This is a genomic window from Diaphorobacter sp. LR2014-1 (genome assembly GCF_002916785.1).
Lineage (GTDB): Bacteria > Pseudomonadota > Gammaproteobacteria > Burkholderiales > Burkholderiaceae_C > Diaphorobacter > Diaphorobacter nitroreducens.
In genome coordinates this window covers 1-91,542 of sequence record NZ_MTBE01000012.1, presented here as the reverse complement: position 1 = coordinate 91,542, position 91,542 = coordinate 1, and the positions used below count along the sequence as shown (strand labels likewise).

Below are 91,542 nucleotides of genomic sequence, written 5' to 3'. Positions count from 1 at the left end.
TCTACCAGTTTCACCAGAACCGCTGGGTTATAGGCATTCTTACCAAACCAAAGTCTTCTGTCGGCGCTCGCGCTGATAACCCCTCGTTCGGCTACCGTGAGCGCCCGTCGAACTTGCATGAAGAATCTATCAACAGCCGTCAATGACGCCTTCAGGTGCAGCCGGGCAAAATGACGAAGCTGGTCACTCCGCTTTTCCGGGTCAGTCTCGGGTTCGTCAATATCAGTGAGCCACGAAACTCCCTTTTGTGGCTCTCGCATGTCCGCGATTGGATGTCGAAACCAAGGGTCGCCCCACTTGCCAATAAGTGTTGGGCTGCTTAACTCTTCCAGGGCCAGGATTAAGCTGGCCTCTTCCTCGTCAACTCCGGCGTCACTCATTACCTTCCGGAGTCGCCGCTTGGCAGCGCCAACAATCCCCTTCTTCTGGTCAACCGTGAATTCCTTGAGGACCTTTACGTAGAATGCGTCTGCGGTCCTATTTAGAACGCGCTCCGGAACGCTCACCAAGATTGCAGCCCGAATACCAGATTCTTGGTCAACGAAGAATCTTAGTTTCTCTGCCTTCTGCAGCAATCTCGTCACGAACTGAATATGTGCCGCCATGACGGTCTGCTCGTGCAAGAGCATGCCCTTGGCCGGCGCCCTGGTCGCCGTCGAGGGGTCGTCGCCGCTCTCGATGTCCTCGCGCTCCTGAGCCGCGTCATAGGTGTCCTTGACAGCCGCGAGCAGCTCCCCAGGCAGCTCAGTTGGCTCCTCGCTGGCCCGTCGGGTGCCCTTACGGCTCGCGGCAGCCCGTACCGCAGCGTCATCCCAGTCTTGGGGTAACCAAACCCGAGCAAACCGTCGAAAGGGTTTTGCCAATCGCTGGTCGCCGAATTTGGTCATCTCCTCCTTGACCTTCTCACTATCCATCTCGCCATCGAAGTTGACGTTCGCCGCGTACAGGTAGCCTGTTATTTGGTCGGCGCTCGCGATGGAAAGGAGGACAGTGTTCTTTCTGCTCTTCCGGTCCGACCAGTTGACAATGAGCTTTTGTCGGTCGGTCGAGATATACCTCTTGCCGAGGTCCTCCCGGTCAAGAAGCCCGCGCTCTCGCTCGCCAGCAAAAATCTGGCATTGCTCGTGGATAAAGTCGATTCGGTCGTAGAGAATAGCAGGCGAAATTCCCAGCACCTTGATGATTCGCCGCAAGGGCATCGAATTCATCAGATGCTCGAATATGCCAATGTTCGGATGGGTTTTCTGTTGGCGCTTTGTCGAGCGACCGCCAAAGACGAATATCTTTCGACAGGCTCCGCACTTGAATCGCGGCGTGCCGTGTGCGTTAGTTCCGAATCTTGTGTGCCGCCCACTATGTTCAGGTTCGGCTTTGCGGAATAGCTCGCAGTCCTCGTTGGGACACGTTGGAAGCTGGGGCTCCAGGTATCTGCCGATTCGCAATAACTCTTCCGCGATGGCCAGATTGCTCTGCATGGGAAAGCTTTCCCTGCAAAGGTGGCAAAACAGATTTGGTTGACCCTTACCGCTGGCGACAACGCGGTAGTCTCCGGGTGCGTATCCACCCGGCTTTCGGGCGGCGGCCCCACGCTTGGACTCGTTGTGGGGCGGTACGCCAAAGTTGGCGCACTTAGGGTTCCGGCAGTGGTTGACCTGGATGCCGGCGGCGGTCGGAGGGAACCGCCAAGGCCATTCGCCGGACGAAACCGCTCCTGGAAGCGATTTCACCTCAGACAAAGAAGCGCCCCAGTCGTTGACTGGGGCGCATTGTGGGCCAATCAGGGCTACCTTAGCAACTCTTTCCGAGAACGGCTAGCCCGATTGGGCAACCCTTCAATCAGCCGCCCTGCTGCCAAGCGTGCCGCATGCGACTCAATGTCGACGACCACGGGCTTCAGTCCAGCCGCCTCCGCGAGACCTTGACGATCTTGCACCTTCTCTTTGCGAGAGGCCGCAATCAGCACGTCGACATCGCCTGGCGCGCTCTTGCTGGGGCCCACCACGCAGAAGTCGAGGCTCACCTCGTCCAGCGAAAAAGGAATGTACTGGTTGGCTTCGGATTCCACCTGCACTTCCAGTTCCTGCTCGGACATCCCGCCGGGCAGCGTGATGCGCTTGGTGATCACAGCAGAGGATGGCAATGCAAGGGCGACATTCTTGGTTTTGGTCCCGCTCTTCTTCACAACGCGACGCAACGCCTCGGCGACTTCATCGAACTTTTCGATGTTGCCATCCGTGATCCACCCACGCTCCAGTTGCTCGATTGCACAGCACTCGAGAACCAGCGCCCCTCCCTTATCTCGTCCCAACTCCACCAGCTTGACGCTGGAAGAGCTGATGTCCACACCCAGCAATGGGGCAGACTGACGACTGAACAACGACCCCATTGAGATCAAGGTGCCCCTCCGCTACTTATCTATATGACGCAACAAAACTTAACACTTCACATGAATGCTATCAGTAAGGTTCTTCACCAGCCAAGAGTTTTACCTTTCTCACACAAAAGCGGCGTTGTCAAAAGCAGACGATTTTCAGGTGCTATCGCTGAATCGTCGGTCCTATTTTTCGCGCGGTGACCAAGGCAAGGCGTCCCAGCCAAGCCGAAACGCCAAGATTTTTATAATGACGGGTTGCCTCGTATCGAGACCCTATGCCACAGCCTCCCGACAGAACATCTTCCCCGCCCACATCCTCAATGCCACGCGCCGTGCGCTGGCTTCTGCTGGGGTTCACGTGGATCCTTGGCCTGGGCGTCGCCGCAACGTTGACCGGTGCTCTCGCCATCGGACTGGGCCTTGCGGTGGCATATCCCAATCTGCCTGATGTGTCCGATCTGGCGGACTACCGCCCTAAGCTACCCCTGCGGGTGTACTCCGCAGAAGGCGCATTGCTGGGAGAGTTCGGTGAGGAGCGGCGCAACTTGACGCCCATCCAGGACATCCCCCCTGTGATGACCAATGCAGTGTTGGCGATCGAAGACGCACGCTTCTTCCAGCACGGTGGCGTGGACTACAAAGGGGTGTTGCGCGCTGCGCTGGCCAATCTAGGACGCGTAAAAAGCCAGGGTGCTTCCACTATTACCATGCAAGTGGCGCGAAATGTTTATCTTTCTTCCGAAAAAACTTTTACCAGAAAAATTTACGAAATATTACTCACATTCAAGCTCGAGCATCTGTTAACAAAAAACCAGATTCTCGAGATCTACATGAACCAGATTTATCTGGGAAATCGCGCCTATGGATTTGCAGCAGCCGCAGAAACTTATTTTGGCAAGCCGCTGAAGTCCATATCCATTGCCGAAGCAGCCATGCTTGCTGGCCTTCCGAAGGCCCCATCCGCTTACAACCCCATCTCCAACCCCAAGCGCGCAAGGATCCGGCAGCTGTACATCATTGATCGCATGCTGGAAAACGGCTTCATCACTGCCGAGGAAGCCACTGCTGCAAAGCGAGAAGATCTCAAGCTGCGCTCGTCGACGGACTCGACCCGCATCCATGCGGAGTACGTGGCCGAGATGGCGCGTCAACTCATCTACGCGCAGTACGGCCCCGAGGCATACACGCGCGGATTGAATGTGTACACCACGCTGAATGCCGGCGAGCAGGAGACAGCCTACACCGCGTTGCGCAAGGGCATCATGGACTACGAGCGCCGACAGCATTACCGCGGGCCTGAGCGGTTTGTCAGCCTGCCCTCCGCGTCTGAGGAGACCGAAGACGCCATCGACGACGCTCTGGCCAACCATCCGGATAACGGCAATGTGCTCGCCGCGGTCGTGCTGGAGGTCAACGCCAAGAGGATTCTGGCGGCCCGCGCCGATGGCGAACAGATCGAGATCACGGGCGAAGGCCTCAAGCCCGCGCAGTCCGGACTCAGCGAGAAAGCCCCGCCCAACATCAAACTGCGCCGGGGCGCGGTCATCAGGGTCGTACAAACACCCAAGAAGACTTGGGAAATCACCCAGCTTCCTGAGGTGGAAGGTGCTTTCGTGGCCATCGATCCGCGTTCCGGTGCCATCCGTGCCCTGGTGGGCGGCTTTGACTTCGACAAGAACAAGTTCAACCATGTCACCCAGGCCTGGCGCCAGCCAGGTTCGGCATTCAAGCCGTTCATCTACTCCGCCGCTCTGGAAAAGGGCTTCACACCTGCCACGGTGATCAACGATGCTCCCCTGTTCTTCAGTGCGGGCGTGACAGGCGGGCAACCCTGGGAGCCCAAGAACTACGATGGCAAGTACGACGGTCCCATGACCATGCGCGCAGGGCTTGCCCGCTCCAAGAACGTCGTTTCCATTCGCATCCTGCAGGCTGTCGGCCCCAAGAACGGGCAGGACTGGGTGACCCGTTTCGGATTCGAAGCCGACAAGCATCCCCCCTATCTGACGATGGCGCTGGGCGCAGGCTCTGTCACCCCGATGCAGCTCGCTTCGGCCTACGCGGTGTTTGCCAACGGCGGCTACCGCATCAACCCCTATCTCATCACCCGTGTCACGGACCACAAGGGACGCATCCTGTCGGATTTCCAACCTCGCGCCGTCGCAGACAACCCCCGCGCCATTGAGCCACGCAACGCGTTCATCATGAACAGCATGCTTCAGGAAGTCGCGCGCTCCGGCACGGCGGCACGTGCACAGGCCACGCTCAAACGCCCCGATATCTATGGCAAGACAGGAACGACCAATGACGCAGTCGATGCGTGGTTTGCAGGCTTCCAGCCCACGCTGGCTGCTGTGACGTGGATCGGTTATGACACGCCGCGCAACCTCGGAAGCCGTGAGACCGGTGGCGGACTCAGCCTGCCGGTCTGGATCAGCTTCATGGAAAAAGCGCTTAAGGGCGTCCCTGTGGCAGAGCCCACCGTACCCGCTGGCGTCGTGAACGTGAGTGGCGAATGGTTCTACGAAGAATATGCACGCAACGCGGGCGTCGCCAGTGTGGGTATGGAGAGCGCCGCCCCCACCGACGGTGCGCCGGCTCCGGGAACACCGCCTCCACCCGAAGAGCGCAACCGCATCCTCGACCTATTCCGTAATTAATGAAGAGGCGGGCCTGTGCGCCCGCGCAATCATTTGCGCAGCCCTTCGCTTGTTGGCCGAGCCGCGCTGTCGCCGCTAGTCGGTGAACTGGAGCGCTTGCCCCGCTTGCAAAGTGGCGTTGTGGCTGAGCGCTGCAAAGAACTCACCGGCACCCTTGGTATCCATCCACGACGTCCCGTCATGGCGGAAGTGATATCCGCCGGATTGCGCCGCCATCCATATCTCGTGCAGCGGCTTTTGAAGGTTGATCACGATCTGGCTGCGGTTGCGGAAAGTGATGGTCACCATGCCCCCCGTACGCTGGCCATCCAGATCGGCGTCAGTAGTGTCGTTGATACGGTCGCAGCTTTGTTCCACCGCCAGCAGCAGCTTTTCTGCACGGTCCATGAATTCGAGGTCGGTCATTACAATTTGCGTATGTTCAGAGCTCGTCAAATTCTAGTCAGGACGATTGTCCTTGCTGTGAGCACGGCAGCCTTCGCGGCCTGTGGCCAACGGGGTCCGCTTTACCTGCCCACGGACCCGACTGCCGCGCAGCGCGCCACACTCCCTGAAACCCTCAACCCCGCCGCCTCGCGGGCTCCCGCCTCGTCGCCAGCCGATTCCGCTTCTACCACCCGTCCATGACCCATCCCGTTCTGCCCGGCCACCCCCACTTGCACTACCACGACCAAGCGCTTCAGTTGGAGGGCCTTCGCCTTGCCGACCTGGCCCGGGAGTTCGGCACGCCCCTCTACGTCTATTCCCAGGCAGCCATGCTGGACGCCCTGGGGGCCTACCAGCGCGGGTTCGCTGGGCGCAAGGTGCAGATCTGCTATGCCATGAAAGCGAACTCGTCGCTCGCTGTCCTGCAGCTTTTCGCACGCCATGGCTGCGGCTTCGACATCGTTTCTGCCGGCGAACTGCAACGCGTGATTGCAGCCGGCGGCGACCCGGCGAAGGTGATCTTTTCCGGCGTAGGCAAGACGCGCGCAGAAATGCGCCAGGCGCTGGAGGTCGGCATTGGCTGCTTCAACGTGGAGAGCGAGGCAGAACTCGACGTGCTGAGCGAAGTGGCCCAATCCATGGGATTGCGCGCACCGATCAGCATTCGTGTCAATCCCAACGTGGACGCCAAGACCCACCCCTACATTTCCACGGGCCTCAAGGGCAACAAGTTCGGTATCGCCCATGAACGCACGGTCGCCACCTACCAGCGCGCAGCCGCCCTGCCCGGCTTGCGCGTGGTGGGCATCGATTGCCACATCGGCTCCCAGATCACGGAAGAGAGCCCGTATCTGGACGCCATGGATCGCATGCTGGACCTCGTGCAAGCCATCGAGGCCGCAGGCATCGCGGTCCACCACATCGATTTTGGCGGTGGTTTGGGCATCGATTACAACGGCGACACGCCACCACGGGCCGACGCGCTGTGGGCCAAGCTGTTGGCCAAGCTGGACGCGCGCGGCTACGGTGACCGCCAATTGATGATCGAGCCCGGTCGCTCCTTGGTGGGCAACGCCGGTGTTTGCCTGACGGAGGTGCTCTACCTCAAGCCCGGCGAGCAAAAGAACTTCTGCGTCGTCGATGCGGCCATGAACGATTTGCCGCGTCCGGCGATGTACCAGGCCTACCACGCCATCGTGCCCCTGCAGGCGGCCACCCCGACGGCCGTGTCGCACGTGTATGACGTCGTCGGCCCGATCTGCGAAAGCGGGGACTGGATCGGCCGTGACCGCAACCTGGCGGTGGCAGCGGGCGATATGCTGGCGGTGCTGTCCGCCGGGGCGTACTGCAGTTCCATGGGGAGCACCTACAACACCCGCCCCCGACCCGCCGAGGTGCTGGTGGACGGAGCGCGAGCCCACCTCATCCGCACGCGCGAAAGCGTGAACGACATCTTCCGCAGCGAAAAGCTGGTACCGCAGGGCAACCCTTGATAACCATCAAGGAATAACCATTTCGCCCTGAGTACTATTGCACTTTCATTGCGGAGTCACGTGCATGCCTCAGGAACCTCTTGAACTCTACCGGGACAAGAACCACGCTTGTCTGATGTTCTCGGACCTTGTCGAGGAGGATGGGCAGGCGGTTCAGGCCAACCAGTTCCTGATCGTGGACGACGACACGGGCGCCATCATCGACCCGGGCGGCAATCTGGCGTTCAACGAGTTGTTCATGGGCATGTCCAAGCACTTTCCGCCCCACAAGCTGTCCTACCTGATTGCGTCGCACGCCGACCCCGACATCATCGCCTCGCTGGACCGCTGGTTGAGCAGCACCAAGGCGACGCTGGTCATCTCACGCATCTGGGAGCGCTTCGCGCCGCACTTCACCAAGCTCGGCAAAACCGAGAACCGCATCATCGGGGTGCCCGACAGCGGCGGCCGCCTGCCGCTGGGCCGGCACGAGCTGGTGCTGCTGCCGGCGCATTTCATGCATTCCGAAGGCAACTTCCACTTCTACGACCCGGTCAGCCGCATCCTGTTCACGGGCGACCTGGGCGTCTCCATGACCTCGGGCGCCGACGCGCGCGTGCCGGTGACCCATCTGGCACCGCACATTCCGCGCATGGAAGGCTTTCACCGCCGCTACATGGTCTCCAACAAGATCCTGCGCCTGTGGACGCGCATGGCGCGGCAACTGGACATCGCCATGGTGGTTCCGCAGCACGGCGCGCCCATCATGGGCAAGCCGGCCATCGACGACTTCTTCCAATGGCTCGACAGCCTGATGTGTGGCATCGACCTGTTTGATGACCGCGCCTACCAGATCCCCACGGGTCACATCGATCCCGTCACCCGCCAGGTGCGCCCTGCGCTGCAGGCCGTGCGCGCCTGAAGGTTTGATAGAAAATCGGCTCTAGCGCTTACCCAGAAAGCGCTAGCAGCTATCTAAATAATAGCAATCAGTCCGCACGGCGGCGCCGGCGCAACCAAGGCCGAGCGAGCAGCAACGCCGCCAGGATGGCGGCATAGACCGCCACCTCGACAAAGTCGTTCTTGCCCGACCGCATCCAGAAAAAGTGCAGGATCGCCAGCCCCGCGGCCAGGTACACGCCGCGGTGCAGTTGCTGCCAGCGCCGCCCGCCCATCCAGCGCATGGCCCGGTTGAACGACGTGGCCGCCAGCGCCAGGAGCACCGCAAAGCAGCCCATGCCCACCAGGATGAAGGGGCGCTGGAGCACGTCACGAAGGATTTCCGGCACATCCAGCCCCATGTCGAACCAGCCGTAGCACAGCAAGTGGAGTGCCGCGTAGGCGAAGGTGTACAGCCCCAGCATGCGCCGAAAGCGTGCCAGCGGCGGCTGGGCCAGCACCAGCCTCAGGGGTGTGACTGCCAGGGTGAGGCACAGCATGCGCAGCGTCCAGTCGCCCGTGGAGCGGATCAGGGCTTCGGCAGGGTTGGCGCCCAGGCGATCGGCGACCGCCCCATACACCAGCCAGGCCAGTGGTAGCAGGCACAGCACAAACAGCACCGGCTTGGCTGCAGGGTGCAACAACACGCGCGCGCCCCAGCCGCGACCCGCCAGCGCGGGAGTACTGCCCGAAAGGCGTGCATGCACCATCAGTAGAACTTGCGCAGATCCATGCCCGCGTAGAGCTGTCCCACCTGGGCCTCGTAGCCATTGAACAGCAGGGTCTTGCGCTTCTTGGCGAACAGTCCGCCCTCGCCGATACGCCGTTCGGTGGCCTGGCTCCAGCGCGGGTGGTCCACATCCGGATTCACGTTGGAATAAAAGCCGTACTCCCGCCGTGCAGCCTTGTTCCACGCGGTACCAGGCTCCTTCTCGACGAAGCGGATCTTGACGATGCTCTTGGCGCTCTTGAAGCCGTACTTCCACGGCACGACGATGCGCACCGGTGCGCCATTCTGATTAGGCAGCACCTCGCCATACATGCCGAAGGCGAGCAGCGTGAGCGGATGCATGGCCTCGTCCAAGCGCAGGCCTTCGGTGTAAGGCCAGTCCAGCACACGCGAGCCCACGTAAGGCATGGTGGCTTTGTCCGCCAGCGTGACGAACTCGACGTACTTGGCACTGCCCTGCGGCTCCACCCGCTTGATCAACTCTGCCAACGAGTACCCCACCCAGGGGATCACCATGGACCAGCCCTCGACGCAGCGCAGACGGTAGATGCGCTCCTCCTGCGCGCTGAGCTTGAGCAGCTCGTCGATATCGAAGCGCCGTGGCTTGTTGACCAAGCCTTCCACTTCTACGGTCCAGGGACGGGTTTTCAGGGTATGGGCATTGCGCGCGGGGTCGCTCTTGTCCGTGCCGAATTCGTAGAAATTGTTGTACGTGGTGGCATCTTGGTACTCGGTGACCTTCTCCATGGTCACCGCGCCCGGCACGGCGGACGGCGCACCCGGCAGGGGTGCGAGCCTCCCCGGGCGGCGGACTTCGTCAGCGAGGGCAACACGCCCTGCCCAGCCGGCCATCGCCGCGCCACCAGCACCCGCTGCCAGCAGGCGGAGCATGGCGCGTCGCTGCTCATAGACGGCGCGCGGCGTGATCTCGCCGGCGCAAGGGGGGATGTAACCGTTGTCTCGGGTAGGAATCAACATGGGGGTCCTTCTGGCAGCCGCATCTGCCACAGTCTGCATGAGACACAGACTGCCCGCAGGGCCCGCAGGGTCCCCCCTTGGACGCCGAGGGTTACAAGGTTCCGTAGCTGTGCAGCCCGCTCAGGAACATGTTCACGCCCAGAAAGGCGAAGGTGGTCACCGCCAGGCCCACCAGCGCCCACCACGCCGACATGGTGCCGCGCAAACCCTTCATCAGCCGCATGTGCAGCCATGCCGCGTAGTTGAGCCACACGATCAGCGCCCAGGTTTCCTTGGGGTCCCAGCTCCAGTAACCGCCCCAGGCCTCCGCGGCCCACAGCGCTCCCAGGACCGTGGCGATGGTAAAGAACGCAAAGCCCACGGCGATGGACTTGTACATCACATCGTCCAGGATCTCGAAGGACGGCAACCGCTCGGCAATGCGCCGGCGCGCCAGCAAGATGCCCGCCACGATCAGCGCAGAAACGCCGAAATACACCATCCAGTAGCCACCGCCGTTGTCGGCCGCGCCCTGGCGAAAGACGATGGGCTCAAAGCACAGCACCACGCCCAACAGCCACAGCGGTGCCAGTTTCCACCAGCGCGTTTCGCTCGCCTGCTGTTTGATCAGGTAAGCAAAGGCCACCATGGCTGACAGCGCGAAGGTGCCGTAGCCGATGAAGTTGGCCGGCACATGCAGCTTCATCCACCAGCTCTTGAGCGCGGGCACCAGCGGCTGGATCTCATGCGCCTCGCGCACGACCGTGTACCACAGCAGAAAGCCCACGGCGGCGCTCACCACCAGCATCACGAAGCCGCCCAGCGCGCGGGTTTCGTACTGCTCCTCGTAGTACAGGTAGAACACGGCCGTCATCCAGCAGAACATGACGAACACCTCGTAGAGGTTGCTCACCGGGATGTGGCCGATATCCGGGCCGATCAGGTAGCTTTCGTACCAGCGCACCATGGTGCCGATCAATGCCAGCGCCACGGCCACCCACGCAATGCGCGAGCCGATGCGCATCATCGTCTGCCCTTGACCGCGCGAGAGCATGCCCACCCAATAGAACGCGGTGCTCATGAAGAACAGCATGCTCATCCACAGGATGGCCGACTGGCTCGACAGAAAGTACTTGAGTCCGAAGATCGTGTCCGCGCGCGCCAGGTCGCCCGCGCCATTGTTCTGGTACAGCCCGATGGCCAGCAGCGAGCACGCGGCCACCATCAGCATCAGTGTGCTCAGCGGGCGCCAGAACCAGCCCAGCCAGATCGCGCTGGGAATGGAGCCCAGCAAAATGGCCTTCTCATACACATCCATGTACGCCGCATAGCGCTGCAGCGCGAACACGCCCCCCGCGACCACCAACAACGCAAACAGCCAGTCCCACCAGCTGCGGCGTGCGAAATACCCTTCGCTCAACGTGAGCGTGGTCGTGGCTGTATTCATGAGGCACCTCCGTGCGGGGATGTTCCGATCAATTGGGTGGTGAGCTGCGCGAATTCACGATCCGCGTCCAGCGTCTTGCGGTTGGTGGACAGCGCCATCGTCGCGCGGGCGCCCGCGTCCTGCGGCGCCAGCCAGACCCATACGCGGCGTTCACGCACGTAGAGCATGGCAAACACGCCGATGATCAGCAGCGCGCAGCCCAGGTACACCACGTTCTTGCCCGGCGCGCGCGCCACCTGGAACACGCTGGCCTGCACCTGCTTGAAGTCACGCAGCTCGAACGCCAGGGGCACCGGATAGGCCTGTGCATCGCTCAGGCTCAACACCGCCTGCGTCATGAACGCCTGCGTTGCGCCATTCTGTGGCAAGGGGGCCAGGCCTGCACGTTCGCGGGTGATCTGCGCCAGTTCGAACAAGGCGCCGTTGAGGATGCGCACCAACACCTCGCTGGCGCGGTTGCGCTCGTCTTCGGGCACATTGGCCTCCATGAAGTCCGAGATCGCCTGCAGCCCGCCGCGCGGCCGGCCGCCCGCCGCAGCAGGCTCGTCGATCGCACCGGCGAACAGCGCGAGCGCGCGCCCCGCCGACTGCGCGAGTTGCTCGGCCAGCTCGGGGCGCGCCCCATCCACGGCCGCTGCCGCGTAGCGACGCACCGCCAGCTCGCGCATCTGCGGATCGGCCAGGGCCAGGCGCATGCGCAAGAAGCCGTCCATGCCACCCTCGGCATCCACCGGCACGCGCAGGTAGCGGAAGGGCTCCGCGGGGGTCTCACGCACACCCAGCAAATACATGGGCTGACCGTCGCCCGTGTCCACGGGCAGCATGAAATTGTGGAACTCCCGCGCCTGGCCCGCCGCATCGCGCAGCTTGTAGGTGATGCTGGGGCCTACGTTGCGCAGTTCGCGCTTGCTCACGGTCTTGTTACCGGCACCCAGGCGCGATTCGATCGATTCGCGCAGATCCACCTTGCGCACGTCGGCGCCCGAACCGCTGGCGCCGGTATCGCCGAAGTTCTCCACATTGAGCACCCGCAGCCCCGTGAACTCCAGCGTCATGCCTTCGCCCGAGCCCGAGTGCGTGAGGCGCGTGGAGCCGCCGATCACGCCTTGCACATCGAAGGGCTCCGCGCCCGGCGCCATGGGACGCGCACGCAGGTGCACTTCGGAGCCGCCATCGTCAAAGCTGGATTGGTAGATTTCGATGCCCCGGTAGCTCACGGGATGGTTGACCTCCACGCGCGCCGGCGTGGCCTCGCCCGTGGCGCGGTCGTGGATCACGATCTCGCTGGCGAACAGCTTGGGCATACCGGTGGAGTAATGCTCCACGATGAACTTCTTGAGCTCGACGGCAAACGGCAGTTCCTGCAGCAGTACGCCGTCGGACTGGCTCAGGATGGCGGTGCCGGACTGCGTGCCCTCGGCCACCACAAGATTGCCGCGGAACGTGGGATTGCGCTCGGACAGCCGGTGTTCGGGCTTGACCTCGGAGATCAGGCCAGAGCCCGCATAGGGCGTCTTGCCACCAAACCACATCTGTGCCCGCACGACGAGATCGCCGTCGAGCAGGCCGCCCAGGCACACCAGCACGATGGCGCTGTGCGCGGCGATATAGCCCAGCTTGTTGGCGGCACCGGCCTTGGCGGCCACCATCCAGCCGTCACCCGCCGGGGTCTGGCGCTGCTGCAGGCGCACCTTCCAGCCTTTGGCGACCAGTTGCTGCCCCACGCGGCGCGCGGCCACCTCGGGCGTTTCGGCCGCCAGCTCCGCACTGGCCTTGTGGTGGAACGCCTGCAGGCTCTTCTCGCGGATGTCTTCCTTGTAGGTGCGCAGGTCGGCCAGATACTTGGGTGCATGCCGGGCAATGCATAGCGAGGTGCTGACCACCAGAAAGCCCAGGATCACGAGGAACCACCAGGCGCTGTAGACCGCGTTCAGCTTGAGCGCCAGGAACACCTCCGCCCAGAACGGGCCGAACTGGTTCACATAGTTGACGGCCGGCTCGTGCTGCTTGAGCACCGTGCCGATCACCGAGGCAATGCAGATCACGGTCAGCAACGCGATCGCGAAGCGCATGGACGCCAGCAGCTCGGTCATCGACCGCATGGCGTGCGTCCGGGGGGCGCTGCTAGGACCGAAAGTGGTGTCAGACATGAAAGACGCGAAGGCCGGGAGGAATCCACCTACGCCAGTCAACCCTGCGTGCGTAGGCCCATGAGAAAGGGCGGGCCATCCGTTCAGATGAGCCCGCCCGTCTTGGGTGCGATTATCGGCGCTAGGTTCCAAAGGCGCATCGGAGCACCCCTGGAAATTTGACGTGAATCAACGCAAACCGGCAATGTAGTCAGCCACGGCCTTGATCTCGCGGTCGTTGAGCTTGGCGGCGACGTCGCGCATCTGCACGTTGTTGCCACGCTTGCCGTCGCGGAAGTCCACCAGTTGCTTGACCGTGTAGTCGGCATGCTGGCCCGACAGGCGCGGGTACTGGGCAGGAATGCCGGAACCGTTGGGGCTGTGGCAGCCGGCGCAGGCAGCAATGTTGCGCTCCTGGATGCCGCCGCGGTAGATGCGTTCGCCCATGGCGACCAGATCCTTGTCCTTGGCAAAGCCTTCCTTGGCTTGCTTGGAGGCCAGCCACCACGACACGTTGCGCATGTCGTCCTCGGAGAGGATGGCGGCCATGCCTTGCATGATGGGGTCAGCGCGCTTGCCGGCCTTGAACTCCTGCAACTGCTTGACCAGGTACTCCGGGTGCTGCTGCGCCAGCTTGGGGTTGGCTGCGATGGTGGAATTGCCGTCGGCGGCGTGGCAGGCGGCGCACACGGCGGCGTAGCTGGCCTCGCCCTTCACGAGATCAGGCTTCGCTGCCTTTTGCGGCGCCGGGGTTTCGCCTGCGGCAAGGGCCGAGGCAGCGGGGACTGCCAGTGCGGCAGCCATCAGCAGGGAGGCGAGCAACTTCATATCGGGGGATCTTGTGTTATGAGCGCAAAACCCCGCGATTCTACAATGCCCCCTGTTTCGCCCTATCCCTTGGAAAACCCATATATGCCGACCACATCACATGCGCCAGTTGCTGGCTCCCTCCCGCCAGCGCCGGACGCCAAGGTCGCCATGGGGTGGATGCACACCGCGCGCTTCCTGACGACGGCCGCGCAGTTGCACCATTTGCCCGCCATTGAGGTGCCCGAGATCGCCTTCGTGGGCCGCTCCAACGCAGGCAAATCCACCTGCATCAACACCCTCACCCAGCAGCGCCAACTGGCGTTTGCATCCAAGAAGCCCGGACGCACTCAGCACATCAACCTGTTCGCGCTGGGCAAGCAGGGCGCAACGGACGCGGTGCTGGCCGACCTGCCAGGCTACGGCTACGCGGCCGTGTCGCGCTCGGACAAGCTGCGCTGGCAGCAGGTGATGCTGAGCTACCTGGTGAGCCGCGAAAGCCTCACCGCCATCGTGCTGCTGTGCGACCCGCGCCTGGGCCTGACCGAGCTGGACGAGGCGCTGCTGAACGCCGTGCGGCCACGCGTGGAGGCAGGGCTCAAGTTCCTGGTGCTGCTCACCAAGGCCGACAAGCTCACGCGCGCCGAGCAGGCCAAGGCACTGTCCATCACGCGACTGCAGGCCGGCGGCGGTGAGGTCAGGATGTTCTCCGCGCTCAAGAAGCAGGGCGTGGACGAAGTGGCGCAACTGCTGTGGCAGTGGGCCCACCCCGTCCAAAAAGAGGATGCGGCCGTGGAAGCCCTGCCGCCATCTGAAGACCAAAACTGACGCCAGCGCCCGTCCATCAAGCGCTGGCAGCTATGAAAGGCGTAGCGTATGGCGGAGACGATCACCCACACACTGCCGCACGGCATCACGCTGCACTGCCGCGTGGCCGGCATGCCGGGGCGCCCGGTGCTGCTGTTCCTGCACGGCTTTCCCGAAGGCGCGTTTATCTGGGATACGCTGCTGGGCCATTTCGCCGATCCGGCACACGGCGGCTACCGCTGCGTGGCGCCCTGGCTGCGCGGCTATGCACCCTCCAGCGCGCCGGCTGCGATAGAGGCCTACCGCCCCAAACATCTGGTGCAGGACATCGCCGCGCTGATCGCCCAGGAAGCCGGTGCCGGCACGCCGCTGGCGGCGCTGGTGGCACACGACTGGGGCGGGGCCGTGGCCTGGAACCTGGCCAACCAGCATCCCGGACTGCTCAAGCGCCTGATGGTCATCAACGCGCCGCACCCTGGCGCCTTCTTGCGCGAATTGCAGAGTAGTGCCGCGCAGCAGGAGGCCAGTGCGTACATGCACTTCCTGTGCCGCCCCGATGCCGAGTCGCTGCTGGCCGAGAACGATTTCGCGCGCCTGTTCGGCTTCTTTCGCCGCGCCGATGGCAGCGCGCCCGGCTGGCTCACCCCTGCACTGCGCGCGCACTACCGCGCGCAGTGGGCTGCGGGGCTTGCCGGGCCTTGCAACTACTACCGTGCCAGTCCGCTGCGGCCGCCGCTGCCCTCGTCTTCCCAGGACGACGGGACGCCGGACATCCGCTCCCTCACGCTGCCCGCCGACATGCTGCAGGTGTCCGTACCCACGCAAGTGCTGTGGGGCATGGACGACCCCGCGTTGCTGCCCGGTCTGCTGCAGGGGCTCCAAGCCTGGGTGCCACGCCTGCAGGTGCAGCAGGTGCCGGGCGCCACGCACTGGGTGGTGCACGAGCAGCCGGGGCTGGTGCGCGACACCCTGGCGGATCTTCTTCGCCAGGAACTATGATTTCCGTAGCTGCTAGCGCTTACCAGATAAGCGCTAGAGCCATTTTTACTAATACACCGAATCCTGCCCCTCCGGGCGGGTCTTGAAGCGCTTGTGCACCCAGTAGTACTGCGCGGGCATGGTGCGGATGGCGGCTTCCAGCTCGCGGTTCATGCGCGCCGTGTCGGCCACATGGTCCTCGGTGGGAAAGTGGTCCCAGGCGGGGGTCAGCTCGGCCACGTAGCCCTCGGGCGTCATGCGGCTGTACAGCGCCACCACCTTGGCGCGCCCCAGGCGCGCAAAGCGCGACAGTGACGGGATGGTGGCCGCGTCCGGCATGGCGAAGAAGGGCACGAACACCGAGTCGTTCCTGCCGTAGTCCATGTCGGGCAGCAGGTACAGCAGCCCGCCCTTGCGCAGGCACGAGATGATGGGTTTCACGCCGTCGGCGCGGTTGAGCATGCGCACGTTGCCAAAGCGCTGGCGGCCCGCCATGAACCATGCGTCCAGCACCGGGTCGGGGTTGGTGGCGAAGATCGAGGTGAACTCGCGCCGTGTGTTCAGCGGCAAGGCGAGGCCGCCTGCGTCCATGCTGTAGAAGTGCGGCGCGAAGACGATGGTCGGCGTGTCGCCTTCCAGCTCGTGCAGCGCGCCCACCAGCTTCACGCGACTGCGCACCAGCGCCTCGGAGCCCGACCACAACCAGCCGCGGTCCAGGAAGGTCTGGCAGAACACCACGAAGGACTCGCGCGCCCATGCGCGGCGCTGCGGCTCGGGCACCTCCGGGAAGCACAGGGCCAGGTTGCGCAGCGCCACCCTGCGCCGCGGCACGGCCAGCACGAACAGCACCCGGCCGATGAACCGCCCCAGCGCGCGCAGCGCCGGCAGCGGCAGGCGGCCCAGCAGATTCAGCAGCGCGATGCCCGCGCGCGCCATCATGCGCGGCCCTCCGGCGGTGCATCGGCCCCGGCAGAGGTATGCATCTCCGCGCGAGGCTGCTTGTAGCGGGCATAGCCCCACAGGTATTGGTCGGGGCTTTGGCGGATGAGGTATTCCATGGCTTGGTTGAGCTGCAGCACGGCCGCGTCGAGTGTAGGCGCCAGCGGCTGGGGCAAATCCTCCAGGTGCAGCACATAGCCGCGCCCGCGTGGCAGGCGCTCGCACCGCGCCAGGATCACCGCCGCACCGGTCTGCTGCACCAGACGCGCAGCCAGCGTCATGGTGTAGGCCGGGCGGCCGAAGAACGGCGACCACACCCCCAGCCCCTGCGGCGGCACCTGGTCAGGCAGCAGGCCCACCGCCTCGCCGCGCCGCAGCGCCTTGATCATCTGGCGCACGCCCTGCAACGTGGTGGGCACGGCCTGGATGCCGGGGCGGTTGCGCGCGGTCTGCATCACCTCGGCCAGCCAGCGCTGGCGCGCGGGCCGGTACAGGATGGTGATGGGGCCGTGCTCCGGCGACCAGCGCCGCGCCGCCGCCTGCACCGACAACTCGAAACAGCCAATGTGCGGCGTGAGGAACACGATGCCGCGGCCTTGGCCCCAGGCCCGTTGCACGCATTCAGCCCCGCGTATCTCGCAGGCCGGCGGCTCGGGTCGCAGCCACAGACGCGGCGCCTCAGCCACCATGCGCCCTGCGTGCGCTATGGCCGCACGCACGTCACGCAAGGCATAGCCCGCGCGCGCGGCGTTGTCGATGAAGCGGCGGCGGTAGGTGGGCGATGCGCAAAACGCCACCCAGCCAAGCGCCGCGCCAATGACATGCAGCAACCACAAGGGCAGCGCGGAAACGAGCCGAAAGAGGGATGACATTACAATGACGGCCGTCGCCGAGTTAAATGAGCAACTTGCAGGGCGACGTTAAACACAACTGCTAAAGCGTTCGCCGAGGCTCCATGAGGCTCTGGGCAACGCCCAAATGCTGACAACACGGAGTTTATTCAAATGGCGAACGATTTCCTCTTCACGTCCGAATCGGTCTCTGAAGGCCACCCCGACAAGGTGGCGGACCAGATCTCCGACGCCATCCTGGACGCAATCTTCACGCAAGACCCCCGCAGCCGCGTGGCAGCCGAGACGCTGACCAACACCGGCCTGGTGGTACTGGCCGGCGAGATCACCACCAACGCACACGTGGACTACATCCAGGTGGCGCGCGACACCATCCAGCGCATCGGCTACGACAACACCGAGTACGGCATCGACTACAAGGGCTGCGCAGTGCTCGTGGCCTACGACAAGCAGTCCAACGACATCGCCCAGGGCGTGGACCACGCCAGCGACGACCACCTGAACACCGGCGCGGGCGACCAGGGCTTGATGTTCGGCTACGCCTGCGACGAGACGCCCGAACTGATGCCCGCGCCCATCTACTACGCGCACCGCCTGGTCGAGCGCCAGGCCCAGTTGCGCAAGGACGGCCGCCTGCCCTTCCTGCGCCCGGACGCCAAGAGCCAGGTGACCATGCGCTACGTGGACGGCAAGCCCCACAGCATCGACACCGTGGTGCTCTCCACCCAGCACAGCCCCGACCAGAGCGAGACGGCTACCAAGATGAAGGCCAGCTTCACCGAGGCCATCATCGAGGAGATCATCAAGCCGGTGCTGCCCAAGGAATGGCTGCAGGACACCAAGTACCTCATCAACCCCACGGGTCGCTTCGTCATCGGCGGGCCGCAGGGCGACTGCGGCCTGACGGGCCGCAAGATCATCGTGGACACCTACGGCGGCGCCTGCCCGCACGGCGGCGGCGCATTCAGCGGCAAGGATCCAACGAAGGTGGACCGCAGCGCCGCCTACGCTGCGCGCTACGTGGCCAAGAACATCGTGGCCGCCGGCCTGGCGCGCCAGTGCCAGATCCAGGTGGCTTATGCCATCGGCGTGGCGCGCCCGATGAACATCACCGTGTACACCGAGGGCACCGGCGTGATCCCCGACGACCAGATCGCCCAGCTGGTGCAGGAGCACTTCGACCTGCGCCCCAAGGGCATCATCCAGATGCTGGACCTGCTGCGCCCCATCTACGCGAAGACCGCCGCCTACGGCCACTTCGGCCGCGAGGAACCCGAGTTCACCTGGGAGAGGACGGACAAGGCTGCCGCGCTGCGTGCAGCGGCCGGGCTGTAAGGCACGGCGACCCCCACCAGCGGGTGCGGCAGCCTTGCGGCACAAAGCCCAGGCGCTGCGCGCAGCGGCGGGGCTATGAACCCCACGTCTGCGTCCAGGCAGTCCCTGAGCTTGGGAGCGGAGTTCGTATCCCGCCGCGTTGCGAACGCAGACCAGTACGCCGCCGCGCGGCGCCAAGCGGCCGGCTTGTAAGCCTGTGCAGGCGCGGGTATCAACGCCGCGCGCGCTGCTGGCCGCTGGAGGCGCGCCGGCCACGGTGGCGCAGGAACTGGGCTTTGAGGACCAGCGCCACTTCCACAACGCATTGCGCGAACGCGTGGCGGCTGCGCCGGGAGATTCTCGGCGCTAAGGGCGGCGGCCTGCTGCAGGACCGCAGCGATGCCCTGCTGGGCAAGGCCGCGCATGTATGCCCTTGCAGACGCCATCTTTTCCAATACACCCCGGCTCCACGCGTCCAGGCTGCGCCCCGCGCGGCACGCCTTTGCGCACCGCGCCAACACAAGGGTAAGGACGTTGGAACAGTTTCTTCTTGTTGCCGGCGTGCATTTCCTGGCACTCAACCCAGGGCCGGATTCCTCTCTTAGTGTGCGCGCCGATCGCCGGCGGCGTGGCGCTGCATGCGCTGCGATAACCGGCAGCACTGTCAACACCCTCCTACACGCTGCGGTTTCGCCAGATGACGGAGCGCCTGCGCCAGCGCCCCTACTCTGATGCCCAGCCGCCGCACCCGCCGGCGGCCCATCTCAAGGAGGCCTATCCCATGCTCAAGTACGCGATCATCTTCGCCATCATTTCGCTCATCGCCGGCGCGCTCGGGTTCACCGGCGTGGCCGCTGGCTCGGCCGCCATCGCCAAGGTGCTGTTCGTGGTGTTCCTGGTATTGGCCGTGCTGTTCGTGGTGCTCGCGCTGCTGGGTATCGGGGCCGCGCGCAAAGCCATCAAATAGCGGTGCCGGCCGGATGCGGCCCCGCAGTTGCCTACACTGCAGGCCCTGCACGCTCGCATCCGCGCCATGACACGCACCGTTCACCTGCTCGCCATCGATCCTCAGAACGACTTCTGCGATCTGCCCGCCGCGTGGCATTCGCGCGATCCCCATAGCGGCGCGGTAACCGCCCCGGCGCTGCCCGTTCCCGGCGCGCATGCGGACATGCAGCGCCTGGCAGCGTTCATCCGCGCGCAGGGGGCAGGTATCGACCACATCACTGTCACCCTCGACTCGCACCAGCAGTACGACGTGGCGCACCCCGCCTACTGGCAGCGCAGCGACGGGGGCGCGGTGGCGCCCTTCACCGCCATCACCGCTGCGCAGGTCCGCGCGGGTGCGTTTGCGCCGCGTGACCCTGCCGCGCTGGCGCGCACACTGGACTACCTGGACACGTTGGAAACCCAGGGCCGTTACACCCTCATGGTCTGGCCCGTGCATTGCGAAATCGGCAGCTGGGGCCATGGCGTGCATGCCGACGTGCTGGCCGCGTGCAGCGACTGGCAGGCGCATCGCCTGCGCGCCGTGCAGTCCGTCTTCAAGGGCATGAGCCCCTGGACCGAGCACTACAGCGCCGTACAGGCCGAAGTACCCGACGCGGCCGACCCGCACACCGCCCTGAACACCCATCTGCTGGACCAATTGGCCAGCGCAGACCTGCTGCTCATCGCAGGCGAGGCCAGCAGCCACTGCGTGCGCGCCACCACCGAGCACATCATCCAGCACCTGGCCCGCCTGCACCCCGGGTGGAGCCCGCGGCGCCTGGTGCTGCTTACCGATTGCATGAGCCCCGTGGCCGGCTTCGAGGCGCAGCATGAGGCCTTCCTGGAGGCGATGCACGCCCAGGGTGCACGGCTGGCGACTTCAAGCGAAATTTGCCTCTAGCGCTTATCCATCAAGCGCGAGCAGCTCACTTTTTTGAGAACACACGAATCGCCGCATGTACGACACCGCCATCCTCATCGGCCGCTTCGAGCCCGTCCACACCGGCCATCTCGCCCTGCTGCGCGAAGCGCTGGTGCAGGCGCGGCAGGTCATCGTCATCGTCGGCTCGGCCTTCCAGGCGCGCACACCCAAGAACCCGTTCACCTGGCACGAACGCGAAGCCATGCTGCGCGGTGCTCTGCCCGAGGGCGACCGCACGCGCCTCACCGTGCTGCCGGTGCGCGACTACTACAACGAGGCGGTGTGGGTGGAGGCCGTGCGCAACGCGGTGGCGCACCACAGCCCGCCGCAGGCGCGCGTGGGGCTGGTCGGCCATTTCAAGGACGCCACGAGCAGCTACCTCAGCGCCTTTCCGGGCTGGGAATTGATACGCATGGAGCGCCAGGGCCGCATCGACGCGACCGCCATCCGCGACGCCTACTTCGGCGCCACACCCGCCACCGTGGCCCATGCGCTGCAGCCGCTGGCGCCCATGCTGCCGCCCGCCACGCAAGCGCTGTTGGAGCAATTCGCACACACGCCGCACTTCGCCACACTGCAGCAGGAATGGCAGATGCTGCGCGGTTACCGCGCCGCCTGGGCAACGGCGCCCTACCCGCCCGTGTTTGTGACCGTGGACGCGGTACTGCGCTGCCAGGACCACGTGCTGCTCATCCGCCGCGCCCACGCACCAGGGCGTGGCCTGCTGGCGGTGCCCGGCGGCTTCATCGAACAACGCGAGACGCTGTGGCAGTCCTGCCTGCGTGAACTGGCAGAGGAAACGAATTGCGCCCTGCCCGAGGCCACGCTGCGCGCGGCGCTGCGCAGTGTGACGGTGTTCGACCACCCCGACCGCAGCCAACGCGGCCGCACCATCACCCACGCGCACTACTTCGACCTGCAGGACGCTCCGCTGCCCCCGGTGCAGGCGGCTGACGACGCGGCGCATGCCGAGTGGGTGGCCATCGACCGGCTCGCGGGCATGGAAGAAGCGTTCTTTGAAGACCACTTCCACATGCTGGACCACTTCTTGCGCCTCACAGTCCACTGAGGCGGACGGAGAAGTGCGGCTGCCCTCCGCACTTCCGCACCTTGATCGCAGGCCCTGCCGACACTGCGGCCTTGAAACTGTCACGAATGCCTCTATCATTAGCACTCGAAACAGATGAGTGCTAACAACACCGCTGTGTCAGTTCCCTGCGCCCGCGTTGAGGGCGCGTTGTTTGATGTCGCAATCCTTTTTATTATCAGGAGAGATGCAATGAATCTTCGCCCCCTGCACGATCGCGTGATCGTCAAACGTATCGAAAGCGAAACCACGACCGCCTCGGGCATCGTGATCCCCGACAACGCTGCGGAAAAGCCCGATCAAGGCGAAGTGCTGGCCGTTGGCCCTGGCAAGAAGAACGACAAGGGCGAGCTGATCGCCCTGAACGTGAAGGTCGGCGACCGCGTGCTGTTCGGCAAATACAGCGGCCAGACCGTGAAGGTCAATGGCGACGAGCTGCTGGTGATGAAGGAAGATGACCTGTTCGCGGTCGTCGAGAAGTAATCCCTTCCGGTCAACTCATTTTTCATAGCTGCCTGCGCTTGATAGACCAGCGTTGGCAGCCCATTTGATTCAAATTTGTAGGAGCCAAAAATGGCAGCAAAAGACGTAGTGTTCGGCGGCGAAGCCCGCGCTCGCATGGTTGAAGGCGTGAACATCCTGGCCAACGCGGTCAAGGTGACCCTGGGCCCCAAGGGCCGCAACGTGGTGCTGGAGCGCTCGTTCGGCGCCCCCACGGTGACCAAGGACGGCGTGTCCGTGGCCAAGGAAATCGAACTGAAAGACAAGCTGCAGAACATGGGCGCGCAGCTCGTGAAGGAAGTGGCTTCCAAGACCAACGACATCGCTGGTGACGGCACCACCACCGCTACCGTGCTGGCCCAGGCCATCGTGCGCGAAGGCTCCAAGTACGTGGCCGCCGGCCTGAACCCCATGGACCTCAAGCGCGGCATCGACAAGGCCGTGGTGGCCCTGGTGGAAGAGCTGAAGAAGGCCTCCAAGGCCACGACCACCTCCAAGGAAATCGCCCAGGTGGGTTCGATCTCCGCCAACTCCGACGAGTCCGTGGGCAAGATCATTGCCGACGCCATGGACAAGGTGGGCAAGGAAGGCGTGATCACCGTGGAAGACGGCAAGTCGCTGGAAAACGAGCTGGACGTCGTGGAAGGCATGCAGTTCGACCGCGGCTACCTGTCGCCCTACTTCATCAACAACCCCGAAAAGCAGGCCGCGATCCTGGACAACCCCTTCGTGCTGCTGTTCGACAAGAAGATCAGCAACATCCGTGACCTGCTGCCCACGCTGGAGCAAGTCGCCAAGGCCAGCCGTCCGCTGCTGATCATCGCTGAAGATGTCGAAGGCGAAGCCCTGGCCACGCTGGTGGTGAACACCATCCGCGGCATCCTGAAGGTCGTGGCCGTGAAGGCGCCCGGCTTCGGCGACCGCCGCAAGGCCATGCTGGAAGACATCGCCATCCTGACGGGCGGCAAGGTGATCGCCGAGGAAGTGGGCCTGACGCTGGAGAAGGTGACGCTGGCCGACCTGGGCCAGGCCAAGCGCATCGAAGTGGGCAAGGAAAACACCACCATCATCGACGGTGCTGGTGCCGCTGCCGACATCGAAGCCCGCGTCAAGCAGATCCGCATCCAGATCGAGGAAGCCACCAGCGACTACGACCGTGAGAAGCTGCAAGAGCGCGTGGCCAAGCTGGCCGGCGGCGTGGCCGTGATCAAGGTGGGCGCTGCCACCGAAGTCGAGATGAAAGAAAAGAAGGCCCGTGTAGAAGACGCCCTGCACGCCACCCGCGCTGCCGTGGAAGAAGGCATTGTGGCCGGTGGCGGCGTGGCCCTGCTGCGCGCCAAGCAAGCCGTGGGCGACAAGGTCAAGGGTGACAACGTCGACCAGGATGCCGGTATCAAGCTGGTGCTCAAGGCTGTGGAAGCTCCGCTGCGCGAAATCGTGGCCAACGCTGGTGGCGAGCCCTCGGTGGTGGTGAACGAAGTGCTCAACGGCAAGGGCAACTACGGCTTCAACGCAGCCAACGACACCTACGGCGACATGCTGGAAATGGGCATCCTGGATCCCACGAAGGTGACCCGCACGGCCCTGCAGAACGCCGCTTCCGTGGCCTCTCTGCTGCTGACGACCGAAGCCATGGTGGCCGAGGCGCCGAAGGACGAGTCCGCAGCCCCCGCCATGCCCGGCGGCATGGGTGACATGGGCATGTAATTGCCTGGGCCCCGCCTGCGCCCTGATGGCGCAGGCAGCACCCAACCCGCAAGCAGTGCTTGCGGGTTTTTTTTCGCCTGCGTGTGTGGCGGGTGACCTTCCGCGGCGCACTGCGCGCGGATCTGGCCCGCCTTTCCCCAATACCCCTACACAAAAGCAAGCTTTGCGCTCCTTGCATAATTGTATTTATGTGTAAATATTAGTAATTCATTGCTAGCGGTTCACTCTGGCCGTACCGCCATCGCACGGCCCTTCGCAGGAGCCTCCGCCATGCACACGACCCCTCGCCGTCTCTTTCCCTGCCTCCTCTCCCGCGACCCCTACCGGCGTGTGCGCGTCGGCATGGCGCTGCTCGCGCTGCTGCTGATGAGCTCCAGCGCCCTGGTGATGCTGTTGCTGCACCACCCCAGCGCAAACCACCACCTGGACGCTGTGCGGTGGTGGGCGGCACTTTCGGTGGGGGGGCTCGCAGTCATCACGCTGCTGATCCGCACCGGCTGGTCCGAGCGGCTGCGCGATCCGTCTCTGACCCTGGTGCAAATGGCGTGGACCATCACCAGCGGCGCCGTGGCCTATGTGCTGGCAGGGGAAGGCCGAGGCGTGGTGCCCTCCATGCTGGCCATGATCCTGTTCTTCGGTGCGCTGGGCCTGCCACCGCGCCAGGTCGTGGGCATTGGGCTCTACGCGATGGCGGCGTTCTCGGTGGCGGTGGTCGTCTCGCCGCGTTTCTACGCAACGACGTTCGACGTCATGGATGGCGCCTACGCAGCCATGATCCTGATCGTGCTGGCCGGGTGCATGGTGGTGAACCTGCGCGTGCAGCAGATGCGCCAGCGCCTGGACCGGCAACGTGAGGCGCTGGCCGAAGCCCTCGCGGAAAACCGGGCGCTGGCCATGCGCGACGAGCTCACGGGCCTGTACAACCGCCGCGCCATGGTCGAGCTGATCCAGCTGGAGTGCCGGCGGCGCCGCCGGGGGCAGGGCACGTTGCTGTTCGCCATGATCGATGTGGACCATTTCAAGCGCGTCAACGACCACCACGGCCACGCCATGGGCGACCATGTGCTGCGGGTGTTCGCCGACGCCCTGCGCGCCAATGTGCGCGAAACCGATGTGCTGGCGCGCTGGGGCGGCGACGAGTTCCTGCTGCTGCTCAGCGACATCGAACCACGCAGCGCCCAGACCCTGCTGGAGCGCACGCGCGAAGCCATCGCTGCCCTGCCCGTGCCCAACGCACCGCCGGGCCTGCGCCTGAGCATGTCCGCCGGCCTGGCGCTGCACCTGCCCCATTCGTCACCCCAGGAAACGCTGGAGCGTGCCGACCAGGCGCTCTACGCCGCCAAGGACCAGGGCCGCAACCGGGTCGCCCTGGCTCCAGAACTCCAGCCGGCGCCTCTAGATGATGCGCCGGCCATGCCCCAGGCAGCGCGCGCCTGAGCCCCGTCAGAGCAGGAAGCGCACCCCGTTTCAGGCCGCCAGACGGCGCAACAGCCCCGCGCTGGACGGGTCCAGCCCCTGCACATCCCCCGTGGCCAGACGCGGCTCCAGATCCTTGGCGATGCCTTTGCCCAGTTCCACACCCCACTGATCGAAGCTGTTGATGCCCCAGAGCGCCCCGCTGGTGAACACGCGGTGCTCGTACAGCGCGATCAGCGCGCCCAGCGACGCTGGGTCCAGACGCTCCAGCACCAGAAATGTGCTCGGCCGGTTGCCGCTGAAGCGCCGGTGTCCGTCGGCCTCTTCGGGCCGTCCCATCATCAGCGCCCGGGCCTGGGCCAAAGCGTTGGCCACCAGACGCGGGTGCTGGTCCGGCAAATCACGCCCCGGCTCGCGCAGCGCGATGAACTCCACGGGCACGGTGTCGGGCCCCTGGTGGATCATCTGAAAGAACGCATGCTGCCCATTGGTGCCCGGCTCGCCCCAGACCACGGCAGAAGTGGCATAGGGCAGCGACTGGCCGTGCGCATCCACCCCCTTGCCGTTGCTCTCCATCTCCAGTTGCTGCAGGTACGCGGGCAGGCGGCGCAGGCCATGGCTATAAGGTGCCATGCTGCGGCTGGAGAAGTCGTGGAAATTGCGGTACCACAGGTCCAGCAGCGCCAGCCGCACGGGCAGGTTGGACTCCAACGGCGCGGTGCGGAAATGCTCGTCCATCGCATGTGCACCCGCCAGCAGTGCGCGAAAGTGCGGCGCACCCACGGCAATGGCAATTGGCAGCCCGATGGCGGACCACAGCGAATAGCGTCCGCCCACCCAGTCCCAGAAGCCCAACGTGGTGGTGATGCCGAACTGCGCCGCCGCTTCCAGGTTGGTCGTCAGTGCATAGAAATGGCGCGCCAGCGGCAGCCGCGCCCGCGCGTCCTCGCTGCCGCCCTGGTCCAGGAACCATGCACGCGCCGCCTGTGCGTTGGACATGGTCTCGGCGGTGGTGAAGGTCTTCGACGCAATGAGGAACAGCGTGCTTTCGGGCCGCAACTGGCGCAACAGGCTGCCCAGCTCCATGCCGTCCACGTTGGAGATGAAGTGCAGGCGCTTGCCCGGGTGGCGCAGGTCGTCCAGTGCCTTGACCACCATCGCCGGCCCCAGGTCCGAGCCGCCGATGCCGATGTTCACGATGTCGGTGATGCCGTCGTCAGCGCGCACGCGCTCGGCGAGGGCCAGCATGTCCTCCAGCGTGGCGTGCACGTCGTGCAAGGCAGAGGCAATTTCAGGCGCTACTGTATCGATAGCTGCTTGCGCTTGACCTGCATGCCCTGGAGCCGGTTTTCGCAACAACCAATGCATCACCGCGCGCTGCTCGGTGTTGTTGATCGGCCGGCCCTCGAACATCGCATCGCGGTAGGCCACCACGCCGCATTCACGCGCCAGCTGCAGCAGCAGCGCTTCGGTGGGCGCGTCGATCAGGTTCTTGGACAGGTCCGCAAACACATGCGGAGCGTCCTGGCTGAAGCGCTCGAAACGCTGCGCATCCTGCGCAAATGCGGCGCGCAGGTCGAAGCTGCGGCCGGCGCTTTCGTAATGGGCACGCAGGCGCTGCCACGCGGTCGTGTGGTCGCAGCGGGTGCGGGGATCGTCAAAATTCATGCAGCGGCTTGCATCAGTTGTTCCAGCTTGGCCGCGTCCGCCGCAAATGCGCGGATGCCTTCGGCCAGCTTCTCGGTGGCCATGGCGTCGGCATTGAGCGCATAGCGAAAGCCCGCCTCGTCGTACTGCACGGGTTGCAGCGCGACGCGGCGTGCCGCCTCGGGGTCGAGCACGCGTGCCACCGGAGCATTGCTGGCGGCCAGCTGGGCCAGCAGTTCGGGGGCAATGGTCAGCAGGTCGCAGCCCGCCAGCGCGACGATCTGCCCGGTGTTGCGAAAACTCGCACCCATGACCTCGGTGCCGATGCCGAAGTGTTTGTAATGGTTGTAGATGGCGCGCACGGACTGCACGCCCGGGTCATTGGCGCCGGCCATGGCGGCCTCGTCCCAGTTTGCGCCGGCCTGCTTCTTGTACCAGTCGTAAATGCGTCCGACGAAGGGCGAAATGAGCTGCACCTTCGCCTGACCACAGGCCACCGCCTGTGCAAACGAAAACAGCAGCGTAAGGTTGGTATGGATGCCGCGCTGCTCCAGTTGGCGCGCGGCCTGGATGCCCTCCCACGTGGCGGCGATCTTGATGAGCACGCGGTCGATGTGCAGCCCCTGCGCCTGGTACAGCTCCACGATGCGCTCCGCACGCGCCACGGTCGCCGCGGTATCGAACGACAGGCGTGCATCCACCTCGGTGGACACGCGCCCAGGGATGATCGACAGGATCTCGCAGCCGAAACGCACGATCAGGCGGTCCATCAGCTCGTCGATGGCGCGGCCATGCCAGCGCGTCACACAGTCCTTGAGCAGCGGCGCGTACTCGGGCTTTTGCACGGCCTTGAGGATCAGCGAGGGGTTGGTGGTGGCGTCTTGCGGCTGGAACTGGGCCAGCTGCTTGAAATCGCCGGTGTCGGCCACCACGGTGGTGTACTGCTTGAGCGCGTCGAGTTGGTTCATGGCGTGTTGTCCAGGGAGAAAGGCGCGGGGAGCCCAGCCCCGGCGCGTAACCGGCAAGTGTATGCGCGGCCACGGCCCGTCCCGTATCGGTCAATGCCGACCATGAAACTCGATAACATCGTGCACTGGATACGGACCACATGCGGGCACCGTTTTCCCATCGATCAACCCTCTACACATCACCGCAGCTGGCTCATGAGCTTTGATCTGGTCCTCTTCGGCGGCACGGGCGACCTCGCCTGGCGCAAGCTGCTGCCTGCCTTGTTCCAGGCTTTTCGCCACGGGTCGCTGCCGCCGCAGGGGCGCATCATCGGCGTGGCGCGCGACGCGCTGAGCGACGACGACTACCGCGCGCTGATTGCCCGGCGCTTTGCCGATGTGGAGGGAGAAAAACGCCCCAGCGACGAAGAATTCGAACGCTTTGCCGCGCTGTTGCAGTACCAGCGCATGGATCTGTCCCAGCCAGAGGATTACGCCCTGCTGGCGCGGCGCCTGCGCGAGCGCCATGCCGACACGGTGGTGATGTACCTGGCCACCGCGCCCGCGCTGTTCACCACCGTCTGCGAGCAGCTCGGCGCTGCCGGCCTGGCGACGCCCGCCACCCGCGTGGTGCTGGAAAAGCCCCTGGGGCACGATTTGGCTTCCAACCGTGCCATCAACGCCGCGGTGCGCAGCGTGTTCGACGAACGGCAGATCTTCCGCATCGACCACTACCTGGGCAAGCCCTCGGTACAGAACCTGCTGGCGCTGCGCTTTGGCAACGCGCTGTTCGAACCCCTGTGGCGGCGCGAGACCGTGGCCAGCATCGAGATCACCATGGCCGAGCAGCTGGGCGTGGAGCAGCGTGGCGCCTTCTACGACCAGACCGGCGCGCTGCGCGACATGGTGCAGAACCACGCGCTGCAGCTGCTGTGCGCGATCGCCATGGAGCCACCCATCAACGCCCATGCCGATGCCATCCGCGATGAGAAGCTCAAGGTGCTGCGTTCGCTGAGTACGTGGACACCCGCCACGCTGCTGCGGGACGTGGTGCGCGGCCAGTATTCCACCGGCACCACGGCCTGCGAGGGCGTGCGCGCCTATGCCGACGAGGACGGCGTGGCGCCCGGCAGCACCACCGAAACCTTCGTCGCCCTGCGCACCGAGATCGCCAATTGGCGCTGGGCGGGCGTGCCGTTCTACATCCGCACCGGCAAGCGCCTGGCCGCGCGCGAGGCACACATCGCCATCAACTTCCGCCCCACGCCCCACGCCATCTATCGCACGCCGCTGGGCGCGGCCAACCGCCTGGTGATCCACCTGCAGCCGCGCGACGGCTTGGCGCTGCACCTGTTTGCCGCGGGGCAGGAAAAGCGCGGCATGCGCATTTCCGAAGCCCAGGCGCTGGCGCCCGTGCAGCTGGACCTGGACTTCGACCAGCGCTTTGGCAGCCAGCGCGTGGGCGCGTACGAGCGGCTGCTGCTGGACGTGATCGCCGGGCGCCTGAATCTGTTCGTGCGCGCCGACGAACAGGAAGCCGCCTGGCATTGGGTGGAACCCATCATGCAGGCCTGGGCCGAGCAGGACGCCCGTGGCGAAGGCCCGCGCCCGTATGCCGCTGGCAGCTGGGGCCCCAGCGCCGCCAGCGCGCTGGTGGCCCGCGAAGGACACACCTGGATGGAAGAATGCTAGACCGCATCACCGCTTCCCTGCCCTCGCTCGCCCCCGCCGAGCAGCGCGTGGCCCAACTCGTGCTGGACGACCCGCGCGCCTTTGCCCACCTGCCGGTGCGCGAGCTGGCCGCGCGCGCGCGCGTCAGCAAGCCGACAGTGGTGCGCTTTTGCCGCAGCATGGGCTATGACGGCCTGGCGGACTTCAAGCTCAAGCTGGCCGGCAGTGTGAGCGAGGGCGTGCCCTTCATCCACCGCAGCGTGGACGCCGACGACAAGACCAACGACGTGCTGGTGAAGGTGGTGGACAACGCCGTGGCCGCCTTCCTGCAGTACCGCAGCGCCGCCAGTACCAATGCGCTGGAGCGTGCGGCCGAGGCCATCGCCAGCACCTGGCAGACGGGGCGGCGCATCGAGTTCTACGGCGCGGGCAACTCCGGCATCGTGGCGCAGGACGCGCAGCACAAGTTCTTTCGCCTAGGCATCACCAGCATCTCCACCAGCGACGGCCACATGCAGGTGATGAGCGCCACGCTGCTGGGCCCGGGCGACTGCGCGGTGATCATCAGCAACTCGGGCCGCACGCGCGACCTGATGGACGCAGCCGACATCGCGCGCAAGAACGGCGCAACCACCATCGCCATCACCGCCAGCGGCTCGCCGCTGGCACACACCTGCCGCATCCACCTGGCGGCCGACCACCCCGAGGGCTACGACCGCTACAGCCCCATGGTCTCGCGCCTGCTGCACCTGCTCATCATCGACGTGGTCGCCACCTGCGTGGCGCTGCGCATCGGCGAGCCGCTGCAGCCGGTGCTGCAGCAGATGAAGAACAACCTGAGGGCCAAGCGGTATACCTGAGGGCACCCCCCTGAGCGGCTGCGCCGCTTCCCCCTCTCTCTACGCGCTGCGCTACGGGAGGGGGGACACCGCCAGCGCCCGGGCCAAGCCCGCTGCGCGGCGGTTGCTGGGATGGGGCGCGCCAGTTCCATGCCGTGCGCCCTATGGCGAAGCACAAAAACAATAGCTGCTACCGCCTGCCCTGCTTGGACTTCAGAAACAAAAGCATCTGAAATCAAGCATTGGCAAGCGGTAGCAGCTCTCTTTTTCAGAGCGCCGCTTCAGCGCCCGTAGGTGGCGGTGAAGCTCGCCTTGGCCAGGGTGTGGGCGTTCACCATGAAGCCGGCGAGCGCGGCAGGGGCGTCGTCGGGCACATCGATGCGCTCCACCGACAGCGCATGCACCGTGAAGATGTAGCGGTGCGGCTTGTCGCCCGGCGGCGGGCACATCCCGCCCCAGGCGTACTGCCCGTAGTCGTTGCGGATCTGGCGCGCGCCAGCCGGCAGGTGGGCGCCGCCCTTGGCGCCGGCGTTGGCGGGCAGCTCACTCACCGAAGCCGGCAGATCGATCACATACCAATGCCAGAAGCCCGAGCCCGTGGGCGCGTCGGGGTCGTACACGTTCACGGCAATCGGCATAGGGGGCAGCCCTTGGGCTGCACCCCTGCCACACCACCCGGCATGCGGATCCGCACCGGGCGGTTCGAGTGGTTGAGGTTAAGCGAGACGGGGTAGGCCCAGCCTGTCGAACCAGTTCAGCGTGAGCACGTAGTTCAAGAGCGCGCCACTGTTATGCCACCATCGGCGGCTGTTGGCCGCAATGAGGATGGCTGTCTTGTGACTGGCACCCAAAGCACGCAGTTCACGATACATCGTCCTGCCGCTCCTCCAGTGCTTGAGTTGGAGAGCCCGCAACCGATGACGCAGCCAAGCCCCGAGCTCTCGCCAGAGAATTGGTGTTTGCGATAGGCTGAAGTACGCCTTCCATCCCAGCAGGTAGGGGCGCAGCCCGTTGACCACTGCTTGCATACTGCGTCCGCTCTTGCGCCGCGTCGCTTCTCGGATGCGCTGCTTGAACGCCGCCAGGGGCTTGGCCGCTACCGTGCGCCTGATCGCTCCATCCCGTCTCCGCCATAGGGCATACCCAAGGAATTTGCGTCCAAACGCCGGCGCCACGGCACTCTTTGCCTCGTTGACCTTCAGCTTGAGCCGTCCATAGAGTCGACGCAGCAAGGCCATCACCCTCTCGCCTGCCTTCGCACTGCGCACGTACACGTTGCAGTCGTCGGCGTAGCGCACGAAGCAGTGGCCTCTTCGCTCCAGTTCCCGATCCACTTCGTCGAGCAGGACGTTGGCCAGCAGCGGCGACAGCGGCCCGCCTTGCGGTGCGCCTTCGTGCCGTTGCATGACCACCCCGCCATCCATGATCCCCGCGTTCAGGTACGCCCGCACCAGCCGGATTACTCCGGCGTCGTTGATGCGCTTGTTCAGGCGGTCAATCAAGATGTCGTGGTTGACTCGGTCGAAGAATTTCTCCAAGTCCACGTCCACCACCACGTGCCGCCCCGACTGCACGAACGACTGCGCGGCCAACACCGCATCATGCGCCCGCCGTCCAGGCCGGAATCCGTAACTGTGCTCGCTGAAGGTGGGATCGAGCAGCGGTTGCAACACCTGTAGCAGCGCCTGCTGGATCAGCCGATCCGTCACCGTCGGGATTCCAAGCTCGCGCTTGCCTCCGTCCGGTTTCGGGATCGTCACCCGTCGTACCGGACTGGGCCGGTACGTTCCCCGCAGCAGTTCCCTTCGAATGCGGGGCCACTCGGTGACCAGCATGCGTGCCGTCTGGTCTATATCCAGTCCGTCAACACCCGCTGACCCCTTGTTTGCCCGCACTCGTTTGAATGCCTGCTGTAGGTTCTCTCGCGTCAACGCCGCTTCCAGCAGCGTTGACCCTGTGCCGCTCTTGTCATGCCGCGGGCCGTCAGCTTCGCCACGGCACGCCCCGTCCGAGGCTTCACCTCGGGTTGTGGCATCCCGCCCCGCTTGCGCAGGCTTCTGGCGCATGGCATCCAGCATCGGCATGGTTTGCAAACACTTCCTCTCGTTCGGCCCTTCGCCGTTTAACTTCTAGCCTCATCGGCCCCGCAACTCCGGCTACTACGACCTCTGCTGACTCCTCGCTCCGGCTCGACGCCGTTACCCTTTCAGGATCAAGGCGAGGTCTCCCCAGGTAAGAACACACTCCTTCATCGCACAGCCGCCACATTTACACCACTTCGCCTTGATCACAAGAGCTTCGCGGCGGCTTGCCCGCTCACCCTGCTCCGCAGTGCCTTCTATGTGGTTTTTGTCCATCGGCTCACGATTTACGCTCCACGCTTCCTCTCCACGCTCGGTCACCCTTGCGCAGTTGCGCTTCACTTCGTTCGCTGTGATCAACTTACGACGGGACTTTCACCCGTAGGAGTGCGCCCATGCTGGGCGCACAAGCCCTTCGTGCCCTCGGGCGCGCCGCTCCAGCGCAGCACGGGCGACTGGTTCCGACCGCTGCAGCCAAAGCCGTCGAACTCGAAGCTCTGTGCAATGGTGCTGCCGTCGGCGATGTCGGGACTGGTGAGGGTGAAGGCGGTCATGCGCGGTACTCCTGGGGTTCGTTGACGGGAAAGCGTCAGTATGCCCGCGCATTCCCGCCGTTCACTTCACGGGTCCCGTCACTGCCCCGCGAAGCTCTTGGTGCTGTAGAGCTCGTGCGGCAGCCGGTTCAGCACGGGCAGGCCGGTGGCGGCGTCGCGCGGCTGCTTGTCGATGTAGCTGAAGAAGACATCGGCATCCAGCACGCCGATGTCCAGGCGCCGCGCCGCGGGCACGGCCGCCAGGGTCTTGTAGCCGTCGCCGCCCGTGGCGTTGAAGCTCAACACGAAGAGCCTGTAGGTCTTGGCCGGATCGATCGGCCCCCAGGTGCCGGTGGCGGCATTGCGCACTTCGAGTCCGGAGGCGCGCTGGCCGAAGGCGGCCGAGGCGTTCACGTCGAAGCGCAGGCCGCCGGTATAGGGATAGGGCCCGGTCGAGCCGCCCGCCTTGAACACGGCCTCCAGGCCGTCTTCGAGCATGGATTTCACCTCCGCGCCGGTCACGTCCAGACGGAACAGCATGTTGCCGAAGGGCAGCACCTGGATCACCTGCGCTGCTGTCACCGTGCCGTCCAGCGCAATGCGCACACCGCCGCCGCTTTGCAGCGAGATGTCGGCGCCGCCGTACTTGGCATTGCCCTCGTCCACGTAGGCCTGCGCCACCAGCTGCTGGATGTCGCCACCGCGCAGATGCACGCTGCCCTCGGCGTTGCATGTGGGGCTGGAGCCGCCCGAGCCGGGATTGCCCGGCACGCGGCGGAAGCACAACTCCTTCGGCACCACCGCCACGTTGGTCTTGTTGAAAACGGCCACGCGGTCCTTGAACGGCTGCAGCGCCGTGGTGGCGGCGGCGGCTGGTTGCGTCACGCGCAGAAAGCCCTTGGCTGCCACGTCCGCATCGATAGCCTTCTTTTCGGCATCGGTCGGGGGCAATTTGTTGATGGTGAAGTCGCTACCGATCAGCACATGCGGCGTGCCGCTGCACTGCGTGACCTCGCCCTTGCCGTCAAAACGCACCTTCAACTCGCCCACCACCTGCGCGTATTCCCAGGCCTGCACCACGCAGACGTTCTTGCCGTCCTTGTCGGTCACGCGCGTGGGATAGGCGCCACTGGGCGTGCCCACGCCCGTGGTCTTGAGCGCGTCGGGGCCCAGCAGCGTGTGCGAATCGCCGCCCACGATCACGTCCACGCCGCTGAGCTTGGCGGCGATTTCCTTGTCGTAGCCATAGCCCACGTGGCTCATGACGATGATCTTGTTGATGCTCTGGGCACGCAGCTTGTCGATCTCACGCTGCGCCGCCGCGACTTCGTCCTCGAAGGTGGTGTCCGCGTCGGGGCTGGACGAGGCCTTGGTCTTGCCCGCAATCGTCAGGCCGACGATGCCGATCTTCTGGCCGCTGCGCTCCACCACGGTGGAAGGCTGCACGTAACCGGGCGCCTTGGTGGCGTTGAGCGCCGAGCCGGCACCGAACTTCACGTTGGCGCTGAGCACCGCCGTCTTGCAGGACCCCTTCTTGAGCAGGTCCAGGAATCCCTTGAGGCCCGCGTCACCCTTGTCGAACTCGTGGTTGCCCAGCGTGAAGGCGTCGAAGCACACGGTGTTCATCAGCGCGGCATCGGCCTCGCCGTCCGCGCCCGCGCGGTTGAAGTACAGCGTGCCGGTGAGCGCGTCGCCCGCATGCAGCTTGAGCACGTTGGCGCCCGCGGCCTTGGCCAGGCTGTCGAAGGCCGCTGTGACGCGCGCAAAGCCACCGGCGTCGACGGCCACGTCCACAGGCGCGGCGCCGCCCGTGGACAGCTTCAGCGTCTTGGACTTGGCGTCCAGTGTGGAGTGGTGGTCGTTGATGTGCAGGACGGTCAGCTCCAGCGGCTGAGCCTCGTCGTCATCGTTGCCACCGCATGCCGCCAGCACGCCACACGCCGCCAGCGCCACCGCGCCCATCCGCACCCGCCGCCCGTAGGGCTTGTTGGCCCATTGCATCCACGAACCCATGTTCTCGCTCCCTGTTGAATCGTTACAGAGTGGAGATGGTGGGAAGCAAGGATGACAGCGCCGTGAAAGCCCCACGCGCGCGCCCGTGAAACAGGGGCCGCGCGGCCCCTTTTTGCTCACATAAAAAGAGCATTTACCGCTTGCTGCACAAGCGTTAGGGCCGTTTTTCTACCGAACCCTCATACCGCCAACTCCGCCAACGGGATGCGTTTTTCCTGCACGCCGTGGCAGGCCACGCGCGTGCCGCCGTCATCGATGAGCTGGGGGCGCTCGGTGCGGCAGCGGTCGTTGGCGTAGGGGCAGCGTGGGTTGAACGCGCAGCCCGGCGGCGGGTTGAGCGGGTTGGGCACCTCCCCTTGCACGGGCGTGCGCGCGCGGCCGGTGTCGTGCATCTTGGGGATGGCGTCCAGCAACATGCGCGTGTAAGGGTGGCGCGGGTTCTCGAACAGCACCTTCTTGTCGGCCAGCTCCACCAGCCGGCCCAGGTACATCACGCCCACCTGGTCGCTCACGTGGCGCACCACGGCCAGGTTGTGGCTGATGAACAGGTAGGTGAGCTGCCGCTGGCGCTGCAGGTCCTTCATGATGTTGAGCACCTGCGCCTGCACGGACACGTCCAGCGCGCTGGTGGGTTCGTCGCACACCAGGAACTCGGGCTCGGTGGCCAGGGCACGCGCAATCGAGATGCGCTGGCGCTGCCCGCCCGAGAACTGGTGCGGGTACTTGGCCATGTCCAGCGGCGACAGGCCCACGGACTGCAGCAGTTCGCCCACGCGCTTCTTGAGTTGTGCGGCGTCGGTGATGAGACCATGCTCGCGCAGGGGCTCGCCGATGATGTCCTCCACCAGCCATCGGGGGTTCAGGCTGGCATAGGGGTCCTGGAAGATCATCTGGATGCGCCGGCGCATGGCGCGCGCATCCTTGCCCTTGAAAGCGGCGTGCGCGTCCTGCCCGTCGAAGGTGAGGCCGCCGCGCGTGGGCTCGTACAGCCCCACCAGCAGGCGCGCCACGGTGCTCTTGCCGCAGCCGGACTCGCCCACCAGGGCCAGCGTCTTGCCGCGCTCGATCGTGAATCCCACGCCGTCCACCGCATGCAGCAGCGCGCGCGGCTTGCGCTCGATGACCCGGTTGAGCCAGGGCGCGGAGACATCGAACGTCTTGGCGAGGTCATGCGCCTGCACCAGCGGTGCGGTGGTGGTCGTCGTGGAGCTCATGCGGCCACCTCGCTCGTCACGTCGTGCAGCCAGCAGGCGGCCTGCGTAGCGCCGGCGGGCATGAGGTCGGGGCGCGCCTGGCGGCAGCGGTCGAAGGCGCGCGGGCAGCGCGGGTTGAAGGCGCAGCCCTCGGGAATGGCGTTCAGGCGGGGCATGGCTCCGTCGATCTGGTTGAGGCGCTCGCGGTCCTGCTCCATGTCGGGAATGGACGCCATGAGGCCGGCGGTGTAGGGGTGGGCGGGCTGGTTGATGACCTCGTGCACGGGGCCGATTTCGGCCACGCGGCCGGCGTACATCACGGCCACGCGGTCGCAGGTCTCGGCGATCACGCCCATGTCGTGGGTGATCAGCATCACGGCCGCGCCGCGCGTCTTGCAGATGCTCTTGAGCAACTGGATGATCTGCGCCTGGATGGACACGTCCAGCGCCGTGGTGGGCTCGTCCGCCACGATGAGCTGCGGCTCGGCCGCCAGCGCCAGGGCAATCACCACGCGCTGGCGCATGCCGCCCGAGAACTGGTGCGGGTAGTGGTCGATACGCTGCTCGGCCGCGGGAATGCCGGTGTCCTTGAGCAGGTCGATGGCCCGCTGGCGCGCCTGCGCGGCGCTCATGGGCAGGTGGGTGAGGATGGTCTCCACCAGTTGCTGGCCCACGGTGTACAGCGGGTTGAGCGAAGTCAGCGGGTCCTGGAAGATCGCGCCGATCTTGCGCCCGCGGATGTGGCGCATCTGCTCGTGCGGCAGGTTGTCGATGCGCTGGCCCTGCAGCACGATCTGGCCCGAGGCCACGCGCCCCGGCGGCTCCAGCAGACCGATGATGGACGCGCCCGTGAGCGACTTGCCCGCGCCGGACTCGCCCACCACACCCAGGATCTCGCCCGGCGCGATGGAGAACGACACGTTGTCCAGCGCGCGCAGCGTGCCGCGGCGGCCAGGGAATTCGACGACGAGGTTGTGGACTTCGAGAAGTGACATATCAGTTATCCAGTGCGGTGCGCGCCGCCCGCATTGCATGAAACGGGCGCCCCCATAACGAGGGCAGCCGAGCAAGGGTCCGGGCCGGCCGCGCCGCAGCGAGGGCTGCGCCCCCCTGCCCGCATGGCGCAGCCATGCGAGAGCGGGGAGAAGGCGCAAAGCGACTCAGGAGGTGTTCCATTTCAGCGCAGGCGCGGGTTGAGTGCATCGCGCAGCCAGTCGCCCAGCAGGTTCACGGACAGCGCGATCAGCACCAGCATCACGCCGGGGAAGACAGTGATCCACCACTCGCCGGAGAACAGGTAGTCGTTGCCGATGCGGATCAGCGTGCCCAGCGAGGGCGACGTGGGCGGCGCGCCCACTCCCAGGAAGGACAGCGTGGCTTCGGTAATGATGGCCGTGGCCACCTGGATGGTGGCCAGCACCATGACCGGCCCCAGCACATTGGGCAGCACATGCTTGCGCATGATGCGCAGCGGCGACACGCCGGTGACGCGCGCGGCCTGCACGTATTCCTTGTTGCGCTCCACCAGCGTGGAGCCGCGCACGGTACGCGCGTATTGCACCCAGCCCGTGAGCGAGATCGACAGGATCAGCACGCCGAAGGCCAGCGAATCGGGCGCGTTGGGGAACACCGCACGCCCCACGCCGGCAATCAGCAGCGCGATCAGGATGGCGGGAAACGACAGCATCACGTCGCACAGGCGCATGAGCACGCCATCCACCCATCCGCCGCGAAAGCCCGCCACCAACCCCAGCGCCACGCCCACGACGACCGACAGCGCCACGGAGGCCAGGCCCACCACCAGCGAGATGCGCGCGCCGTAGATCAGCGCCGAAAGGATGTCGCGGCCCTGGTCATCGGTGCCCAGGGCGTACTTCCAGGTGCCTTCGGCCTGCCACACGGGCGGCAGGCGCGCGTCCGACAGCTCCAGCGTGCTCAGGTCGAACGGGTTGTGTGGCGCCACCCAGCCGGCAAAGATGGAGCAGAACACGCACACGGCGGCAATCAGCGCCGCGATGATGGCCACGGGCGAGGTGCGAAAGCTGTGGGCCACGTCGCTGTCGTACCAGCGCAAGAGCGTTTGTTTCATGGGCGAGGGGTCAGGCAAAAAAGGAGAAGGCGGCAAGGTCGTACGGTCAGGGGCCCACGCCCATCCACTTGAAAGGCATGGTGTTGTCGGCCATCTGCACCAGGCGGATCTTCTTGGACACGCCCCAGGCCAGGGCCTGCTGGTGCAGCGGGATGTAGGCAATGTCGGCGGCCTGCAGCAGCAAAGCCTCGCGCAGCAGCGCGTCGCGCCGGGTCTTGTCGGTCTGCGTCTGGACCTGCAGCAGCAGCGCATCCAGCCGCGGGTCGCAATAGCCCCCCAGGTTGAAGTGGCCCGCGCCTTCGCCGCGCGGGCAGGCCGCCAGCGCGTTCAGCGCACCGTGTGCGTCGTAGGTGGAGGGCGTCCAGCCCATCAGGTAGAAGCCCGCGTCGCGTCGCAGGATGCGCGGGTAGTACTGCGCCTTGGGCTCCGCGCGCACCGTCACGCGCACCTGAAGGGTCGCCAGCTGTGCAGCGATGGCGGTGCACAGTGCCGCGTCGTTCACATAGCGGTCGCTGGGGCAGTCCAGCGTGAGCGCGAAGCCCTCGCCATAGCCGGCCTGCGCCATGAGCGCGCGCGCGGCCGCCACGTCGTGCGGCAGCCGCTTGACGTCGGGCTGAAAGCCATTGACGCCCGGTCCCACGATGAGCGCGGCGGGCGTGGCGGCGCCGCGCATCACGTTCTTGATGAGCGCATCAATGTCGATGGCCTGGTAGAAAGCCTGGCGCACGCGCCGGTCCTTGAAGGGGTTGGCGCCGCGCACGCTGGCGTACGGCAGCTCGTCGCTGTGCTGGTCCATGCCCAGGAACAGCGTGCGCAGCTCGGGCCCCGTGACCACGCGCACCAGTCCGGCGGCGCTCACGCGCTCGATGTCCTGTACCGGCACGGGCTCCATCACGTCCACGCGGCCGGCCAGCAGCGCGGCCACGCGCGCCTCGTTGTCCGGAATGGGCAGGAAGACGATCTGGCGTGCGTTGCTCTCGATGGTGCCCCAGTAGCGCATGTTGCGCTCGAACACGGTGCGCTGCTGCGGGCGACGCTCGGCCAGGCGGAACGGCCCCGTGCCATTGGCGCGCAGCGCGGCGGCGTGCCCCGCGGCCCCGCGCGCGTCGCCTACCTGCGCGATGCCCTGCGCCTCGCTCCAGCGCTGGTTCAGCATGTAGACGTGCGACAGCAGGGCCGGCAGCAGCGGCGTGGGCTCGCGGGTTTCGATCTCGATGGTGTGCGCGTCCAGCTTGCGCACCTCGCGCACGCCGCTCAGGTAACTGCGCATGTCCGAGCCTTCGGACTGCGCGCGCCGCAGCGAAAACACCGCATCGTCGGCCGTGAAAAGCGCACCGTCGTGGAAGGACACGCCGCGGCGCAACTCGAAGCGCCACACGGTGGGGGTGGTCGCACGCCAGGCCAGCGCCAGCGCAGGCACCAGGCTCAGATCTTTGTTGCGTCCCACCAGAGGCTCGTACACATTGCCGGTCAGGCTGAGCTGCAGCGATTCATTGAGCGCATGGGGGTCCATCGACAGCGCATCGCCCTGGTTGGCCACACGGATGGTTTGCGCATTAGCTACCAAAAATATAGCTGCCAGCGCTTGCAGTACAAGCGCCAGGGCCATATTTCGCATCCAGACCGTGCTCCGCATCATGCTGCTGTACCGTGCGGTCTCACTGCGCTTGCCCCAGGGGCATGGCCTGCTCGACCAGGCCGGCATGCAGGGCCGCGCCCAGGGGCAGCACGTCGTCATTGAAGTCGTAGCGGCTGTTGTGCAAGGTGCTGTTGCCAGCGCCCATGCCCTGCCCCAGGCGCAGGTAGGCGCCGGGCCGGGCCTGCAGCATGAAGGAGAAGTCCTCCGCGCCCATGCTCGGCTCCAGGTCGCGGTCCACGTTTTCTTCGCCCACCAGCGACGCAGCCACGTCGCCTGCGAAGCGCGCATCGCTCTCGGTGTTGATGGTGGCAGGGTAGATGCGCTCGTAGCGAACGGTGGCGGTAGCGCCAAAGCCCAGCGCGATGGCGTTGCACAGCTCCTTGATGCGGCGCTCCACCATCTCCTGCACGGCGGGGTCGAACGTACGCACCGTACCCACCAGCGTGGCCGTGCCCGGCAGCACGCTGAACGCGCCCAGGTCGCCCGCCTGCACCGCGCACAGGCTGATGACTGCACTCTCCAGCGGCCGCACGTTGCGCGAGACGATCCCCTGCACGGCGGTGACGATGTGCGCGGCTACCAGCACCACGTCCACCGTCTGGTACGCATGCGCGCCGTGGCCGCCGCGCCCGGTCACTTCGATCGTGACGCGGTCGGCCGCCGCCATCATGGCGCCGCTGTTGATACCCACGGTGCCGGGCCGCATGGCCGGCCAGTTGTGCATGGCGTACACCGACTGCACGGGAAAGCGCTCGAAGAGCCCGTCCTCGATCATCACGCGCGCACCGCCCAGGCCTTCCTCGCCGGGCTGGAAGATCAGCACCGCCGTGCCGTCGAAATGGCGCGTGGCCGCCAGGTAGCGCGCTGCACCCACGAGCATGGCCGTGTGCCCATCATGGCCGCAGCCATGCATCAGGCCGCTCTTGCAGGACTTCCAGGCGAAATCGTTGTGCTCGGCCATGGGCAGCGCGTCCATGTCGGCCCGCAGACCGATCATGCTGCCGCTGCTGCGGCCCTGGCCGTGGATGATGCCCACCACGCCGGTACGGCCGATGCCTTCGTGCACCTCGTCCACGCCGGCGTGCCGCAGCGCCTCGCGCACACGGGCGCTGGTGTAGACCTCTTCAAAGCCCAGCTCGGGGTGGGCATGCAGGTCACGGCGGAATGCGGTGAGCTCCGGGTGGTACTGGGCGATATGGGCAAAGGCGCGCCCGCCTGCCTTGAAACGAGGAAGTAGCATGTCAGTTTTCCATGGCACTTTGCATCACCCGCATCGCATGAAACTGGCGCGCCCCAGGCCAGGGCCGCCGTGCAAGGGCCGCCCCGCCGCACGGGCGGCGTCCCCCTGCCCGCAACGCGCAGCGATGCGAGAGCGGGGGGAAGACGCGAAGCGTCTCAGGGGGGTGTCGTTTCATGTCAGTGCCCTCCCGCCTTGCCGCCCACGCGCAGGCGCGGGTCCACGGCGAAGTACAGCAGGTCCACCACCAGGTTGATGACCACGAAGATCAGCGCGATCAGGCAGAGGTAAGCAGCCATCACGGGGATGTCGGCAAAGGTCACGGCCTGGATGAACAGCAGGCCCATGCCGGGCCACTGGAACACCGTCTCGGTGATGATGGCAAACGCAATCAGGCCGCCCAGTTGCAGGCCGGTGATGGTCATCACCGGCACCAGCGTGTTCTTGAGCGCATGGCCAAAGTGGATGGCGCGGTCGGTCAGGCCACGCGCACGGGCGAACTTGATGTAGTCGGTGCGCAGCACTTCCAGCATCTCGGCGCGCACCAGGCGCATGATCAGCGTGAGCTGGAAGATGGCGAGCGTGATGGCCGGCAGCGTGATGTGGTGCCAACCCTTGGCCGTGAGCAGGCCGGTGCTCCACCACCCCAGTTGCGTCACATCACCGCGCCCGAAACTGGGGAACCATCCCAGCGTGACCGAGAACACCAGGATCAGCAGGATGCCGATCAGGAATGTGGGCAGCGACACGCCCAGCAACGACAGCGTCATGAACACCTGGCTGGTGACGGTGCCGCGCTTGAGCGCCGCATACACCCCCATGGGCATGCCCACCGCGAGGGCGATGAAGGCGGCCACCAGCGCCAGCTCCAGCGTGGCCGGGAAGCGCTCGGCGATCAGCCGCGAGACCTTGGCCCCCTGGCGCAGGGAGAGCCCGAATTCGCCCTGCGCCGCATTCACCAGGAAGTGCCAGAACTGCACGATGAATGGCTGGTCCAACCCCAGGGCAGCACGCATCTCGGTGATCTGCTCGGGCGTGGCGTCCTGCCCCAGTAGGAAGACCACGGGGTCGCCCACGAACTGGAACAGCATGAACGAGATGAAGGCCACGGCGACCATGACGATCACGGCCTGGATAAGTCGGCGCAGGATGAAGGCAAGCATTCTCGGGCTTTTGCAAGATGTCGGGCCATGCTAGCAGGCATCGGGGCGCAGCCAAGGCTCGTCCCCGCAGCGGCCGGGTGCTTAGCCTGGCCGTGGTTCGCCTGCGCGGGTGCTTTCCGCACGCAGGCGGTACGTTATGGCACGGCCGCTCACTGGACCTTGACGGTGCGCATGTCGATGCGGTTGTCGGCGCGATGCACCAGCTCCACATTCTTCTTCATGGCCCAGGGGATGACCTGGTCGTACAGCGGCAGATGCGAGACCGTGTCGTTGGAGAGCTGCAGCGCCTCGGTCAGCATGCGCGCGCGCACCGGAGCGTCCGTCTCGGCCTTGATGCGGTCCACCAGGTAGTCCATGCGCTCATTGCGATAGCGGCCCACGTTGTAGTTGCCATCGCCACCAGTGCCCACGCTGCGCACCAGCGATTGCAGGCTGTACAGCGCGTCAAAGGTCGGCACGCCCCAACCCAGCATGTAGATGCTGGCTTCGCTGCGCTGGATCATGGGAAAGTAGGTCACCAGCGGCAGCGTACGCAGCTTGGCTTTCACACCGATGCGCGCCCACATGGCGGTGACCGCCTGGCAGATGGCCTCGTCGTTGATGTAGCGGTTGTTGGGGCAGGCGAAGTCCACCTCGAAGCCGTCGGCATAGCCGGCCTCGGCCAGCAGCTTCTTCGCGGCCTCGACGTCGTAGGGCATGCGCTTGCCCACGGCCTCCGACCAGCCTGCGACCTGCGGCGCCACCAGGGTACCGGTCGGCTTGCCCAGGCCGCGCAGGATGTTGCGCGTGAGGGCATTGGCGTCGATGGACTGGTACAGCGCCTTGCGCACGCGCAGGTCCTTCAAGGGGTTCTTGCCCTTGATGTTGGAGCCCACGAGTTCATCCCGGAACTGGTCCATGCCCAGGAAGATGGTACGGTTCTCCAGCCCGTCCACCACCTTGATGGTGCCCGACGAGCGCAGGCGGGGCAGATCCTGCGGTGAGGGGTCCAGCACCAGGTCCACCTCACCCGACAGCAGGGCGGCAATGCGCGTGGCGGCCGACTTGATGGGGGTGTAGACGATCTCGGTCACATTGCCTTCCATCTGGCCCCACCAGTTCGGATTGCGCTTGAAGACCATCTTCACGTCGGGTTGCCATGTCTCCAGCGTATAGGGGCCCGTGCCCATGGCGTTGCGATGGGCGAAGTTCTCATCGGTGCCCTTGATGTCCTTCGGCTCCACCGATCGGTTCTTCTCGGCCCAGGCCTTGCTCATCATGCGCAACTCGGTCATCTGCCGCAGCAGCACGGGGTTGGGCGACTTGAGGAAGATGTCGATGGTCTGCGCATCCACCTTCACCACCTTGTCGATGCCTTGCACATACGGCGTGTAGTTCGAGGTCTTGGACATGGCGCGCTGCAGCGAGTACACGGCGTCATCGGCCGTGAAGGCGGAACCATCGTGGAACTTCACGCCCTGGCGCAGCGTGAAACGCACTTGTGTGGGGCTGACCTCTCGCCACGCCGTCGCCAGCATGGGCTCGACCTCGAAGGTACGGCTGTTGTAGTAGACCAGGCTTTCGTACACATACGAATGGATGGCGTTTTGCAGCGCGTTGTTTTGGGAGTGGATATCCCAGGTGGCGATTTCGCCCTGGCTGGCCCATTTGAAGGTCTTGGCATGCGCCGCTGGAACCACAGCCGCCGCGCAGACCGCCGCAAGAGAAAGGATCAAGGCATTGATTCGCATGGGAATCCTCTTTTATAGAAAGGAGCGACTATGGCAGCGTGGCCGTGGCCACTGGCAAAGGGAAATCCCTGAAATGGTGCATCGCAGATGCGCCGCCATTCATCCGCAGTGCTGATGCAAAACCAATGCCCGGACTGCGTATCTACGCTCGGCGGGGCAAGAACCGTACTTCGGGAAAAAAACAACCTCCCGAAGGAGGTTGCTTGAAATCGGGGCGGGCCCAAAGGGCCCTTCCCCCCCACTCAATGTGCCTTAGAAGCGATGGCGGACACCCACGGTGATGCCGGTACGGCTGCGTGCGCCGCTCGCCGCATCCAGCACGACCGCGCTGCCGCCGCTGATGCTGGTGTGGTCCACGCCGAAATAGGCATCGGTGCGCTTGCTGAAGGCATAGTCCGCCACGGCCACGTAGAAGTTGACGTTGCCGTTGGAAGCACCCGTGGCCGAGCCCGACTGCTTACCGCGGAAGTAGTGCGCGCCCAGGTTGAGCTGAGGCGTCAACTGATAGCCCACGCCCACCTTGAACAGCTGCCGCTTGTTGGCGTCGCCCGGCTGGAAGCCGCCATTGGTCTGGCCGGCCCAGAATTGCCCCAGGATCGCTCCGTCTACGAGGTTACGGAAACCCTGGATCGGGTTGGTCACCGTAGCGTATTTCGCCTTGTTCAGGCCATAGCCCGTGTTGAAGTACCACGGACCCGTGCGGTACGAACCGCCCAGAGTCCAGGCGTCTACGTCGGTGCCGCCTGGCAGCGTCGTGCGCATGTAGCCGCCGCCGACGGCAAACCCGCTCGCGGAGTAGCGCAGGTAGCCGCCAGCCGTCTTCCAGGCGCCACCACCCAGGGTGCCTGCAACGTAGGCAGGCACTTGCGCCGCCGAGGCAGGCAGGCCAGCTTCCAATGCCTTGGTGTCGTTGTTCTCGTCAAACGAATATTGCAGCGAGCCTACGAAGCTGCGGTCCGGCGTTGCGAAGGTGTACTTCAGCATGTTGCTGGTACGCGCGCCCGTGGCCATTCCCAACTCAGGCTTGTAGGCTTCCATGTAGGGGGAGTACGGGAACGAAGCGTAGGTGCTGGTCACCACGTCGAACAGGACGTTCCACTGACGTCCGGCAGTCAGGCGGCCATAAGGGCCTTGCAGACCCAGATAGGACAGTTGGAAGAAGGGGGTGGAAACACTGCCGTCATCGGCATTGAGACGGTTTTCCAGCACCACCAGGGCCTTGGACCCGCCACCCAGGTCCTCCTCCACATTGATGCCCCAGCGGCTTTGCGACATGCCGCCACCGATCATCTTCGTCAGGCCATCCTTGCCGGCACCTTCGTTGTTGGTGTGGCGCACGGCGGCATCCACGATACCCCACAGCTCCACCTTGCTGGTACCGGCGGACTGGGCCATTGCCACGCCCGCGCCGCACAGCGCCGGGGCAGCCACAATTTTCTTTTGCATACGACAGACTCCTCTTGGATTGATAACCGGCTCACGATTCGCAGCCACGCCTTGATGAACTCGCTCACTGGACGTGCGCCACTCGCTTCACAACACTCGACTTCTCCTCCACCAGGGGCCCTGCGGCCAAATCGTGTTCTTGGCAGGAAGCGAGGAGGCTTCATTGTTGAAAACCCGCCGGGCAGGGGCAAGGGTCCATCGCTTTACAGCCACAGGGGTTAACCCGAAAAATCGTCGCACAAGAGACACCAAACCGCAGACGAAAAAAAACCGCTGCCCGAAGGCAGCGGTTTTGTCTTCTTTATCCAAGCTGGCCTCACGCCAGCCCGAGATTAGAAGGAGTGGCGAATACCCAGTTGCACGCCGGTCTGGTTCTCGCCAGCGCCGGGGCCGTCAACTGTCAGACCCTTGGTGGGCAGAGCCAGGTTGGAAGCGTCCTTGTTCTTCAGGTAAGCCACGGTGCCATACAGAGCCGTGCGCTTGGACAGGTTGTGGACATAGCCCAGGCTGATTTGGTGAGCCTTGGAGTCGATGGCCTTCTGGTCGTACAGAGCGTACTGCAGCTTGACTTCGCCTGCACCCAGCGGGGCAGAAGCACCCAGCGCGTACGCATTAAACTTTTCGCTGCCAGCGCCATCAATCTTGTACTTCGATTGCTGCAAAATCGTGCTGAGCTTCACAACATTCAGGTCGTAAGAAGCACCCACAGTCAACGTGTCACGCGAGCCGGTGAAAGATACAGCCGTTGCGACGGGCCCCACAGAACCCAGGAGTTCACGCTGATCATAGGACACTGCAATGCTCAGGGGACCATTGTCATAGGCAACAAAACCACCGACATAACGTCCGTTCTTGCCAGATACCTGCTCATCGAAACCATAACCCAAGCCACCGGTAAACCCGCTAAAGTTGGGCGTGTAGTAACTCACAATATTACTAGCACGCACATTGTTTGCGTCAGCAGTAGACACGCGCGTTTGGAAATCCGAATTGGTTCCCCAATCGCGCCAGCCCATGAACTGACCAATACCGGTCTGACCGAACAGATCGTAAGAGCTGGTCTTGCGGTAAGAAGGTGTCAATTCACGGCCCAGACGAACTTCACCGAAATTGCCGCTGAGTCGAACGGTGGATTCGCGCTTGAAGTCGAAACCTTTGCTATTGCCGTCGTCACCGAAGATTTCGCCTTCCAGCCAGAAGCCAGCCTTCAGACCGCCACCCAGATCTTCCACGCCGCGGAAGCCCAGACGGCTCGTTGCGTTGCCGCTGGTGCTCAGGCCATACACGCTGTCGCCAGCGGCGTTAGCGTTGTCCACGTAGCCGAAAGCGGTGTCAACGATACCGAACAGCGTCACGGAGGATTGAGCCATTGCGGCGCCGGAAGCGGCCAGCACTGCCAGTGCAATCAGGGATTTTTTCATTGCGAGTTACTCCAAGGTTAAACAGAGGGCCCCGGATCGTAGAGGACTTGGATGTGCGGCTCACGCACAGCCCCCGCCGGTTCCCCGGGCCAACCTCCTGGTGGGGAAGTTGGTCCTATTGCAACAGAGCCCGCCAGGTTTCGCAAAGGAAATCCCTCAGAATCGGGCCAAAAGCGGGTTTTCGTTGCTGTACCGCAACATGGCCAAAACGGCAGCAAAACCGTCTTATTGTTGCTCCGAGTAAGCACTTACCGTACGGTTTTTGCGTTACCTGCGCCATTACGTGCGCGTAAACAACGTTTTTGTTAACCATGGACACACTCCTCGTTGCCGCAGATAGTGCCCTGCGAACCTTGTTCGCTCGTCCGAGAGCGGGAGAACCCTCACCGGCACGCTCCCTGCCTGCGGTGGACCTGTCCGTCGAGCAAAGGCGTCTCTCCAGCGCGTTGATGCGCGTCAACCATGTCGGGGAGGTGTGTGCCCAGGGCTTGTACATGGCCCAGTCGTGCGTGACCCGCGACCTTCAGTTGCGCAGCGATCTCCTGGCCGCGGCGCGCGAGGAGACCGACCACCTGGCCTGGACCCGCGAGCGGCTCGACGCCCTGGGGAGCCGGCCCAGTCTCCTCAACCCCTTGTGGTTCGCTGGCGCCTTCGCCATCGGCCTGGTGGCGGCCCGGGTCAGCGACCAGGCCAGTCTGGGTTTTGTGGTGGAGACGGAGCGGCAGGTATCCGCCCATCTGCAAGGGCACCTGCGCCGCCTGCCGGAGGCGGACCTGCCCTCGCGCGCCATCGTCGACCGCATGCAGCGGGATGAGGAACGCCACGCGGCCCAGGCGCAGGCGGCGGGCGCACTTCCTCTACCGCCCCCGGCGCGTTGGCTGATGAAAGCCGCCGCCAAGGTCATGACGACGACTGCACATTACATCTAGTACGTCCCGCCGCGCCTCAGGCCTCGACGATCTCAAAGCCCGTCGTGATCTGCGCGGTCTTGCCCAGCATGATGCTGGCCGAGCAGTATTTCTCATGGCTCATGGCGATGGCACGCTCCACGGCCGCCGGCGGAATGCCGCGCCCGGTCACCGTGAACTGCATGTGAATCTTGGTGAACACCTTGGGATCGACCTGCGCCCGCTCGGAGGTGAGCTTCACGCTGCAGCCGCGCACATCGTGCCGGCCGCGCTTGAGGATCAGCACCACGTCGTAGGCCGTGCAGCCGCCCGTGCCGGCCAGCACGGTCTCCATGGGACGCGGGGCCAGGTTCTGGCCGCCGTTCTCGGGACGGTCGGCGTCGGGCGCCCCGTCCATGGCCAGCACATGGCCGCTGCCGGTCTCCGCAACAAAGCCCATGCCGGAGCGCGTGCCGGCGTTGCCGGTCCAGCTGACGGTGCATTCCATGTTGTTTTTCTCCAAAAATCAGGGTGAATCTGTAGCAAATGATGAACGCAGGTGCGATTTTGCTGCAACGCAACAACCGCAGCGCTACAATGCGCCCATGCGTTACCCGCTTCGCACTGTTCGCACAGCGGGGTTCGCACCGATTGTCTCCTCCATCTCCTCAAAGGATGGATTCAGCCCCAGGCTTTACCGCTTGGGGCTTTTTTTTGCCCTGCGGTGAGCCGTCCCTAACCCTGCGGGCGCGCCGTCCTATGATGTGCGCCCGGCTGAGCGCGCCCTGGACGCCCCGTCCGCACGGCAGCGCCGCCCGCCGGTTTGCACCATGACCCAGCCTCTCACCCCGTTCGATTACCTCACAAAGATCCTCACCGCGCGTGTCTATGACGTGGCGGTGGAGTCCGACCTGCAGCCCGCCCGCGCCCTGTCGCGGCGGCTGCACAACAAGGTGCTGCTCAAGCGCGAGGACCAGCAGCCCGTCTTCAGCTTCAAGCTGCGCGGCGCCTACAACAAGATGGCGCAGCTCTCGCCCGAGCAGCTGGCGCGCGGCGTGATCTGCGCCTCGGCCGGCAACCACGCGCAGGGCGTGGCGATGAGCGCCAGCAAGCTGGGCACGCGCGCCGTGATCGTGATGCCCACCACCACGCCGCAGCTCAAGATCGATGCGGTGAAGACGCTGGGCGGCGAAGTGGTGCTGAGCGGCGAGAGCTATTCCGACGCCTACGAGCGCGCCGCGCAGCTGCAAAAGGAAGAAGGCCTGACCTTCGTGCACCCCTTCGACGACCCGGACGTGATCGCCGGCCAGGGCACGATCGCCATGGAGATCCTGCGGCAGGTGCAGCAGCTGGGCGGCAAGCTGGATGCCGTGTTCGTCGCCATTGGCGGCGGCGGGCTGATCGCCGGCGTGTCCAACTACATCAAGGCCGTGTGCCCTGGCATCAAGGTCATCGGCGTGCAGATGAACGACTCGGACGCCATGGCGCAATCGGTCAAGGCGCATCAGCGCGTCACGCTGCCGGACGTGGGCCTGTTCTCCGACGGCACGGCCGTGAAACTGGTGGGCGAGGAAACCTTCCGCGTCGCGCAGAACCTGGTGGACGACTACGTGATCGTCGACACCGATGCCGTCTGCGCCGCGATCAAGGACATCTTCGTGGACACGCGCAGCATCGTGGAGCCCGCGGGCGCCCTGGCCGTGGCCGCCATCAAGCAGTACGTGGCCAAGCACAAGACCAAGGGTGAAACCTACGCCGCCATCCTGTGCGGCGCCAACATGAACTTCGACCGGCTGCGCTTCGTGGCCGAGCGCGCCGAGGTGGGCGAGGAACGCGAAGCCCTGTTCGCCGTCACCATCCCTGAGGAGCGCGGCAGCTTCAAGCGCTTTTGCGAGGTGGTGGGGGCCCTGCCCGGCGGACCGCGCAACGTGACCGAGTTCAACTACCGCATCAGCCACGAGCGGCGCGCCCATGTGTTCGTGGGCCTGTCCACCACGGGCCGCGGCGAGTCCGAGAAGATCGCGCGCAACTTCCACAAGCATGGCTTCGAGGCGCTGGACCTCACGCACGACGAACTGGCCAAGGAGCACCTGCGCCACCTCGTCGGCGGCCATTCGGCGCTGGCGCGCGACGAGCGGCTGATGCGCTTCACCTTCCCCGAGCGCCCCGGCGCGCTGTTCAAGTTCCTGAGCCTGATGCAGCCCACCTGGAACATCTCGCTGTTCCACTACCGCAACCAGGGCGCGGACTATGGGCGCATCCTCGTGGGCATGCAGGTGCCGGCCGACGACGCAGCGCAGTTCGATGCCTTCCTGCAGACGCTGGGCTACCCCTATGTCGAGGAAACGCAGAACCCGGCCTACCGCCTGTTCCTGCAGGCCAACGGCGCATGATGCAAGCCATTTTGGCCTCCAGCGCCCGCCCATCAAGCGCGAGCAGCTATTGATTCGATAGTATTCATGCAGACCCTGCGCCACTATCTGCTGGCCGTGCAGTTCTTCACGCGCATCCCCGTCACGGGCCGGCTGGCCACGTGGGTGGGCTACAGCCCTGCGATGCTGCGCGCCAGCAGCGCACATTTCCCCGGTGTGGGCTGGCTGGTGGCCGCCGTGGCGGTGGGCAGCTATGCGGCACTGTGGCTGGGGCTGGGCGGCGCGGGCTTTGCACCGCTGGCGGCGGCGGTGGGCTGCACCATCGCCACGGTGCTGGTGACCGGGGGCTTCCACGAGGACGGCCTGGCCGACGTGGCCGACGGACTGGGCGGCGCCTACCAGCCCGAGCGCGCGCTGGAGATCATGAAGGATTCCCGCATCGGCGCCTTCGGGGCCATGGCGCTGGTGCTGGCGCTGCAGGCCAAGGTGGCCCTGCTGGCGCAGCTCGGCCACCTCGGCTTGTCCAGCGCGCTGGCGGCATTGGCCGGGGCGCATGTGCTGTCGCGCCTGTGGCCGCTCGTCATCGTGCGCGCGCTGCCGCATGTGGGCGACACGGCCACGTCCAAGAGCAAGCCGCTGGCGGACCAGATCTCCGTACGCGCACTGGCAGCCGCGGCCTTGTGGTGTTTTCCGGCGCTAGCGCTTGTATATCAAGCGCTGGGCGCTTTGGTATTGATAGCAAGCCTGCTGGCCAGCGCCGCCGGTGCGGCCTGGATGCTGTGGCGCTTTGCGCGTCGACTGCAGGGCTTTACCGGCGACTGCCTGGGCGCCACGCAGCAGGTGGGCGAGATCGGCTTCTATCTGGGCGCGGCCATCGCGCTCGCGCAACGGGCGGCATGAGCGCGCCGCGCCTGTGGCTGGTGCGCCATGCGCGCCCCGAGGTGGCGCCCGGCCTGTGCTACGGCCGCCTGGACGTTGCCGCCAACGTGCGCCATAGCCGCGAGAGCGCACGCCTGCTGGCGCAGGCGCTGCCACCCCGTCTGGCCGCCCTGCACCACTCTCCGCTACAAAGATGCGAGCTGCTTGCGCAGGACCTGCTTGCCCTGCGGGCCGATTTGGCTTCAAAGGCTGAGCCCCGCATCACCGAGATGGACTTCGGCCAGTGGGAGGGCCGCGCGTGGAACGACATCGCCCGTGCGGACATCGACGCCTGGACCACGCGCTTCGGCCACCATGCGCCCGGCGGCGGCGAGCCCCTGGCGGCCATGCTCACGCGCGTGTCCGCCGCGCTGGACGAGGCCGCGGCCCAGGCGCACGCCGGCGGTGGCGATGTGGTCTGGATCACGCATGCCGGGGTGGCCCGCTGCGTGCACTGGCTGCTGACGCACGGCGCCGCGCGCATGCCGCTGTCCCATGAATGGCCGCAATCGGCTCCGGGCTACGGCGCCTGGACCACGGTACTTCTGCCACTGAAGGGCCGACCGCAGGCAGCACCGGAGCGCGGTTAGGTTATGGGCGCTCCCGTCGGATATGCAGGCCCCGCCGGCGCGGGATCCCCGCCAGGTCAGGGCCGCTTGCGCGGCATCTCCAGCGCCAGCGTCGTGGCGCCGTCCATCGACGCCCCCAGCCGCGCGGCGCCCTTGCCCAGGGACTGCAGCACCAGCCCCGGCTCCACATTCGCGCCCACGCGGTAGGGCTTGGCCGGCTTGCCGTCCACCGCGATCAGCGCGGCGCCGCCGCCGCTGGCCGTGCCGGCCAGCACGCCCATGAGCACGAAGCGGCTGGCTGCAGAGGGTGCCGCCTCGTTGGCCGCCAGCACCGGGCTGGCCCCGAGCAGGCGCGCGAGCGCCTGCGTGTCGGTCACCACCGGCTCGGGCGCCGCGGCAGCCGGTGCCGTGCCGGCCGGGCTTGCGGACAGCTTCAACCCCCAATAGACAGCAGTCGCGCCCGCCAGCGCCCAGAGCAGCAGCGTGGCCAGGCGCGGGGCCCAGCGGCCGTATGTGTTTGTCACCATTGCACGATTATGATTGACCGGATATGTCCATTCCGAGTCGCCGCTTCGAGATGCAGCCCAGCCCCTCCTCCCTCGCGCACCGCGCCCGCCGTCGCCTGTCCGCGGGCTTCACCCTGATCGAGCTCATGGTGGTGCTGGTCATCATCGGCGTGCTGGCCGCGCTGATCGTGCCCAACGTGCTGGACCGCGCCGACGACGCGCGCAGCACGGCCGCGCGCACCGACGTCACCAACATCATGCAGGCGCTCAAGCTCTATCGCCTGGACAACCAGCGCTATCCCACAGCCGAACAGGGCCTGCAGGCGCTGATCGCCAAGCCCAGCGCCGGCCCGGTGCCGAACAACTGGCGCCCCTACCTGGAGAAGCTGCCCAACGACCCCTGGGGCCGCCCCTACCAGTACCTGAGCCCGGGCATCAAGGGTGAGGTGGACGTGATGTCCTTCGGCGCCGATGGCCAGTCCGGCGGCGAGGGCAAGGATGCCGACATCGGCAGCTGGCAGTAAGCCGCAGGGCCCGGCGCCGGCGCCATCCTACGCATGACACGGGCACACCCCAGCCCAGCGGACGCCGCGCAGGGGCCTCGGCCGGCCGCGCCACTACGCCGCGCAGGCTTCTTCTCCCCCCGCCCCTTGCGCAGCAGGCGAGACAGGCAAAGCCGCGCAGCCGTCGCCCAGCGGGGTTTTACGATCCTTGAATTGCTGGTGGTCATTTCCATCATCGCCCTGGCGACCGCCGGCGTGGGCCTGGCACTGCGCGACAGCGGCGCCACCCAACTGCAGCGCGAAGGCGAGCGGCTGGCAGCGCTGCTGGAGTCGGCGCGCGCGCAATCGCGCGCCTCCGGCGCGGCGGTGCGCTGGCGTGCCGATGCCCAGGGCTTTCGCTTCGAGGGCGTGCCGCCCGACACATTCCCCAACCGCTGGCTGGACAGCGCCACCGGCGTGCAGGGCCCTGCGGAACTGTGGCTGGGGCCGGAACCCCTCATCGGCCCGCAACAAGTGGTGATCGTGAGCGGCGCGCACCCCGACCGCGCGGTGCGCGTGGCCACCGACGGGCTGCGCCCGTTTGCCGTGCAGGCGCTGCCATGAGCCACCGCGCGCGAACGGGGGCGCGGCGCCGGCGCGGCGCGGCGCGCGGCTTCACGCTGGTGGAGGTGCTGGTGGCACTGGGCATCGTCGCCATCGCCCTCCTGGCAGGGCTGCAGGCCACCTCCGCCCTCACGCGCAACGCCGCGCGCCAGACCGACGTGGTGCTGGCCCACCTGTGCGCCGAGAACGAACTGAGCCGGGTACGCCTGTCGTCGCAGATGCCGTCCATCGGCGACACGCGCGTGGCCTGCGAACAGGCGGGTCGGCGCTACGACGTGGCGGTGACGGTTTCGCCCACGCCCAATCCACAGTTCCGCCGCGTGGACGCGCAGGTCTTCGAGGCCGCGCTGCCCGTGCTGCGGCTGTCCACCATCGTGGGGCGGTATTGATATGCAACAACCCCCTGAGCGGCCACGCCGCTTCCCCCTTCTCTCGCGCTACGCGCGGGAAGTGGGACGCAGCCGGTGGCCGGGCCAAGCCCGCTCCACGGCTGCTGCTGAGCTGGGTAGCGCCCGTTGCGTAGCATGCGCCCTATGCGACAGACAGCACACGGCTAAGGTGCGCCACCGTAGGCTGCGCGGCTTCACGCTGGTGGAGCTGCTCGTGGCCATCGCGGTAATGGCGCTGCTCGCCATCGCCAGCTGGCGCGGGCTGGATGGCATGGCGCGCTCGCAGCAGCTCACGCGCGAGCGCACCGACGAGCTGCTGGTGCTGCAGACCGTGCTGGCCCAGTGGGCGGCCGACCTGGATGCCCTGCAGGCCATCGACCATACCGAACCCATCGCCTGGGACGGCCAGGTGCTGCGCCTCACGCGGCGCGGCACGCGCCAGCCCGACGAGGGTGCGCTGGTCGTCGCCTGGACGCGGCGCAGCGTGGACGGCACCGCCCGCTGGCTGCGCTGGCAGTCCCCCCCGGTGCGCACCCGCGCGGAATGGAATGCCGCCTGGCAGCGCGCAGCCCAGTGGGCGCGCACACCCGGCGAGGCCGAGCGCCGACAGGAAACCGTGCTGATGCCGCTGGCCAATTGGCAGCTGTACTACTACCGCAGCGGCGCCTGGGCCAATGCGCTGTCCACCGATACCAGCGCCAGCGCACCGCGCACGGTCGGCGGGCTGAGCAGCGCCGCCGCCAGCATCCCCGACGGGGTGCGCCTGCAGCTCACGCTGCCGCCGGGTGGCGCACTCTCGGGCGTGGTCACGCGGGACTGGGCCAATCCGCTGCTGGGTGGAGGCAAGTCGTGACCGATTCCTGCCCGCTATCCGCCGCCCTGCCCGCCGCCTCCGACACACGCGACTGGCGCGCACCGGGCGAGGCCCGCCGTGCCAGGGCCCCGACGCACTGGTGGCGCCGCCCCGCCCGCGTAACGGGAGCGGCGGGTGGACGCAAAGCCCCTCGGGGTGTTTCTCATCAAGCCGGCGCCGCACTGCTGGCCGCCATGCTCACCGTGACGCTGGTCGCCACGTTCGCGGCCGCGGCCATGTGGCAGCAGTGGCGCGCCATCGAAGTCGAAACCGCCGAGCGCGCACGTATCCAGTCGGCGTGGATCCTGATCGGTGCGCTGGACTGGTCCCGCCTGATCCTGCGCGAAGACTCCATTGCCCGCAGCGGCGACGGCACCGACAACCTCTCCGAACCCTGGTCGGTGCCGCTGGAAGAAGCGCGCCTGTCCACGTTCCTCGCGGCCGACCGCAATGTGGCCCAGGTGGAAGACGCGAGTACCGACACCACCAACGCCTTCCTGTCGGGCCAGATCACCGACCTGCAGGCCCTGCTGAACCTGCGCAACCTGGCCAACGATGGGCAGGTGGACGCCACGGCGCTGCGGCAATTCCAGCGGCTCTTCGAATACCTCGGACTGCCGCGGGCACAGCTGGACATGCTGGCGCGGCAGATGCTGCGCGCCGAGGCCAAGGACAGTGACACCGCGAGCGCCGCGCCGCTGCTGCCGCAAAGCGTGGCGCAACTGGGGTGGTGGGGCCTGCCGCAGCGCAGCGTGGATGCGCTCGCGCCCTACGTCACGCTGCTGCCCGTGCGCACCAAGGTCAACCTCAACACCGCCAGCGCCGTGGTGCTGTGGGCCAGCGCCGACGGGCTGGACATGGCCGAGGCGCAGCGCCTGGTGCAGGCGCGCGACTCCAGCCACTTCCGCAGCGAGGCCGACGCCGCCAAGCTGCTGGGCAACTCCAGCCGCATCTCGGCCACGGTGCATACGGTGTCGTCCAGCTACTTCGAAGTGCGCGGGCGACTGCGCCTGGACATGGCCGTGGTCGAAGAGCGCTCGCTGGTCTACAAACAGCGCGGGGACGTGCGCACGCTGTGGCGCGAACGTGGCGGCCTCGTGCGCACGACGGCTCCCGGCACTGCGGCCGCTGGCGCGCGGTGACCGGCCGCCTTGGCACGAAGCGTCACATCACGCCCCTAAAATGGTCTGTTAACCCATTCATGAGCACCCTTGTCCTAACCCTGCCCCTGGGAACGCCGGGGCCCGCCGCCGAATACAGCTACACGCTCACGGCCGACGGCCACACCGCCACCCGCCACGCCAGCACCACCGCCGCCTTGCTGCCCGACCCGGGCCGCGCCGGCGAGATCGTGGCCGTGGTGCCTGCGCGCGCGCTGTCATGGCAGCAGGTGACGCTGCCGCAGGGCGCGACGGCCCAGGCCGGCCGGCTGCGCGCGGTCCTGGAAGGACTGCTCGAAGAACACCTGCTCGACGACCCCGCGCAACTGCACTTCGCGCTGCAGCCCGGCGCCCAGCCGGGCAGCCCTGCCTGGGTGGCCGTGTGCGACCGCGCCTGGCTGCGCGGCGCCCTGCAGGCGCTGGAAGCCGCGGGGCGGCCGGTGGACCGCGTGGTGCCCGAGTTCGCTCCCGGCCCCACCGCCAGCGGGCAAGAGGAATGCGACGTGCTCGGCACTCCCGAGGACGCCCAGCTGGTGCTGACCGGCCACGGGCCGCAACAGGCCGTGGCCGTGCTGCCGCTGGCCGCGGCCGCCGCGCTGGCGGCGCGCCCCGCCGATGATGCGCCGCCCGCCGTGCGCGCCGAACCCGCCGTGGCCGCCCTGGCCGAGCGGCTGCTGAACCGCCCGGTGCAGCTGCACACCGCCAGCCAGCGCGCGCTGGTGGCCGCGCGTGGCGACTGGGACTTGGCGCAGTTCGACCTGGCCAGCACCGGCCACACGCGCGCGCTGCGCAAGCTGGGCAGCGGCGCCAGCGCCTTTGCGCGCGCACCCCAATGGCGGGCCGCGCGCTGGGCACTGGCCGTGGCCGTGGTGGTGCAGGTCGTGGGGCTCAATCTCTGGGCGTGGCAGGACCGCCAGGCGCTGGCGGCCAAACAGGCCGGCGTGCGCAACGCGCTGACCCAGACCTTCCCGCACGTCAAGGTCGTCGTGGATGCACCGGTGCAGATGGAGCGCGAACTGGCGCAGCTGCGCCAGGCCGCCGGCAGCGTGTCGCGGCGCGACCTGGAGCCGCTCATGGCCGCCGCAGGTGCCGCGCTGCCCCCGCCGCGCGTGCCCACGCAGATCGAATATGCCAATGGCGAGCTGCGCCTGCGCGGCCTGGAGCTGGCACCCGAGGAACTCACCGCCATGAACCAGCGCCTGGCCGCGGAAAGCCTGAGCGCGCAGCCGCGCGATGGCGCCCTGCTGGTGCGCGCCGAGGACCGCCCATGAACGCCCGCACCGCTTCGACCTCGCCCGCGCCGGTTCCCCCTGCGCTGGCCGCGCTGCGCGCCCACTGGGGCCGCATGGCGCCGCGCGAACAGTCCCTGGTGCTGGCCGCCGCGGCCGTGGTGGGGCTGGCCCTGCTGTGGTGGGTGTTGCTGGCGCCCGCACTGCAGCAGCTGCGCGGCTCGGGCGCACGCCATGCAGCCGTGGATGCGCAACTGCAGCGCATGCAGGCCTTGCAGGCCGAAGCGCTGCAGCTCAAGGACGCGCCCCGCCCACCCGGCGGCGAGGCCCTGCGCACGCTGCAGACCACGCTGGCGCAGCAATTGGGCGCAGCCGCGCAGATGAACGTCGCGGGCGACCGCGCCACCGTCACCCTCAAGGGCGCCCCCGCCGAGGCCCTTGCCCAGTGGCTGGACCAGGCGCGCAGCACCGCGCGCGCCGTGCCGCTGGAAGCCCGCCTGGTGCAAAGCGCCGCGCCCGCCAACGCTGCCGCGGCCGCCGTCCGCTGGGACGGCACGCTGGTGCTGGCGCTGCCCCCGCAATAGTCCACGCCCCCTGCCCGTGCCACGCTCCCCGCGCCCGACCCCTTCGCTGACACTGCCGCGCCCGACCCCTTCGCTGACACTGCCGCGCGCGCCCTGGCGCTGGGCCGTGGCCGGCGTGTGCCTGGGCGCGCTGCCCGCGCTGGTGCTGTGGGCACCGGCGCGCTGGCTGGCCACAGGCGTGCAGCAGGCCAGCGGCGGGCAACTGCAGCTGCAGCAGGCACGCGGCACCGTCTGGAACGGCTCGGCCCGCCTGGTACTGACCGGTGGCGCCGACAGCCAGGACCAGGCCGCCCTGCCCGGCCGGCTGCAGTGGCAGCTGCGCCCCGCGTGGAACGGGCTCAGCGCCCGCCTGACGGCCGACTGCTGCATTCCCGCCACCGCGCCGCTGCAGGTGCAGGTGGCGCTGGGCCTGGGTGCCGTGCGCGCCCAGGTGGCCGATGGCCAGAGCCAGTGGCCGGCTGCGGCGCTCGCGGGCCTGGGCACCCCGTGGAACACCGTGCAGCCGCAGGGCCGCCTGCAGCTGCGCACCCAGGCGTTCGCGCTGCAATGGGCCGCAGGGCGCCTGCAGATGCAGGGCCAGGTGCAGCTGGATGCGCTGGGCCTGTCCTCGCGCCTGTCCACGCTGCGGCCCATGGGCAGCTACCGGCTGCAGGTGCAGGGCGGCGGCGCGCCCACGCTGCAGCTGTCCACCCTGGAGGGCGCGCTGCTGCTGTCGGGCAGCGGCCAGTGGGTGGGCAAACGCCTGCGCTTCACGGGCGAGGCCAGCGCCGCGCCCGGGCGGGAGGCGGCCCTGGCGAATCTTCTGAATATCATCGGGCGGCGCAGTGGCGCGCGCTCCATCATCACCGTGGGTTGACCCTATGACCAGCTTGCCCCGCCATTCCCTGCGGTTCACTCTTCATTTGATAGCTGCCAGCGCTTTATTGACGGGCGTTAGCAGCCACATTCATGCACAAACCTCCGGACAGCGCGCCGGCAGTGTGCTGCCCAGCGAGCCGGTGACGCTGAACTTTGCCAACGCCGACATCGAGGCCGTGGCGCGCACCATGGCCACCATCACCGGCAAGAACGTGGTGGTGGACCCGCGCGTGAAGGGCCAGATCACGCTGGTGACCGAGAACGCGGTGCAGCCCAACGCGGCCTTCCAGCAGTTCCTGGCCGCGCTGCGGCTGCAGGGCTTCACGGTGGTCGAGTCGGCGGGCCTGTACAAGGTCGTGCCCGAGGCCGATGCCAAGCTGCAGACCGGCAACGTGAGCGTGTCCCAGGGCGGCGCGGGCGGCGCGGGCGGCACGCCCGCGGGCGGGCAGATCGTCACGCAGATCTTCAAGCTCAACTTCGAGAACGCGGCCAACCTGGTGCCGGTGCTGCGCCCGCTGATCAGCCCCAACAACACCATCAACGTGAACCCCGGCAACAACTCGCTGGTGATCACCGACTACGCCGACAACCTGCAGCGCCTGGCGCGCATCGTGGCGGCCATGGACGTCTCCAACGCCAGCGACGTGGAGGTGATCCCGCTGCAGCACGCCATCGCCACCGACCTGGCGCCGCTGGTGTCGCGCCTGATCGAGGGCGGCAGCGCCACTGCCACAGGCACTGCGCAGGGCGTGGCCCAGGGGCAGACCGACAATTCGTTCAAGACCACGCTGCTGGCCGAGCCGCGCAGCAATGCGCTGATCGTGCGCGCGGCCAACCCGGCGCGCGTGGCGCTGGTGCGCTCACTGGTGGCCAAGCTGGACCAACCAGCCGCGCCGGGCAGCTCCGCTGCCAGCGGCAACATCCACGTGGTGTACCTGAAGAACGCCGACGCCGTGAAGCTGGCCACCACCCTGCGCGCAGCGCTGGGCAGCGCGGGGGGCAGCGGCACCAGCAGCGGCGGCGGCACGGGAACCGGCAACCTGTCGGGTGGCCTCACGCGGACCGGCGCATCGGGCCTGGGCCAGACCAGCGGCCTGGGCAACAGCACCAATGCCAGCGGCAATGCCGGGGGCCTGGGCAGTTCGGGCCTGGGAACGGGCCAGGGCAGCAGTGGCAGCAGCGATGCCAACCAGCCGTCCACCGGCGGCATCATCCAGGCCGACCCGACAACCAACTCGCTCATCATCAGCGCGCCGGAGCCGCTGTACCGCCAGATCCGCGCCGTGATCGACAAGCTGGATGGTCGCCGCGCGCAGGTACTCATCGAGAGCCTGATCGTGGAGGTGAGCGCCAACAAGGTGGCCGAGTTCGGCATCCAGTGGCAAGGCGTGCTGGGCAATTACGGCAGCACGCTGGGCGTGCTGGGCAACAACTCCAGCGTGGCCGGACGCAACATCCTGGATCTGGCGCTGGCGGCGGCCACCGGCAACGTGACCTCCATCGCCAATGCCAAGCCGGCCGCCGGCATGAACCTGGCCGTCGCGCCGCGCATCAACGGCAAGTACTACCTGGGGGCGCTGGCCAACTTCCTGGAGAACACGGGCGACGCCAACGTGCTGTCCACCCCGAACCTGCTCACGCTGGACAACGAGGAGGCGCAGATCATCATCGGCAACAACGTGCCGTTCGTGACCGGTTCCTACGCCAACACCGGCGGCAGCGGCGGCGCGGTCAACCCGTTCACCACCGTGGAGCGCAAGGACGTGGGCCTGATGCTGCGCGTGCGCCCACAGATCAACGAGAACGGCACCGTCAAGCTCACGATGTACCAGGAGGTCTCCAAGGTTGCGGAGAGCACGCTGTCCAATGCCAACGGCCCCTCCACGAGCAAGCGCTCCATCGAGTCCACGGTGCTGGTGGACGACGGCAGCGTGATCGTGATCGGCGGCCTGCTGGAAGACAGCTATGCGCTGGGCCAGGACAAGGTGCCCGTGATGGGCGACCTGCCCGTGGTGGGCGGACTGTTCCGCAATGAAAAGCGCACGCGCCAGAAGACCAACCTGATGGTCTTCCTGCGCCCCATGGTGATCCGCGACAGCGCCACCAGCGACGCACTGATGGTGGACCGCTACGAGGCCATCCGCGCGCTGCAGCAAAGCACGCAGCCCGCGCCCAGCACGATGATGAGCGGTGTGTCCGAGGCGCCGGTGCTGCCGCCCCTGCCCGCCCCCGCCTCTCCCGCCGCGCCCGTGCAGCCCGCGGCCGCACCTGCGCCGCTGGCGCCGCTCGCACCCCAGCCGCCCGCGCGCACCACCACGCCGCCCAGCATGGGCCAGTCGCCCTACAGCCCGCAGTAAGGGGCCCGCCGCATGCGCCACCCCCTGCCCTACGCATTTGCGCGCAGCAGCCAGCTGCTGCTGGAAGACGACGGCCAGCAGCTCGTGCTGTGGCACGGCCCGCAGCCGGACGCCGGCGCGCTGTCCGAAGTGCTGCGCAAGCATGCCGTACACCAGTTCATGCCGCTGGACGCCCCCACGCTGGCGCAGCGCATCAGCGCGGCGTATTCGCAAAGCGAATCCAGCGCGGCCACGGTGGTGAGCGAGGTGGAAGAAGGCGCCGACCTCTCGCGCATGATGCAGGAGCTGCCCGCCGTGGAAGACCTGCTGGAGTCCGCGGGCGACGCGCCCATCATCCGCATGCTCAACGCCCTGCTCACGCAGGCCGTGCGCGACGGCGCGAGTGACATCCACATCGAGCCCTACGAGCGCCACTCCAGCGTGCGCTTTCGCGTGGACGGCACGCTGCGCGAGGTGGTGCAGCCCAACCGCGCGCTGCACGCCGCGCTGATCAGCCGCCTGAAGATCATGGCGGACCTGGACATCTCCGAAAAGCGCCTGCCGCAGGACGGACGCATCAGCCTGCGCCTGGGCACCCGCGCCGTCGACGTGCGCGTGTCCACGCTGCCCAACGCCCATGGCGAGCGCGCCGTGCTGCGCCTCTTGGACAAGAGCGAGAGCAAGCTGAACCTGGAGGCCGTGGGCATGCAGGGCGAGGTGCTGGCGCGGCTGGCGCACCTGATCCAGCAGCCGCACGGCATCATCCTCGTGACCGGCCCCACGGGCTCGGGCAAGACCACCACGCTGTACGCGGCGCTGGCGCGGCTGGACGCCGCGCGCAGCAACATCATGACGGTGGAAGACCCCATCGAGTACGAGCTGCCCGGGGTGGGCCAGACGCAGGTCAACGCCAAGATCGACCTGACGTTTGCCAAGGCCCTGCGCGCCATCCTGCGCCAGGACCCCGACGTGATCATGATCGGCGAGATCCGCGACTTCGAGACCGCGCAGATCGCCATCCAGGCCTCGCTCACCGGCCACTTGGTGCTGGCCACGCTCCACACCAACGACGCGGCCAGCGCCATCACGCGCCTGACCGACATGGGAGTGGAGCCGTTCCTGCTGTCCTCGTCGCTGCTGGGGGTGCTGGCGCAGCGCCTGGTGCGCAAATATTGCGGCGAGTGCCACGGTGCAGGCTGCGAGCACTGCGGCCATACCGGCTACGCGGGGCGCACCGGCGTGTTCGAACTGCTGGTGGTGGACGACGCCATCCGCGCGCAGATCCACAACCAGGCCCCGGAGGCCGAGGTGCGCACCCAGGCCCTGGCCGGCGGCATGACGCTGATGCGCGACGATGGCGAGCGGCTGATCCACGCCGGCATCACCAGCCGCGAAGAAGTGCTGCGTGTGACGCGCGACTGAGCGGACAGGCCGCAGCGGCGCCTTTCAAAAACAGGAGCGCGGCGCGCTTGCCAAGACTGGGTTTTCAATACAAATTGCATTGAAAACCATTACAGACAAGCGCTAGTAGCTCTTATATCAATAGCGAATTTCAGCGTTCACCTGTGGCCATCGGCTGGGGGGGACGCTTCCCGTGGTCCAGCCCGCGCTGCAGCTCCTTGAGCAGCAGCACCACCTGGCGCGACGCATGCTGGCAGCTCTTGAACGCCTGCTCGGCCCGCAATTGATCGCCCTGCGCCAGATGCGTCAACAGCACGGCCGCCTGGTGGTGAAAATACTGGTGGCGGCGCATCAGCATGTCGAAAGCAGGAAAGTGCCCCAGCGCCACGCGCCCGCTGCCGTGCAGCCAGCGGCCCAGCTCGGAACAGGTGTCGTCCACCACCGTTTCGGGGCGCAGCTGTTCGTCGCGCGCGCCCGCCAGCGCTTGGGCCAGCCAGGGCAGCCAGCGCTCGTGCATGACGATGGCAGCCTCGATGTCGAACGCCGCCAGGAGCCGCGAAGCCTCTTCGTCGTACAGCACCAGCGCGCTGGCCTCGCTCGCAGGCAGCGAAGTCCAGTCCTCAGGCGCGGCCAGGCCATCGGCACGCGGCTGAAACAAACGGCTGAAGAACCCCATAGACACCCCCCGCACGCCCCGTGCATCACTTCCTGGCAGCGTCGCACAGGACGCCAAAAGTGACAATATGTTTCGTGTGTTGATTTAAAACAAATTCAGTATATCAATAGCAAAACGCTATGCACCATGCGGGAACCTCTGCCCACCATACCCGCGGCGCAGCACGGATTTCACCCGCAGCCCACAATCGGTGCCATGACCACACATTCCCTGCCTTTACTTTCCATGCTTGATCTCGTGCCCGTGCGCGAGGGCGGCACCGTGGCCCAGGCACTGCAGATCGCCGTGCAGACGGCGCAGCATGTGGAGGCGCTGGGCTTCAAGCGCTACTGGCTGGCCGAGCACCACAACATGCCGGGCATCGCCAGCTCTGCCACGGCCGTGCTGGTCGGCCACGTGGCCGGGGCCACGCGGTCCATCCGCGTGGGCTCGGGCGGCATCATGCTGCCCAACCACGCGCCGCTGGTGGTGGCCGAGGCCTTCGGCACGCTGGCCGAGCTCTACCCCGGCCGCATCGACCTGGGGTTGGGCCGCGCACCCGGCACCGACGGCGCCACCATGCGTGCCCTGCGCCGCGACCGCGTGGAGACCGAGGCCGACTTCCCCCGCGACGTGGCCGAGCTGCAGCAGCTCTTGGCGCCCGCGCAGCCGGGCCAGCGCATCACCGCCGTGCCGGGCGCCGGCACGCAGGTGCCCCTCTGGCTGCTGGGCTCCAGCCTGTTCTCGGCGCAACTGGCGGCGCAGATGGGCCTGCCCTACGCCTTCGCCTCGCACTTTGCGCCGCGCATGCTGCACGCGGCCATCGACATCTACCGCCGGCTGTTCCGCCCCTCGCCGACATGCGCCAAGCCCTACGTGGTGATCGGCGTGCCCGTGATCGCCGCACCCACCGATGACGAGGCGCAGTACCTGGCCAGCAGCACCTACCAGCGCGTGCTGGGCATCCTCACCGGCCAGCGCGGACTGCTGCAGCCGCCCGTAGAAGGTTATCTGCAGAGCCTCGCGCCGCAGGAGCGCGCCGCCGTGGCCGACTTCCTCGCGGTCGGCGTGGTCGGTGGCCCGCAGACCGTGCGCGAGGGCCTGCAGGCGCTGCTGGCCGCCACGCAGGCCGACGAATTCATGCTGGTGAGCGACGTGTACGACCCGGCGCTGCGCCTGCGCTCGCTGGAGATCACCGCCCAGGCGCACGCGGCACTGTCACCCGCAGCGGCTACCATGGCGGGCTGAACGGGTCGACTGCGGCCCGCCCAGTTTGCCCCTGCTCGCCCACCGCCGCTGACTTCTCCGCATGCCCGCCTATTCCTTCGAAGCCCTGGACGCCCAAGGCCATGTGCGCCGCGGCACCCTGGAGGCCGACAGCCCCAAGGCCGCCCGCAGCCTGCTGCGCGCCCAGGCCCTGGTGCCCCTGGATGTGGAGGCGCTGGCCGCTGGCGCCGCTCCCGGAACACCCCCCACGCTGGCGCAGCGGCTGTTCACGCGGCCGGTGTTCAACGCCACGGGGCTGGGCGTGTGGACGCGCCAGCTCGCCGGGCTGGTGGGCTCGGGCCTGCCGCTGGAGCGTGCGCTGACCGCGCTCGCCGAAGAGGCGGACGACGAGCGCCAGCGCCACCTGCTGGCCGCGCTGCGCGCCGAGGTCAACGCCGGCTCCACCTTCGCACGCGCGCTGGCGCAGCACCCGCGCGAGTTCTCCGACATCTACTGCGCCGTGATCGGCGCGGGCGAGTCCAGCGGCGGCCTGGCCGAAGTGCTGGACAGCCTGGCGGACGATCTGGAGCAGCGCCAGGCCTTGCGCGCCAAGCTCATCGGCGCCGCGCTGTACCCGGCCATCGTCACCGTGATCGCGATCGTCATCGTGCTGTTCCTGGTGGGCTACGTGGTACCGCAGGTGGCCAGCGTATTCGCGGGCACCAAGCGCGCCCTGCCCTTCCTCACGGTGGCCATGCTGGCCTTGAGCGACGTGGTGCGCAACTACGGCTGGGCGTTGCTGGGCGGGCTGGTCCTGCTGGCGTTCGGCGCCCGCGCCGCGCTGGCCCAGCCGCGGCTGCGCGAGAAGTTCGACGCCGCCTGGTTGCGCCTGCCGCTCGTCGGCAAGCTGGCGCGCGGCTACAACGCGGCGCGTTTCGCCGGCACATTGGCCATGCTGGCAGGCGCGGGCGTGCCCATTCTCAAGGCGCTGCAGGCCGCGGCCGAGACGCTGAACAACCGCGCCCTGCGCGCGGACGCACTCGACGCGCTGGTGCTGGTGCGCGAGGGCGCGCCGCTGGCCTCGGCACTGGCGCAGAAAAAGCGGTTCCCCGGCCTGGTGGCCATGTTCGCGCGGCTGGGCGAACAGACGGGCCAGTTGCCCACCATGCTGCAGCGCGCCGCCACGCAATTGGGCACCGAGGTGCAGCGCCGCGCCATGCAACTGGCCACGGTGCTGGAGCCGCTGCTCATCGTGGCCATGGGCGGCATCGTGATGTTGATCGTGCTGGCGGTGCTCATGCCGATCATCCAGCTCAACCAGTTCGTCAAATGAGCGCCACTCTGCAGGACAAGCTCGTCGTCGCGATCTCCTCGCGCGCACTGTTCGATTTCGAGGAAGAGAACCGCCTGTTCGAGGCCGGCGACGAGCAAGCCTACATGCGCCGCCAGTTGGAGCTGGTACACGAGCCCGCGCGCCCTGGCATCGCCTTTCCGCTGGTGAGAAAGCTGCTGGCGTTCAACACGCCCGATGCCGCGCGCGTCGAGGTGGTCATGCTGTCGCGCAACGACCCTGCCAGCGGCATGCGCGTGTTCGCCTCGGCCAAGGCGGCGGGCATGCGCATCGAGCGCGGCGTGTTCACGCGCGGGCGCAACCCGTTCTCCTACCTGCGGCCGTTGGGCGCGCACCTCTTCCTTTCAGCCAACGAGACGGATGTGCGCGAGGCGCTGTCCATCGGCTTTCCCGCCGCGCGGGTGATGATCGACTCCACGCCCGCGGGCGACCGCTATCCGCGCGAAGTGCGCATCGCCTTCGACGGCGACGCGGTGCTGTTCTCCGACGAGGCCGAGCGCGTGTACCAGCAGGGCGGCCTGCCGGCCTTCCTGCAGCACGAGGTGTCCCATGCCGCCACGCCGCTGGCCGAAGGGCCGTTCAAGCCGCTGCTGGCCGCGCTGCACCGGCTGCAGCAGCAGGCGGACGCCTCGCAGATGCGCATCCGCACCGCGCTGGTCACCGCGCGCAGCGCGCCGGCGCACGAGCGCGCAATCCGCACGCTGCTCGACTGGGGCATCACCGTGGACGAGGCCATGTTCCTCGGCGGGCTGGAAAAAGGCCCCTTCCTGCGCGAGTTCGAGCCCGACTTCTTCTTCGATGACCAGACGGGCCACGTGGCGTCCGCCGCACGCCATGTTCCGGCGGGGCATGTCAGCAGCGGCATCGCCAACACAGCGGCCGCGCTACAGGGTGATACAGCCCGCCCCCCGCGGCGTTGAACCAGTGGCGGCGCGCCGGCTCTACTCCTGAATGTTGCCTTCACGCTCCTTCCGCCCCTTTACACGCCTGCTGACGGCCCCGACAGCCTGCGCGTGGCTCATGGCCTGCGCGCTGGCGGCTCCGCTGGCCGCTCAGGCGCAGGGCGTGGCCCATGCCACCGCGCCCCGGCACAGCGCCAGTGCGCCCCTGACCAAGGGCGAGATCAAGGCGATCCGCCAGTTCGAGATGCTGGATTTCAACGGCGACGGCAAGCTCAGCCGTACTGAAGTGGCCATCGTGCCCAAGGTGGCTGCGGCGTTCGATGATGCGGACACCAACCGCGACAACTACGTGACGCTGGACGAGGTGCGCGCCTTCGCCATCAAGTACCGCGCCGAGCGGGACGGCGCCCGCGCGGCGGCGCGCTGAGAGCGCCGGTGGACCCAAAAATACCAGTCCAATTGGCCTCCAGCGCTTTACCAATAAGCGCTAACAGCTACTTATCTGATAGCAACCGTCGTGACACCACTCACAAGCCACCCGTGCGCTTGACCTTGGGATCGGAGTACGTGAGCGACTGACGGTCCTGCACCTGCTGGGCCAGTCGCTCCTGGAGGGTGTTCTTGTTGATGTCTTGCGCCAGCTCCACCGCACTGCCGCTGGCACGCCACATCGACTGGATGAATTCCAGCAGTTGCTTGTAGATGGGCTCCTTGGGCGGCTCCTCGGGCTCCTTCGGGGCTTCCTTCTTGGCCTCGGCCAGGGTCCAGTCGCGGTTGTTTTCGTCGGGCGCCGAGGGCTTGGTGGGCTCGCGCAGGCTGGCCCCCTCGCCCAAGCGGTCCGTGGACTCGACAGGATTGGCAGCGTTCACGGGCCGCACCGCCACGGCCCCCGAGGCGCCCGTGGAATACAAGTCCGCGCCCGTGGTACGCCACTGGGCGGGCGATCGGTCTACAGGTGGCAGTTGCATGGCATGGGTCCCCTCGTGAATGCGGCCGGCGGCAGTCGCAACTACCACCTCGTCGTACATTCATTACGGCAAACAAAAGGGGAAATTGAGGCCTTATTAGCCTTTTGTCACAAATTCATGCGACAACCATGTCTGATTGACGTGGGCTATGACAGGGACAAACGGGCACAGGCCGCCCCAGGCAAGCGCCAGGCAAGCGCCAGGCGCTATAAAAAACGCTCCAGCAACTTGCGCGATGCACGGTCCAGCGCCGTGACATCCGGCACATGGAACTGCAGCCCGTCGCTGGCGGCGATGAGCAGCTTGGTGCGCCCCTCCAGCCGGCGGATGTCTTCCTCGCCCTTGAGCACCAACTGCGTGGCTCCGCGGTCGGTGTCCACCTCCCAGGTACTGGGGGTGGAAAAGCTCGACACGGAGCGGATGCGCGTGATGGTGGGCACAAACTCACGCGCGGCCAATTCCTCCTCGACCAGCGCACGCACGGCAGGCGCCAGCTGTTCCAGGCGGGGCACCCAGGCCAGTTCATGGCCGTCCGGCCCGACCAGCGACAGGCCTTCGCCGGGAGCGGCAATGGGAAAGGCGCGCACGGGCGTCACGCCCACATGCGCGGTGCCGTCGGCCGCGCGCAGCACCAGCCGGCCATGGGGATTACGGTGCAGGTCCCAGCCTGCCGCGAGTGCCGAAGCGGTAGAGGGGGATGTGTGAAGGGTCATCGCGTGTCTTTCTCGCTCAGGTGTTGCCCGCGGGGTGAGCGGAGTGCTCGCGCACTTCGATGCGCACGCCCGCGGCCTGGGCGTCTTCCTCGGCACGGCGCGCCTGCGCCTCGTACAGGCGCCAGTAGGCACCCTGCTTCTCCATCAGTTCGTCGTGCGGCCCCACTTCGACGACCTCGCCCCGGTCCATGACCACCAGGCGGTCGGCCTTGCGCAGGGTGGACAGCCGGTGGGCGATGGCGATGGTCGTGCGGCCCTGCACCAGGTTGTCCAGCGCCTTCTGGATTTCCTTTTCGGTTTCGGTGTCCACGGCGGAGGTCGCCTCGTCCAGGATCAGGATGCGCGGGTCGATGAGCAGCGCGCGCGCAATGGAGATGCGCTGGCGCTCGCCGCCCGACAGGCCCTGGCCGCGCTCGCCCACCAGGCTGTCGTAGCCATGCGGCAGGCGCAGGATGAACTCGTGCGCATGCGCGGCGCGCGCGGCGGCGACGATTTCCTCGCGCGTGGCGTCGGGCTTGCCGTAGGCGATGTTCTCGGCGATGGTGCCGAAGAACAGGAAAGGCTCCTGCAGCACCAGGCCGATGTGGCGGCGGAAGTCCGCCACCGCCATGCGGCGGATGTCCACGTCGTCCACGAGGATGGCGCCGTCGCTCACGTCGTAGAAGCGGCTGATGAGGTTGACCAGGGTGCTCTTGCCAGAGCCGCTGTGGCCCACCAGGCCGATCATCTCGCCGGGGCGGATGGTGAGCGACAGGTTCTTGATGACCGTGCGGCTGCCGTAGCGAAAGCCCACGTCGCGCATCTCGATGGCGCCCTGCACGCGGTCCACCTTCACCGGGTTGACGGGGTCGGGCACGTTGCTCACATGGTCCAGGATGTCGAAGATGCGCTTGGCGCCGGCTGCCGCCTTTTGCGTGACGGAAACGATGCGGCTCATCGAATCCAGCCGTATGTAGAAGCGCCCGATGTAGGCGATGAAGGCCGCCAGCACGCCCACGGTGATCTGGTTGCGCGCCACCAGCCAGATGCCGAAGCCCCAGACCACCAGCAGCCCCACCTCCGTCATCAGCGAGACGGTGGGCGAGAACAGGCTCCAGGTCTTGTTGAGCTTGTCGTTCACCTCCAGGTTGTGCTGGTTGGCGGCACGGAAGCGGTCCGCCTCGCGCTTTTCCTGGGCGAAGGCCTTCACCACGCGGATGCCGGGGATGGTGTCGGCCAGCACGTTGGTCACTTCGGACCACACGCGGTCGATCTTCTCGAAGCCGGTGCGCAGCTTGTCGCGCACGGTGTGGATCAGCCAGGCGATGAAGGGCAGCGGCACCAGCGTGACCAGCGCCAGCCACGGGTTGATGGAGAACAGGATCGCCGCCGTCATCACGATCATCAGCACGTCGGTGGCGAAATCCAGCGCGTTGAGCGACAGAAAGACGTTGATGCGGTCGGTTTCGGAGCCGATGCGCGCCATGAGGTCGCCGGTCCGCTTGCTGCCGAAGTAGTCGAGCGACAGGCGCATCAGGTGTTCGTAGGTGGTGGTGCGCAGGTCGGCGCCGATACGCTCGGACACCAGGGCCAGGATGTAAGTGCGCGCCCACCCCAGTGCCCAGGCCAGCAGCGCCGCCAACAGCAGCCCCCCCAGGTACAGCAGCACCATGCCGGTGGGGATCTGCTGGCCGCTCTGGTAGGGAATGAGAATGTCGTCCATGAGCGGGATGGTCATGTACGGCGGCACCAGCGAGGCGGCGGTGGAGGCCAGCGTGAGCGCGAAGCCCGCGGCCAGCTGCTTTTTGTAAGGCCTGGCGAAACGCCACAGGCGCAACAACACCCAGGTGGAGGTCTGCGGCGCCTGCTGGCGCGCACAGGCCGTGCACTCGTCGCTGTCGGGCGGCAGCGGCGTGCCGCACACGGCGCAGCGCGGCACGTCTTGCGCTTCGGGCGCGATGGCGCCTTGCAAGCTGTCCAGGCGCCGCACCTGGGTGTCCAGCCGCTGCTGCAGGTGCAGCGCCTGGGGATGGCGCCCCAGCGTGAAGCGCCACAGCGTCAGGCGCCGGTCGGCATCGTGCAGCTCCACCGTGCCCACGCCGCCATGGTCCAGCAGCCGCAGCGCCATGCCGGGCGCCAGCGGCCATTCCTGCGCCGGCGCGTCACCAGCGCGCGCCAGCAGGCGCCGCTCGGTCAGCACCAGCAGGCCGGGGGCAAAGCGCAGGTCGGGCGTCAGGTCAACCTCGAAGGCGGCCTGCACGTTTTCGTCAGGAGCGAGCACTGCCCGCATCTCGGCCCCCCAGGGGCCAGACAAGACACCCGAGGCGTCCACAGAATGGTGATGTTGCATTTGGTTTTGTATGTCCACCCCCGCACGCACGGGGCGTTGGCGGGCCAGTCCGGGCCCACGGGGGGCATTGTCGGCCACCGGGCCCCAGGCCCTTGCGCCGCCGCGGTATCCCCTCGTAACGCACATCATCAGCCCGCGGCTGACACCCGCCAGTGCTGAGCTGCGCCAGTATCGGCGCACAATCTCAGCCCATGGGCATCGCCACACTCGCCTGAACCGGGCGGGTATCCGAATCTTCCACGCTGCACTTCATGGCCAAATTCAACGATATCCAACTCCTGCGCACCACCTACCTGCGCGGTCCCAGTGTCTGGACCTACCGCCCGGTCCTCGAAGTCTGGCTGGACCTGGGGGAGCTGGAAGACTACCCCTCCAACAAGATTCCCGGCCTCAACGAGCGCCTGACCACCTGGCTGCCGGATCTGGTGGAGCACCACTGCGGCGTGGGCGAGCGCGGCGGCTTCCTGCTGCGCCTGAAGGAAGGCACCTGGATGGGGCACGTGCTGGAGCACGTGGTCATCGAACTGCTCAACCTCTCGGGCATGCCGGCCGAGTTCGGCCAGACGCGCGAGATCTCCCGGCGCGGCGTGTACCGCATGGTGTTCCGCTGCCCCGAAGAGGCCGTGGCCCGCGTGGCGCTGGAGCATGGCCACCGTCTGCTGATGGCCGCCATCAATGACGAGGCATTCGACCTCAAGGCCGCCATCCACGCCATCAAGACCGCCATCAACGACCGCTACCTGGGCCCCAGCACCGGCTGCATCGTGGACGCCGCCAGCGCCCGGCGCATTCCGCACATCCGCCTGAACGACGGCAACCTGGTGCAACTGGGCTACGGCGCCGCGCAGCGCCGCATCTGGACCGCCGAGAGCGACCAGACCAGCGCCATCGCCGAGGGCATCGCCCAGGACAAGGATTTCACCAAGCGGCTGCTCGCCTCCTGCGGCGTGCCCGTGCCGGAGGGCCAGATCGTCCGCAACGCCGATGAGGCCTGGGAAGTGGCGCAGGAGATCGGCCTCCCCGTCACGGTGAAGCCCTCGGACGGCAACCACGCGCGCGGCGTGACGCTGGAGCTCTCGCGCGAGGCCGATATCAAGGCCGCCTTCGCGCTGGCCGAGCCCGAGGGCTCGGATGTCATCGTCGAGAAGTTCATCGACGGCGTGGAGCACCGCCTGCTGGTGGTCGGCGGCAAGGTGGTCGCCGCCACCAAGGGCGAGACGGTCAGCGTGCACGGCAATGGCCAGTCCACGCTGCGCGAGCTGGTGGCCGTGCTCAACGAAGACCCGCGGCGCGGCCCTGAGCAGGAGTACCCGCTGGACTGGATCGACGTGGAAAAAGGCGCCGTGCAACTGGAACTCAAGCGCCAAGGCGTGACGCCCGACACCGTGGTGCCGTCGGCCCAGGCCATCTTGCTGCAGCGCAACGGCAACATGGCCATCGACTGCACCGACGACGTGCACCCCGACGTGGCCTACTACGCCCAGTTGGCCGCGAAAATCGTGGGCCTGGACATCGCCGGCATGGACATGATCCTGCAGGATGTCTCCAAGCCCATGAAGGAACAGGGCGGCGCCATCCTGGAGGTGAACGCCGGCCCCGGCCTGCTGATGCACCTCAAGCCCACCAGCGGCGCGCCCCGCCCCGTGGGCCAGGCGATCGTGGAACACCTGTTCCCGGTCACCGACGAAGGCGCCGGCAGGGGCACGGGCGCGGGCCGCATCCCCATCGTAGGCATCGCGGGCACGCGCCACAACGCGTTCACCGCGCGCTTCGTGGGCTGGCTGCTGCAGCTGTCGGGCAAGCTCACGGGCGTGGCCAGCAGCGAAGGCATGTTCCTCAACAACCGCCGCACACAAAAGAGCGCCACCGCCCACTGGGCCGGCGCGCACCGCCTGCTGACCAACCGACTGGCGCAGGCCGCCGTGATCCAGACCACTGCCCGCTCCATCCTGGAGGAAGGCCTGGCCTACGACCGCTGCCTGGTCGGCGTGGTGACCGACATGGACGGTTTCGAGACCCTGGCCGACCATGACGTGCTGGAGCAGGCCCAGATGACGCGCGTGCTGCGCACCCAGATCGACGTGGTGCTGGACGAGGGCGCAGGCGTGCTCAATGCCGACATCGAGCAGGTGGCCGACCTGGCGCGCCTGTGCGATGGCGAGGTCCTTCTGTATTCCCTGTCGCCAGACAACCCCTTCGTCGCCGCGCACCGTGCCGAGGGCGAAGGCCGCGCCGTGTTCGTGCGCGGCGAGCAGGTGGTGCTGGCCACGGGCGCCAGCGAACGCGTGCTGGGCACGCTGGACGCGCTGAGCCTGCCCGGCGGCCACCGCCCCGACACGGCCGCGATGCTGGCCGCGATTGCCGCAGCCTGGTCCATGGACATCGGGCCGGACCTGATCGCCGCGGGCATCAAGACCTTCGACTATGCCGCGTGACGCCGCGAATGCTTTCAAAAGCATAGCTGCCACCGCCCACCCCACAAGCGCTACAGGCCAATTTGACTGAAAAATCGGGCTGAAAGAAAACACCATGCAGATCACCCGCATCCGCGCCCTGCGCGGCCCCAACCTCTGGAGCCGCAACACCGCCATCGAAGCCGTTGTGCACTGCGAGCCACAAGAGTGCGGCTACGCAGACATCGCGGGTTTTGAAGACCGCCTGCGCGCGCGCTTTCCCAAGATCGGCGCCCTGCAGCCCCATGGCGCCGAGCAGCGCCTGTCGCTGGCCCACGTGCTCGAAGTGGCCGCCCTGTCGCTGCAGGCCCAGGCCGGGTGCCCCGTGACCTTCAGCCGCACCCACGCCACGCTGGAAGAAGGCACCTACCAGGTGGTGGTGGAGTACACCGAGGAGGCCGTGGGTCGACTGGCCATGGAGCACGCCGGCGCCCTGCTGCAGTCCGCGCTGGCCGATACCCCCTTCGACGCCGACGCCGTGGTCGCCGAGCTGCGCGAGCTGGACGAGGACGAGCGCATCGGCCCGTCCACCGGCTCCATCGTCGACGCCGCCGTGGCGCGCGGCATCCCGTTCAGGCGCCTGACCAGCGGCTCGCTGGTACAGCTGGGCTGGGGCTCCAAGGCGCGCCGCATCCAGGCCGCCGAGCTGGACACCACCAGCGCCGTGGCCGAATCCATCGCCCAGGACAAGGACCTGACCAAGCGCCTGCTGCACGCCGCCGGCGTGCCCGTGCCGCTGGGGCGCCCGGTGGTCGACGTGGAGGACGCCTGGGTGGTGGCCCAGGAAGTGGGCCTGCCCGTGGTCGTGAAGCCCCAGGACGGCAACCAGGGCAAGGGCGTGGTGGTCAACATCACCACCCGCGAAGGGCTGGAGGCCGCCTACAAGACCGCCCGCGAATTCGGCGACGAGATCATGGTCGAACGCTTCCTGCCCGGCCACGACTTCCGCCTGCTGGTGGTGGGCCACCAGCTCGTGGCCGCCGCGCGCCGCGAGCCGCCCCAGGTGCTGGGCGACGGCCAGCACACCATTCGCGAGCTGGTGGACATCGTCAACCAGGACCCGCGCCGCGGCTCGGGCCACGGCACGGCGCTGACCAAGGTGCGCCTGGACGACATTGCCATCGCGCGCATCGCCTCCGAAGGCCTCACGCCCGACTCCGTGCCCGTGCAGGGCCAGCGCGTGGTGCTGCGCAACAACGCCAACCTGTCCACCGGCGGCAGTGCCACCGACGTGACCGACGACGTGCACCCCGAGATCGCCGCGCGCGCCATCGAGGCCGCGCAGACCATCGGCCTGCACATCTGCGGCGTGGACGTGGTCTGCGAAACCATGCTCAAACCCCTGGAAGAGCAAAACGGCGGCATCGTCGAGGTGAATGCCGCGCCGGGCCTGCGCATGCACCTGGCCCCGTCGTTCGGCAAGCCGCGCAACGTGGGCGTGCCGATGGTGGACGAGCTGTTCGCGCCCGGCCAGGACGGGCGCATCCCGCTGGTGGCCGTCACTGGGACCAATGGCAAGACCACCACCACGCGCCTGATCGGCCAGCTGTTCGCAGCGCACGGCCTGCGCGTGGGCATGACCAACACCGACGGCGTGTACGTGAACGGCCGCCAGATCGACAGCGGCGACTGCTCGGGCCCCAAGAGCGCGCGCAACGTGCTGTTCCACCCCGAGGTGGACGCGGCCGTGCTCGAATGCGCGCGCGGCGGCATCCTGCGTGAAGGCCTGGGCTTTGACCGCTGCCAGGTGGCCGTGGTCACCAACGTCGGCGCGGGCGACCACCTGGGGCTGAACTTCATCACCACCGTGGAAGACGTGGCCGTGCTCAAGCGCGTGATCGTGCAGAACGTGGCCGCCGATGGCTACGGCGTGCTCAACGCCGCCGACCCGCACGTGGCCGCCATGGCCAGCGTATGCCCGGGCAAGGTGATCTTCTTCGCCGCCGACCGCCACCACCCCGTCATGGCCACGCACCGCGCCCAAGGCAACCGAGTGGTCTACGTGGATGGGGACTCCATCGTGGCGGCCGAGGGCTCGTGGCGCGAGACCATCTCCTTGCGCGAGATCCCGATCACGCGCGGCGGCACCATCGGCTTCCAGGTCGAGAACGTCATGGCCGCGATCGGCGCGGCCTGGGGCGTGGGCCTGCCCTGGCAGACCATCCGCCGCGGCCTGGCCGGCTTCATGAACGACAGCGACAACGCGCCCGGCCGCTTCAACGTGATGGACTACCGCGGCGCCACCGTGATCGCCGACTATGGCCACAACCCCGACGCCATGCGCGCGCTGGTGCAGGCCGTGCAGGCCATGCCGGCCCAGCAACGCAGCGTGGTGATCAGCGGTGCGGGCGACCGGCGCGACCAGGACATCGTCGAGCAGACCCAGATCCTGGGCCAGTCCTTTGACGACGTGGTGCTGTACCAGGACGCCTGCCAGCGCGGCCGTGCCGACGGCGAGGTGCTGGCGCTGCTGCGCCAGGGCCTGCAGGGCGCGCCGCGCACGCGCTACGTGACCGAGATCCACGGCGAGTTCCTCGCCATCGACCATGCGCTGGAGCGCCTGCAACCGGGCGACCTGTGCCTGGTGCTGGTGGACCAGGTGGAGGAAGCCCTGGCCCACCTGGCGCAGCGCTGCAGCGAAGCCTCGGCGGTTGCGCCATGAATGCGCGCGGCGGCCTGCGCGCGGGCATGGCAAGCCTGGCCCTGCTGGCATGCGCCCTGGGCTTGGCTGCCGGGCCGGCCGCGGCCCAGGCCGAGAAGATCGGCACCGTGGACACCGCCTTCCAGTGGATCGGCCGCGACCACGACATCATCGTGGAGGCCTATGACGACCCCGCCGTGCAGGGCGTGACCTGCTATGTGTCGCGTGCGCGCACCGGCGGCATCAAAGGCACGCTGGGCCTGGCCGAGGACCGCGCCGAGGCCTCCATCGCCTGCCGCCAGGTCGGGCCCATCACCTTCGTGCAGCCGCTCAAGGCGCAGCAGGAAGTGTTCAGCGAACGCATGTCCATCCTGTTCAAGCGCCTGCGCGTGGTGCGCATGGTGGACGCCAAGCGCAACACGCTGGTGTACCTGACCTACTCCGAGAAGCTCATCGACGGCTCGCCGCAAAACAGCGTGACGGCCGTGCCCGTGGACCGGGGCACGCCGATCCCGCTGCGCTGACAGGTTTCAAGCCAAAACAGGCTGCAGCGCTTGATGGGCAAGCGCTACCAGCTATCAATAAAAGAGCATCAAGCCTGCTGTGCGATCTGCCGCAGCGCCTGCTCGAACACCTCGACCGGCTGGCCGCCCTGGATCAAATGGCGGTCGTTGATGATCACCGCCGGCACCGAATGGATGCCGTGGCCCTGGTAGAAGGCCTCGCGCTCGCGCACCGCCTCGGCATATTCCTGGGACGCCAGCACGGCGCGGGCGCGCGCCTCGTCCAGCCCCAGCTGCGCCACCAGCCGCAGCAGCACGCCGTGGTCGCCAGGGTTCTCGCCCTGCGTGAAATACGCGGTGAACAGCGCATGTTTGAGCGCGCCCTGCTGCTCCGGCGTGCCCTCTTCCTCCAGCCAGTGCAGCAGGCGGTGCGCATCGAAAGTGTTGTAGATGCGGCCGCGCCGGTCCATGTTGAAGGTAAAGCCCAGCTGCGCGCCGCGCGCGGCGATGGCCTCGCGGTTTTGCTGTGATTGCTCCGGCGTGGCGCCGTACTTTTGCTGCAGGTGTTCGCCGATGTCCTGGCCCTCGGGGCCCATCTGCGGGTTCAGCTCGAAGGGCTGAAAGTGCAGATCCAGCGCCACCTCGCCGTCCAGCCGCTTCGCGGCCTGCTCCAGCGCGTGCAGGCCGATGGCGCACCAGGGGCAGGACACGTCGGAGACGAAGTCGATCTTGAGGGAGACGGGTTGGTTCATGGCAAGGGCTCCAGCCGGGGCAAAGCGCCCATGGTAGGGGCGGCGCAATGTCCGCGCCGCTCCCGGGTTTGTTACGCCCCGCTCCCCGCCCCTTCGGCCTGCAGCCATGCGCGCAGCTCGGTCTTGAGCACCTTGCCGTAGCTGTTCTTGGGCAGGGCCGGCACCCAGCGGTAGGCCTTGGGTCGCTTGAAGCGCGCAATGTGGTCCAGGCACAAAGCGTCGAGTTCCGCGTCAAGTTCCGCGTCAAGTTCCGCATGCAGCGCGGCATCGTCCACGGCGCCGCCCTCGCCCGCCACCAGGAAGGCCACCACCACCTCGCCCCAGTCGGCGTCGTGCTGGCCCACCACGGCCACCTCGCTCACGCGCGGGTGCAGCAGCAGCACCTCCTCCACCTCGCGCGGGTAGATGTTGGAGCCGCCCGAGATGATCACGTCCTTGCTGCGGTCGCGCAGGGTCAGAAACCCGTGCGCGTCCAGGCTGCCGACATCGCCCGTGTGCAACCAGCCGCCGCGCAGCGTCTGCGCCGTCGCCTCGGGATTGCGCCAGTAGCCGGCCATCACGGTGTCGCCGCGCACCACCACTTCGCCCAGTTCGCCCGTGGGCACGGGTCGGTCCTCGTCATCCACCACCCGCACCTGTACGCACGCATGCGCCACGCCGACCGAGGCGATGCGCTCGGCCCAGCGCGGGTGCGCCGTGTCGGCCAGGTGCTCGCGCGCCAGCGCGGTGATGGTCATGGGGCTTTCGCCCTGGCCATAGATCTGCACGAACTTCTGGCCCATGGTGTCGATGGCGCGGCGCAGGTCGTCCACATACATGGGACCGCCGCCGTAAACGATGGTCTTGAAGCCGTCCACATTGGCGCCCGTGCGGCGCACGTGCTCCACCAGCCGGTGCACCATGGTTGGCGCGGCAAACAGCGACAGGCGGCCCACGTCCGCGGCCAATTGCACCAGCTCGGCCGGGTCGAACCCGCCGGACGCGGGCACCACGTGGCGCGCGCCGCGCAGCATGTGGGCGTAGTTGTACAAGCCCGCGCCATGCGACATGGGCGCGGCATAGACCATGGCGTCGCCGGGCTGCACATCGTCCACGTCGGTGAAGTAGGCCATGGTCATGGCCAGCAGGTTGCGGTGCGTCTGCATCACGCCCTTGGGCCGCCCGGTGGTGCCCGAGGTATAGAACAGCGAGGCCACGTCGTCGGGTGCGCGCTCCTGCAGCGCCAGCGGCGCACCCTGCGCCGCCTGCTCCCAGGCGGATGCCCCCAACACCTGCACCGCCGCGGCGTCGGCGCCCGCAGCCAGCGCTGCATCGTGCAGCGCCGCAGACACGCACACCACGCGCGCGCCGCTGTCGGCAAGCACGTAGGCCAGCTCGCGCGCATGCAGCTTGTAGTTGACGGGCACCGAGATGGCGCCGCACCAGTGGATGGCGTGCAGCGCCTCCAGGTATTGTGGACCATTGGCCGAGAAGATGGCCACGCATTCGCCCGGCTGCACGCCGCAATGCGCGCGCAGGTGTGCGGCCAGCGCGGCCACGCGCGCGGCAAGGGTACGGTAGTCGTGCAGCAGGCATGTGCCGGCCAGCAGCGCGGGCCGCTCGCCATGCACCAGCGCGCTGCGCTGCAACAGGTGGGCAATGTTCATGGGGTTGTCGCGTTGTCTCCTGGTGCGACTATAGGCAAGCGCCGGCAGCGCGCACAGTCTCGGAAATACACAAGGGAAATCCCTGGCGGGGATGAGCGCCGACCAACCGATTGCTCCTCTATCAGTAGCACGTTGCGCTGGATGGTTAAGCGCTGGAGTCCTTTTTGGCTCACACTACGGGCATGCCATCTGCGCCCTGCGACGACCTGTTTGCCGACGACCCCGCGGAGCCATCCACGCTGGCGCTGGGCATGCAGGCCGTGCTGCTGCGCGGCTTCGCGCTGGCACAGGCACCCCAGTTGCTGGAAGAAGTGCGACAGGTGGTGCGCCAAGCGCCGTGGCGCCACATGCAGACCCCTGGAGGCAAGGCGATGTCGGTAGCCACCACAGGCTGTGGGCCGTTGTCGTGGGTGAGCGACCGGCGCGGTTACCGCTACGCTGCGCTGGACCCGCTGACCGGCAAGCCCTGGCCCGCCCTGCCGGCGGACTTCGCGCAGCTGGCACATGCCGCGGCGCAGGAGGCCGGCTTTGCCGCTTTCGTGCCCGACGCCTGCCTGATCAACCGCTACGCCCCCGGCACGCGCCTGTCGCTGCACCAAGACCGCGACGAGCAGGACCTGGCAGCGCCCATCGTGTCCATCTCGCTGGGTCTGCCCGCCACCTTCTTGTGGGGTGGCGCCACACGTGGCGAGCGCGCCTTGCGCGTGCCGCTGCGCCATGGCGACGCGGTGGTATGGGGCGGGGTGGACCGGCTGCGCTTTCACGGCGTGCTGCCGGTGGCGCCGGGCCAGCACCCGGCAACGGGCGAATGCCGCATCAACCTCACGCTGCGCAAGGCCACCTGATGCTACATGTTTGATAGCTGCTTGCGCTTACTGGGCGGATCTTGTAGCCATTTTTAACGATAATTTCGCAGAACGGCACATTGTCTTACACCGGCGTAAGACGTTCCCCGCACAATGCCCCTTTGCCCTGCGGCAGAGCCCGCATCCCAAGGACCTCACTTGCGCATCCTCTACGTCGAAGACAACTGCGAACTGCGAGACACCATCGGCCTGCTGATGGAGGGAGAAGGCCGCACCGTCGTCACCTGCGCCACGGCCGAGGAGGCCTTGCAGCGCGATGCGGCCCAGCCGCACGACGTGGTGGTTTCCGACGTGAGCCTGCCCGGCATGAGCGGGCTGGATCTGTGCCGCCACCTGCTGGCAAGCAACCCCCAGCGCTGGGTGGTGCTGTGCTCGGGCTATCCGCTGGAGCACGGGGTGGGCACGCTGGGCCCGCATGTGCGGTCCCTGCTCAAGCCGTTCGAGCTGGAAGAGCTGGAGGAGTTGCTGGACGTGATCGCCAGCCACCTGCAAAGCGCCAGCCCCGCCTGAGGCGGCACCTGCCGGGCCGCTGAAGGCCCGGCATCCCCCCGCCCCCGTCCTGTCAAGCCGCCACCGCGCGCCGCGGCAGCGTCACCGTGAAGCAGGTGCGCCCCGCCTGCGAGGCGGCGTCAATCGTCCCGCCATGGGCCTGCACGATCTGGTGCACGATGAACAACCCCAGCCCCAACCCCTGGTGTTGACCGGCCCGGTTGCGCCGGCCGGTGAATGGCGCGAACAGCCGGGGCAGCAGTTCGGCGTCAATCGCACCGCCGTTGCTCACGCGCAGCACCACGGTATCGGCGGCGGCGCCGTCCAGTGACAACTCCACCGGCTGGTCGGGCGTGCCGTGGTGCATGGCGTTGCCCAGCAGGTTCGCCAGCATCTGGCCCAGGCGCTCTTCGTCCCACTCGCCGCGCAGATCCCCTTGCTGCTCAAGCCGCAGGTGGCGCTCGGGGTGGCCGGCGCGGACTTCCTGCACCACGCGCTGCGCCTGCTGCCCCAGGTCCATGGGTGCAGGCTCGATGGCCAGCCTGCCATGCTGGCGGGCGCGCGTCACATCCAACAGGTCCTCGATCATGCGGCCCATGCGCCGCCCGGCCTGCTGCACGTTGCACGCCAGAGCCTGCACCTTGGCGGGCTCGGGAGCGCGCTGCAGCGCACTGGCCACGGCCATGATGGCGCTGAGCGGGCTGCGCAGATCGTGGCTGAGCACGGCCATGAACATCTCGTTGATGTACAACGCCTCGGTGCGCTCCTGCAGTTCGCGTGCCAGCGCATGCCGCTGGCGCTGCAGGTCGAAGAACACCCGGGCCTTGTTGACCAGCATGTGGGGGTCGACGGGTTTGTAAAGGAAGTCCACCGCACCTTTTTCGTAGCCGCGGAACTGCCAGCCCTGGTCCCGCGAGCCGGCGGTGATGAAGATCAGCGGAATGTGCCGCGTGCGCTCGCTGCCGCGGATCAACTCCGCCAGTTCGAAACCGTTCATCTCGGGCATTTGCACGTCCAGCAGCGCCAGCGCCACGTCGTTGTGGGCCAGCAGCAGTTCCAGCGCCTGGGCGCCGGAGCCGGCCATGAGGATCTCTACGTCCTCATCCTTCAACAGCGCCTGCAATGCGACAAGGTTTTCAGGAACGTCATCCACGATCAGGCATTTCACGCACGCGCCGGTTCGATGACTCGCGGCCTGTGCAGCCGGTGGGGCAAAAATCACGAAAGTCCCTCCTTATGCAAGGTGGTCAACAGCGCGGCGATGCGTGCCGGGGGCAGCACCTGATCGGGTTGGATCAGGGCCAGCGCCGCCTGCGGCATGGCCATGGACGAAGCGCTGTCGGGCGACTGCACCACCGTGGCGCCGCCAGCGGCCTGCACTGCGCGCAAGCCCCGCGCTCCGTCACTGTTCGCGCCCGACAGGAGCATGGCCATGAGCCGCGGCCCATATTCATCGGCGGCGGATTCGAACAACACGTCGATCGACGGGCGCGAGAAATTCAGCGGCGCATCCGCGGACAGGCACAGCCTCGGTCCCGAATCCACCAGCAAATGATAGTCAGGCGGCGCGAAATACACCGTGCCCGGCTCCACGGGCTCCTTGTCCTCGGCCTCGCGCACCGGCAGGGCGCAGCGCTGGCGGAAGATGTTGCACAGCAGGCTGGGCCGCTCGCGCGGCAGGTGCAGCACGACCAGCAGGGCCGCATGGAAACCCGCAGGCAGCGCGGGCAGCACCGCGCCCAGCGCTTCGATGCTGCCGGCCGACCCGCCAATGGCAATGGCGTCCAGGCGCACGCGTGGCGAAGCCGCCTGCCTCATGCGTCACCTCTCTTCTGAAAGATGCGCTCGGGCGCCACGAAGTCCTCGAATGCCGGCGCGTGGGAGGAAAAGCGCAGAGATTCCTTGGCCCCCAGGCCCAGGAATCCACGCCGGCACAGGGCCTCGCGGAACAGGCCCAGGGCGCGGTCCTGCAGCGTACGGTCGAAGTAGATCAGCACGTTGCGGCAGGAGATGAGGTGCACCTCGGCAAATACACTGTCGGTCGCGAGACTGTGGTCGGAGAAAACGATATGCCGGCGCAGGCTCTTATCGAACACCACGCGGCCATAGGCGGCGCTGTAGTGGTCGGACAGCGAGGAACGCCCGCCCGAGCGCGCATGGTTTTCGGTGAAGCCGGGCACGCGCTCAATGTCGTATACGCCCGCCTCGGCACGCTGCAGTGCCGTGCTGTTGATGTCGGTGGCGTAAATCAACGAGCGTTCCAGCAACCCCTCTTCACGCAGCAGGATGGCGAGCGAATACGCCTCCTCTCCTGTGCTGCAGCCCGCGACCCAGATCTTGAGCGAGGGGTAGGTGCGCAACAGCGGCACCACCTTTTCGCGCAGCGCGCGAAAGTACTCCGGGTCGCGAAACACATCGCTGACCTGCACGGTAAGGTAGTCCAGCAGCGCAGGAAACACCGCGCGCTCGTGCAGCAGCCGATGCTGCAGTTGGGACAGCGTCTCGCAATCGAACCGCGTGAGCGCGGCCTGGAGCCGGCGCTTGAGCGACGACTGCGCATACCCGCGGAAGTCGTAGTGGTAGCGCAGGTAAATGGCCTCGATCAGCAGCTGCTGCTCGATCTCTGCGGTCTTGCGTTGGTGCGGCAAGTGTTGGCTCCGATATCGTGGGTCCTCGCGCTGGCGCACGCTCACTTGGGCATCCACACCCTCATCAGCGACAGGAGTTTCTCCACGTCCAGCGGCTTGGCGATGTAATCGTTGGCGCCGGCGGCCAGGCATTTCTCCTGATCGTCCTTCATGGCCTTGGCGGTCAGGGCGATGATGGGCAGACGGCGCCACTCGGGGCGCCGGCGGATTTCCGCCATGGCGGTAAAGCCGTCCATCTCGGGCATCATGATGTCCATCAGCACCAGGTCCACGGCGCTCTCGCCGGCGGCGTTGGCACGTTCCAGCGCCTCCAGGGCCTCGCGTCCGTTGCGCGCGATCTCCACGCGCGCCCCCGTGGGCTCCAACACGCTGGACAGCGCGAACACATTGCGCACGTCGTCCTCCACCACCAGGATGGTGCGCCCTTCGAAAGTGGACTCACGGTCGCGCGCCAGCTGCAGCATGCGGCGCCGGTCGTCCGGCAAGGTGGACTCCACCTGGTGCAGGAACAGCGTGACCTCGTCCAGCAGGCGCTCGGGCGAGCGCGCGTCCTTGATGATGATGGACTTGGAGAAGCGGCGCAGCTGCTGTTCTTCGTCGCGCGACAAGTTGCGCCCGGTATAGACGATGACGGGCGGAAAGGACACCTCTTCCTGCTCGGCCATCTGCTGCAGCAGCTCGTACCCGTTCAGGTCAGGCAGGTGCAGGTCCATCACCATGCAATCGAACGTGCTGCCCTTGAGCAGGTCCAATGCCTGCCGCGCGGTGGCGGCGCCCACGATCTCCACGCCGTCGGTTGCCAGCAGGTGGCGCACGCTCTCGCGCTGGCGCGCGTCGTCCTCCACCACCAGCACGCGGCGCATGCTCTGGGTGAATTTGGCCTGCATGTGGAGCAGCGCCTGCTCCAGCTCCTCACGCTTGACGGGCTTGAGCGCATAGCCGATGGCGCCGCGCTCCATGGCCTCCTGCATGTAGTCGGCCACCGAGACCACGTGCACGGGAATATGGCGCGTGGCGGGGTTGCGCTTGAGCTGGTCCAACACGCCCAGGCCGGAGAAATCCGGCAGGTTCATGTCCAGCACCACCGCGCTGGGGCCGTATTCCAGCGCCGCCGCCAGGCCGTCGCTGCCCGTCGAGGCAATGACGCACTGAAAACCCATCTCATGCGCGAGGTCGCAAAGGATGCGCGCAAACCGCGGGTCGTCCTCGATGACCAGGATGGTGTAACGCCCCTGTTCCAACTGCTCCCGGTCATCCGGCACGACGTGCACGGGGGCGCACGGTTTTGCCGCCGGGGCCTCTGGCTGGCTCGCACGCGGTGGTTCGGCAGCGCGTCCGGCAAGCGTCGGCGCCGCTGGCATCTTTGCCTGGCGCTCGTCCGGCTCGCTGACAAGGGGCGCCGTGACGGGCAGGGTCAGCGTGAAGACGCTGCCTTCGCCCGGCGCACTCTGCACCGCGATGCTGCCGCCGAGCAACTGCGCCAGATCCCGGGAGATCGACAGGCCCAAGCCAGTGCCGCCGTATTTGCGATGGGTACTGCCATCGGCCTGGTGGAAGGCATCGAAGATGCGCTCTTGCAGGTCGGGCGCGATGCCGATGCCCGTATCCCGCACGGCAAAGCACAGCGTGTCGTTGTCTCCTGGGAAGACGCGCATGGTCACTTCGCCGCGCGCGGTGAACTTGAGCGCATTGGAAAGCAGGTTTTTGAGAATCTGCGCCAGGCGCTGCGCGTCGGAGGTTATGAATGCCGGCACGCCCGGCTCCACCACCGCGTTGAATTGCAGGCCTTTGTCCTGCGCCTGGGCCCGTAGCGGTTCCATCACGCCCGCCACCACCTTGGCCACCGTCACCTGGCCAATCTCGACCGAGGTCTGCCCCGCCTCGATCTTTGCCAGATCGAGGATGTCGTTGATGAGGTTCAGCAGATCGGTGCCAGCGTTGTGGATGGTCTGCGCATAGCGGACCTGTTCCGCCGTCAGGTTCTGCTGCTTGTTGTCGGCCAGCAGCTTGGCCAGGATCAGGCTGGAATTCAGCGGTGTGCGCAATTCATGGCTCATGTTGGCCAAGAACTCGCTCTTGTACTGACTGGCCTGCGCCAAATCACGCGCCTTGGCCTCCAGGGCGTCCTGTGCAGTCAGCAGGCGCTGCTTCTGGTACTGCAGCTGCTCGGTCTGCGCTTCCAGTTGGGCGTTGCTGTGCTCCAACTCCGCCTGCTGCGCCTGCATCAGGTTTTGGGACTCCTGCAGCATGCGGCTTTGCTGCTCCAGTTCCTCATTGTTGACGCGCAGCTCTTCCTGCTGTGCCTGCAACTCCTCCGCCTGGCGCTGCGTCTCGTCCAGCAGACTCTCCAGGCGCGAGCGATCCAATGCGCCCCGAACGGCCTGGGCCAACTGCTCCCCGGCGCGCACAAGGAAGTCAACTTCGTGCGGAGCAACCGCGCGGAACCACCCCATTTCGACGACCGCGAGCGCTACGCCATTGAGCACGATGGGCATCATCACCAATTCGGCGGGCGTGGCCTGGCCCGTGCCGGAGGTCACTGGCAGATACCCGCTGGGCACGTGGCGCACATGCTGAAGAGTGCGGCTCTGCAACGCCTGGCCCAGCAGGCCCTCTCCCGCCCGCACGGCCCCAGGGCCGGTGTCGGGCGCCAGCGCATAGCCGCCCATGCGCTCGAAGATGCCGTGGCCTTGCGTCACGTAGATGGCCCCTACCCTGGCATCCAACTCCGTCGCCAGATAGCCGATGACAGCACCCGCCATGTCATGGATGCGCTGCTCACCTTGCAGCCGCGTGCCCAGCCCTACAAGGTTGCCTTTGATCCAGTTCTCGACCTCGCGGCTGCGGTACTCCGCCATGGTCATCACCGCAGACGCACAGGTCAGCAGCAACAGCACGGCGGCACTGCCCCACGTCAGGTAGGCCGAGATGACAAACGCTCCTTCCCACACCTCCCGCTGGGCCTGCAGTTGCTGCTGTTCGGTGTTGAGCATCTCGCGCACCAGCGTGCGGGTGGTTTCCATGGTGGCTTGACCGTCGCCGCGCATGGCCTCCAGGGCCTCTTCGCGCCGGCCCTCGCGCTGTAGCGCAACGATGTGCGCAAGTTCGGTCATGCGCTTCGTGGCCAACCCCTGCAATTGGTCGAAGCGCTGCTGCTCCAAGAGACTCCCGCGCGTCATCCCGCGCAGCTTTTCCAGGGCCACCGGCACGGCGGCCTGGGCTACGGTGAACAAGCCCAGCGTCTGCTCCTGCCCTGACAGCAGGTAGCCCCGCTTGGCGGATTCAGCGTCCTTCAAATGCGACCAGACCATCTGGATCTGCGTGATCCGTTCGACCGTCGCGTTGAGATTGTCCACGGCTTTCGCGCGCTCGTCGTTGGACCGGTAGGTGACCACGGCGATCAACAGGGCGGCAAATGCCGCCAAAGCAAATCCCACCATCAGGCGGACGGGCATGCCCCCTCGGATGGCCGCACGGGGCCGAGCATCGGAACTGGAGACAGTCATGTGTGACGTGGAGTAAACATTGCCGCGCGATGATAGGAGCAACGGGTCCCTTGCTCCTGTAGGGCAACGTCTTCACCGCAGCGTATCCCTCTAGCGATCTTATGTCGCACCTGCCGGCAGGGCCAATCCATCACTGGTCAGCAAGGTTTATGTAATTGTCCTAAACTCCCATCCTTTCCCGCGTTACGCGCGCCCGGGGAGCAGATCCCCGCAGCGGCAAGCGCCGGATTCCCACCCCTTCCCTCGGTGATCCGCCGCACTGTGCGTTCTACAGCGCGCTTACGGCCCTTCATTTCACTGCCGCAGGTGGCAACGCGCCAGCGCAGCAAAAGACGGGCAATACCTCGTCTATCGCGCCGGACGGCCGGCGCGTTCCGCAGCCTGTGCTCTCACAGGCCCCCAGGCAAGGGCATGCCCATGCTGGCTCTTGCCGTTGATCTCAAAGGAGTTCCGTGTCCAATAAAGAGCAGTTGATTGAAATGCAAGGCAAGGTAGACGAAGTGCTGCCGGATTCCCGTTTTCGCGTGGTCCTCGAGAACGGACACACCCTCATCGCCTATTCGGGCGGAAAGATGCGCAAGCACCGCATTCGAGTGCTTGCGGGCGACACCGTGTCTCTGGAGATGTCCCCCTACGACCTCACCAAGGGCCGTATCACCTTCCGCCACCTGGAGCCGCGTGCCGGCGGCGCACCGCGCCGCCCCTCGCCCCATCGCCGCTAGGCCCCGGCTGATTCGGCCAGCGTGGCAATATCAATGACGAAGCGGTATTGCACGTCGCCCTTCAACATGCGTTCATAGGCGGTATTGATCTCATCGGCGCGGATCAACTCGATATCCGCCACGATGCCATGCTCCGCGCAGAAATCGAGCATCTCCTGGGTCTCGGGAATGCCGCCGATCAAGGAGCCAGCCAGCGTGCGCCGCTTCATGATGAGGTTGAACACATTGGGCGACGGATGGGGCGACGCTGGCGCACCCACCAGCGTCATCGCACCGTCGCGCCGCAGCAGGCGCAGGAAGGCATCCAGGTCGTGCGGCGCCGCCACCGTGTTGAGGATGAAGTCGAGACTGTTGGCATGCGCGGCCACCTCCTGCGGATGACGGGAAACCACCACTTCGTGCGCACCTAACGAGAGCGCCGCAGCGCGCTTGGATTCAGAGGTGGTGAATGCCACCACATGCGCCCCCATTGCGTGCGCCAGCTTGATGCCCATGTGGCCCAGCCCGCCGATGCCGACCACACCCACGCGATGCCCCGGACCCACCTTCCAATGGCGCAATGGCGAGTAGGTGGTAATGCCCGCGCACAGCAGCGGAGCAACCGCGGCCAACTGCCCTTGCGGATGGCGCACCCGCAGCACATAGCGCTCATGTACGACGATCTGTTGCGAGTATCCGCCCAGCGTGTGGCCGGGCGCGTCCTCGGTCGGGCCGTTGTAGGTGCCGACCATGTGGCCGCAATAGTTCTCCAGCCCTTCGTCGCAATCCTGGCAATGCCGGCAGCTGTCGACAATGCAGCCCACGCCGACCAGGTCGCCCGCCTGGAACGCCGACACCTGCGCGCCCACGGCCACTACGCGCCCGACGATTTCATGCCCCGGCACGCACGGATACAGCGTGCCCGCCCATTCCGAACGCACCTGGTGCAAATCGGAATGGCACACACCGCAATAGGCAATGCCAATCTGCACGTCGTGCGCGCCCGGTGCGCGCCGTGCGATCTCCAGGGGCTGCAAGGGGCGGTCGCTCGCGTGGGCGCCGTAGGCTTTGACGGTCATGGGGTTCTCCTGTGAATGGCTCACGCCCCTGTTGTACAGGTTCGGTCCGATGCGTTTCGGAACAGAATCTTATCGGCACTTCCGGCCTGAGGCAGGGCCTGCCTTCCTCCGGGCGTCGCTGGAAGGCAGGGCGTTGCTGGAGTAGAACCGCGTCAACGGTCCCTCAGCCTGGCCATGCCCCCAGACCAAGGAGTTGACATGAAGGACACGATGACACCCCCACACCGTGCGGTGGTGAAACGGCTGCTTGCCCACCTCCGCACCGGCCCGGTGGCGTGAAACCGTGACGTCTATGCCAGCCTACTCGGGTTCGGCATGCCACAGCGCTCGCGCCCAAAAAAGGTCGCCGCAGGACATGCCATGCGTCGTCGTTTGGGCCCGCTGACGGTGCAACAAGCCACCACCCGAGCGCTGAAGGCGCCGTTGCCAGGAGCAGACATGAAAACAGCACAACGTGATGTCCTTGGCCAGACGCTGAAAAAGCGGTTCGAGAGCCACATGCACCGGCACCCCACCGTCGCCTGGGCCGATGTCCATGCACGCTTGAATGCCAACAAACTGGAGGCGCTGCAGGACATGGAGGCAACGGGCGGCGAGCCCGACATCGTCGGCAGTGCCACCGCGGACGGAACCTACCTTTTCTGCGATTGCACGGCGGAGAGCCCGAGCGGGCGCAGGAGCCTGTGCTACGACGCACAGGCCCTGCATGCCCGCAAGCTGCACAAGCCGCAGAACAGCGCCATCGAAGCGGCCGCGGCCATGGGCGTCACCCTGCTGACAGAGGCGCAGTACCGCGCACTACAGGAGGTAGAGGATTTCGACCAGAAGACTTCGAGTTGGATTTGGACCCCTGCATCAAGCCCTCCGGAGCATTTCGCCCTTCAAAAGCTCGACGAAGGCGCGCGCCGCAGGTGCAATGGCTGTGCCGGGCGGATACACGGCATAGACGCCTCCTTTGCGCAATGTCCATTCCGGGAGCAGCCGAACCAGCGCTCCACTGCGGATGTCACTCTCCAAGTGAAGCAAACTGCCAACCGAAACGCCTGCGCCATTGAGCAGCAAGGCGCGCAAGGCAACAGCGGAATCGGTGCGCAGCTTGGGCGCCATGCGCACCGTGATGTCCTTTGTCCCGTTGGTGAATGACCATGTGAGGGGCGCCGGCAGCAAGGTCAGCGCGATCCACCGGTGATGCGCCAGGTCCTCGGGAGCCTCCGGACGCGGACAGCGGGCCAGATACTCGGGTGACGCCAGGACCGCCTGCCCAAATTCCCCCAGTTTCGCAACCCGCGCGCTTGAATTGCGTAACCACCCCACACGGATGCTCACGTCGATGCCCTCGCCAACGAGGTCTTGCACCTTGTCACTGACCACAAGTTCCAAACTGACCTCGGGATGGCGGACAGCGAACTCCGCCACCACCGGCGACATGACCTGAACGGCATATTCAACAGGCGCACTGACACGCAAGCGGCCACGCAGACCCGATCCACGCGATCCGGCGTGTTGCAGCACTTGCTCAAGCCCCTGCATGAGAGGCGCGCTTTCTTCGAACAACCGTTGCCCCGCATCGGTGAGCGTAACCGTGCGCGTCGTACGGTGGAACAGGGCCGCGCCCAGCACGTTCTCCAGACGGCGAATCTGAAGACTCACCTGCGGACGCGCAATGTGCAGACGTTCGGCGGCGGCCGTGAAGCTGCGCGCATCGGCGACGGCCAGGAAAGCGCGCAACAGGTTGAGATCGCCCACGGGGGATGGCATGATTGGTTCGAATTAGATACCAGTATTGTTCTTTTTGTCCTCTTTTTCTGACGATGCGGCAAGAGGATCATTGACCCCGCACCCCGAATCCGCGGGTCAAAGAAAGGATCATTCCATGCGTATCGCACTGATCGGTGCCACTGGCTTTATCGGCTCCGCCATCCGCCAAGAGGCGCTCTCGCGCGGTCATCACGTGACCGCCATCGTGTCCAACCCCACAAGACTCCCCGCCGCGCAGGGCCTTGAGGTTCAGGGCGCAGATGCCCTGGACTCTCAGCAATTGCGAGCGGTTCTCCGTGGGCACGACGTCGTGATCAGCGCATTCAGTGGCCATGCCAACTCCGACGTATATGGCTATTACCTCAAAGGAATGCACTCCATCATCGATGCAGCGCGTGCCACGGGCGTCCGCCTGCTGGTCGTCGGCGGGGCGGGCAGTCTGGAGGTCGAGCCCGGCGTGCAATTGCTCGACGCACCGTCGTTCCCTGAACAATGGAAAGCGACGGCCGAGGGTGCCCGAGCAGCCCTGAAACTGCTGCGCGAAACACCCGATGTGGATTGGACGGTGCTGAGCCCCCCGCCCATGATCCACCCGGGAACCCGCACCGGACAGTACCGGACCGCGAACGATGCCGTAATCATGGGCGATAGCGGGCCCAGCGACATCTCGCTGGAGGACTATGCGGTCGCCATGGTGGATGAAGCAGAGTCCGCGAAACACCGCGGCCGGCGCTTCACTGTGGCGCACTGAGAACGAACCGAAAGCCCCGTGCCGGGCGTGTCCGAATTTTTGTGTAAACGGTTCGGACTTCAGTTGACGGAGATGCGGTCTCCGAACTGAATGGTAAAGCGGGTCAGCGCAGCCTTCCAATCCCGGATGGGCATGGTCCACTTCTGGCTGATGTTGCGCAGGGCCAGGTAGAACAGCTTGCTCAGCGCCTCATCGCTGGGGAATGAGCCCCGGTTCTTGGTCAGCTTCCTCAGGCCCATGTTCACCGACTCGATGGCGTTGGTGGTGTAGATGACCTTGCGGATTTCCGGCGGGTAGTCAAAGAACGGGATGAGTCGGCTCCAGTTCCTGCGCCAGGACTGGCCAATGGGCAGGTACTCGGCATCCCAGCGCTCCTCGAATTCCCCGAGCATCAGCTCGGCCTCCTCGGCGGTGGCGGCCGTGTAGATGCGGCGCAGGTCGGCAGCCACCTCTTTGCGGCGCTTCCATGAGACGTAGTTCAGGCTGTGGCGCACCATGTGAACGATGCATAGTTGCACCACCGCCTTGGGAAAGACGGCCTCAATGGCGTCAGGGAAGCCCTTGAGCCCATCGACGCAGGCGATGAAGATGTCCTGCACGCCCCGGTTGCGCAACTCGGTGACCACCTGCAGCCAGAACTTGGCGCCCTCGGTCTGGGCCAGCCACAGGCCCAGCACCTCCTTGTCGCCCGTCATGGTGATGCCGATGGCCAGGTACACCGCCTTGACCCGCACCGCGCCCTCGCGCACCTTCACATGGATGCAGTCCAGATAGACGATGGGATAAATCGGCTCCAGCGGTCGGGCCTGCCAGGCCTTGACCTCGTCGGCCACGGCATCTGTCACCGAGGAAATCAGGCTGGGTGAGACCTCGGTGCCGTACATCTCTTCGAGGTGGGCCTGTATCTCGCGCACCGTCATGCCACGGGCGTACAGCGAGATGATTTTGTCGTCGAAGCCGGCCCAGCGGGTCTGGTGCTTGGGGATGAGCTGAGGCTCGAAGCTGCCATGGCGGTCGCGTGGCACTTCGATGGGCAATTCGCCGAACTCGCCCTTGAGGGTCTTCTTGCTCTTGCCGTTGCGGGTGTTGCCAGCGGGGTTGGCCACCGCCTCGTTGCGTTCATGGCCCAGGTGCTCAGTCAGCTCAGCGTCCAGGGCTCGCTCGACCAGCAGCTTGGTAAGTTGCTTGAGCAGACCGTTCTCGCCGATGAGGTCTTCGGGCTTCTTGTAGTTGGCCAGCAGGCCAGACAGCAGTTCTTCGGGTACGTCGTGTTTCTTGGTGTTCATTGTGCTTACGGACAGGCCGGCTTACGCCGGCGGTGGATTGTCCGTTTACACAAAATTCTGCACACCCTC

78 protein-coding genes and 4 pseudogenes are annotated in these 91,542 nt (G+C 66.6%); 42 read left to right on the top strand and 40 right to left on the bottom strand.

Annotated features, from left to right (window positions below; translation table 11 throughout):
* Both BV908_RS11040 and pilM read right to left on the bottom strand, forming a co-directional pair.
* Positions 1-1,475: hypothetical protein (locus BV908_RS11040; protein WP_146052208.1), on the bottom strand; the 1,475-nt coding region annotated here is incomplete at its 3' end.
* 341 nt (positions 1,476-1,816) lie between these two features.
* Positions 1,817-2,395, bottom strand: a pseudogene (pilM, locus tag BV908_RS11035) (type IV pilus assembly protein PilM); the annotation flags it as partial.
* A gap of 254 nt (positions 2,396-2,649) precedes the next feature.
* Here pilM and BV908_RS11030 point away from each other — a divergent pair.
* Complete coding sequence (locus BV908_RS11030) at positions 2,650-5,034, top strand: penicillin-binding protein 1A (protein WP_103738151.1); 2,385 nt, start codon at positions 2,650-2,652, stop codon at positions 5,032-5,034.
* 75 nt (positions 5,035-5,109) lie between these two features.
* On the opposite strand, the gene cyaY is transcribed toward BV908_RS11030, so the two are convergent.
* On the bottom strand, positions 5,110-5,439 hold the full coding sequence (cyaY, locus tag BV908_RS11025; RefSeq protein WP_011804179.1) for an iron donor protein CyaY: 330 nt from the start codon (positions 5,437-5,439) through the stop codon (positions 5,110-5,112).
* 12 nt (positions 5,440-5,451) lie between these two features.
* On the opposite strand from cyaY, the gene BV908_RS22965 reads away from it, so the two are divergent.
* The 3 genes from BV908_RS22965 (at position 5,452) to BV908_RS11010 (ending at position 7,854) form a co-directional block, all read left to right on the top strand.
* On the top strand, positions 5,452-5,661 hold the full coding sequence (locus BV908_RS22965) for a lipoprotein (protein WP_011804168.1): 210 nt from the start codon (positions 5,452-5,454) through the stop codon (positions 5,659-5,661).
* Positions 5,658-6,953: a diaminopimelate decarboxylase gene (gene lysA / locus BV908_RS11015; RefSeq protein WP_103738150.1), complete on the top strand. Its 1,296-nt coding sequence runs from the start codon at positions 5,658-5,660 to the stop codon at positions 6,951-6,953. The genes BV908_RS22965 and lysA overlap by 4 nt, the downstream gene beginning before the upstream one ends.
* A 64-nt stretch (positions 6,954-7,017) precedes the next feature.
* Entirely contained in the window at positions 7,018-7,854 is an 837-nt protein-coding gene (locus BV908_RS11010) for an MBL fold metallo-hydrolase (protein WP_011804166.1), read from the top strand.
* A 67-nt stretch (positions 7,855-7,921) separates the two neighbouring features.
* On the opposite strand, the gene BV908_RS11005 is transcribed toward BV908_RS11010, so the two are convergent.
* From BV908_RS11005 to BV908_RS10985, 5 genes are all read right to left on the bottom strand, one after another.
* Complete coding sequence (locus BV908_RS11005; protein WP_210434016.1) at positions 7,922-8,581, bottom strand: protein-methionine-sulfoxide reductase heme-binding subunit MsrQ; 660 nt, start codon at positions 8,579-8,581, stop codon at positions 7,922-7,924.
* Positions 8,581-9,579 carry a protein-methionine-sulfoxide reductase catalytic subunit MsrP gene (gene msrP, locus BV908_RS11000; protein WP_103738149.1) on the bottom strand — a complete coding sequence of 333 codons (999 nt, stop codon included), beginning with the start codon at positions 9,577-9,579 and terminating at the stop codon, positions 8,581-8,583. The genes BV908_RS11005 and msrP overlap by 1 nt, the downstream gene beginning before the upstream one ends.
* Positions 9,580-9,670: 91 nt before the next feature.
* Positions 9,671-11,005, bottom strand: coding sequence for a c-type cytochrome biogenesis protein CcsB (gene ccsB / locus BV908_RS10995; protein ID WP_103738148.1), 1,335 nt, complete (start codon positions 11,003-11,005; stop codon positions 9,671-9,673).
* On the bottom strand, positions 11,002-13,155 hold the full coding sequence (locus tag BV908_RS10990) for a cytochrome c biogenesis protein ResB (RefSeq protein ID WP_103738147.1): 2,154 nt from the start codon (positions 13,153-13,155) through the stop codon (positions 11,002-11,004). The genes ccsB and BV908_RS10990 overlap by 4 nt, the downstream gene beginning before the upstream one ends.
* Positions 13,156-13,323: 168 nt before the next feature.
* Complete coding sequence (locus BV908_RS10985; RefSeq protein WP_012655688.1) at positions 13,324-13,962, bottom strand: c-type cytochrome; 639 nt, start codon at positions 13,960-13,962, stop codon at positions 13,324-13,326.
* 84 nt (positions 13,963-14,046) lie between these two features.
* Between BV908_RS10985 and yihA the strand changes: the two genes are divergently transcribed.
* Together yihA and BV908_RS10975 are read left to right on the top strand one after the other, a co-directional pair.
* Positions 14,047-14,769 (top strand): ribosome biogenesis GTP-binding protein YihA/YsxC, encoded by a 723-nt coding sequence (gene yihA / locus BV908_RS10980; RefSeq protein ID WP_047350979.1) that lies wholly within the window; start codon positions 14,047-14,049, stop codon positions 14,767-14,769.
* A gap of 48 nt (positions 14,770-14,817) precedes the next feature.
* Positions 14,818-15,747, top strand: coding sequence for an alpha/beta hydrolase (locus BV908_RS10975; RefSeq protein ID WP_103738146.1), 930 nt, complete (start codon positions 14,818-14,820; stop codon positions 15,745-15,747).
* 48 nt (positions 15,748-15,795) lie between these two features.
* On the opposite strand, the gene BV908_RS10970 is transcribed toward BV908_RS10975, so the two are convergent.
* Both BV908_RS10970 and BV908_RS10965 read right to left on the bottom strand, forming a co-directional pair.
* Entirely contained in the window at positions 15,796-16,665 is an 870-nt protein-coding gene (locus tag BV908_RS10970; protein WP_103738145.1) for a lipid A biosynthesis acyltransferase, read from the bottom strand.
* Positions 16,662-17,537 (bottom strand): lysophospholipid acyltransferase family protein, encoded by an 876-nt coding sequence (locus BV908_RS10965; protein WP_011804157.1) that lies wholly within the window; start codon positions 17,535-17,537, stop codon positions 16,662-16,664. The genes BV908_RS10970 and BV908_RS10965 overlap by 4 nt, the downstream gene beginning before the upstream one ends.
* A 132-nt stretch (positions 17,538-17,669) precedes the next feature.
* On the opposite strand from BV908_RS10965, the gene metK reads away from it, so the two are divergent.
* From metK to BV908_RS10930, 7 genes are all read left to right on the top strand, one after another.
* Positions 17,670-18,851: a methionine adenosyltransferase gene (metK, locus tag BV908_RS10960; protein WP_011804156.1), complete on the top strand. Its 1,182-nt coding sequence runs from the start codon at positions 17,670-17,672 to the stop codon at positions 18,849-18,851.
* 760 nt (positions 18,852-19,611) lie between these two features.
* Complete coding sequence (locus BV908_RS10955; RefSeq protein ID WP_011804154.1) at positions 19,612-19,797, top strand: DUF1328 domain-containing protein; 186 nt, start codon at positions 19,612-19,614, stop codon at positions 19,795-19,797.
* 66 nt (positions 19,798-19,863) lie between these two features.
* The gene (locus BV908_RS10950; protein ID WP_103738153.1) at positions 19,864-20,721 is read left to right on the top strand and encodes a cysteine hydrolase; all 858 of its coding nucleotides are present in this window, start codon (positions 19,864-19,866) and stop codon (positions 20,719-20,721) included.
* Positions 20,722-20,776: 55 nt separating this feature from the next.
* Positions 20,777-21,811 (top strand): bifunctional nicotinamide-nucleotide adenylyltransferase/Nudix hydroxylase, encoded by a 1,035-nt coding sequence (locus tag BV908_RS10945; RefSeq protein WP_103738144.1) that lies wholly within the window; start codon positions 20,777-20,779, stop codon positions 21,809-21,811.
* A 210-nt stretch (positions 21,812-22,021) separates the two neighbouring features.
* Positions 22,022-22,312 carry a co-chaperone GroES gene (locus BV908_RS10940; RefSeq protein WP_011804151.1) on the top strand — a complete coding sequence of 97 codons (291 nt, stop codon included), beginning with the start codon at positions 22,022-22,024 and terminating at the stop codon, positions 22,310-22,312.
* Positions 22,313-22,402: 90 nt separating this feature from the next.
* Positions 22,403-24,037, top strand: a complete 1,635-nt coding sequence (gene groL / locus BV908_RS10935; protein WP_103738143.1) for a chaperonin GroEL — start codon at positions 22,403-22,405, stop codon at positions 24,035-24,037.
* A gap of 270 nt (positions 24,038-24,307) precedes the next feature.
* Positions 24,308-25,474, top strand: a complete 1,167-nt coding sequence (locus tag BV908_RS10930; RefSeq protein ID WP_103738142.1) for a GGDEF domain-containing protein — start codon at positions 24,308-24,310, stop codon at positions 25,472-25,474.
* A 30-nt stretch (positions 25,475-25,504) separates the two neighbouring features.
* Here the strand turns inward: BV908_RS10930 and pgi are convergent, their stop codons facing one another.
* Both pgi and tal read right to left on the bottom strand, forming a co-directional pair.
* Positions 25,505-27,121, bottom strand: coding sequence for a glucose-6-phosphate isomerase (gene pgi, locus BV908_RS10925; RefSeq protein WP_103738141.1), 1,617 nt, complete (start codon positions 27,119-27,121; stop codon positions 25,505-25,507).
* Positions 27,118-28,068, bottom strand: coding sequence for a transaldolase (tal, locus tag BV908_RS10920; RefSeq protein ID WP_103738140.1), 951 nt, complete (start codon positions 28,066-28,068; stop codon positions 27,118-27,120). The genes pgi and tal overlap by 4 nt, the downstream gene beginning before the upstream one ends.
* A 195-nt stretch (positions 28,069-28,263) precedes the next feature.
* On the opposite strand from tal, the gene zwf reads away from it, so the two are divergent.
* Positions 28,264-29,739 (top strand): glucose-6-phosphate dehydrogenase, encoded by a 1,476-nt coding sequence (zwf, locus tag BV908_RS10915; RefSeq protein ID WP_103738139.1) that lies wholly within the window; start codon positions 28,264-28,266, stop codon positions 29,737-29,739.
* Entirely contained in the window at positions 29,733-30,578 is an 846-nt protein-coding gene (locus BV908_RS10910) for an SIS domain-containing protein (protein ID WP_012655673.1), read from the top strand. The genes zwf and BV908_RS10910 overlap by 7 nt, the downstream gene beginning before the upstream one ends.
* Before the next feature lie 260 nt (positions 30,579-30,838).
* Here BV908_RS10910 and BV908_RS10905 read toward each other — a convergent pair.
* From BV908_RS10905 to BV908_RS10835, 13 genes and pseudogenes are all read right to left on the bottom strand, one after another.
* Positions 30,839-31,186, bottom strand: a pseudogene (locus BV908_RS10905) (YbhB/YbcL family Raf kinase inhibitor-like protein); the annotation flags it as partial.
* A gap of 87 nt (positions 31,187-31,273) precedes the next feature.
* Positions 31,274-32,641, bottom strand: coding sequence for a group II intron reverse transcriptase/maturase (ltrA, locus tag BV908_RS10900; RefSeq protein ID WP_103738138.1), 1,368 nt, complete (start codon positions 32,639-32,641; stop codon positions 31,274-31,276).
* Positions 32,642-33,051: 410 nt separating this feature from the next.
* A pseudogene (locus BV908_RS10890) lies at positions 33,052-33,192 on the bottom strand (phosphatidylethanolamine-binding protein); the annotation flags it as partial.
* 78 nt (positions 33,193-33,270) lie between these two features.
* Positions 33,271-35,184 (bottom strand): 5'-nucleotidase C-terminal domain-containing protein, encoded by a 1,914-nt coding sequence (locus BV908_RS10885; RefSeq protein ID WP_103738136.1) that lies wholly within the window; start codon positions 35,182-35,184, stop codon positions 33,271-33,273.
* A gap of 179 nt (positions 35,185-35,363) precedes the next feature.
* The gene (locus tag BV908_RS10880) at positions 35,364-36,398 is read right to left on the bottom strand and encodes a dipeptide ABC transporter ATP-binding protein (RefSeq protein WP_047350968.1); all 1,035 of its coding nucleotides are present in this window, start codon (positions 36,396-36,398) and stop codon (positions 35,364-35,366) included.
* Complete coding sequence (locus BV908_RS10875) at positions 36,395-37,372, bottom strand: ABC transporter ATP-binding protein (RefSeq protein WP_012655671.1); 978 nt, start codon at positions 37,370-37,372, stop codon at positions 36,395-36,397. The genes BV908_RS10880 and BV908_RS10875 overlap by 4 nt, the downstream gene beginning before the upstream one ends.
* A 182-nt stretch (positions 37,373-37,554) precedes the next feature.
* Positions 37,555-38,466, bottom strand: a complete 912-nt coding sequence (locus tag BV908_RS10865; RefSeq protein ID WP_011804140.1) for an ABC transporter permease — start codon at positions 38,464-38,466, stop codon at positions 37,555-37,557.
* Between the two features lie 46 nt (positions 38,467-38,512).
* The gene (locus tag BV908_RS10860) at positions 38,513-40,084 is read right to left on the bottom strand and encodes an ABC transporter substrate-binding protein (protein ID WP_103738135.1); all 1,572 of its coding nucleotides are present in this window, start codon (positions 40,082-40,084) and stop codon (positions 38,513-38,515) included.
* 40 nt (positions 40,085-40,124) lie between these two features.
* Complete coding sequence (locus BV908_RS10855; RefSeq protein ID WP_103738134.1) at positions 40,125-41,345, bottom strand: M20 aminoacylase family protein; 1,221 nt, start codon at positions 41,343-41,345, stop codon at positions 40,125-40,127.
* 176 nt (positions 41,346-41,521) lie between these two features.
* Positions 41,522-42,505, bottom strand: a complete 984-nt coding sequence (locus BV908_RS10850) for an ABC transporter permease (protein WP_011804137.1) — start codon at positions 42,503-42,505, stop codon at positions 41,522-41,524.
* 149 nt (positions 42,506-42,654) lie between these two features.
* Positions 42,655-44,235 (bottom strand): ABC transporter substrate-binding protein, encoded by a 1,581-nt coding sequence (locus BV908_RS10845; protein WP_103738133.1) that lies wholly within the window; start codon positions 44,233-44,235, stop codon positions 42,655-42,657.
* Positions 44,236-44,487: 252 nt separating this feature from the next.
* Positions 44,488-45,681 carry a porin gene (locus BV908_RS10840; RefSeq protein WP_103738132.1) on the bottom strand — a complete coding sequence of 398 codons (1,194 nt, stop codon included), beginning with the start codon at positions 45,679-45,681 and terminating at the stop codon, positions 44,488-44,490.
* Positions 45,682-46,013: 332 nt separating this feature from the next.
* Positions 46,014-47,102 (bottom strand): porin, encoded by a 1,089-nt coding sequence (locus BV908_RS10835; RefSeq protein WP_103738131.1) that lies wholly within the window; start codon positions 47,100-47,102, stop codon positions 46,014-46,016.
* Between the two features lie 311 nt (positions 47,103-47,413).
* Between BV908_RS10835 and coq7 the strand changes: the two genes are divergently transcribed.
* The gene (gene coq7 / locus BV908_RS10830) at positions 47,414-48,031 is read left to right on the top strand and encodes a 2-polyprenyl-3-methyl-6-methoxy-1,4-benzoquinone monooxygenase (RefSeq protein ID WP_103738130.1); all 618 of its coding nucleotides are present in this window, start codon (positions 47,414-47,416) and stop codon (positions 48,029-48,031) included.
* Between the two features lie 16 nt (positions 48,032-48,047).
* On the opposite strand, the gene BV908_RS10825 is transcribed toward coq7, so the two are convergent.
* Complete coding sequence (locus BV908_RS10825) at positions 48,048-48,497, bottom strand: OsmC family protein (protein ID WP_011804132.1); 450 nt, start codon at positions 48,495-48,497, stop codon at positions 48,048-48,050.
* Here BV908_RS10825 and BV908_RS22185 point away from each other — a divergent pair.
* The 4 genes from BV908_RS22185 to BV908_RS10810 all read left to right on the top strand — a co-directional run bounded on the left by BV908_RS22185 (position 48,496) and on the right by BV908_RS10810 (position 51,869).
* Positions 48,496-48,717, top strand: coding sequence for a hypothetical protein (locus BV908_RS22185; RefSeq protein WP_146052249.1), 222 nt, complete (start codon positions 48,496-48,498; stop codon positions 48,715-48,717). The two genes, BV908_RS10825 and BV908_RS22185, sit on opposite strands and share 2 nt — an antisense overlap.
* 102 nt (positions 48,718-48,819) lie before the next feature.
* Positions 48,820-50,382 (top strand): threonine ammonia-lyase, biosynthetic, encoded by a 1,563-nt coding sequence (gene ilvA, locus BV908_RS10820; protein ID WP_103738129.1) that lies wholly within the window; start codon positions 48,820-48,822, stop codon positions 50,380-50,382.
* A gap of 66 nt (positions 50,383-50,448) precedes the next feature.
* On the top strand, positions 50,449-51,261 hold the full coding sequence (locus tag BV908_RS10815; RefSeq protein WP_103738128.1) for an adenosylcobinamide-GDP ribazoletransferase: 813 nt from the start codon (positions 50,449-50,451) through the stop codon (positions 51,259-51,261).
* Positions 51,258-51,869 (top strand): histidine phosphatase family protein, encoded by a 612-nt coding sequence (locus tag BV908_RS10810; protein WP_103738127.1) that lies wholly within the window; start codon positions 51,258-51,260, stop codon positions 51,867-51,869. Before BV908_RS10815 ends, BV908_RS10810 begins: the two co-directional genes overlap by 4 nt.
* A 56-nt stretch (positions 51,870-51,925) precedes the next feature.
* Here the strand turns inward: BV908_RS10810 and BV908_RS10805 are convergent, their stop codons facing one another.
* Positions 51,926-52,375 carry a type II secretion system protein N gene (locus BV908_RS10805; protein WP_103738126.1) on the bottom strand — a complete coding sequence of 150 codons (450 nt, stop codon included), beginning with the start codon at positions 52,373-52,375 and terminating at the stop codon, positions 51,926-51,928.
* A gap of 50 nt (positions 52,376-52,425) precedes the next feature.
* Between BV908_RS10805 and gspG the strand changes: the two genes are divergently transcribed.
* The 10 genes from gspG to BV908_RS10755 all read left to right on the top strand — a co-directional run bounded on the left by gspG (position 52,426) and on the right by BV908_RS10755 (position 62,291).
* Positions 52,426-52,878: a type II secretion system major pseudopilin GspG gene (gene gspG / locus BV908_RS10800; RefSeq protein ID WP_162844519.1), complete on the top strand. Its 453-nt coding sequence runs from the start codon at positions 52,426-52,428 to the stop codon at positions 52,876-52,878.
* Between the two features lie 33 nt (positions 52,879-52,911).
* Complete coding sequence (locus tag BV908_RS10795) at positions 52,912-53,460, top strand: prepilin-type N-terminal cleavage/methylation domain-containing protein (RefSeq protein ID WP_103738125.1); 549 nt, start codon at positions 52,912-52,914, stop codon at positions 53,458-53,460.
* The gene (gspI, locus tag BV908_RS10790) at positions 53,457-53,849 is read left to right on the top strand and encodes a type II secretion system minor pseudopilin GspI (RefSeq protein WP_103738124.1); all 393 of its coding nucleotides are present in this window, start codon (positions 53,457-53,459) and stop codon (positions 53,847-53,849) included. The genes BV908_RS10795 and gspI overlap by 4 nt, the downstream gene beginning before the upstream one ends.
* Before the next feature lie 169 nt (positions 53,850-54,018).
* Positions 54,019-54,702, top strand: coding sequence for a prepilin-type N-terminal cleavage/methylation domain-containing protein (locus BV908_RS10785; RefSeq protein ID WP_103738123.1), 684 nt, complete (start codon positions 54,019-54,021; stop codon positions 54,700-54,702).
* Positions 54,703-54,896: 194 nt separating this feature from the next.
* Complete coding sequence (gene gspK, locus BV908_RS10780) at positions 54,897-55,844, top strand: type II secretion system minor pseudopilin GspK (RefSeq protein ID WP_103738122.1); 948 nt, start codon at positions 54,897-54,899, stop codon at positions 55,842-55,844.
* A gap of 59 nt (positions 55,845-55,903) precedes the next feature.
* The gene (gspL, locus tag BV908_RS10775) at positions 55,904-57,133 is read left to right on the top strand and encodes a type II secretion system protein GspL (RefSeq protein ID WP_047349125.1); all 1,230 of its coding nucleotides are present in this window, start codon (positions 55,904-55,906) and stop codon (positions 57,131-57,133) included.
* Entirely contained in the window at positions 57,130-57,675 is a 546-nt protein-coding gene (gene gspM / locus BV908_RS10770) for a type II secretion system protein GspM (protein WP_103738121.1), read from the top strand. The genes gspL and gspM overlap by 4 nt, the downstream gene beginning before the upstream one ends.
* Positions 57,676-57,721: 46 nt before the next feature.
* A complete protein-coding gene (gene gspN / locus BV908_RS10765; RefSeq protein WP_103738152.1) occupies positions 57,722-58,531 on the top strand; it encodes a type II secretion system protein N in 810 nt (269 codons plus the stop codon).
* 4 nt (positions 58,532-58,535) lie between these two features.
* Positions 58,536-60,890 (top strand): type II secretion system secretin GspD, encoded by a 2,355-nt coding sequence (gene gspD, locus BV908_RS10760; protein WP_103738120.1) that lies wholly within the window; start codon positions 58,536-58,538, stop codon positions 60,888-60,890.
* Between the two features lie 12 nt (positions 60,891-60,902).
* Positions 60,903-62,291, top strand: a complete 1,389-nt coding sequence (locus BV908_RS10755; RefSeq protein WP_011804118.1) for an ATPase, T2SS/T4P/T4SS family — start codon at positions 60,903-60,905, stop codon at positions 62,289-62,291.
* A gap of 130 nt (positions 62,292-62,421) precedes the next feature.
* On the opposite strand, the gene BV908_RS10750 is transcribed toward BV908_RS10755, so the two are convergent.
* Entirely contained in the window at positions 62,422-62,946 is a 525-nt protein-coding gene (locus tag BV908_RS10750) for a CZB domain-containing protein (RefSeq protein ID WP_103738119.1), read from the bottom strand.
* Between the two features lie 195 nt (positions 62,947-63,141).
* Between BV908_RS10750 and BV908_RS10745 the strand changes: the two genes are divergently transcribed.
* The 4 genes from BV908_RS10745 to BV908_RS10730 all read left to right on the top strand — a co-directional run bounded on the left by BV908_RS10745 (position 63,142) and on the right by BV908_RS10730 (position 66,811).
* Positions 63,142-64,173 (top strand): LLM class flavin-dependent oxidoreductase, encoded by a 1,032-nt coding sequence (locus BV908_RS10745; RefSeq protein WP_103738118.1) that lies wholly within the window; start codon positions 63,142-63,144, stop codon positions 64,171-64,173.
* Between the two features lie 61 nt (positions 64,174-64,234).
* Positions 64,235-65,464, top strand: a complete 1,230-nt coding sequence (gspF, locus tag BV908_RS10740) for a type II secretion system inner membrane protein GspF (protein WP_103738117.1) — start codon at positions 64,235-64,237, stop codon at positions 65,462-65,464.
* Positions 65,461-66,402, top strand: a complete 942-nt coding sequence (locus BV908_RS10735; protein ID WP_011804114.1) for a 5'-nucleotidase — start codon at positions 65,461-65,463, stop codon at positions 66,400-66,402. The genes gspF and BV908_RS10735 overlap by 4 nt, the downstream gene beginning before the upstream one ends.
* Before the next feature lie 31 nt (positions 66,403-66,433).
* Entirely contained in the window at positions 66,434-66,811 is a 378-nt protein-coding gene (locus BV908_RS10730; RefSeq protein WP_047349118.1) for an EF-hand domain-containing protein, read from the top strand.
* Positions 66,812-66,911: 100 nt separating this feature from the next.
* Here the strand turns inward: BV908_RS10730 and BV908_RS10725 are convergent, their stop codons facing one another.
* The 3 genes from BV908_RS10725 to BV908_RS10715 all read right to left on the bottom strand — a co-directional run bounded on the left by BV908_RS10725 (position 66,912) and on the right by BV908_RS10715 (position 70,394).
* The gene (locus tag BV908_RS10725) at positions 66,912-67,352 is read right to left on the bottom strand and encodes a hypothetical protein (protein ID WP_012655649.1); all 441 of its coding nucleotides are present in this window, start codon (positions 67,350-67,352) and stop codon (positions 66,912-66,914) included.
* Positions 67,353-67,558: 206 nt separating this feature from the next.
* Positions 67,559-68,065, bottom strand: coding sequence for a DUF1854 domain-containing protein (locus BV908_RS10720; RefSeq protein WP_012655648.1), 507 nt, complete (start codon positions 68,063-68,065; stop codon positions 67,559-67,561).
* A gap of 16 nt (positions 68,066-68,081) precedes the next feature.
* Entirely contained in the window at positions 68,082-70,394 is a 2,313-nt protein-coding gene (locus tag BV908_RS10715) for an ABC transporter ATP-binding protein (RefSeq protein WP_103738116.1), read from the bottom strand.
* Positions 70,395-70,645: 251 nt separating this feature from the next.
* Between BV908_RS10715 and cphA (BV908_RS10710) the strand changes: the two genes are divergently transcribed.
* The 3 genes from cphA (BV908_RS10710) to BV908_RS10700 all read left to right on the top strand — a co-directional run bounded on the left by cphA (BV908_RS10710) (position 70,646) and on the right by BV908_RS10700 (position 76,012).
* On the top strand, positions 70,646-72,829 hold the full coding sequence (cphA, locus tag BV908_RS10710) for a cyanophycin synthetase (protein ID WP_103738115.1): 2,184 nt from the start codon (positions 70,646-70,648) through the stop codon (positions 72,827-72,829).
* Positions 72,830-72,923: 94 nt separating this feature from the next.
* A complete protein-coding gene (cphA, locus tag BV908_RS10705) occupies positions 72,924-75,509 on the top strand; it encodes a cyanophycin synthetase (protein ID WP_103738114.1) in 2,586 nt (861 codons plus the stop codon).
* Positions 75,506-76,012 (top strand): CreA family protein, encoded by a 507-nt coding sequence (locus BV908_RS10700; RefSeq protein WP_011804107.1) that lies wholly within the window; start codon positions 75,506-75,508, stop codon positions 76,010-76,012. Before cphA (BV908_RS10705) ends, BV908_RS10700 begins: the two co-directional genes overlap by 4 nt.
* Before the next feature lie 68 nt (positions 76,013-76,080).
* On the opposite strand, the gene BV908_RS10695 is transcribed toward BV908_RS10700, so the two are convergent.
* Both BV908_RS10695 and BV908_RS10690 read right to left on the bottom strand, forming a co-directional pair.
* Positions 76,081-76,743, bottom strand: a complete 663-nt coding sequence (locus BV908_RS10695; RefSeq protein ID WP_103738113.1) for a DsbA family oxidoreductase — start codon at positions 76,741-76,743, stop codon at positions 76,081-76,083.
* Positions 76,744-76,814: 71 nt separating this feature from the next.
* The gene (locus BV908_RS10690) at positions 76,815-78,389 is read right to left on the bottom strand and encodes an AMP-binding protein (protein ID WP_103738112.1); all 1,575 of its coding nucleotides are present in this window, start codon (positions 78,387-78,389) and stop codon (positions 76,815-76,817) included.
* Between the two features lie 182 nt (positions 78,390-78,571).
* On the opposite strand from BV908_RS10690, the gene alkB reads away from it, so the two are divergent.
* A complete protein-coding gene (alkB, locus tag BV908_RS10685; protein WP_103738111.1) occupies positions 78,572-79,234 on the top strand; it encodes a DNA oxidative demethylase AlkB in 663 nt (220 codons plus the stop codon).
* A gap of 159 nt (positions 79,235-79,393) precedes the next feature.
* Entirely contained in the window at positions 79,394-79,765 is a 372-nt protein-coding gene (locus BV908_RS10680) for a response regulator (protein WP_012655640.1), read from the top strand.
* A gap of 52 nt (positions 79,766-79,817) precedes the next feature.
* Here BV908_RS10680 and BV908_RS10675 read toward each other — a convergent pair whose 3' ends face one another.
* From BV908_RS10675 to BV908_RS10660, 4 genes are read right to left on the bottom strand one after another with little or no spacing between them, the layout of a single operon-like run.
* Entirely contained in the window at positions 79,818-80,966 is a 1,149-nt protein-coding gene (locus BV908_RS10675; RefSeq protein WP_103738110.1) for a hybrid sensor histidine kinase/response regulator, read from the bottom strand.
* Positions 80,963-81,562, bottom strand: coding sequence for a chemotaxis protein CheB (locus BV908_RS10670; RefSeq protein ID WP_103738109.1), 600 nt, complete (start codon positions 81,560-81,562; stop codon positions 80,963-80,965). Before BV908_RS10670 ends, BV908_RS10675 begins: the two co-directional genes overlap by 4 nt.
* Positions 81,559-82,392, bottom strand: coding sequence for a protein-glutamate O-methyltransferase CheR (locus BV908_RS10665; protein ID WP_011804100.1), 834 nt, complete (start codon positions 82,390-82,392; stop codon positions 81,559-81,561). Before BV908_RS10665 ends, BV908_RS10670 begins: the two co-directional genes overlap by 4 nt.
* A gap of 41 nt (positions 82,393-82,433) precedes the next feature.
* Positions 82,434-85,847 (bottom strand): response regulator, encoded by a 3,414-nt coding sequence (locus tag BV908_RS10660; RefSeq protein WP_103738108.1) that lies wholly within the window; start codon positions 85,845-85,847, stop codon positions 82,434-82,436.
* 503 nt (positions 85,848-86,350) lie between these two features.
* On the opposite strand from BV908_RS10660, the gene infA reads away from it, so the two are divergent.
* Positions 86,351-86,620 (top strand): translation initiation factor IF-1, encoded by a 270-nt coding sequence (gene infA / locus BV908_RS10655; protein WP_011804098.1) that lies wholly within the window; start codon positions 86,351-86,353, stop codon positions 86,618-86,620.
* On the opposite strand, the gene BV908_RS10650 is transcribed toward infA, so the two are convergent.
* The gene (locus BV908_RS10650; RefSeq protein WP_103738107.1) at positions 86,617-87,678 is read right to left on the bottom strand and encodes an NAD(P)-dependent alcohol dehydrogenase; all 1,062 of its coding nucleotides are present in this window, start codon (positions 87,676-87,678) and stop codon (positions 86,617-86,619) included. The genes infA and BV908_RS10650 overlap by 4 nt on opposite strands.
* A 315-nt stretch (positions 87,679-87,993) precedes the next feature.
* Between BV908_RS10650 and BV908_RS22740 the strand changes: the two are divergent.
* A pseudogene (locus BV908_RS22740) lies at positions 87,994-88,521 on the top strand (DUF4256 domain-containing protein); the annotation flags it as partial.
* A gap of 12 nt (positions 88,522-88,533) precedes the next feature.
* On the opposite strand, the gene BV908_RS10640 reads toward BV908_RS22740, so the two are convergent.
* Positions 88,534-89,436, bottom strand: a complete 903-nt coding sequence (locus BV908_RS10640; RefSeq protein WP_103738106.1) for a LysR family transcriptional regulator — start codon at positions 89,434-89,436, stop codon at positions 88,534-88,536.
* Between the two features lie 115 nt (positions 89,437-89,551).
* On the opposite strand from BV908_RS10640, the gene BV908_RS10635 reads away from it, so the two are divergent.
* Complete coding sequence (locus BV908_RS10635; RefSeq protein ID WP_103738105.1) at positions 89,552-90,187, top strand: NAD(P)H-binding protein; 636 nt, start codon at positions 89,552-89,554, stop codon at positions 90,185-90,187.
* Positions 90,188-90,246: 59 nt separating this feature from the next.
* On the opposite strand, the gene BV908_RS10630 is transcribed toward BV908_RS10635, so the two are convergent.
* Positions 90,247-91,473 carry an IS256 family transposase gene (locus BV908_RS10630; protein WP_103738104.1) on the bottom strand — a complete coding sequence of 409 codons (1,227 nt, stop codon included), beginning with the start codon at positions 91,471-91,473 and terminating at the stop codon, positions 90,247-90,249.
* Positions 91,474-91,542 lie beyond the last annotated feature (69 nt).

Bases quoted from the DNA above. Each gene is read 5' to 3' on its own strand.
- BV908_RS11030 (WP_103738151.1), top strand. From the start codon at position 2,650: ATGCCACAGCCTCCCGACAGAACATCTTCCCCGCCCACATCCTCAATG.
- cyaY (WP_011804179.1), bottom strand. From the start codon at position 5,439: ATGACCGACCTCGAATTCATGGACCGTGCAGAAAAGCTGCTGCTGGCG.
- BV908_RS22965 (WP_011804168.1), top strand. From the start codon at position 5,452: ATGTTCAGAGCTCGTCAAATTCTAGTCAGGACGATTGTCCTTGCTGTG.
- lysA (WP_103738150.1), top strand. From the start codon at position 5,658: ATGACCCATCCCGTTCTGCCCGGCCACCCCCACTTGCACTACCACGAC.
- BV908_RS11010 (WP_011804166.1), top strand. From the start codon at position 7,018: ATGCCTCAGGAACCTCTTGAACTCTACCGGGACAAGAACCACGCTTGT.
- BV908_RS11005 (WP_210434016.1), bottom strand. From the start codon at position 8,581: ATGGTGCATGCACGCCTTTCGGGCAGTACTCCCGCGCTGGCGGGTCGC.
- msrP (WP_103738149.1), bottom strand. From the start codon at position 9,579: ATGTTGATTCCTACCCGAGACAACGGTTACATCCCCCCTTGCGCCGGC.
- ccsB (WP_103738148.1), bottom strand. From the start codon at position 11,005: ATGAATACAGCCACGACCACGCTCACGTTGAGCGAAGGGTATTTCGCA.
- BV908_RS10990 (WP_103738147.1), bottom strand. From the start codon at position 13,155: ATGTCTGACACCACTTTCGGTCCTAGCAGCGCCCCCCGGACGCACGCC.
- BV908_RS10985 (WP_012655688.1), bottom strand. From the start codon at position 13,962: ATGAAGTTGCTCGCCTCCCTGCTGATGGCTGCCGCACTGGCAGTCCCC.
- yihA (WP_047350979.1), top strand. From the start codon at position 14,047: ATGCCGACCACATCACATGCGCCAGTTGCTGGCTCCCTCCCGCCAGCG.
- BV908_RS10975 (WP_103738146.1), top strand. From the start codon at position 14,818: ATGGCGGAGACGATCACCCACACACTGCCGCACGGCATCACGCTGCAC.
- BV908_RS10970 (WP_103738145.1), bottom strand. From the start codon at position 16,665: ATGATGGCGCGCGCGGGCATCGCGCTGCTGAATCTGCTGGGCCGCCTG.
- BV908_RS10965 (WP_011804157.1), bottom strand. From the start codon at position 17,537: ATGTCATCCCTCTTTCGGCTCGTTTCCGCGCTGCCCTTGTGGTTGCTG.
- metK (WP_011804156.1), top strand. From the start codon at position 17,670: ATGGCGAACGATTTCCTCTTCACGTCCGAATCGGTCTCTGAAGGCCAC.
- BV908_RS10955 (WP_011804154.1), top strand. From the start codon at position 19,612: ATGCTCAAGTACGCGATCATCTTCGCCATCATTTCGCTCATCGCCGGC.
- BV908_RS10950 (WP_103738153.1), top strand. From the start codon at position 19,864: ATGACACGCACCGTTCACCTGCTCGCCATCGATCCTCAGAACGACTTC.
- BV908_RS10945 (WP_103738144.1), top strand. From the start codon at position 20,777: ATGTACGACACCGCCATCCTCATCGGCCGCTTCGAGCCCGTCCACACC.
- BV908_RS10940 (WP_011804151.1), top strand. From the start codon at position 22,022: ATGAATCTTCGCCCCCTGCACGATCGCGTGATCGTCAAACGTATCGAA.
- groL (WP_103738143.1), top strand. From the start codon at position 22,403: ATGGCAGCAAAAGACGTAGTGTTCGGCGGCGAAGCCCGCGCTCGCATG.
- BV908_RS10930 (WP_103738142.1), top strand. From the start codon at position 24,308: ATGCACACGACCCCTCGCCGTCTCTTTCCCTGCCTCCTCTCCCGCGAC.
- pgi (WP_103738141.1), bottom strand. From the start codon at position 27,121: ATGAATTTTGACGATCCCCGCACCCGCTGCGACCACACGACCGCGTGG.
- tal (WP_103738140.1), bottom strand. From the start codon at position 28,068: ATGAACCAACTCGACGCGCTCAAGCAGTACACCACCGTGGTGGCCGAC.
- zwf (WP_103738139.1), top strand. From the start codon at position 28,264: ATGAGCTTTGATCTGGTCCTCTTCGGCGGCACGGGCGACCTCGCCTGG.
- BV908_RS10910 (WP_012655673.1), top strand. From the start codon at position 29,733: ATGCTAGACCGCATCACCGCTTCCCTGCCCTCGCTCGCCCCCGCCGAG.
- ltrA (WP_103738138.1), bottom strand. From the start codon at position 32,641: ATGCCGATGCTGGATGCCATGCGCCAGAAGCCTGCGCAAGCGGGGCGG.
- BV908_RS10885 (WP_103738136.1), bottom strand. From the start codon at position 35,184: ATGGGTTCGTGGATGCAATGGGCCAACAAGCCCTACGGGCGGCGGGTG.
- BV908_RS10880 (WP_047350968.1), bottom strand. From the start codon at position 36,398: ATGAGCTCCACGACGACCACCACCGCACCGCTGGTGCAGGCGCATGAC.
- BV908_RS10875 (WP_012655671.1), bottom strand. From the start codon at position 37,372: ATGTCACTTCTCGAAGTCCACAACCTCGTCGTCGAATTCCCTGGCCGC.
- BV908_RS10865 (WP_011804140.1), bottom strand. From the start codon at position 38,466: ATGAAACAAACGCTCTTGCGCTGGTACGACAGCGACGTGGCCCACAGC.
- BV908_RS10860 (WP_103738135.1), bottom strand. From the start codon at position 40,084: ATGCGAAATATGGCCCTGGCGCTTGTACTGCAAGCGCTGGCAGCTATA.
- BV908_RS10855 (WP_103738134.1), bottom strand. From the start codon at position 41,345: ATGCTACTTCCTCGTTTCAAGGCAGGCGGGCGCGCCTTTGCCCATATC.
- BV908_RS10850 (WP_011804137.1), bottom strand. From the start codon at position 42,505: ATGCTTGCCTTCATCCTGCGCCGACTTATCCAGGCCGTGATCGTCATG.
- BV908_RS10845 (WP_103738133.1), bottom strand. From the start codon at position 44,235: ATGCGAATCAATGCCTTGATCCTTTCTCTTGCGGCGGTCTGCGCGGCG.
- BV908_RS10840 (WP_103738132.1), bottom strand. From the start codon at position 45,681: ATGCAAAAGAAAATTGTGGCTGCCCCGGCGCTGTGCGGCGCGGGCGTG.
- BV908_RS10835 (WP_103738131.1), bottom strand. From the start codon at position 47,102: ATGAAAAAATCCCTGATTGCACTGGCAGTGCTGGCCGCTTCCGGCGCC.
- coq7 (WP_103738130.1), top strand. From the start codon at position 47,414: ATGGACACACTCCTCGTTGCCGCAGATAGTGCCCTGCGAACCTTGTTC.
- BV908_RS22185 (WP_146052249.1), top strand. From the start codon at position 48,496: ATGTTGTTTTTCTCCAAAAATCAGGGTGAATCTGTAGCAAATGATGAA.
- BV908_RS10825 (WP_011804132.1), bottom strand. From the start codon at position 48,497: ATGGAATGCACCGTCAGCTGGACCGGCAACGCCGGCACGCGCTCCGGC.
- ilvA (WP_103738129.1), top strand. From the start codon at position 48,820: ATGACCCAGCCTCTCACCCCGTTCGATTACCTCACAAAGATCCTCACC.
- BV908_RS10815 (WP_103738128.1), top strand. From the start codon at position 50,449: ATGCAGACCCTGCGCCACTATCTGCTGGCCGTGCAGTTCTTCACGCGC.
- BV908_RS10810 (WP_103738127.1), top strand. From the start codon at position 51,258: ATGAGCGCGCCGCGCCTGTGGCTGGTGCGCCATGCGCGCCCCGAGGTG.
- BV908_RS10805 (WP_103738126.1), bottom strand. From the start codon at position 52,375: ATGGTGACAAACACATACGGCCGCTGGGCCCCGCGCCTGGCCACGCTG.
- gspG (WP_162844519.1), top strand. From the start codon at position 52,426: ATGCAGCCCAGCCCCTCCTCCCTCGCGCACCGCGCCCGCCGTCGCCTG.
- BV908_RS10795 (WP_103738125.1), top strand. From the start codon at position 52,912: ATGACACGGGCACACCCCAGCCCAGCGGACGCCGCGCAGGGGCCTCGG.
- gspI (WP_103738124.1), top strand. From the start codon at position 53,457: ATGAGCCACCGCGCGCGAACGGGGGCGCGGCGCCGGCGCGGCGCGGCG.
- gspK (WP_103738122.1), top strand. From the start codon at position 54,897: ATGCTCACCGTGACGCTGGTCGCCACGTTCGCGGCCGCGGCCATGTGG.
- gspL (WP_047349125.1), top strand. From the start codon at position 55,904: ATGAGCACCCTTGTCCTAACCCTGCCCCTGGGAACGCCGGGGCCCGCC.
- gspM (WP_103738121.1), top strand. From the start codon at position 57,130: ATGAACGCCCGCACCGCTTCGACCTCGCCCGCGCCGGTTCCCCCTGCG.
- gspD (WP_103738120.1), top strand. From the start codon at position 58,536: ATGACCAGCTTGCCCCGCCATTCCCTGCGGTTCACTCTTCATTTGATA.
- BV908_RS10755 (WP_011804118.1), top strand. From the start codon at position 60,903: ATGCGCCACCCCCTGCCCTACGCATTTGCGCGCAGCAGCCAGCTGCTG.
- BV908_RS10750 (WP_103738119.1), bottom strand. From the start codon at position 62,946: ATGGGGTTCTTCAGCCGTTTGTTTCAGCCGCGTGCCGATGGCCTGGCC.
- BV908_RS10745 (WP_103738118.1), top strand. From the start codon at position 63,142: ATGACCACACATTCCCTGCCTTTACTTTCCATGCTTGATCTCGTGCCC.
- gspF (WP_103738117.1), top strand. From the start codon at position 64,235: ATGCCCGCCTATTCCTTCGAAGCCCTGGACGCCCAAGGCCATGTGCGC.
- BV908_RS10735 (WP_011804114.1), top strand. From the start codon at position 65,461: ATGAGCGCCACTCTGCAGGACAAGCTCGTCGTCGCGATCTCCTCGCGC.
- BV908_RS10730 (WP_047349118.1), top strand. From the start codon at position 66,434: ATGTTGCCTTCACGCTCCTTCCGCCCCTTTACACGCCTGCTGACGGCC.
- BV908_RS10725 (WP_012655649.1), bottom strand. From the start codon at position 67,352: ATGCAACTGCCACCTGTAGACCGATCGCCCGCCCAGTGGCGTACCACG.
- BV908_RS10720 (WP_012655648.1), bottom strand. From the start codon at position 68,065: ATGACCCTTCACACATCCCCCTCTACCGCTTCGGCACTCGCGGCAGGC.
- BV908_RS10715 (WP_103738116.1), bottom strand. From the start codon at position 70,394: ATGCAACATCACCATTCTGTGGACGCCTCGGGTGTCTTGTCTGGCCCC.
- cphA (WP_103738115.1), top strand. From the start codon at position 70,646: ATGGCCAAATTCAACGATATCCAACTCCTGCGCACCACCTACCTGCGC.
- cphA (WP_103738114.1), top strand. From the start codon at position 72,924: ATGCAGATCACCCGCATCCGCGCCCTGCGCGGCCCCAACCTCTGGAGC.
- BV908_RS10700 (WP_011804107.1), top strand. From the start codon at position 75,506: ATGAATGCGCGCGGCGGCCTGCGCGCGGGCATGGCAAGCCTGGCCCTG.
- BV908_RS10695 (WP_103738113.1), bottom strand. From the start codon at position 76,743: ATGAACCAACCCGTCTCCCTCAAGATCGACTTCGTCTCCGACGTGTCC.
- BV908_RS10690 (WP_103738112.1), bottom strand. From the start codon at position 78,389: ATGAACATTGCCCACCTGTTGCAGCGCAGCGCGCTGGTGCATGGCGAG.
- alkB (WP_103738111.1), top strand. From the start codon at position 78,572: ATGCCATCTGCGCCCTGCGACGACCTGTTTGCCGACGACCCCGCGGAG.
- BV908_RS10670 (WP_103738109.1), bottom strand. From the start codon at position 81,562: ATGAGGCAGGCGGCTTCGCCACGCGTGCGCCTGGACGCCATTGCCATT.
- BV908_RS10660 (WP_103738108.1), bottom strand. From the start codon at position 85,847: ATGCCCGTCCGCCTGATGGTGGGATTTGCTTTGGCGGCATTTGCCGCC.
- BV908_RS10650 (WP_103738107.1), bottom strand. From the start codon at position 87,678: ATGACCGTCAAAGCCTACGGCGCCCACGCGAGCGACCGCCCCTTGCAG.
- BV908_RS10640 (WP_103738106.1), bottom strand. From the start codon at position 89,436: ATGCCATCCCCCGTGGGCGATCTCAACCTGTTGCGCGCTTTCCTGGCC.
- BV908_RS10635 (WP_103738105.1), top strand. From the start codon at position 89,552: ATGCGTATCGCACTGATCGGTGCCACTGGCTTTATCGGCTCCGCCATC.
- BV908_RS10630 (WP_103738104.1), bottom strand. From the start codon at position 91,473: ATGAACACCAAGAAACACGACGTACCCGAAGAACTGCTGTCTGGCCTG.